Genomic DNA, 80,928 nt, shown 5'->3' with positions numbered 1-80,928 from the left:
GGCTCCGCCCCCGCACCCCCGCGCCTCAAACGCCGGCGAGGCTGAATTTCGCTGCGCGAAACCAGCCCGTCGGCCCCTGCCACGGCCGCCAGGCAGCGCCCCGGTTGTTGGGGGGAAAGCTCACGCAGCGGATCCCCGGCCTGCGCCCCGCTACCGCGGCGCTCGCGTCAGGGAGAGCAGGTCGCGGGCCGGGCCGGCGGGGCGTTGGCCGTGGGGCCAGACCGCTCGCAGGTCGCGGTCGAGACGGACGCCCTCCACCGGAATCCGGACCAGGCGGCGCGACGCCAGCTCCTCCGTCACCGCCAGCTCGCTCAGGACCGCCGGACCCGCCCCGCTCACCGCCGCCGCCTTCACCGCGGTCGTCGAGGCCAGCTCCAGCAGCGGTTCGGCCAGCCCGCCGTACCGGGACAGCGCGGAGTCGAGGACCTGCCGTGTACCGGAGCCGCGTTCGCGCAGGACGAGCGGGGACGCGGCCAGTTCCTCGGGGGTGAGGGCGGCGCGCCGCCGCCTCGCCCAGGCGTGGGCCGGCGCGGCGACCACGAACAGGCGGTCGTGGCCGACGACCGCCCCGTCCAGCCCCTCCGGGACGGCCAGGCCCTCCACGAAGCCCAGGTCCGCCTCCCCCGCGAGCAGCCGCTCCGCGACCGCCGCGGAGTTCCCGGCGAGCAGCGAGACGGCTGTGCCGGGGCGCTCCTCGCGCAGCGCGATCAGCCAGCCGGGCAGGAGGTATTCGGCGATCGTCATGCTAGCGGCGACCCGCAGCCGCGAGTCACGACGCCCTCGCAACGCCTGGGCTCCCGCGTCGAACGCCTCGGCCGCCTCGACGACCCGCCGCGCCCAGTCGGTCACGAGCGCTCCCGCTTCGGTGAGCCGCGAGCCGCGCGGGGAGCGGTCGACGAGGGCCACCCCGAGCTGGCGTTCCATGGAACGGATGCGGCTGCTGGCCGCCGGCTGGGTGATGCCCAGCTCGCGGGCGGCGCGCCCCAGGCTGCCGTGCCGGGCGACGGCGAGCAGCAGTTCGAGCGCTCCCAGGTCGGGCACGCGGTGGGCGAGCGGCACACGCTCCTCGTCACTCATAAGACCAGTTTATGAGGTGATAGGAGATTGGTCCCTGGCGGGCTGTGCGGGCGGGCACGAAGGTGACGCCATGGTCACCGTCGCCCAGCCCAGCAGTCCCTTGTCCGACTCGTCCCGGCGCTCGTTCGCCGTGCGGCTGCCGTCCGTCAGGGAGCTCGGCCCGAACTGGTACGCGGCGGTCATGGGCACCGCGATCGTCGGCACGGCCGGCGACGCGCTTCCGGTACGCGTGCCGGGGCTGCACGCCGCGTGCACCGCCGTGTGGGCGCTGTCCGCCGTTCTGCTGATGGTCCTGCTCGCGGCCCGCGCCGCGCACTGGGCCCGTCATGACGACCGGGCCCGTGCGCACCTGCTCGACCCTGCCGTCGCGCCGTTCTACGGCTGTCTGTCGATGGCGCTGCTGGCGGTCGGCGCGGGCGCACTGACGGCCGGCCGCGACCTGGTCGGCGGGCAGGCGGCCCTGATCGTCGCGGCCGCGCTGTTCGCGGTGGGGACGGCCGTGGGGCTCGTGGTCGCCGTGGCCGTGCCGTACCTCATGGTCGTGCGTCACCAGGTGACCCCGGGCAGTGCCTCGCCCGTGTGGCTGCTGCCGGTCGTGGCGCCGATGGTCTCCGCGTCCTTCGGCCCGCTGCTGGTGCCGCATCTACCCGCCGGCCAGTGGCGGGAGGCGCTGCTGCTGGCGAGCTACGCCCAATTCGGGGTCAGCCTGCTGGCGACGCTGCTCATCCTGCCGGTCGTCTTCGCGGGGCTCGTGCACCACGGCCCGCTGCCGCTGGCGCTGACGCCCGCCCTGTTCCTGGTCCTCGGTCCGCTCGGCCAGTCGACGACCGCCGTGAACAAGCTGGCGGACGTGGCTCCGGGCGCGGTCGAGGCGTCGTACGCGCACGGTCTCGGCGCGCTCGCCGTCGTGTACGGCGTGCCGGTCATGGGTTTCGCCCTGCTGTGGCTGGCGCTCGCCGGCGCGATGGTGGTGCGGGCCGCCCGTGCGGGACTGCCGTTCACGATGAGCTGGTGGGCGTTCACCTTCCCGGTCGGCACGTGCGTGACGGGGGCGCAGACACTGGCCCGCCACACCGGACTGGCGGCCTACGAGTGGCTGGCGATCGTCCTGTACGCCTTCCTCGTCGTGGCGTGGGCCGTGGCCGGCGCCCTCACCGTCCGGGGTGTGCTGCGCGGAGAGCTGCTCGCAGCGCGGCGCTGAGCACACCGGGCGCGTCGACGAGGGACGGCCCGTACCAGGTCAGCGAACGCCCGTCGACGAGCGCGGCGGAGAGCGCCGGGAATGCCTCGGGGCCGTCGTCGGGTCCGAAGGCGTACGGCTCGTCGGGCAGGACGACCAGGTCCGCGCCGCTGCCCCGCAGTTCGTCGAGCGGGAGGCGCGGGTAGCGGTCGGCGTGGCCTGCGTAGACGTTGCCGACGCCGAGGCGGGCGAGCAGGTCCCCGGCGAAGGTGTCGCGGCCGAGCACCAGCCAGGGCCTGCGCCAGATCGGGACGACCGCCCGCGTCCCGGCGACGGGCTCGACGGACGACCAGACCCGCCGGGCGTCGTCCAGCCACGCCGGCCGGACGAGGCCGCAGCCGTCGACGAGGACCCGCTCCAGCTCGCTCAGCGCCTGGTCCAGGCCGCGCACCTCGGTGACCATGACCTCGATCCCGGCCGCGCGCAGCGCCGCGAGATCGGGCTCCCGGTTCTCCTCCTCGTTGGCGAGCACGAGGTCGGGCCGCAGCGCCGCGACGGCCGCCACGTCGGGGTTCTTGGTGCCGCCGACGCGTACGACGTCGAGGCCGGCGGGCCTGCTGCACCAGTCGGTGGCGCCGACCAGCAGCCCGGGCGCGGTCGTGGCGACGGCCTCGGTCAGCGAGGGCACCAGGGAGACGACGCGCACGCGGTCAGCCCCGCGGGTCGTTGCTCGCCGCGATGTGGTCGGCGACCGCGACGACGAGGAGGCGGGTGTCGGCGGTGGTGGCCCGCCAGCGGTGCCGTACGCCGCCGGACAGGAACAGCGAGTCGCCGGGGCCGAGCCGGTGGGCGCGACCCTCGGCCTCCACCTCGACGGCTCCCTCGGCCACGTACATCAGCTCGTCGTTGCGGTGCTGGAACTCGCCCTCCGTCTCGCGCTCGCCGCTGTACTCCGCGGCGTGCAGCTGGTGGCGGCCGCGCACCAGCGCGCGCACGCCCGGCGGCGGCGCGCCGGGGTGGGTGCTGTCACCGGCGCGTACGAGGTCGATGGTGCGGGCCGCGTCGGAGGCGGCGAGCAGGGTCTCCGCCGTGGTGTCGAGGGCGTCGGCGACGCGCTGGAGGGAGCGGATGCTGGGACGGGCGCGTTCGTTCTCGATCTGGCTGAGGAAGGGCACGGACAGGCCGCTGCGGGCCGCGACGGCGGCGAGGGTCAGGCGCAGTGCCCGGCGCCGTTTGCGCACGGCCGCGCCCACCCGGAGAGGCTCTTCCCTCTCCTTGGCGTCCTTCGCGTCCTTCGCGTCCATGGGCCGGGCTCCCCTCCCCTGGGTCCTGTATCACCATACGCAGCATTGGCCCATCCGTACTCATCGAGCGCTGGAGTAGCGCGATCCCGGCGGTCTCGGCCGAAAGGGGTGGGTCCCCTGCCATGCCGGCGGTGCGGCTCGGCAGGGGACCACCCCTGTCGCGGGTACGGCGGCGGGTGCGGCGCGGTCAGATCGGGGCGATCCGGTCGGCGATGCCCGGGTCCTTCGCCATCCAGGCCCGTACCGCTTCCTCCTCGTGCCCGGTGCCGTGCTTCTGGATCTCGTTCTCCAGGCCGGCGAGCTGCTTCTCGTCCAGCCGGAAGTTCTCGAACCACTCGGTCAGCCGGGGGTACTGCGCGGGGAAGTCCTTCGAGGCGACGGTGTGGATCTCGTCGCCCTCGCCGCCCGCGGCCCTGCCCGCCTTGCCGACGGGGGTCCACTCGTCGGCGAGGCCGGGGTTGTCCTTCAGCCAGGCGCGGACGGCTTCCTGCTCCTTGCCCTTGCCGGTCTCCTGGATCCTCGCCTCGAGGTCCGTGAGCTGCTTCTCGCTCATCTCGAAGTTCTTCAGCCACTCGCCGACCCGGGGGTTGTCGGCGCTGAAGCCCTTGCGCGCGAGCGTGTGCACACCGTCACCCTTGCCCCAGGAGCCCTTGGGGTCCTTCAGCTTCTTCAGGTCGTAGGTGCTGTAGGCCCAGTGCGGCGACCACAGGGTGGTGACGACGGGCTCCTTCTTGTCGTACGCGCGCTTCAGCTCGGCGAGCATGCCGGGCGTGGAGCCGTCGACGACCTCGTACTCGCCCTCCAGGCCGTAGTCCTTCAGGACCTCGTCCTTGAGGAGGCCCATCATCCCGGCGCTGGGCTCGATGCCGATGATGCGGCCCTTGAACTGGCCGGACCTGCCCTTGAGGTCCTCCAGGGAGTCGATGCCCTTCATGTACGACGGGATGGACAGCTCCAGCGAGGTGGGGCCGTACCAGGCGCCCATGTCCTCCAGCCTGTCCCGGTACTTCTCCCAGTAGGAGGCGTGGGTGACGGGGAGCCAGGCGTCGGTCTGGAAGTCGATCTGGCCGCCGGCGAGGCCGGTGTAGAGCGAGCCGGCCTCCAGCTGCTTGGTCTCGACCTCGAAGCCCCGCTGCTCCAGCAGTTCCTTCCACAGGAACGTGGAGGCGATGCCCTCGTCCCAGGGGATGTAGCCGACGGAGATCTTCTCGCCCTGGCCGACGTTCGCCGCGTCCGAGGTGTTCTGTGTCGTCGCGCCGCCGAACACGCCCATGCCGCCGGCGGCGAGCGCGAGGACGACGATGCCCACGACGGCCACGGCGGGCCGGGGGCGGTGGTTCCAGATCTTGCCGCCGCCGGCCACCGCACGGGCCTTGGCCAGCGCGCGGCGGCCGAGCGGGGAGATTCGGCGGCCCAGCGCGCCGGTGATCCGGTCCAGGTACATGGCCAGGATCACGATGGAGATGCCGGCCTCGAAGCCGAGACCGATGTCGACGTTGCCGATGGCGCGGTAGACCGCGCCGCCGAGGCCGCCGCCGCCGACCATGCCCGCGATGACCACCATCGACAGGCCCAGCATGATGACCTGGTTGATGCCGGCCATGATCGTCGGCAGGGCGAGCGGCAGCTGGACGCGCAGCAGGGTGTTGCGCCGCGTGGTGCCGAACGCCTCGGCCGCCTCGACGAGTTCGCCGTCGACCTGCCGGATGCCGAGCTCGGTCATCCGGACGCCGGGCGGCAGGGCGAACACGATGGTGGCGATGATGCCGGGGACGACTCCGACGCCGAAGAAGATGATGCCGGGGATCAGGTAGACCATCGCCGGCATGGTCTGCATGAAGTCCAGTACCGGCCGGGTGACGGCGCTGACGGCCTTGGAGCGCGAGGCCCAGATGCCGAGCGGTACGGAGATCACCAGCGTCACGATGGTCGCGACGAGCACCAGCGAGAGGGTCGACATCGCGTCGTTCCACAGCTCGATGGAGTCGATCAGGGCGAAGCCCGCGAACGCGAGCACACCGGCGAGCAGCCCGCGCAGCCACCAGGCGGCGACCGCGAGGACGCCGGCGAAGAGCAGCGGCTCGGGCGCGGACAGCGCCGCGTCGATCCCGTCGTACATGCCGGTGACGAGCGAGCTGATCGCGTCGAACAGCCAGGAGAGGTGGCGCTGGAGCCAGTCGACACCGCTGTCGACCCAGTCGCCGAGGTGGAGCCTAGGCACGGGCCACCGCCTTGTCCGGCCCGGAAGCCGTCTTCGCGGGGTCCTCGGGGGAAGCCGGCTTCTCAGGGGCGGCCGTCTGCTCGGCGGGCGTGGCCTGCGCGGGCACGTCGAGGGACGTGCCCGGGGTCATCGGCTCGCCGAGGGCCGCGAGCAGCCGTGCCCTCGGGACGACGCCGATGAGCCTGCCGTCGTCGTCCGTGACCGCGACGGCGACGCCACTGGTGGAGCACGGGGTGAACAGCTCGGCGACCGGCGTGTCGGCGCCGACCGTGGCGGGTGCCGCGGCCAGCACGTCCTGCGCGTCGCGCATCTCCTCGCCGCTGTCGGTCGGGGTGCCGTACACGGTGTCCGGATCGGCCATGATCGCGCCGGCGGTGAGCACGCGGGAGCGGTCGACGTCCTGGGTGAAGGAGGCCACGTAGTCGTTGGCGGGCGTGACGAGGATGTCCTCGGCGGTGCCGAGCTGGACGATCCTGCCGTCACGCATCACCGCGATCGCATCACCGAGGCGCATGGCCTCGTTGAGGTCGTGGGTGATGAAGACGATGGTCTTCTTCAGGCGCTTCTGCAGCTCCAGCAACTGGTCCTGCATGTCGCGGCGGATCAGGGGGTCGAGCGCGCTGAAGGACTCGTCCATGAGCAGCAGATCGGCGTCGGTGGCCAGGGCGCGGGCGAGGCCGACACGCTGCTGCATGCCGCCGGAGAGCTCGTCGGGCCAGGAGTTCTCCCAGCCGGCGAGGCCCACCAGCTCCAGGGCCTCGGCGGCCCGCTCGGCGCGTTCGGCGCGGGGGACGCCCTGCACCTCGAGGCCGTAGGCGGCGTTCTCCAGCACGCTGCGGTGCGGGAAGAGCGCGAAGTGCTGGAACACCATGCTGATACTCGTGGAGCGCACGGTGCGCAGGTCGCGCGGGCTGAGGGCGGTCAGGTCCTGACCGTCGAAGAGGACGCGTCCGGCGGTGGGCTCCAGCAGTCCGTTGAGCATGCGCAGCAGCGTGGACTTGCCGGATCCCGACAGACCCATGACGACGAAGATCTGACCGGGCTCGACGGAGAACGAGGCGTCGATGACCGCTGCGGTCGTTCCGTCCGCACGCAGCTCACCTCGGTCGGCCCCGCTCTCGAGCCGGGTCACCGCTTCGTCGGGTCGTCTGCCGAACACCTTGTACAAGTGCTGGGCCTGCAGCCTGGACACATACACCTCACGCGTAGAACCGAGAACGGCCCGCCACCCCCGTGAGCAGGCCGTGGAGCACCGCGGGGTTCGCCCGCTTGCCCGGTGCAATGGTTGAAATTACGACGGGATTCGCTCCGGTTCCGCGCCTGCCCGGGTCCCAAAAGAGCAAACGCCAAGGTGATCCACATCACGGCAGAGGTGTCTTGCGGATGAGGCCGCGGGCATGCCGGTCCGGCCAGGGGCGTGGGCGGTTTCCGCCTGTGGTGGGTTTCCTCCGGGCGGCGGTCGCTGTCAGTGGGGTGCGGCATCATCATCGGTGTGACGCGACGCCTGATGCTCCTCGACACCGCTTCCCTGTACTTCCGCGCCTACTACGGGGTCCCCGACTCGGTCCGGGCCCCCGACGGCACCCCGGTCAACGCGGTGCGCGGGCTGATGGACTTCATCGCGCGCCTCGTGCAGGACCACCGCCCGGACGACCTGGTCGCCTGCTGGGACAACGACTGGCGGCCCAAGTGGCGGGTCGACCTCATCCCGACGTACAAGGCGCACCGGGTGGCCGAGGAGCACGAGCTGGGCCCGGACGTCGAGGAGACACCGGACACGCTGGATCCGCAGGTGCCGGTGATCCAGGACGTGCTGGCGGCGGTCGGCATCGCCCGCGTCGGCGCCGACGGTTACGAGGCGGACGACGTGATCGGCACGCTGACGGCGCGGTCCCCGGGCCCGGTCGACATCGTCACCGGCGACCGCGACCTCTTCCAGCTCGTCGACGACGCACGGGAACGGCGCGTGCTGTACCCGTTGAAGGGCGTCGGCACGCTGCAGGTGACGGACGAGGCGTGGCTGCGCGAGAAGTACGGCGTGGACGGGCCCGGCTATGTCGACCTGGCCCTGCTGCGCGGCGACCCGAGCGACGGGCTGCCGGGCGTGCCGGGCATCGGCGAGAAGACGGCGGCCAAGCTGCTCGACACGTACGGCGACCTGGCCGGGATCATGGCGGCGGTCGACGACCGCACGTCGAAGCTGACGCCCTCGCAGCGCAAGCGGCTGGACGAGGCGCGGGCGTACGTCGCCGTGGCGCCGAAGGTCGTCAGGGTCGCCTCCGACGTGCCGCTGCCTGCGTTCGACGCGTCCCTGCCGAGCGCGCCGCGCGACCCGGGCGCGCTGCAGGAGCTGGCGGAGCGGTGGGGCCTGGGCGGGGCCGTGGTGCGGCTCCTGTCGGCGCTGGAGCACTGAGGTGCCGAGCCGGGGGAAGTGTTAACTTAGGCAAGCCTAAGCACGCACACGTCCCAGGGAGAGCACCGTGTCAGAGCGACCGGTCCGCAAGGCACCGAAGGTCCACGAGGCGAAGGTCGTGCGCACCGAGCGGCTGACGCCGCACATGGTGCGGGTGGTGCTGGGCCTCGACGCGTCGTCCTCGTTCGGGATCGGCGAGTACACCGACCACTACGTGAAGCTCGTCTTCCCGGCGGCGGGCGTGCGTTATCCGGAGCCGTTCGACATGGAGCGGATCCGCGAGGAGTTCCCGCGCGACCAGTGGCCCGCCAACCGCACGTACACCGTGCGGTACTGGGACGCGGCGCAGCGCGAGCTGACGATCGACTTCGTCGTGCACGGCGACGAAGGCCTCGCGGGGCCGTGGGCGGCGCGCGCCCAGGCGGGCGAGACGGTGCGCTTCCTCGGCCCGGGCGGCGGGTACGCCCCCGCGCCCACGGCCGACTGGCACCTGCTGGCGGGCGACGAGAGCGCGCTCCCGGCGATCGCCGCGGCGCTCGAACAGATGCCGCCGGGCGCGGTGGTGCACGCGTTCGTGGAGGTGGCCGGCCCGGAGGAGGAGCAGAAGATCGCCACGCCCGACGGCGTGGACATCACCTGGCTGCACCGCGGCGACCGCCCGGCGGGCGAGGCCCTGGTGGCCGCGGTGGCGGCGCTGGACTTCCCGGAGGGCGAGGTCAGCGCGTTCGTCCACGGCGAGGCGGGCTGCGTGAAGGAACTGCGCCGTCGGCTCCGCATGGAACGCGGCGTCCCGCGCGAGCAGTTGTCGATCTCGGGCTACTGGCGTCTGGGCAAGTCGGACGAGGCGTGGCGCGCGATCAAGCGTGAATGGAACGAGCAGGTGGAACGCGAACAGGAGCGCGCCGCGTAGGCCCGCTCAGGGCCGCGGGCCGCCGCGTCCCGGTGCGAGGCGGCCCCCCGCGCGGAGCGCGTTTCGCCCGTGCCGGGCAGCGCGCTCCACAGGGACGCCCCGCCGCTGCTCCGGCCGCGCGCATGCCGTGGGCCGTCGGGCAGCGACGCGCGGGGCCGCCCCAGCAGGCGCGGCGGGTGCCCACCGCACAGGCAGGGGCCGCCCCGCCGAAGTCGCCCCGACGCGGTGCCTCGCGCGGCGAACGGCGGCGCCAGGCCCAGACCATGGACCGCCGCGACGAGGCGCCTGCGTCAGCACGGTGACGAGCGGCCGCCGCTCGGGTGGGCGTATCCCCGGCTAGGACTCGTACATCGTTGCCGAGCGGTGCGTCTGGGCCAGGCGGCGCAGGGAGGCCAGCATCGCGTCGCCCAGGACCGTACCGACCACCACTCCCTCCACCAGGTCGTCCAGACCCGCCCTGCCGGCCGCGTACGCCAGGTCCGCGTCGGCCACCCGGTCGGCCGCGTCGGCGTAGTCGTCGAGCACCTCCGCGAACGCCCCGTGGCCCACGCGGTCCAGTGCCGCCAGCGTCTCGGCCAGGGCCGTGGCCGCCGGGTCGCAGACGTGGACCTGCCAGCCCCGCCGGGCGATCAGCTGCCCGACCCGCTCCCGCGCCGCCGCGAGTGACGCGTCGTCATCGACCTGCGCGTACCGCGGAGTGATCCGGTGCGCGGCCTCCCCCAGCACCTTGTGCACCGACCTGTCCGGGTCGTCGACCGCCGCGATCACGTCCCGGATCGCCGCCACGGACAGCCCTCCGACGTCGAGGAGCGCCCGGATCAGGCGCAGTCTGCGTTCGTGCCGGTCGTCGTAGCTGGCCTGGTTCGGGCTGCTCAACTCTCCCGCGGGCAGGAGTCCTTCCCGCACGTAGTACTTGATCGTGGGGACCGACACCCCGGTCCTGCGGCTCAACTCACCGATGCGCACCGCGTGTCCACCTTTCCGCCCTTGCCATCACCGCATCCATCATAGATAGTCTCCCTATCAGATAGCGGATAGTCTCACTATCCACAACCACTCTGGGGGGTCTCCATGTCCGCATGGACGTCGTGGCACCGGCCACTGCTCACGTTCGCCGCGTCGATGGCGGCGCTCGCCGTCGTCTCGGCCGTGGGCCTGGCCGTCGACGACCGGGTCGTCGCCGGCGCGCCGGTCTGGTTCAAGCCGTTCAAGTTCTCGGTGTCGTTCGTCGCCTACGCGCTCTCGCTCGCCTGGATACTGTCCCTGCTGCCCCGCTTCCGGCGGGTCGGCTGGTGGGGTGGCACCGTCGTCGCCGTGACCAGCGCGATCGAGATGATCCTGATCACCGGCCAGGCGGCGCGCGGCAGGCGCAGCCACTTCAACAACGAAACGCCTTTCGACAAGGCCGTGTTCGACGCCATGGCGGTGACGGTCGTCGTCCTGTGGGCCGCCACCCTGCTCATCGCCGCCCTGCTGTTCCGCGCGAAGCTCGCGGACCGCGCGTCCGCCTGGGCGATGCGCTGCGGCACGGTACTGGCGCTGAGCGGCGCAGTCCTTGGCTTCATGATGGCGCGGCCCACGCCGGAGCAGCGGGTGCAGCTGGAGCACGGCACCGCCGACGTCGTCGGCGCGCATGGCGTGGGGGTCGCGGACGGCGGCCCGTCGATGCCGTTGACAGGCTGGGAGACGACCGGCGGCGATCTGCGCATCGCGCACTTCGTGGGGCTGCACGCCCTCCAGGTGCTGCCCTTCGTCGTGTTCCTGCTCGTCGCCCTCGCCCCACGCTTCGCCCGCCTCGCCGACGAACGCGTCCGCCTCCGCCTCGTCCTGGTCGCCTCCGGGACGTACGCCGCCGTGTTCGCCCTGGTGACGTGGCAGGCGCTGCGGGGTCAGGCTCGCGGACACCGTCGCCGCCGTCACCGGCGCGCTGGCCGGTGCGGTGCACGGCATCGGGGCCGTGCCCGTGCGCTGGATACGGGCGCTGCACGTGCCACTGCCCGGCTGGAGCGACCGGGTGCCGGGGTCGGCCCAGCTCACCGAACTGGCCCGGTCGCTGGCCGGATTCCACGGCGTGGACAGTCCGTCGGACCCGGCAGATGATTGGACAAACAGGAGGAACAGGCACGAAAGGTGTGGTTCGCCATGTCTGAGCACCCCGACTGCGCCCTGGTCCGCAAGGGTTACGCAGCGTTCAGCGAAGGCGACATGGAGACGCTGAGCTCCCTGATGACGGAGGACGCGGTCTACCACGTCCCGGGCAACAACCTGCTCTCCGGGCACCACAAGGGACGCGATGCCATTCTCGATCGCTTCCGCCGCATGGGCGAGGAGACCAACGGCACCATGCAGGTCCAGCTGGACGCGGTGCTCGCCGACGGCCGCGGACACGTCATGTCCTTCCACACGTCCCGTGGCGACCGGGGCGACCACGGCCTCGAGATCCGCCAGGGGCTGTTCTTCACGATCGTCGGCGGCAAGGTCACCGACATCGACCAGTGCACCGAGGACATCGACGAGGAAGACCGGTTCTGGAGCTGAGACGGGCGCGGCCGGGCCCACCGTCGCGTGGAGCCCGGCCCCTGGTCCCAGCCGATCCCTCCGGTCTCAGCCCACCGAGCTGTAGGCCACAACGCCCCGCAGCAGCGCGTCGACCGCCTTGCGGGCGTTCTTCGCGACGGTGCTGTTCTCGTGGGGAGCGGCCGCGGCTATCTGGCCGAGGACGTCGATGACCTGCTTGCACCAGCGCACGAAGTCTCCCGCGGGCATCTCCGCCTCGCGCAGCACCTCGTCGAGCCCCTTGTCCGACGCCCACTGGTACGCGGCCCAGGCGAAGCCGAGGTCCGGCTCGCGCTGCCCGACCCCCTCCGCCTGGTTGATCTTGAACTCCTCCTCCAGGGCGTCGAGCCGGCCCCAGATGCGGACCATCTCGGCCAGCGCGGTCTTCGCCCGGCCCGAGGGCACCTTGGGCGCCACCGCGTCGTCCGCCTGCCGCGCCTCGTAGACCAACGCCGAGACGCACGCGGCCAGTTCGGCGGGGTTGAGTCCCTCCCAAACGCGGTCGCGCAGGCATTCGCTCGCCAGCAGGTCCAGCTCGCCGTACAGCCGGGCGAGCCGCTTGCCGTGCTCCGTGACCTCGTTGCCCCGCAGATAGTCCATCTCGGTCAGCAGGGCGACGATCCGGTCGAAGGTCCGCGCGATCGTGTTCGTACGCCCCTCGATCCGGCGCTCCAGCTGGCGGGTGTCGCGCTTCAGGCGGTGGTAGCGCTCGGCCCAGCGGGCGTGGTCCTCGCGCTCGTCACAGCCGTGGCAGGGGTGCGCGCGCAACTCGGCGCGCAGGCGCGCGATTTCACGGTCGTCCGCCGCGGGCGACCGCGACGTGCGGCGCCGGTCGGGCACGATGCGGCCGGCCTTGGTGCGCAGGGCGGAGGCCAGGTCGCGCCGGGACTGCGGGGACCGGGCGTTGAACGACCTCGGGATGCGCATCCGCTCCAGTGCCTCGACGGGCACCGGGAAATCTATGGACGCCAGCCGCTTGACCTGGCGCTCGGCCGTGAGCACCAACGGGCGCGGCCCGTCGTGGTATTCGAAGCCGCCGCGGTGTCCGTTGGTCCGCCCCGCGGGCAGCCCCGGGTCCAGCACCAGCGCGAGGCCCGCGAACTTGCCGGTCGGGACGTGGATGACGTCTCCCGGCTTGAGCTTCTCCAGCGAGGCGGCGGCCGCCGCCCGGCGCTGCGCCGCGCCCTGCTTGGCCAGCTCCGTCTCGCGGTCCTTGAGGTCGCGGCGCAGCCGTGCGTACTCCTCGAAGTCGCCGAGGTGGCAGGTCATGCCCTCCCGGTAACCCTGCAGGCCCTCCTCGTTGCGCTGGACCTGGCGGGAGATGCCGACCACCGACCGGTCCGCCTGGAACTGCGCGAAGGACGTCTCCAGCAGCTCGCGCGAGCGGTGCCGGCCGAACTGCTGCACCAGGTTGACCGCCATGTTGTACGACGGCTTGAAGCTGGAGCGCAGCGGATACGTGCGGGTGCCGGCGAGCCCGGCGAGCGCCTCCGGGTCCATGGCGCGCTGCCACAGGACGACGGCGTGCCCCTCGACGTCGATGCCGCGCCGGCCGGCCCGGCCGGTCAACTGGGTGTACTCACCGGGGGTGATGTCCGCGTGCTGCTCGCCGTTCCACTTGACGAGCTTCTCCAACACCACCGAGCGGGCGGGCATGTTGATGCCGAGTGCCAGCGTCTCCGTGGCGAACACCGCCTTCACCAGGCCCTGTACGAACAGCTCCTCCACGACCTCCTTGAAGGTCGGCAGCATGCCCGCGTGGTGGGCGGCGATGCCCCGCTCTAGACCTTCGAGCCACTCGTAGTAGCCGAGGACGTGGAGGTCCTCGGTGGGGATGGCGGCCGTGCGCTGCTCGACGATGTCGCGCACTCTGGCGCGCGCCTCGTCGTCGTTGAGCCTCAGGCCCGCGTACAGGCACTGCTGCACGGCGGCCTCGCAGGCCGCACGGCTGAAGATGAACGTAATGGCGGGCAGCAGCCCTTCGGCGTCCAGCCGGTCGATGACCTCGGGCCTGCCGGGCGTCCAGATGCGGCTGCGCTGGCGCCGCTCGCGCTCGCGGTCGGCCTCGCGGACCGTCTTCCCGCGGCGCCGGTCACGGGGGTTGTACGTGCGCTGGTTCTCCATGCGGGCCAGGCGCACCAGGTCGGGGTTCACCTCGCGCCGACTCCGGCCGCGGCCGCCGTGGTCGGTGCCCTCCTCGAAGAGGTCGTACATCCGGCGGCCTGCCATGACGTGCTGCCACAGCGGGACGGGCCGCTCCTCGGAGACGATCACCTCGGTGTCGCCGCGCACGGTGTCCAGCCAGTCGCCGAACTCCTCCGCGTTGGACACGGTCGCGGACAGTGACACGAGTGTCACGGACTCGGGGAGGTGGATGATCACTTCCTCCCAGACGGCGCCACGGAAACGGTCGGAGAGGTAGTGGACCTCGTCCATGACCACATAGCCCAGGCCCATGAGCGACTGGGAGCCCGCGTACAGCATGTTCCGCAGGACCTCGGTGGTCATGACGACCACGGGCGCCTCGGAGTTGACACTGTTGTCCCCGGTGAGCAGGCCGACCTTCTGCGCGCCGTAGCGCCTGACGAGATCCGCGTACTTCTGGTTGGACAGGGCCTTGATGGGCGTGGTGTAGAAGCACTTGCGGCCCTGGGCGAGGGCCAGGTGGACGGCGAACTCGCCCACGATGGTCTTGCCCGAGCCGGTGGGCGCGGCGACGAGCACGCCCTTGCCCGCCTCCAGGGCCTGGCATGCCTCGATCTGGAACGGATCGAGGTCGAAGTCGTACAACGCGCGGAAGGGGGCCAGTGCGGTGGCCTCCTCAGCAGCGCGGACGCGTGCGGCGGCATAGCGCTCGGCGGGAGAGAGATCCTCGGTCATCTTGCTCATGAGCCTACCCGCCCCCTCTGACAGTGAGCGGATCTTTAACGACGGGCGCATCTACCCCTGCCGGTACCCGCGCCGGGCGCCGTTTGCACGCGAGGAGGGGCCGAGGATTTCTCCCTCGGCCCCTCACCTTGCGTGCGTCGGCGACTACGGATCAGGTGATGTCGTCGTATCCGTTGAGCCGGTTCGAGCGGCCGCCGTCGGCGTCGCCGGTCGCCTGCTCGGGCAGCGCGCGGGCCGCCGGGACCGTCTCCACCTCGCCGATCTCCGAGGGCGTCAGGTCGAGGTCGGACGCCTCGTCGTCGTCGAGCCCGGCGTCGGGGTCGTTGCGGCGCCTGCGGCGGTCGTTGAGGAGCGAGAAGCCGACGGCGAGGAAGTAGAGCAGGATGATCGGGCCGGAGAGCGCCACCATGCCCAGCGGGTCGGTGGAAGGCGTGGCGATCGCACCGAAGACGAAGATGCCCATGACGGCGGCCCGCCACCAGCCGAGCATGCGTCGTCCGGTCACGATGCCCGTCAGGTTCAGCATGATCAGCAGGAGCGGCAGTTCGAAGGAGAAGCCGAAGATCAGGACCATCCGGACGGTGAAGTCCAGGATCTTGTCGACGCTGAGCAGGTTCTCCGCCGGGGCCGGGGTGATGGAGAGCAGCACCTTCATGCTCACCGGCATGATCAGGTACGCGAAGTAGACGCCCAGGGCGAACAGCGGGGCCGCCGCGGCGGCGAAGTAGTAGCTGTACTTCTTCTCGTTCTTGTGCAGGCCCGGGGCGACGAAGGCCCACAACTGGTAGAGCCAGATCGGGCAGGAGGCGACGATGCCCGCCATGAGCACCACCTTGACCGTCGTGGTGAACGGCGACAGCAGGTCGGTGTAGACGACGGTGGCGCACACCCCGCCGGTCTTCGGGCCGTCGTTCCCGCACTCCGGCACGGGCGAGGTGAGGAACTCCATCAGCTCCTGGCTGTAGGCCACCGCGACGACCGAGGCGATGACGATCGCCAGCATGGCCTTCGCGAGCCTGTTACGGAGCTCACGCAGATGGTCCGCGAGCGGCATCCGCCCCTCGGGGTCCTTCTCCTGCTGATTCGAGCGGGCAGACTTGAGCAACCCACGTCCTCATCTCGTGCGGCAGGCCACCACCGGGTGGCCTTGGGTCAGCGCTGGGGGGTGTCGGTGGACTCGTTCACCGGGCGAGCGCTGGTGACATCGCCGGGCGCGGCCTGGATCGTGCGGGGCGCGGTCTGGCCCTGAGCCGGGTCCTTCGGCTCGGCGGGCGTCGCCGAGGGCTGCCCCTCCGACTTCATCGCCTTGGCCTCGCTCTTGAGGATGCGGGCGGACTTGCCCAGCGAACGCGCCATGTCGGGAAGCTTCTTCGCCCCGAACAGCAGGAGGATGAGCAGCGCGATGATGATGATCTCGGTGGGGCCGATCTGTCGGAACATAACTGTGTCTACCTTCTCACCGAGGCGGCTTGGGGCTTTGGCTTCGGGCCGCCTCGGACCGACGTCCGAGAGCGACCGCCAGCGATCGTAACTCGGACGGGTAAACGCAGGGCAATCCCTGTGCATACACCCGTCAGCGGTCGGCGCCTCATCTCCGGTGCCGCCACCAGCAGCGTACCGCTCGGATCAGCGCCGCAGCAGAGTGCGTCGGTGATCTCCGTCCACCGTCCCGGGGCGGCTCAGCGCAGCGTCTTCCCGGTCTGCGCGAGGCATGTCGCCGCCCGCTCCAGGTCCTCGGCCGCCCGGTCGATCCGCTCGGCGGTGCGGGCGACCTCACGGCCCAGGCGCTGGGCCTCGACGAAGACCTTGATACCGAGGACGCCCAGGACGGCGACGCCGAGGAAACCGAGGGCGATGGCGAGCATGGGCCAGAACATGCGACGAGCCTAGACCGTCCTCAGCCGGTGCTGTGCAGGCGCAGGGTGCGCACGCCGCCGCCGGTCAGCAGCTCGACGATGCGCTCGCCGGCCGGCTTGCGGACGGCGGAGCCGCACTCGGGGCAGGTGAACGAGTAGAAGGTGGTACGGCGGCTGCCGCCGATCGCCAGCCGCAGGGCGCCCGCGGACAGCTCGAACCGCGCCCGGCAGTCGGGGCAGGCGGCCTTGAAGAGGACCGGCAGGGCGGCGTCCGGGACGGTGGGCAGCACGGTCACGCGATGGCTCCTCGGTCCTCGCCGTCGTAGGCGGCGAGCGCCTCCTGTGCCGCTGCCCGCGCGCTGGCAGCCAGCTCCGGCGGGGAGACGATCCGCCCGTCCCGGCCCAGCCGCAGCGCGAGCCTGCGCAGGGAGGCGGGCGCCGGTGTACGCAGGGTGATGCGCAGTCCCCCGTCGGCCAGCTCCTCGGCGCTGTCGTGCGGGTAGTACTCGGCGACCCAGCGTCCGCCGGGGCCGACCTCGACGATCACCTCGGGGTCGTCGGCGGAGGGCTGCACGAGCCCTTCGGACAGGTCGCGCAGTTCGATCTCGGGCGGCGCGGCCGGGGCGTCGAGGAGCCGGATCTCGGCCACGCGGTCCAGCCGGAAGGTCCGGCGCGCCTCGGAGAGGCGGCACCACGCCTCCATGTACGTGTGGCCGACGGCGAAGAGGCGGATGGGGTCGACCTCGCGCTCGGTGAGCTCGTCGCGCGCCGGCGAGTAGTAGCGCAGCCACAGCCGGCGGCGCTCGGAGATGGCCCGGTCGACGTCGGCGAAGACGCCGCCCTCGGACTCGAAGGTCACCGACAGCCTGGAGCTCGCTCCGGCTGCCTCGCCGGCGGCGCCCTCGATCTTCGCGGTGGCCCGCAACAGGGCGTCCCGGTCGCCCTCCCGCAGGCCGGGCAGGGTGGCGACGGCCCGCGCCGCCACGAGGAGCGCGGTCGCCTCGTCGGCGGCCAGTCGCAGCGGCTCCGCGGTGGACTCGCCGGAGGCATCGGGGTTGCGCCACCAGATGCGCTCGCCGTCGGTGTCGATGTCCAGCAGGTCGCCGCCGCGGAAGCTGGTCCCGCACATGGGCAGGACGTCGAGGTCGGAGATCAGCTCGTCCTCGCTGATGCCGAAGGCGCGGGCCACGTCGGCGACGCGCGCGCCGGGGCGCTCACGCAGATACGTCACCAGCGACAGCATGCGCCGGGTCTGGTCGATGGCGTTCGCGGCCATGGTCGTCCCCCTCAGCCCTTGGCCACGGCACGCAGCCGGTCCACCACGTCGGCCCGCAGGTCCGCGGGCTCCAGCACGACGACGTCCGGGCCGAACTCGACGAGCCAGGCGTCCAGTCCGTGTCCGTACGGAATCTCCAACTCGTCCCAGCCGTCGCCGAGTTCCCGTACGGCCGTGGCCCGTGAGCGCAGCGGGTATCCGCAGCCGGAGCGCAGGCGGATCCGGGCGGAACGGGTGGCGGTCTCCCCCGCCCAGCTCTCGACGGTCTCCCGTACGGTGACGACGTCGGGCACGGGCACGGTGAAGGCGCCGGACCGCGAGGAACGGACCTTGCCGGTGATCCGGGACAGCCGGAAGACCCGCTCGGCCCCGCGCCCGCGGTCGTGACCGGCCAGGTACCAGTGGCCGCGCCAGCATTCGAGGGCCCACGGCTCGACATGGCGCTTCTCGGGCTGCGCGGCGTTGGCCTTGCGGTAGTCGAAGAGGACCGGGCGGCGGTCGCGGCAGGCGAGCATCAGCGGCTCGAACGCCGACTCGTGGACGGGGATGCGGGGTTCGAGGGCGCTGTGGTGCGCCTCGTAGGCGTCCTCGGTCTCGGGCATGCCGGCCGCGCGCAGCTTCTGCAGGGCGCCGCTGGCGGCGCCGGCGAGGCGGGCCTGCTGCCACACCTTGGCGGCCAGGCCCAGGGCGGCGGCCTCCTCGGCGTCGAGGGTGATCGGGGGCAGACGGTTGCTGTCGCGGCGGGCGAGGTAGCCGATCTCGCCGTCGAGGGACTCCACCGTCTCGATGACCAGGCCGAGTTCGCGCAGATCGTCCTTGTCGCGCTCGAACATCCTGTTGAAGGAGTCGTCGGAGCCGGCCGCGCCCTCGCCCGGCCGGAAGGCCTCGACGTATGCCTCGATGGACCCGCGCAGCTCACGCTTGCTGAGCGGGCGCCGGGTCCCGAGCAGACACAGCGCGAGATTCATCAGCCGCTCGGCCTTGGCAATGGCCATCGACGCCCGTCACCTCATCTGATGGAGTCCTTACGACCGTCGACCGTACCGCCCCTGGGTGTCCGGACAAAAGCGAGGGCCCGTGCCTGGGCCCCGGGCGGAGTCCGGGGAAGGCACGGGCCCTGTCACGCTGTGCAGCGCTGTGGAACGCTCCGTCAGGCGGCGACCAGGTCGCAGACGAAGATCAGCGTCTCGCCGGGGGCGATGCGGCCGCCGCCGGCGCCGCGGTCGCCGTAGGCCAGGTGCGCGGGGATGGTCAGCTGGCGGCGGCCGCCGACCTTCATGCCCTGAACGCCCTGGTCCCAGCCCGGGATGACCTGGCCGGCGCCGAGCTGGAACTGCAGCGGGGTGCCGCGGTTCCACGAGGCGTCGAACTCCTCGCCGGTGGAGAAGGCCACGCCCACGTAGTGGACGGAGACGGTGTCGCCCGCCTTGGCCTCCGGGCCGTCGCCCACCCAGATGTCCTTGATCTCCAGGTCGGCCGGCGGCTCGCCGCCCGGGAAGTCGATCTCGGGCTTGTCGATGCTCACGGATGTCGCTCCTTGCGTTCTTGGTGCGAGTCAACCGGGACAGTCTTACAGAACCGCCAGGATGTCGACGGAGAAGACCAGCGTGGACTTGGCGGGGATGCCCTGCTGCTCCTGGTCGCCGTAGCCCATGTCCGGCGGCACGACAAGCAGGACACGACTGCCGGCCTTCTTGCCCTCCAGGCCCTTCTGCCAGCCCGGGATCACCTGTGCCAGCGGGAAGTTGACCGGCGCTCCGCCCCTGGCGTAGCTGCTGTCGAACTCCTTGCCGTCCTTCCACAGGACGCCCTTGTACTGCACGGCCAGCGTGTCGCTCGCCTTCACCGCGGGTCCGGTGCCCTCGATGATGTAGGTGGACACGAGCGCGGTCGGCGCGTCCTTCTTGGGCACGGTGATGGTCGGCGCCTTGCCGTCGGTGTTGGTGCCGACCTTGGGCAGGTCGATGTTGTCCTGGGCGACCTCGCTGCCCTTGGCGGTGGCGGGCAGGGTGGTGCCCTTGACGATGTCCATCACGAACACCAGCGTCGCGTTGGCCGGGATCTCGCCCTGTCCCTGGGCGCCGTAGCCGAGCTCCGGCGGGATGGAGACCTCGATCCGGCTGCCGACCTTCTGGCCGTCCAGGGCCTTCTGCCAGCCCTCGATGACGCCGCCGCCACCGATCGTGACCGCGAACGGCTCACCGCGGTCGAAGCTGTTGTCGAACGGCTTGTCGCCGTCCCACAGCTGCCCCAGGTAGTCGACCTTGGCGAGGTCGCCCTTCTTCAGGGCCGGGCCGCCGCCCTCGCTGATGACGTTGACCTTCAAATCCTTGGGCGGCTCGCCCTCGCCCTTGGCGAGGGTCGGCTTCTCGCCGAACTTCTTGCCGGCGGTGATCGTGGGCAGCCCGTTCGTCATCGAGACGGCCGAGGTGGAAGCGGAATCGGAGTCCTTGTCTTCGCTGCCGCAAGCCGCTGTCGACAACAGCAGCAGGGGCACGACGAGAAGGCCGGCAAGTCGGCGCACGTGTTCCTCAGATCTCTTACGGCTCAGTAGTTGCGGACACTCTAGGGCGTGCCACGGGCCCCGCACGAGAAACGTACGGGGCCCGGGTGACGTTCCGACCGTCGATGCTGACGCGCCTCACATGCCGGCGATGAGCTTCTCCACGCGGTCGTCCACCGAACGGAACGGGTCCTTGCACAGCACGGTGCGCTGCGCCTGGTCGTTGAGCTTGAGGTGCACCCAGTCGACCGTGAAGTCCCGCCGCTGCTCCTGTGCACGGCGGATGAAGTCGCCGCGCAGCCGGGCCCGGGTGGTCTGCGGGGGCACCGACTTGCCCTCGAAGATCTTCAGGTCGTTGCAGATGCGGGCGGCCTGTCCCTTCTTCTCCAGCAGGTAGTAGAGCCCGCGCCGGCGGTGGATGTCGTGGTACGCGAGGTCTATCTGGGCGACCCGCGGGTGCGACATGGTCATGTTGTGCTTGGCGCGGTAGCGCTCCAGGAGCTTGTACTTCATGACCCAGTCGATCTCGGTGCCGATGCGGTCGAGGTCCTCGGTCTCGATCGCGTCGAGCGTGCGGCCCCAGAGCTCGAGGACCTGGGCGACCGTGCCGGTGCGGATGCCCCGGCGGTCGACGAAGTCGACGGCCTTCTCGTAGTACTCCCGCTGGACCTCCAGGGCGGAGGCCTCACGGCCGGAGGCGAGGCGCACCTTGCGCTGGCCGGTGATGTCGTGGCTGACCTCGCGGATGGCCCGGATCGGGTTCTCCAGGGTGAGGTCGCGCATGACGGTGCCCGCCTCGATCATGCGCAGCACGAGGTCGGTGGCGCCGACCTTGAGCAGCATGGTCGTCTCGGACATGTTCGAGTCGCCGACGATGACGTGGAGGCGGCGGTAGCGCTCGGCGTCCGCGTGCGGTTCGTCGCGGGTGTTGATGATCGGACGGGATCGGGTGGTGGCGGAGCTGACGCCCTCCCAGATGTGCTCGGCGCGCTGGCTGACGCAGTAGACCGCGCCGCGCGGCGTCTGCAGCACCTTGCCCGCGCCGCAGAGCAGCTGCCGTGTCACGAGGAAGGGAATGAGGATGTCGGCCAGCCGGGAGAACTCGCCGTGCCGGGCGACGAGATAGTTCTCGTGGCAGCCGTAGGAGTTTCCCGCCGAGTCGGTGTTGTTCTTGAAGAGATAGACGTCGCCCGCGATTCCCTCCTCGTGCAGGCGGCGTTCGGCGTCGACGAGCAGGCCTTCCAGAATGCGCTCGCCGGCCTTGTCGTGCGTGACCAGCTCGGTCACGTTGTCGCATTCCGGCGTTGCGTATTCCGGATGCGAGCCCACGTCGAGGTACAGGCGGGCGCCGTTCCGCAGAAAGACATTGCTGCTGCGGCCCCATGACACGACACGGCGGAAGAGGTAGCGCGCCACTTCGTCAGGTGACAGTCGGCGCTGTCCCCTGAACGTGCACGTGACGCCGTACTCGTTCTCCAGCCCGAAAATGCGGCGGTCCATGTCTGAACATTACGCCTCGCGGCCTGAACTGAAACCGGGTTGGGCGGCCCCGTTTCGATCATTTTCCAATGAGTCCGGAACCGAGCCCGTAATGCCGTCGGTACGGCCCGCGACGGCGAGCACGCGCTGAGTGGCCGTCAGGACGAGCAGGGCGGCGAATCCCCCTGCGCCGGCGACGGCGAAGCTCCACGCGGTGCCGCCGATCTCGACGGCGGGACCGGCGACCGCCGTACCGACGGCCGCGCCCACGCCGAAGGTGGTCACCAGCCACGAGAACGCCTCGGTGACGGTGCCGCGCGGGGCGTGCCGGTCGACGACGATGAACGCGCAGGCGATGGCGGGGGCGAGGAAGACGCCGGCGAGCGCCGACAGGGCGGTCATCGCGAGGACACCGGGGGTGAGCACGAGCGGCAGGTACCCGAGGGCGAGCAGCGCGACGATGGCCCGCAGCCTGGTCTCGGGCGCTCCGGCCCACTGCCGCGCGCCGTACAGGGTGCCGCCGACGAGGGCGCCGAGGCCGAGGGCGGCCATGAGCCAGCCATAGACGGCCTCGCGGCCGTGGTCGTCGGCGTAGGCGACGCCGGCGACGGTGATGGAGCCGAGCGCGAGGCCGACGAAGAAGAACGCGCCGAGCAGGACGAGCAGCCCCGGCGAGCGCAGGGCGCCGAGCCAGTGGGCCTCGCGGGGGGCCGAGCGCCAGGCGCGGGACGGCTGGGACAGCACGACGGACAGGGCGCCCACGACGCCTATGGCGTTGATGACGAGGAGCGCGGCGGCGGGCGACCAGACGGACACCAGCAGGGTGACCAGCAACGGGCCGACGGTGAACATGATCTCCTGCGCGACCGCGTCCATGGCGTAGGCCCGGTGCACGCGGTCCTCCTGGCCGAGCACGCTCGGCCACAGGGCGCGCAGGCCGCCTTCGAGCGGTGGCGTGAACATTCCGGCGACGATCACCGCGGCGTACGCGAGGGGCAGCGAGCCCGTCCCGGTGACGGCCAGCAGCAGCATGCCGAGCGCCGAGACGACGGCGGAGGGGAACTGGACCCTCGGCTGTCCGTACAGGTCGACGGCGCGGCCGAGCAGCGGCTGTCCGACGGCCGTGGCGATTCCGTACACGGCGGCGAGGGCGCCGGCGAGGGTGTAGCTGCCGCCCTCGGCGCGCGTGAACAGGACGATGGCGATGTGGGCGGTGGCCGCGGGCAGCCGGCCCACGAGGGTGCCGGTCAGCAGCCGTGCCGCGTGCGGCGCTCTGAGGATGTCTGCGTATCCGGCGGCCATCGGGGATCCCCTCTCCCCCGGACGCTGCCGAGGTTTTACGTATAACGTGCTCCTCCATACGTACCATGTCGACAGTCCGCGGGTCCACCGTGCCGCCGCCCCGGACGCTCGCGGAACACAGCGCGGCCGAGGACGGCACCGCATGGCACACCCGATCCCCGAGGGCCGTCCCGTTCCGCCGGACGTGGGCCCCGCCCGGCCCACCAGCAAGGACGTGGCCCGCGTCGCCGGGGTCTCGCAGGCCACGGTCTCCCTGGTCCTGGGCGACAAGTGGCGCGGCCGCGTCTCCGAGCGCACCGCCTCTGTGGTGCGCGACGCGGCCCGGGAGATCGGGTACCGGCCCAATCTCGCCGCCCGCAATCTGCGCCTCGGACACACCAGGACGGCGCTGCTCGTGGTGCCGGCCCTCACCAACGAGTTCTTCGCCCGCGTCTACACCGGCGCGGCCGCCGTCGCCGCCCGCCACGGCTTCGGCGTCGTCCTCTATCCGTCCCCCGAGGGCATCGGGCCCGCCAAGGACCCGTTCGCCTCCGCCCGCGCGGCTCTCGACGGCGTCATCGCCTCCTCGATGGCCGCCGGTGCGCTCGCCGAGATCCGCGGCAGCGACCTGCCGCTCGTGATGCTGGACAGCGACCCGTCGGACACCGGCGTCGCCGCCCACGTCAACCTGGACATCGCCGACGGCATGCGGCAGGTGACGGACCATCTGCTCGGGCTGGGACACCGGCGGTTCGTCCATCTCGCCTCCGGCGTCGCCTCCTGGACGTTCGACGTGCGCGCGCGGGCGCTGCGCTCGGCCCTCGCGGCCGTGGCCGACGCGGAGCTGACGACGGTCGCGGCAGCGCTCGACGTGGACTCCGGCCGCGCCGCGGCCGAGCGGGCACTCACCGCGCCGGGCCCCCGGCCGACCGCGCTGGTCTGCGACGACGACATCCTGGCCGCGGGCGCCTGCAAGGCGGTGCGCAGGCTCGGGCTGCGCGTCCCCGAGGACGTGTCGGTCACGGGTTTCGACGACCTCGCGCTGGCCACCGCGGTGGAGCCGGAGCTCACCACGGTCCGCCTCCCCGCGGAACGGATCGGCGAACGCGGCATGTCGGCGCTCCTCGCGGTGCTGGACAACCGGTCGCTCGAACAGGACGTGCTCCCGGTCGAACTGGCCGTACGCGGCTCCTCGGCGCCCCCGCCGCACAGCCGCCCGGCGTCCCACGGCGCGCCGCGACCGGCCACGGAGGACCGGCCGTCCGGCTGACCGATTCGCTGCGTCCGCGCTTGAGGCGCCGCGACGGCCCGTGGAACGATCGCGATCATGACCAGTGCCGCCCAGCGCCCGATCGACGCGACGCTGCTCGGCGGCGTACGAGCCGCGGGCTCGGTGCACCTCGTGTCCGGCGGGCGGCTCGGCGTCCGGCACGAGGACCGGCTGGAGCTGCACGACCGTACGGCGTTCCTCGCGGGCGGACCGTCGCTGCTGCACTCCCTGGCGCTGCCCCGTCCGGCGCGGGCCGCCTCGCTGCCCGACGGGTCGGTCGTCGCGGCCGAGAGCGCCCGGATCCGGGCGGTCGGCCCCGACGGGCACACCCGCTGGGCGCTCCCCCATCCCGTCTGGCACCACGGCTCACGCGGGCCGCGGCCGCCGGGTGCTCCGGTCGTCAGCCCCGACGGCCGCCTGGTCTGCGCCGTCGTGCCGACGCTGGGTCCGGACACCGAGGAGCGCGGGTACGGCCGGGACACGCTGCTGCTCCTGGAGGCCGCCACCGGTGCCGTCCTCGCCGAGCGGCCCGTCGGCTCGATCGCCTCCGGCACGACCGGCGCCTGGCACCCCGACGGCCACCTGATGGCGCTGTCCTGCTGGACGGCCTGGGCGAGCTGGACGACCTGGTGGGTCGAGCCCCGCCACGACGGACTCCACATCCGCGGCGGGGTCGGCATGCACGAGGTCGTCGGTTTCGTGCCCGGCACCAGCCGGGCCCTCACCCTGCGGCGCGCGGAGCACATCGCCGTCAACGACGACCGTGACGAGCTCGCCGCGCACGACGCCGCGAGCGACGAGCAGACCGCGCTGTTCGACCTGTCCGCGCTCGCGGCGGACCCCGAGAACGACGAGTTCACCGCGGCCAGCCTGATCGACGGCGCCCACGTCCTGGTCGTAGGCCGGGTCTTCCCGCGGTGCAGGCCGCCCGCCACCCGCCACTGGCTCTGCGACGCGCGGACCCTCGCGCCCCTGGGCAGGCTGCGCTATCCCCGCCGGGTCGGCACGGCCGTCACCGCGCTCGGCGACGGCACCTGGCTGACCCGCCACGGCGACGAGATCCACCACTGGGCACTGCCCGCCCACCCTGCGCCCGGCAGGCCGCGCCTGACGCCGGAGGGCTCCCTCCGGCCCCCGCACAGCAGTGCCCCGGACCGCACGGGCGGACCGGGGCACCGGCGACAGGGATGCCCGGCGCGCTACTCCGTGCCCTCCTCCGTGTCCTCGGTGTCCGAGGGGGCGTCGGTGGGCGCCGTGGCGGCCTCCTGGGCTTCCAGCAGCCGCGCGAGCTGCCGCCCGATGATCCGCTTGAACTTCCGCGCCTGCGGCCTCGTACGGTCCAGGACCGCGACCTCCAGGCGCTCGGCGGGGATCTCGCGGTCGGTTCCGTTGGCCTGGCTGGACAGGGCCTGGACGGCGAGCTTCAGCGCCTCGGCCAGCGACATGCCGTCGCGGTGCCGCTGATCGAGGAAGCTGCTGATCTGCTCGGCGTTGCCGCCGACGGCGACCGAGCCGTGCTCGTCCACGATCGAACCGTCGTGCGGGAGCCGGTAGATCTGGTCGCCCTCGGGGGACGCGCCGACCTCGGCGACGACCAGCTCCACCTCGTACGGCTTCTCACCGGCGCTGGAGAAAATGGTGCCGAGCGTCTGCGCGTACACGTTGGCGAGGCCGCGGGCCGTGACGTCGTCACGGTCGTAGGTGTATCCCCGCAGGTCCGCGTAGCGCACACCGCCGATGCGGAGGTTCTCGTACTCGTTGTACTTGCCGGCCGCGGCGAAGCCGATCCGGTCGTAGATCTCACTGAACTTGTGCAGCGCGCGGGACGGGTTCTCGCCGACGAAGACGATGCCGTCGGCGTACTGCATGACGACGAGGCTGCGGCCGCGGGCGATGCCCTTGCGGGCGTACTCCGCCCGGTCGGCCATGGCCTGCTGGGGTGAGACATAGAACGGCGTCGACACCGGCTATCCGTCCCTTTCTGTCAAAGGCGAGTACATGGATCAGAGCAGCGCGGCACGCGGGCCGTCGGGGAGGGCCAGGCGGCCTTCGAGGATCGAACTGGCGATCTCGGAGGTCTCGGCCTCGGTGAGCCTGCGGAAGCCCTCGTCGGTGATGACCGTGACGATGGGGTAGATCCGCCGGGCCACGTCCGGGCCGCCCGTCGCCGAGTCGTCGTCGGCGGCGTCGTAGAGCGCCTGGACGACCAGCGTGGTGGCCTGCTGCTCGGTCTGGTCCTCGCGGTAGAGCTTCTTCATGGCGCCGCGCGCGAAGATCGAGCCGGAGCCGGTGGCCGCGTACCCCTGTTCCTCGGAGCGGCCGCCCGTGACGTCGTACGAGAAGATGCGGCCCTTGTCCCGGTCGATGTCGTAACCGGCGAAGAGCGGCACCACGGCCAGGCCCTGCATGGCCATGCCGAGGTTGCTGCGGATCATGGTGGAGAGGCGGTTGGCCTTGCCCTCCAGGGAGAGCTGGACGCCCTCCACCTTCTCGAAGTGCTCCAGCTCCAGCTGGAACAGCTTGACCATCTCCACGGCGAGGCCGGCGGTGCCGGCGATGCCCACAGCCGAGTACTCGTCGGCCGGGAAGACCTTCTGCATGTCGCGCTGGGCGATCATGTTGCCCATGGTGGCGCGGCGGTCGCCTGCCAGCACCACGCCGCCGGCGAACGTCGTCGCGACGATGGTGGTGCCGTGCGGGGCCTCGAAGGCGCCCTGCACCGGCGGCAGCGAGCGGTTGCCCGGGAGCAGCTCCGGTGAGTGCTCGCCGAGGAAGTCCATGAAGGACGAGGAGCCCGGCGTCAGGAAGGCTGCCGGCAGACGCCCGGTGCTACGAGGGTTGGCTTCCACGCGTTTCCTTCCGGGTAGGCGGCGGCCCGCCTCTGCACGCGCGGGCCGATCTTTCGAACTGTGCACGGACCTTACCCGCGCCGTGGCCGGTCATCCGTCCCGGTCCCCCCGGCTTTCGCCGGGGGAATCCGGGACGGACAACCGCCGCTACTCGCCGCCCTTTTGGACGAAGGAGCGCACGAAGTCCTCTGCGTTCTCCTCGAGGACGTCGTCGATCTCGTCCAGTACGGAGTCGACGTCGTCCGACAGCTTCTCCTGGCGCTCCTTGAGGTCTTCGGCAGCCTGCGCGTCCTGCGCCTGCTCCTCGACCTCCTCAGTGGAACGCGTGGCCTTCTGCTGTCCGCCGCCGGTGTCCTTGGTCGCCATGTCCCTCACCCCGCTCGGTTTGCCCTGACGTGAGTTCGTTCGGTCAAGATCAGACCCTACAAGCCGGGTCCGACATCGGCCCCGCACTTTCGCTCAACGTCCGGGGACCACCTCGATGATTCCCGGACGGGAGGACTTTCAGCCCCCGGTCAGCCGCCGGACAGCACGCGGACCAGCTCTTCGGCCGTGCGGCAGCGGTCCAGGAGTTCCTTCACATGATTACGTGTACCACGCAGCGGTTCCAGCGTGGGCACTCGTTGCAGAGAGTCACGACCGGGCAGGTCGAAGATGACCGAGTCCCAGGACGCGGCGGCCACGTCGTCCGCGTACTGCTCCAGGCAGCGGCCGCGGAAATAGGCCCTGGTGTCCTCCGGAGGGCTGGCCTCGGCCCGTTCGACGGCCTGCTCGTCCAGGAGGCGCTTCATCTTCCCGCGGGCCGCCAGACGGTTGTACAGGCCCTTGTCCGGCCGCACGTCCGCGTACTGCAGGTCCACGAGGTGGAGCCGTGCCGCGTCCCAGTCCAGGCTGTCGCGGCGCCGGTAGCCCTCCATGAGCTCCCGCTTGGCGACCCAGTCCAGCTCGCCCGACAGGCTCATGGGGTCGTTCTCGAGGCGGTTGAGCGCGTCCTCCCAGCGCGTGAGGACGTCCTTGGTCTGTTCGTCGGCGTCGGCGCCGAAGCGCTCCTCCACGTACTTGCGCGCGAGCTCGAAGTACTCCATCTGCAACTGGACGGCGGTGAGTGTCCGACCGCTACGGAGCGTGACGAGGTGCTGGAGGCTCGGGTCATGCGAAACCTGGTGCAGCGTGCGCACGGGCTGCTCGACCGCGAGGTCGACCGCGATGAACCCGTCCTCGATCATCGAGAGCACCAGGGCCGTGGTGCCCAGCTTGAGGTACGTGGAGATCTCCGACAGGTTCGCGTCGCCGATGATCACATGGAGCCGGCGGTACTTTTCGGCGTCCGAGTGCGGCTCGTCGCGGGTGTTGATGATCGGGCGCTTGAGGGTGGTCTCGAGTCCCACTTCGACCTCGAAGTAGTCGGCGCGCTGGCTGATCTGGAAGCCGTGCTCGTGGCCGTCCTGGCCGATTCCCACCCGGCCCGCGCCCGTGATCACCTGGCGGGAGACGAAGAAGGGCGTCAGGTGGCGCACGATCTCCGAGAACGGGGTCTCCCGCTTCATCAGGTAGTTCTCGTGCGTGCCGTAGGACGCGCCCTTGTTGTCGGTGTTGTTCTTGTACAGGTGGATGGGCTGCGCCCCGGGCAGCTGGGCCGCCCGCTCGGCGGCCTCGGCCATGATCCGTTCGCCGGCCTTGTCCCACAGGACGGCGTCACGCGGATTGGTCACCTCGGGCGAGCTGTACTCGGGGTGGGCGTGGTCGACGTAGAGCCGTGCGCCGTTGGTGAGGATCACATTGGCCAGGCCGATGTCCTCGTCCGTGAGCTGGCTGGAGTCGGCGGCCTCGCGGGCGAGGTCGAAGCCGCGGGCGTCCCGCAGCGGATTCTCCTCCTCGAAGTCCCAGCGGGCGCGGCGCGCCCGGTGCATCGCCGCCGCGTAGGCATTGACGATCTGGGACGAGGTGAGCATGGCATTGGCGTTCGGGTGGCCGGGGACGGAGATGCCGTACTCCGTCTCGATGCCCATTACTCGCCGTACGGTCATGCGGCCCTCCTTGCCCGGCGGCGCTCCCACCTGGGAGCGGCGCTCAGATACCGCTGGCTCTCCGGTGCGCGTGCGGTGCCCGTCCCCGCACTCCGCGACTCGGCGGTACCGACGAGCCTAGAACGCCGCCGCGTGGGTGGGGAGATCAATTCGGTCATTGCTCCGGTGTGGTCCCACCTGGCCGGAAAGCATCCGGCTGCGGATGCCCGCCCCCTGCCGTCGCGGGGACCGCGGCATCCGCAGCCGGTACGCCTGCCTATTACAGGTACTGACCGGTGTTCGCCACCGTGTCGATGGACCGGCCGGTGTCGGCGCCCTGCTTTCCGGTGACGAGGGTGCGGATGAAGACGATCCGCTCGCCCTTCTTTCCGGAGATCCGGGCCCAGTCGTCCGGGTTGGTGGTGTTGGGCAGGTCCTCGTTCTCCTTGAACTCGTCCACGCAGGCCTGGAGCAGGTGGGAGACGCGGATGCCCTTCTGGTTGTGGTCGAGGAAGGCCTTGATGGCCATCTTCTTGGCCCGGTCGACGATGTTCTGGATCATCGCGCCGGAGTTGAAGTCCTTGAAGTAGAGGACTTCCTTGTCGCCGTTGGCGTACGTGACCTCAAGGAAGCGGTTCTCCTCGGACTCCGCGTACATCTGCTCCACGACCGACTGGATCATGGCGTGAGCCGCGGCGTCCTTCGATCCGCTGTGCTCGCCGAGGTCGTCGGCGTGCAGCGGGAGGGAGGGTGTCAGGTACTTGGCGAAGATGTCCTTGGCGGCCTCCGCGTCCGGACGTTCGATCTTGATCTTGACGTCGAGCCGGCCGGGCCGCAGGATCGCGGGGTCGATCATGTCCTCGCGGTTGGAGGCACCGATGACGATGACGTTCTCCAGGCCCTCCACACCGTCGATCTCGGCCAGCAGCTGCGGGACGATGGTGTTCTCCACGTCCGAGCTGACGCCCGATCCACGCGTGCGGAAGAGGGACTCCATCTCGTCGAAGAAGACGATGACGGGGGTGCCCTCGCCCGCCTTCTCCCGGGCACGCTGGAAGACCAGGCGGATGTGCCGCTCGGTCTCACCGACGTACTTGTTGAGGAGCTCGGGGCCCTTGATGTTGAGGAAGTAGCTCTTCCCCGCGGGCTGACCGGTCACCTCGGCGACCTTCTTGGCAAGGGAGTTGGCGACGGCCTTGGCGATGAGCGTCTTGCCGCATCCGGGCGGGCCGTAGAGCAGGATGCCCTTCGGCGGCCGCAGTTCGTGCTCCTTGAAGAGGTCGGGGTAGAGGTAGGGCAGCTCGACCGCGTCGCGGATCATCTCGATCTGGTTGCCCAGGCCGCCGATCTTGTCGTAGTCGACGTCCGGGACCTCTTCGAGGACGAGCTCCTCGACCTCGCTCTTCGGGATCACCTCGTACACGTAGCCGGAGCGCGGCTCGAGCAGCAGGGCGTCGCCGGGGCGGATGGTCATGTCCAGCAGGGGCTCGGCGAGCCTGACCACCCGCTCCTCGTCGGTGTGCCCGAGCACCAGGGCGCGCTCGCCGTCCTCCAGGATCTCCTTGAGGGTGACGATGTCCCCGGCGCGCTCGAATTCCATGGCGTCGACCACGTTGAGCGCCTCGTTGAGCATGACCTCCTGGCCGCGCCGGAGCTCGTCGAGCTCGACGCTGGGGCTCACGTTCACCCGGAGCTTGCGGCCCCCGGTGAAGATGTCGCACGTGCCGTCCTCGTTCGCCTGCAGGAAGACACCGAAGCCGGCCGGCGGCTGCGCGAGCCGGTCGACCTCCTCCTTGAGGGCCACGATCTGGTCGCGGGCCTCACGGAGCGTGTTGGCGAGTCGCTCGTTCTGTGCGGACACGCCGGCCAGGTTGGTCTGCAGCTCGACGATCCGCTCCTCGAGAATCCTCGTATGACGCGGAGAGTCGGCGAGCTTGCGGCGCAGGACGGCGATTTCCTGCTCGAGATAGGCAACCTGGCCGGCAGGGTCTTCAGACCCCCGCCCCGGCCGGATGCCGCGGTTGATGTCGTCGTCGTGGGCTGCCACGGTCCTCACCTCCTCCAAGGGGAGCTGGACGCTTCCTGACCCTACCTGTGTGGGTGGTGATTGAAACCCCTAGATCACAAAGACGGAAGGGGTGTGTCCGATCTTCACCCTTGCGCTCTCCCTCGTGCCAGGGGAATACCCAGCAGATACCCACCCGGCAACATCGGAAAGCGGTCGGTTGTATCGTCGAAGCGTTCAACACCCGTCAGGGCTGGCGCGACTTGTATCACTTGCTGCGCCCGACGAAGGAAACGGCAGGAGATATGACCGTGCAGCACGAGGTTCCCACCGACGGTGCCGCCGAGGCGCTCGAGGTCTGGATCGACCAGGACCTCTGCACCGGCGACGGAATCTGCGCGCAGTACGCCCCCGAGGTCTTCGAGCTCGACATCGACGGCCTCGCCTACGTGAAGTCCGCGGACGACGAACTGCTCCAGGACCCGGGCGCGACAACGCCCGTTCCGCTGCCGCTGCTGAACGACGTCGTGGACTCGGCCAAGGAGTGCCCGGGCGACTGCATTCACGTACGTCGAGTTTCGGACAGGGTAGAGGTCTACGGCCCCGACGCTGAGTGAGCGGTCACATACTGGGCGCTTCCGGCTGGGCCGAGCGCACGAACTTCCCGCCCTGCCACCGCCATTCGACGCTTTCCCGCTCGTCGGGGCAGCAGCTCGGCACCTCGGGCGACGAGTAGCCGAGCAGAGTCGCCGTGATCGCTCCGTCACGTACGGCGAGCGAGTCGACGCTGGATTTCTCTGTCGGCTGAACCAGCGTCGCCACGACGCGCGCCGCGGTCCCGCGGCCGGCCGCGAGGACGTACACGCCGCTGGGCGGGGTGCCCGATCCGGCGTCGCACCGGGCCGCCACGACGGTCTCCGGTTCGCCGTCGCCGTCGAGGTCGCCCGTGGCCCGCTCGGTGACGACGCTTTCGACACCGCCGCATTCCAGGGGCAGCTCGACGCCTGCCGGGTCGGGGGCCGGCGCGGGGGCAGGCGCTGTCACGGTGCGTGATGCCGAGCCATGCTGGGATGCCGTGGCGGCGTCGGGCTGGACGAAGCCGGCGGCGGCCACGACCCCGGCCATCGCCGTCGCGGTGGCCAGCCAGTGCACCGGGCGGGCATGGGTGTGCGCGAGGTCCGGGACGGCTGCGGAGTTCTGCACGCGGGGAGTCTCCTGAGAGGCCAGGGCTTGTGGGGGTGGCCAGCATCGTGCCATACGTCACACGGGACCGGAACAGCGGGGTCCGTAAGCCTCCGGTAAAGAGCCCGGGATGGGCGCCCCCAGGCGCGGAAGGATCGCCGACGCGGGGTCAATGCGACGGCGCCGCCGTGGAGTTCCGGCCGGGGTACGGGAACTCGACGGCGGCGCCGACGTGTTGTACGGGTGGGGTCAGCCCTTGTTGGGTCCCTCGTAGTCCTCGCCGTACGCGCCCTTGGCGGGGCGGCGGCGGCGCATCGGGGGCTCCACGCCGTCGGCGAGACGGCGGGCGGTGACCAGGAAACCGGTGTGGCCGATCATCCGATGGTCGGGGCGCACGGCCAGTCCCTCGACGTGCCAGTTGCGGATCATCGACTCCCAGGGCTGCGGCTCGGCGAAGCAGCCGATCTCGCGGATGGACTCGACCGTGCGCGCGAGCTGGGTGGTCGTCGCGACGTAGCAGCACAGGATGCCGCCGGGTACGAGCGCCTTGGAGACGGCCTCCAGGCACTCCCAGGGAGCGAGCATGTCGAGGATGACGCGGTCGACGTCGGAGTCGGTGAGGTTGTCCTGGAGGTCGCCGACGGTGAGCTGCCAGGCGGGGTGCGGGCCGCCGAAGTAGCGCTCCACGTTCTGCTGGGCGATCTCGGCGAAGTCCGCGCGGCGCTCGTAGGAGTGGAGCATGCCGTGGTCGCCGATGGCGCGCAGGAGGAAGCTGCTCAGCGACCCCGAGCCCACACCGGCCTCCACGACGCGTGCGCCGGGGAAGATGTCGGCGAAGGCCAGGATCTGCCCCGCGTCCTTGGGGTAGACCACGGCGGCGCCGCGGGGCATGGACAGGACGTAGTCGGGGAGCAGGGGGCGCAGCGCGAGGTAGGCGACGTTTCCCGTGGTACGGACAACACTGCCCTCGGGAGCGCCGATCAGCTCGTCGTGCGGGAAGGAACCCTTGTGGGTGTGGAAGTTCTTCCCGGCCTCGAGCGTGAACGTGTAGTGGCGTCCCTTGGGGTCGGTGAGCTGGACCTGGTCCCCGACCTTGAAGGGCCCGCGACGGCGGGCGGCACCGGTCGGTTCGGACATGCGACCAGCCTACCGGCCCCGACCCCCGCCCCGGACCACGCCCCGGGCACCTCGACGGATGCGCCGGGCGTCCATGCGCGCAGGGCAGCAGGTGCATGCCGCCCAGGGCGCGGGGGGCCGAGCACGGGCATCCGACTCCCCGACCGGGCCGAGGAGGCGCGTCCGACTCCCGGACGGGCCCGGCACAGGCATCCGGCTTCCCGACCGGGCCGCGCATGGGCATCCGACTTCGACCGGGCCGCGCACGTGGGCGAGTGAGCCGAAGGGGCGCGGCGTTGTCGAAAGGGAGAACGCGCGGAGGTCCCGAGGAACGAGGGACCGAGCACGAACGACCGTCGGCACCGTCTTAGGCGCCCCGGAGGAGAATCGAGCCCTCAAGAAGAAGCAGGCCGCGCCATCGCCGCGACGAAGGCCCGTTCGACGTCCGCCGTGGACAAAACGCCGTAGATCTCGCCGGTCTCCTCCACCACCAGGTACTCCGTCGCGGGCGCCGCGCGCAGTCTGTCCAGCAGGGCCTCGCCGGCGAGCTCGGCGGGGACCTTCATGTCCTCGGTGAGCTCCTGGGACAGGCCGCTCACCGCGACCCAGGGCCGGCGGTGCTCGGGGACGCCGACGATCGCGGCCTCCCGCACCAGGGCCGTGGGGTCGCCGTTGCCGTCGACGACGACGAGGGCGCGGGCCCCGGCTGCGTTGGCGCGGCGCAGCGCCTCGGAGAGCGGGGTGTCCGACTCGACGGGGACGGCGCGGCGGGTGAGCGCGCGGGCCGCGAGTTCGGGCAGGTGCTCGCGGAGGCGGGCCATGCGCAGGCTGTTGCCGGCGCCGGTCCAGATGATGGCCGCGAGGATCGCGGCGAGCAGCGCGTCGGTGACGGTCTCCATGCCGCCGATGTCTTCGGTGGCGTTGCCGAGGGCGCCGGTGTGGGTGAGCAGCGGGAGGCCGATGAGGACGGCGACCGCGAGCGCGCGGCCGACCCAGGCGGCGGCGATGGTGCCGGTCATGGGCTTGCCGCTGATCTTCCAGACGACGGCGCGCAGCATCCGCCCGCCGTCGAGGGGCAGTCCGGGCAGCAGGTTGAACGCGGCGACGATCAGATTGGAGATCATCAGTCCGGCGAGCAGCACGCCGGGCACGGTGCGGGGCTCCACGGCCGTCATGCCGAGGTAGAACAGCCCGGCCAGGACGAGGGAGAGCAGCGGGCCCACGAAGGCGAGGACGAATTCGCGGCCGGGGGTCTCGGTCTCCTTCTCGATCTCGGAGACGCCGCCGAAGAACTGGAGCTGGATGCGCCGCACCGGCAGCTTGAACCGGAGCGCGGCGACGGTGTGGGCCAGTTCGTGGACGAGGACGGAGGCGTAGAAGGCGACGGCGAAGAACAGCGACACGAGGTAGCGGGCGCTGCCCAGTTCGGGTAGGACGCGGTCCAGCTGGCCGCCGAAGACCCAGGTGATCAGGGCCGCGACGACGAACCAGCTGGGGGCGACGTACACGGGCACGCCGAAGGGGCGGCCCATGAGAATGCCACCGCCCGGTTCGTCCGAGCCACGCTTCTTGCCACCGCCCGCAGGGGTTTTGCCCGCTTCGGACCGCGACCGCTCGCGCTCGCCGCTCGTGTCGTCCTCGTTCACGGGGTCCCTTCGTAGCCGAGGCTCTTCGCAAAACGTGTGGCTCGCTCGATCATGCACGCGCGAGGCTCTGTCGTCGATGGTATGCCGATCGCTGTCAGTGGCGGGCCGTAGGGTCTGAGTCATGAGTACGAGCCAGCAGCCCGTCAGCGGGCCGTCCGCCGCTGCCGCCGAGCCCGGGTCCGAGCCCGGGACGGAGGGTGCGGTGAGCGGTGTCGTGGAGCCGAGGCCGGCCGCGGAGCCGATGTCCCTGTCGCCTTCCCGGGCCGGCGACTTCATGCAGTGCCCCCTGCTCTACCGGTTCCGGGTGATCGACCGGCTGCCGGAGAAGCCGAGCGAGGCGGCGACCCGCGGGACGCTGGTGCACGCGGTGCTGGAGCGCCTCTTCGACGATCCGGCCCTCCAGCGGACGGCGCCGCGGGCCAAGGCGATGATTCCCGGCCAGTGGCAGAGGCTGCTGGAGACGAAGCCGGAGCTGGGCGAGCTGTTCGCCGACGACGCGGGCGGCGAACGGCTGGCGCGCTGGCTCGGTGAGGCGGAGCAGCTCGTGGAGCGGTGGTTCTCGCTGGAGGACCCGACCAGGCTGGAGCCCGCCGAGCGGGAGATGTTCGTCGAGACGGAGCTGGATTCGGGGCTGCGGCTGCGCGGTGTGATCGACCGGGTGGACATCGCGCCGACGGGCGAGGTGCGGATCGTCGACTACAAGACGGGCAAGGCTCCGCGCCCGGAGTACAGCGAGGGCGCGCTGTTCCAGATGAAGTTCTACGCGCTGGTGATCTGGCGCCTGAAGAACGTGCTCCCCCGCCGGCTCCAACTGGTGTACCTGGGCAGCGGTGACGTGCTGACCTACGACCCGGTGATGGCGGACCTGGAGCGGATGGAGCGCAAGCTGCACGCCCTGTGGGACGCGATCCGGCAGGCGACGAGGACCGGTGACTGGCGGCCGCGCCCGACCAAGCTGTGCGGCTGGTGCGACCACCAGGAGTTCTGTCCGGAATTCGGGGGCACTCCCCCGGTTTATCCGCTGACGGTTTCCCCGGCCCCGTCCGCCGAGGATGGGCAGGGCAGAATGGGCCCGGTCTAAAGAAGGAGTACCTGTGGCTATCCGCGTCCTACTGGTCGACGACCAGCCGCTGTTGCGCACCGGCTTCCGGATGATCCTGGAGGCGGAACAGGACATCGCGGTGGTGGGCGAGGCCGGGGACGGCCTCCAGGCCCTCGATCAGGTCCGGGCGCTGCAGCCCGACGTGGTGCTGATGGACATCCGGATGCCCCGGATGGACGGTGTCGAGGCCACCCGGCAGATCACCGGACCCGGCCGGGACGGCCCGGCGAAGGTGCTCGTGCTGACGACGTTCGACCTCGACGAGTACGTGGTGGAGGCGCTGCGCGCCGGGGCCAGCGGCTTCCTGCTGAAGGACGCCCCGGCCAATGAGCTGGTGCAGGCGATCCGGGTGGTCGCGGCGGGCGAGGCGATGCTGGCGCCGAGCATCACCCGGCGGCTGCTCGACAAGTACGCCGACCATCTGCCGTCGGGCGAGGAGCCCCTTCCGGACACGCTGCACACGCTGACCGACCGCGAGGTCGAGGTGCTGAAGCTGGTGGCCCGGGGTCTGTCGAACGCGGAGATCGCCGCGGATCTCTTCGTGAGCGAGACGACCGTGAAGACGCATGTCGGCCATGTGCTCACGAAGCTGGGTCTGCGCGACCGCGTCCAGGCCGCGGTGTACGCGTACGAGAGCGGCCTGGTGCGCCCCGGGGCGCAGTGAGCACGGGCCTGACGCGCCCCGGCCCTCAATGAACGGCGGTCTGTGCGCCCCGTGCACAGTGACTCGAGGTTCGACGCGCCCGGCGCTCAGTAAACGGCGGTCTGACGCGCCCCGGCGCTCGGCGCGCTCCGTGAACGCGCGGGCCGTACGACGCAGAAGCGGCCGGTGTCCGGCGGTGGAACCCACCGCCGGACACCGGCCGTTCGCGTCTGCGCGCGTGCGTCGGATCAGGCGCCGCTACCCCGGGCCAGCTCCCACAGCTGGAGGTCGGAGCTGGCGTTGAGCGCCCATTCGACGCCCGTGATGTCGTCGCGGGCGGCGACGTACTGCTTGCCCTGCCACAGCGGCAGCACCGGCACGTCGTCGGCCACGATCTCCTGGATCTCCTTGAAGGCCGGGGAGGCCGCGGTGCGGTCGGCCTCACGGCGCGACTGCGGGATGAGGTTGCGCGCCTCTTCGCTCACGTAGGGCGAGTTGAGGAAGTTGCCCTTGTCGAGGAAGGGGGCGGTGTAGTTGTCCGGGTCCGGGAAGTCGGGGAACCAGCCGAGACCGTAGACCGCGTAGTCGCCGCGCTTCTGGGCGGGGCGGAACTTGGCCCACTCGGTGCCCTTGATGGTGACGTCGAAGAGCTCGGTGGCGTTCAGCTGGTCGCGGAGCGCCTCGAACTCCTTGGCCGTGCCCGGGCCGTAGTGGTCCGTGGTGTAGTTCAGCTCCAGCTCGACGGGGGTCTCGATGCCCGCGTCGTCCAGGATGGCCGCGGCCTTCTTGCGGCTCGGCTCGCCGTACTTGTTGTAGAACGAGTTGGTGTGCGCGGCGATGCTCGTCGGGATCAGCGAGTAGAGCGGCTCGGCGGTGGAGCCGTACACCTGGCCGGCGATCTGGCCGCGGTCGACAACGGCCGCCATCGCCTGGCGCACGGCCTTGTCCTTCACCGACGGGTGGTTCGTGTTGAAGGCGAGGTAGCGGATCTCCAGGCCGGGGACCTCGGTGAGCGTGATGCCCTCCTTGGGAGCGGTGGAGAGCTCCTGGATCTGCTGGGGGGACATCGCGCGGGTCATCATGTCGATGTCCCCGGACTCGAGGGCCTTGCCCATCGACTCGGCGTCGGCGAACGACCGTAGTTCGACCCGGTCGTTGCGGAGCTTGACGTCGCCCTTGTAGTGGGGGTTCTTGGTGAAGACGACCTTGGAGACATGGTCCCCGTCGCTCTCGGTCTTCATGGTGTACGGGCCGGAGCCGTCGACCTCGAAGCCCTCGCGGAGCTTCTTCCCGTCGTACTGCTCGCGGCTGACGATGGCGGCGACCGGCGTCGAGAGCTTGTACGGGAAGGTGGCGTCGGGCGTGGCGAGGTGGAAGATGACCTCGTTGTCGCCCTTGGTCTCGATGGTGTCGATGTTCGCCAGGAGGGCGGCGGTGCCGTTGTCGGCGTCGATGTCGAGAACGCGCTGGATGGAGAACTTCACGTCCTCGGCGGTCACCGGGGTGCCGTCGGCGAACTTCAGTCCGCTGCGCAGCTTGCAGCGGTAGCTCTCGCTGGCGGTGTCCGTGAAGACACAGGACTCGGCGGCGTCCGGGACGGGCTCGCCGCCGCCGCGGGGCGGGTGCATCAGCGTCTGGACGGTCTGGCGCAGGACGTTCCAGGCGCCGGTGTCGTAGGCGTAGGCCGGGTCGAGCGGCGCGGGAGCGTCGGCGTTGGCGACGAACTGGTCCGTGGTGCCCACGACGATGGCGTCACCGCCGCCCGACCCGCCGTCCGTGGTGCCGCAGGCGGCGAGCACGGGCGCGAGCAGGCCGATCATGGCCAGCGGCACCAGAGTCTTACGGTTCATCCTGGACGTACTCCCTCATCCATCCGGCACTGGGATACAGCGTTGCGTGCAAGTCACTCCACCGCTTCCACCCGGTCGGGGCGGCGCGATCGGGCCGGGGATACAGAGCGATCGGTCCGGTGTTTCCGACGGCTTGGTGGCCGGCGGGACACGACGGTGACGCGGCGAAGTTCTCGCGATGAGATTAGTCGGCGGCACCAGGGAACCGTGAACGAACCCGAGTTGGGCGTAATCGCTGAGTGATCACCAACGCCTGACACAGGGGCGGTCCGCACACGGAGGAAACATGCACTCCTTCCGTAAACCGGACAGAAAACGGCGCCCGATCCCGGTCGAACGGGACATCGGGCGCCGGTGACGACCCACCAGGACGGCACGCACGGTGACGAACGTCACGGTCGGGAACGTATTCTCGATTATCGAACAGTAATCACCACGGTCACGGAAAAGGCATGACCGGCTGCCCAGAGTTTCCATAGTGCATTCGAGAAACACGGACAGTACACCTATCAGTGCGGTGAGGTGATGAGCGTGCGCAGGAAAAGCAGGTCGACTTCCTCGAGCGACTGAACGACGATTCGGCCTGCGGCCGGCGCGATCGGGGCCACCGAGGGCACCGCGACGACCCGGCAGCCGGCCGCCTCGGCGGCGGCCACCCCGGTCGCCGTGTCCTCGACGACCGCGCATCTCAGCGGGTCGGCGCCCAGCCCCTGGGCGGCCAGCAGGTACGGGTCGGGGTGCGGCTTGGTCCGCGGCACCTCGTCCCCCGCGACGGACAGGGCGAAGTTCTGCGGGCCGAGGGAGGCCATGACGCGGTCGATGATGCGGCGGTGGGAGGCGGAGACCAGCGCCGTCGGCACGTTGTGCGCGGCCAGCTCGGCGAGCAGCCGCTCCGCCCCCGGCATCAGGGGCACACCGCGTCCGATCCGGTCCTCGAACTTGTCGTTGAGCAGCACGGTCAGCTCGGCCAGGCTGATGTCCGCGCCCGTCGCCTCGATCAGGTAGCCGGCGCTGCGGGTCATGGGCCCGCCGACGACGACGTCCCGCCATGCCTCGTCCAGCTGGTGCCCGAGGTCCGCGAAGACCTCCACCTCGGCGTCCCACCAGAACCCCTCGGTGTCGACCAGAGTGCCGTCCATGTCGAGGAAGACGGCCTGGAGCGCCGCCCCATCGGCCGAACGGGTCAGGGACGCGGGGACCGTGCTGGTCATCGGCACACCTCCGGAAGGGACGAGAAGGCCGGCCACCTCACCCTGCGGCTCATCCCGCAAGATCTGGTGACCGGCCTGCACTGGACCGACCAGTGTACGACTCGTCCGATCAGCGTGCGTTGAAATACTTTGCCTCGGGGTGGTGAATCACGATCGCGTCCGTGGACTGCTCCGGGTGGAGCTGGAACTCCTCGGACAGCTGCACGCCGATCCGCTCGGGCTGCAGCAGCTCCGCGATCTTGGCGCGGTCCTCCAGATCCGGGCAGGCGCCGTAGCCCAGCGAGAACCGGGCGCCGCGGTACTTGAGGGCGAACATGTCCTCGACGTCCGCCGGGTCCTCGCCGCCGAAACCGAGCTCGGCGCGGACGCGGGCGTGCCAGTACTCGGCGAGGGCCTCCGCCAACTGGACGGACAGACCGTGCAGTTCGAGGTAGTTGCGGTAGGAGTCGGCCTCGAAGAGCTTCGCGGTCTCCTCACCGATCCTGGACCCGACGGTGACCACCTGGAGGCCGACGACGTCGGTCTCGCCGGACTCCTCGGGGCGGAAGAAGTCCGCCAGGCACAGCCTGCGGCCGCGGCGCTGGCGCGGGAAGGAGAAACGGGTGCGCTCGGAGCCGTCCTCGTTCAGGAGGATCAGGTCGTCGCCCTTGGACACGCAGGGGAAGTAGCCGTAGACGACGGCCGCCTCCAGCATGTTCTGCGTGTGCAGCTGGTCCAGCCAGCCACGCAGGCGCGGCCGGCCCTCGCTCTCCACCAGCTCCTCGTACGACGGCCCCTCGCCGGTGCGGGACTGCTTGAGGCCCCACTGGCCCTTGAAGAGGGCGCCCTCGTCGAGCCAGGAGGCGTACTCCTTGAGCTGGATGCCCTTGACGACGCGGGTACCCCAGAAGGGCGGCTCCGGCACCCGGTTGTCCGTGGCCACGTCGGAGCGGACCGCGCCCTCGGCCGGGGCGGTCTCCTCCACCACCGCGGAGGCAGTGGCCCGCACCCGGCGCTGCTTGAGCTCGGGCAGGACGGCGCCGGGCACGCCGCGCTTGACCGCGATGAGGGCGTCCATCAGGCGCAGGCCCTCGAAGGCGTCACGGGCGTAACGGACCTCGCCCTCGTAGATCTCGTGGAGGTCCTGCTCGACGTACGCGCGGGTGAGGGCGGCGCCGCCGAGGATGACGGGGTAGTCGGCGGCCAGCTTGCGCTGGTTGAGCTCCTCGAGGTTCTCCTTCATGATCACCGTGGACTTGACGAGCAGACCGGACATGCCGATGACGTCGGCCTTGTGCTCCTGCGCCGCGTCCAGGATCGCGGCGACGGGCTGCTTGATGCCCAGGTTGACCACGTTGTAGCCGTTGTTGGACAGGATGATGTCGACAAGGTTCTTGCCGATGTCGTGCACGTCGCCACGGACGGTGGCCAGCACGATGGTGCCCTTGCCCTCGTCGTCCGACTTCTCCATGTGCGGCTCCAGGTAGGCGACCGCCGTCTTCATCACCTCGGCCGACTGGAGCACGAACGGCAGCTGCATCTGACCCGAACCGAACAACTCGCCGACGACCTTCATGCCGTCGAGCAGCGTGTCGTTGACGATGTCCAGGGCGGGCCGGTCCCGCAGCGCCTCGTCGAGGTCCGCCTCCAGGCCGTTCTTCTCGCCGTCGATGATGCGCCGCTTGAGGCGCTCCTCCAGCGGCAGCGCGAGCAGTTCCTCCGCCTTGCCCGCCTTCAACGACGTGGTATTGACCCCCTCGAACAGGGCCATCAGCTTCTGCAGCGGGTCGTAGCCCTCGGCGCGCCGGTCGTAGATCAGGTCGAGCGCGGTGCTGACCTGCTCCTCGTCGAAACGGGCGATCGGCAGGATCTTGGAGGCATGCACGATCGCCGAGTCCAGACCCGCCTTCACGCACTCGTCGAGGAAAACGGAGTTGAGCAGGATACGGGCGGCCGGGTTGAGACCGAAGGAGATGTTCGACAGACCGAGCGTGGTCTGCACATCCGGGTGACGCCGCTTCAGCTCACGGATCGCCTCGATGGTGTTGACGCCGTCCTTGCGGGACTCCTCCTGCCCCGTGCAGATCGTGAACGTCAGCGTGTCGATGAGAATGTCCGACTCGCGGATGCCCCAGTTGCCGGTGAGGTCGGCGATGAGCCGCTCCGCGACCGCCACCTTGTGCTCGACGCTGCGGGCCTGGCCCTCCTCGTCGATCGTCAGCGCGATCAGCGCGGCACCGTGCTCCCGGGCCAGGCGGGTGACCTTCGCGAAACGGGACTCGGGGCCGTCACCGTCCTCGTAGTTCACCGAGTTGATCACCGCACGGCCGCCCAGCTTCTCCAGACCCGCACGAATGACCTCGACCTCGGTCGAGTCCAGCACGATCGGCAGCGTCGACGCGGTGGCGAACCGGCCGGCCAGCTCCTCCATGTCCGCCACACCGTCACGGCCGACGTAGTCGACGCACAGGTCGAGCATGTGGGCGCCCTCGCGGATCTGGTCGCGGGCCATCTCCACACAGTCGTCCCAGCGGCCCTCCAGCATGGCCTCGCGGAACTTCTTCGACCCGTTCGCGTTCGTCCGCTCACCGATGGCCAGGTACGCGGTGTCCTGCCGGAACGGCACCGTCTGGTACAGCGACGCGGCACCCGGCTCCGGACGCGGCTCACGAACCGTCGGACGGACGCCGCGCACCCGCTCCACCACCTGGCGCAGGTGCTCCGGAGTCGTACCGCAGCAGCCGCCCACCAGCGACAGGCCGTACTCCCGCACGAACGTCTCCTGCGCGTCGGCGAGCTCGGACGCCGTCAGCGGATAATGGGCCCCGTCCCTGCCCAGGACCGGCAGCCCCGCGTTCGGCATGCACGACAGCGGGACGCGGGAGTGGCGGGCGAGGTAGCGCAGGTGCTCACTCATCTCCGCCGGACCGGTCGCGCAGTTCAGACCGATCATGTCGATGCCCAGCGGCTCCAGCGCGGTCAGGGCCGCGCCGATCTCCGAGCCGAGCAGCATCGTGCCGGTCGTCTCCACCGTCACGGAACAGATGACGGGCAGACTGGTGCCGGTGGCCTCCAGCGCACGGCGGGCACCGAGGATGGCGGCCTTCGTCTGGAGCAGGTCCTGCGTCGTCTCGACGAGCAGCGCGTCGGCCCCACCGGCGATCATGCCCTCGGCGTTCTGCTGGTAGGCGTCGCGCAGGGCCGTGTACGGGGCGTGGCCCAGCGTCGGCAGCTTGGTGCCCGGGCCCATGGAGCCCAGCACCCAGCGCTGCTGCCCGGTAGAGGCCGTGAACTCGTCGGCGACCTCGCGGGCGAGGCGCGCGCCCGCCTCGGACAGCTCGAAGACGCGGCCGGCGATGTCGTACTCGCCGAGCGCCGCGAGGTTCGCGCCGAACGTGTTCGTCTCGACGCAGTCGACACCGACCTCGAAGTACGCCTCGTGGACGGAACGGACGATGTCCGGGCGCGTGACGTTCAGGATCTCGTTGCAGCCCTCGAGGTTCTCGAAGTCCTCCAGGCTGGGGTCCTGGGCCTGGAGCATCGTGCCCATCGCGCCGTCGGCCACCACCACACGAGTGGCGAGCGCTTCGCGCAGTGCGTCGATTCGGGTCCGGCTGTCAGCGGAAGGGGTCGGCGACGAGGCCATGGAATGTGCTCCCTGGGATGCGACGGCTGTCGGCTTTGCGTCTTCCGGTGGAAGGCGCACGCAGCCAGAGTAGCCGTGCGGCTCGTTCCTGCGGGGAGGTGTCCCACAAGCCGGACGGAACGGCGCAGGGCGGGTTTCCGTGGGTAGCCCGGCCGGGGGATACTCACTCCGCGATGACCTAGGTCGGCATGGACCGATAGTGTTCAGCATTGTCGAACCCCAGAGCCAAGCTCGCCGAACCGCAGTGGAGAAGGGCCGATCCGATGGCGAAGAACATTCAGTCCCTTGAGCGCGCGGCCGCGATGCTGCGACTGCTCGCCGGCGGCGAGCGCCGGCTGGGACTGTCGGACATCGCCTCTTCCCTCGAACTGGCCAAGGGGACGGCCCACGGCATTCTGCGCACCCTTCAGGCCGAGGGCTTCGTCGAGCAGGACGCCGCGTCCGGCCGCTACCAGCTGGGCGCTGAGCTCCTGCGGCTCGGCAACAGCTACCTGGACGTGCACGAGCTGCGGGCCCGCGCCCTGGTGTGGACCGACGACCTCGCGCGCTCCAGCGGCGAGAGCGTCCATCTCGGCGTCCTGCACCAGCACGGCGTACTCATCGTCCACCATGTCTTCCGGCCGGACGACAGCCGGCAGGTCCTGGAGGTGGGGGCCATGCAGCCGCTGCACTCCACGGCCCTCGGCAAGGTGCTGGCGGCGTACGACCCGGTGGCGCACACCGAGGCGGTCGAGGCCGACCGCAAGGCGTTCACCCCGCAGACGGTGACCGAGCTCGACGAGTTCGAGACCGTGCTGGACCACACCCGGGCGCGCGGCTGGGCGGCCGACGTGGAGGAGACGTGGGAGGGCGTGGCGGCCGTCGCCGCCCCGATCCACGACCGGCGGCGCATGCCCGTCGGCGCGGTGGCCATCACGGGTGCCGTGGAGCGTGTCTGCGACGGCACCGGTGAGCTGCGGTCCGAGCTGGTGGCCGCGGTGCGGGAATGCGCCCGTGCGGTCTCCCGCGACCTCGGTGCCGGGCGGTTCTGATCGCCTTGGCGCATCATCGGTAACGATCCGGTTTTCGCCCCACCCAACTCTTGACGCCGTGTTTACCAGAGGGCAAAACTGCCGTTCACCGGTCGACATTGCCGAACACCTAACGGCAATACGCGCTAGAGTGTGGCAACGCCAGGCCGGAACGCCCTCAGCTGAGGGCGCGGACCACCGGAGGGACCCGGGGTTCGCCTTCCCCCTGGACGAAGGACAAAGGAGTCGCGGGTGTCCAACTCCGACATCTTCATCGGCGAGATCATCGGTACCGCCGTTCTCATCCTGCTCGGTGGCGGCGTCGTCGCAGCCGTCGTGCTCAAGCGCTCGAAGGCGCGGAACGCCGGCTGGCTGGCCATCACCTTCGGGTGGGGCTTCGCGGTCATGACCGCGGTCTACATGACCGGCGTTCTCTCCGGCGCCCACCTCAACCCGGCCGTGACCCTCGGCATCGCCATCAAGGACAACGACTGGGGCAACGTCCCGGTCTACGTCGCCGGCCAGCTCCTCGGCGCCATGCTCGGCGCGACCCTGGTCTGGATCGCCTACTACGGCCAGTTCCACGCGCACCTCACCGACCGCGAGATCGTCGGCGACCCGGCCGAGAAGGCCATCGAGGGTCCGCACGACGGGGGCGCCGCCCATGCCGGGCCCGTGCTCGGCGTCTTCTCCACCGGCCCGGAGATCCGCAACGTCTGGCAGAACCTGGCCACCGAGACCATCGGCACGGTCGTGCTGGTCCTGGCCGTGCTCACCCAGGGCCTCAACGACAGTGGCAAGGGTCTCGGCCCGATCGGCGGACTGATCGTCGCCTTCGTGGTCGTCTCCATCGGTCTCTCGCTCGGCGGCCCGACCGGCTACGCCATCAACCCGGCCCGTGACCTCGGCCCGCGCATCGTGCACGCCCTGCTCCCGCTGCCGAACAAGGGCGGGTCCGACTGGGGCTACGCCTGGATACCCGTCGCCGGTCCCCTGATCGGTGCGGCTATCGGTGCGGGTATCTACAACATCGCGTTCGCCTGAGCCGTCATCGCATCACGAGCCGTATTTCCAGAGACCTGAGCAGGAGCACACCGTGACCGACGCACACACCACCGGCCCGTTCATCGCGGCCATCGACCAAGGCACCACCTCCAGCCGCTGCATCGTCTTCGACAAGGACGGCCGGATCGTCTCCGTCGACCAGAAGGAGCACGAGCAGATATTCCCGAAGCCGGGCTGGGTGGAGCACAACGCCGCCGAGATCTGGACGAACGTCCAGGAGGTCGTGGCGGGCGCCATCGACAAGGCGGGCATCACCGCGGCCGACGTCAAGGCCATCGGCATCACCAACCAGCGCGAGACCACGCTGCTGTGGGACAAGAACACCGGCGAGCCGGTCCACAACGCCATCGTCTGGCAGGACACCCGCACCGACGCCCTGTGCAAGGAGCTCGGCCGCAACGTGGGCCAGGACCGCTTCCGCCGCGAGACCGGCCTGCCGCTCGCCTCGTACTTCGCCGGCCCCAAGGTGCGCTGGCTGCTGGACAACGTCGAGGGCCTGCGTGAGCGTGCCGAGCGTGGCGAGATCCTCTTCGGCACCATGGATTCCTGGGTCATCTGGAACCTCACGGGCGGTGTGGACGGCGGTCACCACGTCACCGACGTCACCAACGCCTCCCGCACCATGCTGATGAACCTGCACACCATGGAGTGGGACCAGAAGATCCTGGAGTCCATGGAGGTCCCGGCGGCCGTGCTGCCGGAGATCCGGTCCTCCGCCGAGGTGTACGGCCACGTCAAGGGCGGCATCCTCGACGGCGTTCCGGTCGCCTCCGCACTGGGCGACCAGCAGGCGGCCCTGTTCGGCCAGACCTGCTTCTCCGAGGGCGAGGCCAAGTCCACCTACGGCACCGGCACCTTCCTGCTGCTGAACACCGGCGACAAGGTCATCAACAGCTACTCCGGCCTGATCACCACCGTCGGCTACAAGATCGGCGACCAGACCCCGGTGTACGCCCTGGAGGGCTCGATCGCCGTCACCGGCTCCCTGGTGCAGTGGATGCGCGACCAGATGGGCCTGATCAACTCCGCCGCCGAGATCGAGACCCTCGCGTCCTCGGTCGAGGACAACGGCGGCGCGTACTTCGTACCGGCCTTCTCCGGCCTGTTCGCCCCGTACTGGCGCTCCGACGCCCGCGGTGTGATCGCCGGACTGACCCGGTACGTCACCAAGGCGCACATCGCGCGCGCCGTTCTCGAGGCCACCGCCTGGCAGACCCGCGAGATCACCGACGCCATGACCAAGGACTCCGGCGTCGAGCTGGCCGCCCTCAAGGTCGACGGCGGCATGACCTCCAACAACCTGCTGATGCAGACGCTCTCGGACTTCCTGGACGCGCCCGTGGTGCGTCCGATGGTCGCCGAGACCACCTGCCTCGGCGCCGCCTACGCCGCCGGCCTGGCCGTCGGCTTCTGGCCGGACACCGACGCGCTGCGCGCCAACTGGCGCCGGGCCGCCGAGTGGACCCCCCGCATGGACGCTGACAAGCGTGAACGCGAGTACAAGGACTGGCTCAAGGCCGTGGAGCGGACCATGGGCTGGATCGACGAGGAAAACTGACGAGGAGCAATGATGACCACCCTGCAGAGCGTCCCCGACCACGGGACGCGCCCGGCCTCCGGCTCGACTCTGTCCTCCTTCAAGGCAGCGAGCCGCGCCGAGACTCGGGAGCAGCTCTCCACGGCGACGTACGACCTCCTGGTGATCGGCGGCGGCATCCTGGGCATCTCCACCGCCTGGCATGCGGCGCAGTCCGGGCTGCGGGTGGCCCTGGTGGACGCCGGCGACTTCGCCGGCGCCACCTCATCCGCCTCCTCCAAGCTCCTCCACGGCGGTCTGCGCTACCTGCAGACCGGCGCGGTGAAGCTGGTCGCGGAGAACCACTTCGAGCGGCGTGCCGTATCCCGCCAGGTGGCGCCGCACCTGGCGAACCCGCTCACCTTCTACCTGCCCGTCTACAAGGGCGGACCGCACGGTGCCGCGAAGCTCGGCGCGGGCGTCTTCGCCTACTCCGCGCTCTCCGCCTTCGGTGACGGGGTCGGGCACCTGCTCAGCCCGGCGAAGGCCGCGGCCGACGTGCCCGAGCTGCGCACCGACAACCTGAAGGCCGTCGCGGTCTACGGCGACGACCAGATGAACGACGCGCGCATGGCCCTGATGACCGTCCGCGCGGCCGTCGAGGCCGGTGCGACCGTCCTCAACCACGCCGAGGTCACCGGCCTGCGCTTCACCCGCGGCCGGGTCACCGGCGCCGAGCTCAAGGACCGCACGGACGGCACCGAGTTCGGGGTCGACGCCCGCCTGGTGCTCAACGCCACGGGTCCGTGGGTGGACCACCTGCGCCGCATGGAGGACCCGGACGCCGCTCCGTCCATCCGCCTGTCGAAGGGCGCGCACCTCGTCCTCAAGCGCACCTCGCCCTGGAAGGCCGCGCTCGCGACCCCGATCGACAAGTACCGCATCACGTTCGCCCTGCCCTGGGAGGACATGCTGCTGCTCGGTACGACGGACGAGGAGTACGAGGGCGACCCGGCGGACGTCGCGGTCAACGAGAAGGACATCACCCAGATCCTGGACGAGGCCGCGTTCTCGATCCGCGACCAGCAGCTGTCGCGTGATCTGATCACGTACTCCTTCGCGGGTCTGCGCGTCCTGCCCGGCGGTCCCGGCGACACGTCCAAGGCCAAGCGGGAGACCGTCGTCACCGAGGGCCGCGGCGGCATGCTGTCGGTGGCCGGCGGCAAGTGGACGACGTTCCGCCACATCGGCCGCACGGTGATGAACAAGCTGGCGACGCTCCCGGGCCTGCCGCTCGCGGAGGACATGGAGCCCATCGCGCAGCTCCCGAAGAAGGTGCCGCTGCCCGGCATCGCCAACCCGAACGCCGTGGCGCACCGTCTCCTCGTCGACGGCGGCACGCCCGGCCCGCGCATGGCGGCCGACACCGCCCGCCACCTCGCCACGCACTACGGCTCGCTGTCGTTCGACATAGCCCGCCTGGCGAGCGAGGACCCGGCGCTGGCCGAGCGCATCCACCCCGACGCGCCGGAGATCTGGGCGCAGGTCGTGTACGCGCGCGACCACGAGTGGGCCGAGACGGCGGACGACGTGCTGCGCCGCCGTACGACGCTCACGATCCGGGGTCTCGCGACGGACGAGATCCGCGGGAAGGTGGAGGATCTGCTCGGCGAGAAGTAACGACCGGTACGCGAGGGGGCGGCACACGTCGGGTGTGCCGCCCCCTTGTCATGCGTTGAGCTCCTCCAACGTCCTGCCCTTGGTCTCGACGGCGAGCAGGGCGACGACGGCACCCACCGCCGCCACCGCCGCGAACTGCGCGAAGACCATGGCCAGGCTGCCGCCGGCACCGAGGATCGCCCCCAGGGTGACCGGCCCGAGGATGACGCCGAGCCGGTTGCACAGGCCACCGAAGGCAGCGCCCTTGGCTCGGTTGCGGGTCGGGTAGAGCTCGGGCGAGTACAGGTAGAGCCCGGAGTTGACCGTGTAGAGGAAGAAGGCCGTGCCGGAGGCGAAGAGGGCGACCTGGAGGCCGGAGGTCGCACCGGCGAGAGCCAGCATGCCGAGGGCGACCGCGGTGCCGCCGAGCGCGGTCACGAGGGCGGGTCTGCGGCCCACCCGGTCGATCACCAGCGCGACGACGAAGGTGCCAAGTAGTCCGGTGACGTTGCCGAGCAGGGTGTAGCCCAGCGCGGTGCTCAGGTCGAGGCCGAAGTTCTTGGTGTAGAGGGACGGCAGCCAGGTGGAGATGCCGTGGTTGACGTAGTAGGCGACGAACCAGAGCACGGAGACGACCACCGTACGGCGCAGGTAGCGGCCCCCGAACAGCTCCCGCAGCCGGCCCCGCGACGTGTCCTCCTCGGACCGCGCGGTCGGTGCCGGGGCGGGCAGCGGTGTGCGCGTGGCCTCGGCGACCTCCGCCTCGATGCGCGCGACGACCTGCTCGGCCTCCTGTGTGCGGCCGCGGGCCAGCAGCCAGCGCGGGGACTCGGCCACGTGGCGCGGCAGCAGGACGGCGAACAGGACGGGCACGGCGCCGATGACGAACATCGCGCGCCAGCCGAGGGTGGGGACCACCCACACGGCGACGAGACTGGCCGCCGCCAGGCCGGCCGGGAAGATCATCTCGTAGAGGAGCACCAGGCGGCCGCGGTTGTCGGAGCGTGCGATCTCGTTGATGTAGGTGGCGGCGACGGGGACGACGCCGCCGATGCCGATGCCCTGGACCAAGCGGAAGAGGGAGAAGGCCTCGATGCCGTTCGAGAGGGCCACGGCGAGGGAGGCGAGGCCCGTCACGGCGACGCCGAGGGCGACCGTGCGTACGCGGCCGATCCGATCGCCGAGCCAGCCGGCCGCGAGAGCGCCGAAGAGCATCCCGATCGACGCCGCCGTCAGAGCGAGGGTGGCCCCTGCCGTCGTCAGGTTCCACTCCTTCCTCAGGACGGGGAGCGCGGAGGCGGCCAGCAGCTGGTCGAACGCCTCGAAGAAGGTGACGGCACCGATCAGGAAACGGACCTTGACGTGCCAGCGGGAGTGAGGAAGCCGCTCGAGTCGCGCGGCTATCGAGTAATGGACAGGCGGGTTGGCCACAGTCGTCATGAGGGATCCTCCCGCGAACGGGAATCTGCGGAAACGGGGGACGGCAGACTGCGTCAACTTACGCCACGTGCGGGGTGGCGGTCGCCGGAATGCGGGGACCATGGGTGGCCGCAGGCGGCATAATCGTCGATACATCGGATGTATGGAGGCCGCCCGTGGCTGTCACCGACGAAGCCATCGAAAAGATCAAGGGGATGATCGTCTCCGGCGCACTGCGCCCGGGCGACCGGCTCCCCAAGGAGAGCGAACTGGCCGCGGAGCTGGGCCTGTCGCGGAACTCGCTGCGGGAGGCGGTGCGGGCACTGTCCCTGATCCGCATCCTCGACGTGCGGCAGGGCGACGGCACGTATGTCACGAGCCTGGACCCGCAGTTGCTCCTGGAGGCGCTGAGCTTCGTCGTGGACTTCCACCGGGACGACACGGTGCTGGAGTTCCTCGCGGTACGGCGGATCCTGGAACCGGCGGCCACGGCGATGGCGGCGACGCGGATCAGCGAGGCAGAACTGGCCTTGCTCGGGCGGCAGTTGGACGCGCTGGGGGCGCAGCCGTCGGTGGAGGAGCTGGTCGCGGCGGACCTGGAGTTCCACCGCGGCATCGTGCAGTCCTCGGGGAACTCGGTGCTCTGCTCCCTGCTCGACGGCCTCTCCGGCCCGACGACCCGGGCCCGCATCTGGCGGGGCCTGACCCAGGAGGACGCGGTGAGCCGCACGCTGCACGAACACCGGGCGATCCTGTCGGCGCTGCGGGACCGTGACGCGGAGGCGGCGAGGTCGTGGGCGACGGTGCATGTGGCGAGTGTGGAGCAGTGGTTGCGGTCGACTCTGTGACGGTGACGTCGGCCTTCAGCGCGAGGACCCCGTCCGGAGTTCCGGACGGGTCGCGGTCCAGGACGGCGACGCGGGCGCCCCGGTCCCGCAGCGCGGCGACGGCCGCTCCGATGCCGGAGGCTCCCCTGGTCACCATCGCGCCCAGTCCTGCCCCCGGCGACCGCGCCGGCCGTCATGTGCATCACGCCCTCCTCGGGGCCCGGGCCGGCGCAGTTGGGAGGTGAGGTCGGCGTGCAGCCGCGGCGAGGGCGGCGGCGGTGAAGGGGCGGGGCGGCGGATGGCGTGGACCTCGAACTCCGTGACGGCCTGGCTCATGCACGCACCCCGTGAGGCGGGACATCGGATCTCTTGGGCGGACATCCGATGTATAGCGTCGGGGTCACGCGACAGCCCAGGGCGCTGACAAGGATTTCCCCGCACAGCTCGGGATGAATTGACGTTTCGCCCTTTTCTCGCCTCGGCATATGCCCGGCTCCGGGAGTCACCCGGGCGTGCCAGGGGGCTGCGGCGGGGCACCCGGTAAGCCGTAAGGTTGGGACGTAATAAAGGGAACTTCGGAAGGAGGCCTGGGTGATCGAGCTCGAGGGGGTACCCGAGCTGATCGACCCGGTCATGGTGGCCGCGTTCGAGGGCTGGAACGACGCCGGCGACGCCGCCTCCACCGCGGTCGCTCACCTGGACCGGGAATGGAAGGGCGAGGTGTTCGCGGCGCTCGACGCCGAGGACTACTACGACTTCCAGGTCAACCGGCCCACGGTGTGGCTGGACGGCGGTGTACGGAAGATCACCTGGCCCACCACCCGGCTCTCCGTGGTCCGCGTCGGCGGCGACAAGCCGCGCGACCTGGTCCTGGTCCGCGGCATCGAGCCGTCGATGCGCTGGCGTTCGTTCTGCAACGAGATCCTGGGCTTCGCCCACGAGCTGGGCGTCGAGATGGTCGTGATCCTGGGGGCGCTGCTCGGCGACACCCCGCACACCCGGCCGGTGCCGGTCAGCGGCATCACCTCCGACCACGATCTCGCGCGCACGATGGACCTCGAGGAGACGCGGTACGAGGGGCCGACGGGCATCGTCGGCATCCTCCAGGAGGCGTGCACCCACGCCGGGGTCCCCGCGGTGAGCCTGTGGGCCGCGGTCCCGCACTACGTGTCCCAGCCGCCCAACCCCAAGGCCACGCTGGCCCTGCTGAACCGCCTCGAGGACCTGATCGACCTGCGCATCCCCCTCGGTGAACTCCCCGAGGACGCACGGGCCTGGCAGCTGGGCGTGGACCAACTGGCCGCCGAGGACAGCGAAGTGGCCGAGTACGTCCAGACGCTGGAGGAGGCGCGGGACACCGCCGAGCTGCCCGAGGCGTCCGGCGAGGCCATCGCCCGGGAGTTCGAGCGCTACTTGCGGCGGCGCGACGGCGGGCACGGCGGCCACGCGACCGACGGCGGCGAGGGCGGCTCGTACTTGCGCGACACCTCCAGCGGGCGCACCCGCCCGCCGGCGCCGCCCCGGCCCGAGCCGGGTGCGGCGGAGCCCGAAGGCGAACGGGGCTCCGAGCGCGAGCCGGGCCGGGAGGACGACGGCGGCGGCGAGGCGACCGGGACGCACGGGGACTGACGGACACGACGAGCGGGGTGGCGCCGCCAGGCACCACCCCGCGGCACGTCGGGCCGCTCAAACCCGCTCGACGGCGACCACGTCGTAGTCGGTGTCGGGCCCGGGCTGTACGTCGAAGCGCGCGTTGGGCAGATAGATCCGTCGGCCCCACGCGGCGGCCGTGGTGGGGACGCGGAAACGCGCGTCGGTGATCCGCGCGATCGGTGTGCCCTCGGTGCCCGTGTCGTTCAGCCGGACCACTTCGACCCGGTTGAGCCGCTGCTGAACGATGTAGAGATCGCGGCCGAGCAGGAGGAGTCCGTCGCCGCGCGGGATCTTGAGGTCGCCCAGTGCGACTCTCCGTGCCACGCCCGTTCGCGGGTCGACGCGCATCAACGAGCCGCCCGCCACGACGGAGTTCACCACGAGCAGGGCGCGCCCGTCCGGGGTCCGCGTGATGCCGTTGGCGGTGAACTCGCTGCCCTGCTCCCACTCCCCGCCGAGCGGGAGAGTGGCCACCTCGCGCCCCGGCTCACCGTCGCGGTCGACGGGGAGCCGGTAGAGCTGGGGGCGGAGGGAGTCCGTGAACCAGGCCGCGCCGGGCGTGAGGACGACGTCGTTCACCATCGAGCCGGAGCGGGCAACGGAGAAGTTGCGGACGATCTCCCTCGAACGGATGTCGGCGACCCTGATCTCCCGGCTGAGTCCGCCGCTGAGGTAGAGCCGCCGCTCGGCCAGGTCGATCTTGAGGCCGGCGACGGAGCGGTCGCGCCCCAGCCCCTCGATCACGACGCGGCCGCGGCCGGTGGCCAGCTCCGCCCGGTACACGTCGCCGTCGGCGAGGGACCCGAACCAGGCGAACGGTGTGCGGCCGATGGTGATGCCTTCCGGCCGGAAGCCGTTCGGCAGGGCGAAGCGCGTGGGCCAGGCCCGGTCGGGTACGGCGGCCGGCCGGGCCGCCCGGGCGGTCCCCGTCCGGGGGCCGAGTAGCGTGGCTCCGCCCAGTGCGGCGGCGGAGCCGAGCAGTGTTCTGCGGGTGAAGGAACGTTCCATGATGCGTCCTTCCGGCAGCTGGTCGACGACATGCCTCTCAGGGCCTCTCGTGCCAGCTCACCACGCGCCGGTCGCTCACGCCGCGCGAAAGCGCAAGCGCACGCGTGTGCCGGGCGGGTGATGCCCGCCCGGCACAACAGGATCCGTCCCTTCGGGTCCGGCGGATCGTGACGCCTCTAGAGCGCCACACCCAGCAGGGCGTCGACCGCGCGGGAGACCAGGCCCGGAGCGCCCTCGTCCGTGCCGCCCTCGGACTGCTGCAGAGCGGCCCAGCGGTCGACGGCGGCGAGCGCCGCGGGGGCGTCCAGGTCGTTCGCGAGCGCCTCGCGGATCTCCTCCACCAGGCCGTCCGCGGACGGGCCGTCGGGCCGGGAGACGGCCGCGCGCCAGCGCCCGAGCCGCTCGACCGCGTCGCTCAGCACCGTGTCCGTCCACTCCCAGTCGGCCCGGTAGTGGTGCGAGAGCAGGGAGAGCCGGATCGCGGCGGGGTCCACGCCGTCGCGGCGCAGCGTGGAGACGAAGACGAGGTTGCCCTTGGACTTGGACATCTTCTCGCCGTTGAGGGCGACCATGCCCGCGTGGACGTACGCCTTGGCGAAGGGGTGCTCGCCGGTGAGCACCTGGGCGTGCGACGCGCCCATCTCGTGGTGCGGGAAGGCGAGGTCGGAGCCGCCGCCCTGCACGTCGAAGCCCATGCCGAGGTGGTCGAGGGCGATGGCGACGCACTCGATGTGCCAACCCGGCCGGCCGCGGCCGAGACTGCCGCCGTCCCAGCTGGGCTCGCCCGCACGGGCGGCCATCCACAGCATCGGGTCGAGGGGGTTCTTCTTGCCGGGGCGCTCGGGGTCGCCGCCGCGCTCCGCGGACAGCAGCCGCATCGCCTCGGCGTCGAGCCGGGACACTCCGCCGAAGTGGGGGTCCGCCTCCACGGAGAAGTAGACGTCTCCGTCCAGCTCGTACGCGGCACCCGCGTCCCGGAGCCGTTCCACGAGGGGAACGATGCCCGGTATCGCCTCGACGGCGCCGATGTAGTGCTGCGGAGGAAGCATCCGCAGGGCGGTCATGTCCTCGCGGAACAAGGCCGTTTCCCGCTCGGCGAGCTCGGTCCAGTCATGCCCGTCACGGATCGCGCGCTCGAGCAGCGGATCGTCCACGTCCGTCACGTTCTGGACGTAGTGAACCTGCCGCTTGGTGTCGAGCCACACGCGCTGAACGAGGTCGAACGCGTTGTAGGTCGCCGCGTGACCCATGTGGGTCGCGTCGTACGGCGTGATGCCGCAGACGTAGATACGGGCGACGGGACCGGGGTCGAGGGTCACCGGACCGTCGGTCGCGGTGTCGTGGATCCGGAGGTCGCGGCCCTTGCCGGGCAGGGCGGGGACCTCAGAAGCGGGCCAGGCATGCATGCCTCGAGCCTAACCGGACGCATGTTCCGCATACGAACCGGATCACTACTCTTGGCCGGATGGGCGCTCTTGCGGTCGGCCGAGACCTGTGCCTGGCGGCCCGCTACACCGGCGGCCAGGGAATCGCCGGCCACGCGCCCGACGGGACGGGATGGGTCCCCGAGGCCAGCAGCGCCGCCACCCGGGCCCGTACCGCGGCGACCTCGGCCGGGGTGAGCAATTCGGCCAGGCGGGTGGCGAGCGGCTCCCCCTCGGCAAGCGCGGCGGCCACCGACGCGAGCGTCTCGGTCACCTCGGCCGGCAGCGGCTCCCCCGCCCAGCCCCACAGCAGCGTGCGGAGCTTGTCGTCGGCGTTGAACGTGACCCCGTGGTCGATGGCGTACAGGGCGCCATCGACCGTGGGCAGCAGGTGGCCGCCCTTGCGGTCGCCGTTGTTGATCACCGCGTCGAGCACGGCCAGCCGGCGCAGCCGCTCGTCGTCGGCGTGGACCAGCAGGGCCGTGCGCCCCTCGCCGACGTCGGCGAGTCCGACCGCCTTCCAGCCCTCGCCCGGCTCCTCGTCCTCGACGAGCCCGAGCAGTGCGGCCTCGGGGTCGGCCTCGATCCACAGCTGGACCATGCCCTGCCCGTAGGGGCCGTCCCGCAGCACGGTGGGTGGTACGAGACCCCAGCCGGTGACCTCCGAGAGCTCGTACGTCGCCACCTCGCGCTGGGCGAGCGTGCCGTCGGGAAAGTCCCACAGCGGGCGCTCACCGGCGATCGGCTTGTAGACGCAGTACGCCTCCTCACCCTCGTACGCCACGGAGCAGTAGAGGACCGCGTTGGACGCCTCGCGGAGCCGTCCGCGCACGGTGAGCTCGCCCTTCGCCAGCAGCGTGAGCACGTCGACCGTGCTCACGCGCCCCGTCGGTATCCGTTCTGGCGCGGGCATACGTGTCCTTCCGGATCGAGCGGCAGGCTGCACAGCGGGCACGGCGGCCGGCCGGCGTTGACCACGTCCAGGGCACGCTTGGCGAACGCCCTGGCCTGGGCACCGGTGAGCCGGACGCGGAGCATCGGCGGGCCGTTCTCCTCGTCCTGCAGCAGCCGCTCCTCGGCCTCCGCGAGATCCTCCTCGGACTCCGCGTCGAGCTCGACCAGCGCCTGCGCCTCGACGATCATGCGCTGTTCCTCGCCGTCCCACGCCAGCGCCATCGTGCCGACGCGGAACTCCTCCTCGACCGGATTGTCGAGCGGCGCGGTGTCGGCGACGTCCGCGGGTGCCACGGCCGGCACGGGCGCGTTGCCCCCGGTGCGGCGCACCACCTCGTCCAGGAGTTCGTCGATCCGCTCGGCGAGCGCGGCGACCTGGGTCTTCTCCAGAGCGACGCTGGTGACGCGCCCTGCGGCGGAAGCCTGCAGGAAGAACGTACGGCGTCCAGGCAATCCGACCGTGCCGGCCACGAAACGCTCCGGCGGGTCGTAGAGGAACACCTCACGGGACACGTCCTGTCTCCCTTGGGATCGGTCTTCGGATCGGTCTTTCGGCCCGTCCACCCTACTGCGCGCCGCGATCACGGTGCGCCCGCGCCGCCTCCGACGACCGCACGTCCGCTCTCCTCGCTCCGCTCCTCCTCGCCACTCGCGCGCGGCACGAGCGAGTTGAGGTCCCCCGTGTCGCCGAGGCGCAACAGGAAGGGGCGGGTGCGGGTGTAGCGGATCGCGGTGATCGAGCAGGGCTCGACGTGGATGCGCTGGAAGAGGTCGAGATGCATGCCGAGGGCATCGGCGACCAGGGACTTGATGATGTCCCCGTGCGAGCACATCGCATAGAGGGCGCCGTCGCCGTGCTCCTGCTCGACGCGTGCGTTCCAGTCGCGGACGGCGTCGACGGCGCGGGCCTGCATGGCGCGCATGGACTCGCCGCCGGGGAAGGCGGCGGCGGACGGATGCTGCTGCACGACCTCCATCAGCGGCTCGTCGGTGAGTTCGCCGAGTTTGCGGCCCGACCAGTCGCCGTAGTCGCACTCGCCGATCCGCCCGTCGGTCTCCAGAGCGAGCCCTGGCCGGGCGTCGAGCAGTGGCTGCAGGGTCTCGCGGCACCGCTCCAACGGGCTGGAGACGACGGCGGCGAGGGGCACCGCGGCGAGGCGGGCGGGCAGCTCCGCGGCCTGCGCGGCCCCGCGTTCGTCGAGGTGGACGCCGGGCGTCCGGCCGGCGAGCACACCGGCGGTGTTGGCGGTGGAACGTCCGTGCCGTACGAGGATGAGCGTGGCCATGACGGCAAGCGTACGGCGCTCCGGCCCGCAAGCCGGGGTGACCGGGAAGGGACCGTTCGAGACGGTCACGGCACCGTCGCTGCCAAAGTTGCCGACGGCGGAGCAACCGTTCTTGTGTCAGCGGGCGGCATCGCTTTGAGAGACGGCGCGGTCGCGTTCAGTGACAGCGACATCGCCGCCCCGCGGCAACCTCGGACAAGGGAGCCGCCGCGGGCGTTACGGCGGCGAGCCTGGGTATCTTGCGCAGATGATCGTGGATTGCGCCATCTACCGCGACGGACGCCGCACCGAGGGCCCGTCGGACCTCTCCGACGCCCTGGCCGAGGCACGGGCCACGGGCGACGCCTTCTTGTGGATCGGCCTGCACGAGCCGACGGAGATGGAGTTCGAACATGTCTCCGAGGAGTTCGGGCTGCACCCGCTGGCGGTGGAGGACGCGCTCAAGGCGCACCAGCGGCCGAAGCTGGAGGTCTACGACGACTCGCTGTTCGTCGTGCTGAAGCCGGTCGTCTACGAGACCGAGAGCGATGCCGTCAGCGCCGGCGAACTGATGGTCTTCATAGGTGACTCGTTCGTGGTGACGGTCCGGCACGGCGAGGGCGCCCCGCTGCGCGCCGTACGCGAGCGGCTGGAAGCCGAGCCCGCGGTGCTGCGGCACGGGCCGACCGCGGTGCTCTACGCGATCAGCGACGCGGTCGTGGACCACTACATAGACGTGGCCGCCGAGTTGCAGGTGGACCTGGAGGAGCTGGAGACGGAGGTCTTCGCGCCTGGCGGCAAGGACGCGAGGAACACGGCGGCGCGGATCTACACCTTCAAGCGCCAGGTGCTGGAGTTCCGTCGGGCGGCGGGGCCGCTGGCGCCGCCGATGACTCGGCTCGCGGGGGCCGGCGTGCCGTTCGTCGACGAGCACTCGCAGCCGTTCTTCCGGGACGTCAGCGACCATCTGACCCGGGCGAACGAGCAGGTGGAGGGGCTGGACCGGCTGCTGTCGGACATCCTGTCCGCCCATCTCGCGCAGATGGGCGTGCGGCAGAACGACGACATGCGCAAGATCTCGGCCTGGGCCGCGATGGCCGCGGTCCCGACGATGGTCGCGGGGATCTACGGGATGAACTTCGACCACATGCCGGAACTGCGCTGGGTGTGGGCGTATCCGGCGGTCGTCATGCTGATGGCGGGCGCGGTCCTCGGCCTGCACCGGCTGTTCAAGCACCGCGGCTGGCTGTAGATCCGGGCACCGGGCCGGGCGGCGGGCGCGGTCAGACGGCGGGCGCGGGGGTGGGCGGCCCGTCGAGCGCCCCGCGCCGCTCCGGCATCGCGAGGGAGACCATGCGCCGCCAGCCGCCGAGCCGCTCGTACGCGTACATCCCGTGGATGCCCGCGGCGAGCGCCGCCGACTTGGCCTTCGGCCAGCGCAGCAGCCGGTCCATGTGCCCCATCACGGCCAGGCTGACGTCGCGGTAGACGGCGATCTCGGTGAGCGAGCTCTCGCGCAGCACCTGCTGGATCCGGCGGCCGTGCCCGGCCCCGGCGAGGCGCAGCAACTCCTCGTGGCAGTAGGCCAGATGGTTTTCCTCGTCGGCGGAGATCATCCTGATGGCCCTGCCGACCTCCGGATGGTCGCCGAAGTGCGTGACGAGCATGACCATCTGGTCGGCGGCGCGCTGCTCGGTGACCCGGCTGTGCGCGAGGTAGACGACGATGTCCTCTTCGGTAAGCGGCTCGTCGCGGCGCAGCTTGTCGTGGGCGAGTCCGATGCCCCGCTGCTCGAGCAGCATCGTGTAGTCGGTCTCGGGCGGTACGGGGACGGGGTCCAGCTGCCGTTTCCTGAGCAGCGCGTTGAAGATGCGGCCGTGCTTGTCCTCGTCCGCTCCGTGCCGGGTGATCTTGGGTGCCAGATCGCGCATGCTCTCCGGGACCAGGGCCGCGATGCGCGCGTTCTCCCACCCGCCCTGGGTCTCGCCGCTGGCCGCGATGGAGCAGAACAACTGGTAGGTGTCGTCGTTGTCGACGATCTCCTGGAAAATGCTTCGGGCCGAGAGCATGTCTGCCACCTCCGTGAAGGCATCCGCGCAGAACGAGTCAATTGCGGTACGCCGAACGCGGCAACAGGGGGCCCGGGCGACTCGTCCGAACGGACGAGGGCAGGCGCCCGGCGCGGCAGTAACCGCCGCGCCGGTCGCGCGTTGTACCGCGTGACGGCCGTGGCGGGGAAGACCCCCGAGCCCCCACCACGGCCGCAGACTTCTCGCCGGGCCCGTCACGCTTCTCGAAGGCTGTCAGGCTTCTCGCAGGGCGGTCAGGCGACGCCGGCGAGTTCCAGGGCCTCGGTGCCGGCGCGCAGCGCGGCGATGCGCTCGTCGAGCGTGAAACCGGCCGGGGAGAGGGTCAGGGTCGTGACGCCGGCGGCGGCGTAGGCCGTCATCCGGTCGGCGATCCGCTCCACGGAACCGAGCAGCGCCGTCTGGTCGATCAACTGGTGCGGCACCACCGCGGCCGCGCCCGCCTTGTCGCCGGACAGGTACTTGTCCTGGATCTCGGCCGCTTCCTTCTCGTATCCCATGCGCTGGGCGAGCTGGTTGTAGAAGTTCTGCTTACGGCTGCCCATGCCGCCGACGTACAGCGCGGTGTATGGGCGGAACATGTCGGCGAGACCCATGACGTCGTCACCGACGGCCAGCGGGAGGGTGGGGCAGACGTCGAAGCCGTCCATCGTCTTTCCGGCCTTCTCCCGGCCCGCCCGCAGATGCTTGACGGCGGTCTCCTCCAGGTGGTCGGCGGACGGGAAGATCAGCAGGGCTCCGTCGGCGATCTCGCCGGTCTGCTCCAGGTTCTTGGGGCCGATCGCGGCGATGTAGAGGGGGATGTGCTCGCGCTGCGGGTGGACGGTCAGCTTGATCGGCTTGCCGGGTCCGCCGGGGAGCGGGAGCGTCCAGTGCTCCCCCTCGTAGGTCAGACGCTCGCGGGTCATCGCCTTGCGGACGATCTCGACGTACTCGCGGGTGCGGGCGAGCGGCTTGTCGAACTTGACGCCGTACCAGCCCTCGGAGACCTGGGGGCCCGAGACGCCGAGGCCGAGGCGGAAGCGCCCGCCGGAGAGCGAGTCGAGGGTGGCGGCGGTCATCGCCGTCATGGCGGGCTGGCGGGCCGGGATCTGGAGGATCGCGGAACCGACGTCGATCCGCTCGGTCTGGGCGGCGACCCAGCTGAGCACGGTGGGAGCGTCGGAGCCGTACGCCTCCGCGGCCCAGCAGACGTCGTAGCCGAGCCTGTCGGCCTCCTGCGCGACGGCGAGGTTGTCGCCGTCCATCCCCGCACCCCAGTAACCGAGGTTGATGCCGAGCCGCATAACCGCTCCCTCTTACTGATCAGTAACGCCCATGTTCCGGGGACTCTAGCGCGGGCGTGCGGGATCCGGCAGGGGAGGTTGTCCACAGGTTCTCTCGGCGTGGGCCCCTGGCCAGTAATCTCAGCGCCCATGGAGCAGAGGCATCTCGGCCGCACCGGCCTGCGCGTGTCCCGTATCGGACTCGGCACCCTGACGTGGGGCCGGGACACCGACGAACACGACGCCGCCGACGTGTTGAAGGTCTTCTGGGAGGCGGGCGGGACGCTCGTCGACACGGCCGACGTCTACGGCGGCGGGGATGCCGAGTATGTGCTGGGCCGGCTCGTGGAGCGGCTCGTGCCTCGCCGGGACCTGGTCATAGCGACGAAGGCGGGCAGCGTGCCCGATCCGGACCGGCGCTTCGACGGGTCGCGCGGGCATCTCCTCGCCGCGCTCGACGCGTCACTGGAGCGGCTCGGGACGGATTACGTGGACCTGTGGCAGATCCACGCCTTCGACCCCGGCACGCCGCTCGACGAGACGCTCCAGGCGCTGGACATCGCGGTCGCGAGCGGGCGGGCGCGGTATGCGGGCGTCTCCAACTTCTGCGGGTGGCAGCTGGCGAAGGCGGCGACCTGGCAGATGTCGGTGCCGGGGGTACGGACGCGGCTCGCGAGCACGCAGATGGAGTACTCGCTGCTGCAGCGAGGGGTGGAGCGGGAGGTGCTGCCCGCGGCGCTGGACCTCGGCGTGGGGCTGCTGCCGTCGTCGCCGCTGGGGCGCGGTGTGCTGACCGGCAAGTACCGGACGGCCACGCCCGCAGACTCGCGCGGGGCGTCGGAACACATGGCGCCGTTCGTGGAGCCGTATCTCGACGAGGCGGCGAGCCGGATCGTGGACGCGGTGGCGACGGCGGCGGACGGTCTGGCGGCGACTCCGCTGGAGGTGGCGCTGGCGTGGGTCCGGGACCGGCCCGGCGTGGTGGCCCCGATCGTGGGCGCGCGCAACGCGCAGCAGCTCACGGCGGCGTTGTCGGTGGAGGCGCTTAGTCTTCCTGACGAGATCTGCCAGGCGCTGGACGACGTGTCGGCGCCCGTGCACCGCTATCCCGACCAGGACTGGAGCACGCTGTGACCGCGCCCACCCCGGGGCACTCCCCCGGCCCCGCCCCCACCCCGCCCCCCACCGCGCCGGGGCCGGCCCCTGCGCAGGGCGGCGCAGCCGCCGGAAGCGGCGCGGACGGGTCGGTGGTGGGCCCGGGCGGCGCGGGCGACGCAAGCGCGTCGGCGGCAGGTGCGGCAGCCGACACGGTCGCGTCGGCCGCGGACGTGGCAACCGGCACAGGCGGCGACTCGCGCGGCGCGGGCGGGGCCGACGCCCCCAATCCGGCGGACGGCGGTCCCGACATGGGCGACCCAGCCGCCGAAGGCGGCGCAGGCGCGTCGGCCGTCGGCCCGGCGGACGGCGCGGACGGTGCGGACGGCGGCACCATAGGGAGCGAGGTCCCCAATTCGGGGGACGGCAGTCCCGACATAGGCGACGCAGCCCCCGAAGGGCCCAGGGCCCCGAACCCGGCGGACGGTCGCCACGAGCCCGGCGACGCAGACGACGAAGGCGGCCCGGGTGAGGTCGAGGAGGAGATTGCCGCGCAGCGGGAGCTGCGGGCGCGGATCGAGAAGCGGAAGGCCGAGCGGGGCGGGCCCATCGAGAGCGGGGGCAAGCTCAGCGGGAAGGCCGCCGATCTGCTCGCCGCCGTACGGGCCGTGGAGAGCGGCGACGCCGCGGGGTCGGAGTTCTTCGACGCGGCGCCGCCCGAGCCCCGGCGGCCCGTGCCGGTGCCCCCACCCGCGCCCGCCACGCCCGTCCGCGCCACGGCGCACGCGCCGGAGGCCACGCCCGAGACCGTGGCCGCCGTGCGGGCCGTGCTCGTCCGGGGCGGCGCGCCCGAGGCGCTGGCCTCCCAGGTCGCCGAGACCCTTGGCGAATCCGCCGCGGAGCTGCTCGCCGACGACCCCTGGCAGCTGCTGTCCGTGCCGGGCGTCAGGCCCGAGCAGGCGGACGGCTTCGCGCGGGCGCTGCTCGGTGACGCGTGCGGCCCCGGTGACAAGCGGCGCGCCCGCGCGCTCGTGACGTGGCTGCTGGAGCGGGCGGCGCTCCAGGGGCACACGGCCCAGGACGCGTCAGCGGTGCGCGCGGCGCTCGCCGAGCGCACGGTGCCCGACCCAGACGAGGCCGTCCGGCAGGCCGTCGCCGACGGCGCCGTTCTCGTCTTCCAGGAGGGCGTGGAGGACGAGCAGGAGACGAAGCCGGTGACCGTCCTGTTGGGACTCGACCGTTACGCCATGGCGGAGGAGAGCCTGGCCGACGGACTGGCCCGGCTCGTCAGGACCGGCCCGTCCGACGACTGGGAGGGCCCGGAGCTGGTCCGGGCCGCGGGCGCGCACGGGCTCGTCGTGCACACGGGCGGCGAGGCGGCCCGTGCCGAGCCGGTCGACCTCGGGGTGCGGGCGCGTGCGCGTGGACTGCGCGCCGTCGTCGCCACGCACGGGGAGAACGGCAGCCGCAGGCTCGGTGCCGAGGCCGGTGCCGTCACGGTCCCGGCGCTGCTCTCGGGCGCGGCCGGGCCCGGCAGGGACGAGGACGGCGCGCTGGCGCTCGATCTCCTGGTCGTCCTCGACGCGCCGCAGCTGGACGTGGAGACCGCCGCGATACTCGTCGAGTCGATGCCCGACGGCAGCCGCCTGGTGCTCAGCGGCGACCCGGGGGTGCTGGGCTCGGCCGGCGCGGGCCGCGTGTTCGGCGACGTCATCGCCGCGCGCGTGTGCCCGCAGATCGCGTCGCGCACGCCCGACCCGGGCCCGCTCGGGGAGCTGGTGTCCGGCATCGGCGTCGGGGAGCTCAACCAGGTGCCGGCTCCGGAGAAGGAGATCGTGATCGTCCCGGTGCGGGACGCAGGAGAGGCGGTCCACCGCACGGTGCAGCTCGTCGCCGACTCGGTTCCGCGGGCCATCGGCGTACCGGCCGACCGCACCCAGGTGATCACCGTCGGCCACGGCGGCCCGGCGGGCACCCGCGCGCTCAACGCGGCGCTCAAGCAGCGGCTGAACCCGGGCCCCGGCCGGTTCGGCGGCTTCGACCCGGGTGACCGCGTCGCGTACGCCCAGGCGCCCGGCCGGACACTGACCTGCACCGTGGTCTCGGCGGACGCGGAGGGGCTGCACCTGGACTGCGAGGGGACGAGGACGGTCGTCCCCAAGGAGCGGGTCGCGTCGGAGGTCCGCCACGGCTGGGCGCTCACGGCGCACCAGGCGGCGGGCATGCGCTGGCCGGCCGTGGTCGTGGTCCTGCCGAGGGACGCGGCGCAGGGGCTGAGCAGACCGTGGGTGTACACGGCGTTCGGCCGCGCCGAGCGTCATCTGTCCGTGGTGCACGGCGTCGACCAGGCGCTGGCCCGCACCGTGGCGGAGGTGCCGGGTGCGGAGCGGACCACCCGGCTGCGCTCGCTGCTGGAGGCCCTCCTCGCTACCGGGCCCGGGTCGTAGCACGGCAGCGGCCCGGGGCGACGGCGTGGCGTCGCCCCGGGCCGCGGAAGCGTGCCGGAGCAGTGTGGAAGGACGGCACAGGGCCGGGCGGCGTCGAGTGGCGACCCGGCGCCGACCACACCGTCCCGCCGATGACGCCGTCACTCCTCCTGGTCGAGATCCTCCGCCAGGTCCTCCTCGTCGAAGACCGAGCTGACGTCGAAGCGGCAGACGACCCTCTCGGGGTCGGCCTGGTCGAACGGGACGCTCAGCCACTCCCCCGGTTCGGGCAGCTCGTCCGCGGCGGCCACCCAGAGCGTGGAGTCCCCCTCGGCCAGGCCGAACTCCTTGTGACGGGAGGCGATTTCGTCCGGTTCGTACTCCCCGAAGAGCACACCGAGCGCCGCGTGCACGCTCTCGCCGACGACCGGCACGTTGGCGGGCCGGTCCGCCGCGTCCGGATCGAGATCCGCGATGCGCTGCGCCTGGGCGAGCAGCCGCTGCGGCTCCACCACCGCGTAGTCCCGGCGGATCAGCACGCTGAGTGCGTTCGGCTCCTCGGGACCCGCGTAGGGCGGCAGCGAGTCGTCGGCGCCGGGGATCTCGAAGGGCGTCACCTCGTCATAGCGGTCGTAGAGCCTCTCGTCGTAGGCCTCGGCCGCCGCGGCGAGCGCATTGAAGGCGTCGTAGACAGCCGGGTCGTCCTCACCCGTGCGGTTCTCGACCGCCGCGAGGTGACGGTCCAGTGCGGCCTTGACCGCCTCGGCGGCGGCACGTACCTCGGCAGCGGTGGGCTGCGCAGCATCAGACATAGTGCAGACGCTATCCGTACCGGGCCGCTGCCCGCACAATAGATGCGATGCCGGAATACGAATTTGTCGACGTGTACGTCCCTCGCGGGGTCTCCCGCAAGGAGGCGACCCGTCTGCTGACCGACCATGCCGAATACGGACACTGGGAGTTGGACCGACTGACCCTGCACCGGGACGGCAGCCGCCGCGTGCGGCTGCGCCGGCGCATCATCCGACAGGTGCGCGCCACTTGGTGAGCGCACCGGCGAGGTCCGGGCCCGGTCCACGGGCGCAGACGCGAGCCGACCGCAGACGCAAGGAGCGGGCCTGTGGGCCCGCTCCTTCGTGTACCGCCTCAGTCGGGCCCGGTCAGGCCGACGCGCGGGCCCGCCGGTAGAGGACCGCGCCCGCGAGCAGCAGTCCGGCACCGGCAGGGGCGAGCACGTCGACCGCGTCCATACCGGTCTCGGCCAGCTGGGCGCCGCCGCCCTTCGGCGTGACGGTCCGCTCACCGGGGGTGTTCGGCCCCAGTGGGTTCGCCGGCGTGCTGGGGGTCGTGGGCGTCGTGGGGGTCGTGGGCGTCGTGGGGGTCGTGGGCGTCTGGGGGTTGCCCGGCTCCGTCGGCTCCTGCGGGTTGCCCGGCTCCGTCGGCTCCTGCGGGTTACCCGGCTCCGTCGGCTCCTGCGGGTTACCCGGCTCCGTCGGCTCCTGCGGGTTACCGGGCGTGGAGCCGTCGGAGTTGTTCCCGCAGTTGGCGGACGACGGGTTGAGAGCGCCGATGACCGTGACGCTGTTCCCGCACACGTTGACGGGCGCGGCGACCGGCGCCTGCACCTGGTTCCCCGAGAGGATGCCCGGTGAATTGCTTGTCTCCCCGCTCGCCTGGGAACTGCCCGCGTTGCTGCCCGTTCCGGAGCCGCTGCCGGACCCGTTGGCGCACATGTTGCCCACGGCGGGGTTCAGAAGTCCGATGATGTCCACGGTGTTCCCGCAGACGTTCACCGGAACGTGCACCGGCGCCTGGACCGAATTCCCGGAGAGCACGCCGGGCGAATTCGACGCCCCGCCGTTCGCCACGGAATCCGCCTGTGCGTAACCCCCGCCGAGCGCGAGTACGCCACCCGCGGCCGCCACAGAGATCAGACCCTTGCGCGTGACCTGTCGCATGTCTTGTTTCCTGCCTTCCAGCAGCTGTCAGAATGCCCCGGTGTACTTCCCGGAGCTGGAAGAACCGGGCGGCTCCGGAGTGCGGGCACGCACTCCCGAGCCGCCCGAATCAAACCCGGGGTCTCCCGGGTCGAGTCACAACGCTCAGAGGTTGGCGCATTCGTTGGCGAAGGCGGGGTTGAGCAGCCCGATGGCGTCGACCGTGTTGCCGCACAGGTTGACCGGCACGTGGAGCGGCACCTGGACGGCGTTGCCCGACAGCACGCCCGGGGACTGCGAGGCGGTGCCCATGGCACCGGCGTCGGCCACGGCCACACCCGCGCCCGCGAGCACCAGACCGCCAGTGGCAGCCGCAGCTGCGACGACCTTCTTGATCATTATTCCTCCTTGTTGGCATACGGCCCCAGCCGCGGACCGCATCACCTGTAACGAGGAGGGCGCATGACGGCTACGAGACGAAACCTCCATTCACTCTTTCCGGTCATCGCCGCACACGCGGACGATTGCGGGAACGTCATTCCCTCGCTTCGGCCCCTTTTCGGCGGCTGCCGGTGGCCGCGATGCGTCAGCAGTGGTCGAGGAATCGGTCGAGAACTCGGACACCGAATTTCAGGCCGTCGACCGGGACCCGCTCGTCCACGCCGTGGAACATGCCGGCGAAGTCCAGCTCCGGGGGCAGCTTCAGCGGCGCGAAACCGAAACAGCGGATACCGAGGTCGTCGAAGGACTTGGCGTCCGTTCCGCCGGAGAGCATGTAGGGCACCGCCCGGGCGATCGGGTCCTCGGCTTTGAGAGCCACCTGCATGGCGTCCACGAGAGCCCCGTCGAAGCTGGTCTCCAGCGCCTTGTCGCCGTGGACGTCCTCGCGCCGGACCCGGGGGCCGAGCAGCCGGTCCAGGTCCGCGAGGAACTCCTCCTCGTAGCCGGGCAGGAAGCGCCCGTCGACGTGCGCGGTCGCCTGGCCGGGGATGACGTTCACCTTGTAGCCGGCGCCGAGCATGGTGGGGGCGGCGGAGTTGCGCAGGGTGGCGCCGACCATCTTGGCGATGCCGCCGAGCTTGGCGAGCGTGGCGTCCATGTCCTCGGGGTCGAGCGAAGTGCCGAGCGCGTCGGACAGCTCGTCGAGGAAGGAGCGGACGGTCTTGGTGACCCTGACCGGCCACTGGTGGCGGCCGAGGCGGCCGACGGCCTCGCACAGCTCGGTGATGGCGTTGTCGTTGTTGGTCATCGAGCCGTGGCCGGCCGTGCCCTCGACGGTCAGGCGCATCCAGTGCATGCCCTTCTGCGCCGTCTCGACCAGGTAGAGGCGCAGGTTCTCGTTGACGGTGAAGGAGAAGCCGCCCACCTCGCCGATCGCCTCGGTGACGCCCTCGAACAGGTCCGGGTGGTGGTCGACCAGATGGCGGGCGCCGTAGGTGCCGCCGGCCTCCTCGTCGGCGAGGAACGCGAGCACGACGTCGCGGGGCGGCTTGCGGCCGCTGCGCAGCCTGTCGCGTACGACCGCCAGCGTCATCGCGTCCATGTCCTTCATGTCCACCGCGCCGCGGCCCCAGACGCAGCCGTCGGCGATCTCGCCCGAGAACGGGTGGTGGGTCCAGTCGGCGGCGTTCGCCGGGACGACGTCGGTGTGGCCGTGGATGAGCAGCGCGGGGCGGGACGGGTCCTCGCCCTCGATGCGGGCCACGGTGGAGGCCCTGCCCTTGTGCGACTCGAGGATCTGCGGTTCCAGCCCCACCTCGGCGAGCTTCTCGGCGACGTACTCGGCCGCGGCGCGCTCGCCCGGGCCCGAGTGGTCACCGTAGTTGCTGGTGTCGATCCGGATCAGCTCACGACAGAGGTCGACGACCTCGTCCTCGCCCGACACGGCCCGGGCGGTGTTCGACTCGCTCACGCTGAATTCCTCCCACTGTCGCTGCTGGTGGTCCGCCCTCATCCTCCCGCCATGCGGGTCAATGCCCAAGGGCGGCCTTCGGACGTCACGGGGCGTTCACGGAACCGGGGGTGTGATCGAGGGGGGCCGAATGTTTGCTATGGTTTTCCACGTCGGAACGGCCCAGGGCCGAGAGACAGACACCTTGTCCGGGTGGCGGAATGGCAGACGCGCTAGCTTGAGGTGCTAGTGCCCTTTATCGGGCGTGGGGGTTCAAGTCCCCCCTCGGACACCAGTGAGATCCCCACGGCGTGCCGTGGGGATCTTCGTGTGTTCCGGGGAGGTGCGATGGATTTCCTGCTGGTCGCGGGCGCGATCGCGTCCGAGGTGATGGCCACTCTGGCGCTGCGTGCCTCGCACGGCCTGAGCAGGCCGGGCGCCAGCGTGCTGGTCGTCGTCGGGTACGGCGTGGCGTTCGTGATGCTGGCGCAGGCGCTCAGGTCCCTGAACGTCGGTCCGGTGTACGCGGTGTGGTCGGGGGTCGGGACGGTCGGGGCGTTCTTCGGCGGCGTCTGGCTGTTCGACGAACCGGTCAGGCCCGCGACGCTGATCGGTGTCGCGCTCGTCGTCATCGGCGTGGCCGTGATGTACCTCGGCGGCGGGATGGAGCACTGACCGGCCGAGGCCGCCGGTGCGGTGGGCAGGGGTGGACTGACGGCCCGCGGCCGGCGGCGAGGTGGGCACGGGGGCACTGACCGGCCCGGGCATCGGCGCGGTGGGCATACAGTCTCGTCGGTGAGACGCAGAAACAAGGCCCCTCGGTCGCCGCTCCCCCAGCGCGACGGCATCGACCCGGTGCGGCTGCGGCTGCCCGCCGATCCGGACGGGCTGTGGGCCACCGTGCGGGACCATCTCGTGGAGCGGTACGCGAACGCCATCGGGGCCGAGCAGGTCGACGCCATGCTCGACGAGGGCCGTATCGTCTCGGCCGACGGCCCGGTCACGGCCGGTGACCCGTACGAGGCGGGGCGGTACCTGTTCTTCCACCGGGATTTCGCCGCCGAGGAGCGGGTGCCCTTCGAGGTGGGCGTCGTGCACCGCGACGAACGCCTGGTGATCGCCGACAAGCCGCACTTCCTCGCCACGGTCCCGCGTGGCAGCCACATCACCGAAACGGCGCTGGCGCGGCTGCGCCGCGGTCTCGGGCTGCCGGAGCTCCAGCCCGCGCACCGGCTGGACCGGCTGACCGCGGGGCTGGTGCTCTTCGTCGTACGGCCCGGGGACCGGGGTGCCTACCAGACGCTGTTCCGGGACCGGCGGGTGCGCAAGGAGTACGAGGCGATCGCGCCGTACGACCCGTCGGTCGCCCTGCCCCGTACCGTACGCAGCCGGATCGAGAAGGAGCGCGGGGTGATCGCCGCCCGGGAGGTGCTGGGGGAGCCGAACAGCAAGAGCCGGATCGAGCTGGTGGAGGCGCGCGGCGCGCTCGGCCGGTACCGGCTGCTGCCGGCCACCGGCCGAACGCACCAGCTGCGCGTGCACATGAACTCCCTGGGCCTGCCGATCCTGTACGACCCGGTCTACCCCGAAGTACGCGCCCCGGGGCCCGAGGACTACACGCGCCCCCTGCAGCTCCTCGCCCGGGCCTTGGAGTTCACCGATCCGGTGACGGGTGAGCCGTGCCGCTTCGAGAGCCGGCTGCGGCTGGCGGCGTGGTGACCGGCGGCGATCACAGGACGACGACCGAGCGCAGGACGTCGCCCTCGTGCATCCGCGCGAAGGCCGCCTCGACGTCGCCGATGCCGATGGTCTCCGTGACGAACGCGCCGAGGTCGATGCGGCCCTGCTGGTGCAGGTCGATGAGCATCGGGAAGTCACGGGAGGGCAGGCAGTCTCCGTACCAGGACGACTTGAGCGCCCCGCCACGGCCGAAGACGTCGAGCAGGGGCAACTCCAGCTTCATGTCGGGGGTGGGCACACCGACGAGGACGACCGTGCCGGCCAGGTCGCGGGCGTAGAAGGCCTGCCGGTACGTCTCCGGGCGGCCGACCGCCTCGATGACGACGTCCGCGCCGAAGCCGCCGGTGAGGTCGCGGATCGCTTCGACGGGGTCCGTGGAGCGGGAGTTGACGGTGTGGGTGGCGCCCATGGAGCGGGCGGTCGCCAGCTTGCGGTCGTCGATGTCGACCGCGATGATCTTCGCCGCGCCGGCGAGGCGTGCGCCGACGACGGCCGCGTCACCGACGCCGCCGCAGCCGATGACGGCGACCGTGTCGCCGCGGCCGACCCCGCCCGTGTTGACGGCGGCGCCAATGCCCGCCATGACCCCGCAGCCGAGCAGTCCGGCGACGGCCGGGGAGACCGCGGGGTCGACCTTGGTGCACTGGCCTGCGGCGACCAGGGTCTTCTCGGCGAAGGCGCCGATGCCCAGGGCGGGCGACAGCTCGGTGCCGGAGGCGGTGAGCGTCATCCGCTGCCGGGCGTTGTGGGTGTCGAAGCAGTACCAGGGCCTGCCGCGCAGGCAGGCGCGGCAGCGGCCACAGACGGCGCGCCAGTTCAGGACCACGAAGTCGCCCGGCGCGACGTCGATGACGCCGTCGCCGACGGACTCCACGACGCCGGCCGCCTCGTGGCCCAGCAGGAAGGGAAACTCGTCGGTGATCCCGCCCTGCTTGTAGTGCAGGTCGGTGTGGCAGACGCCGCACGCCTGCACCCGCACGACGGCCTCGCCCGGCCCGGGGTCGGGAACGGTGATCGTCTCGACCCGCACCGGCTCGTTCTTCCCGGGTGCGATCACGCCTTGCACCTGCTGGGGCATCGCAGGACCTGCCCTTCCTCGTGGCCTGTCACGGCGGCACGCCGCGATGGCTCGCACGGTATGCCGAGGAGGCCGCAGAAGGGGGCGTTTTCCGCCTGGCGCGTGGCGTCGGGCGCGGCCGCCCACGAGTACGTCGGCGCGGGCGTGGACTGCATCCGCCGGCCGATCGCGGCCGCCCCGCGTGCGGACACGCTCGCGACCGACCCCGCGCCCGGCGGGGACACGGTCAACCGATCCGCCCCCAGCCGGTCACAGCGGGAGACGTCCCATCGGCATGGCCCGCGGCCGCCCGGGTGGGAACGCGCACGCGGCCGGCCCCGTGTCCAACTGCGGCGCAGGCAGCAGATACGCCCCCCCGGGGCGAATCACGGCCACCGGGCGCAAGCGTGTCCGCACGCCGCCCAGCCGGGCGTGGCCCGTGTACGCCGCGAGGACGCGGCCGGCCCGCGTGCCGACACGCTCCCGGGCGACCCCCGCGTCCGACGGGGACACGGGCAACGGAGACGGCCCCCACCAGGCGGGACAGCGGGGGAACCGTCGGGGCCGGGGCACGGCGAAGGCCGGGCCCCGCGGGGCCCGGCCTTCGGGGGGTCAGGCGTGGGCGTCCTCGCGCTCGGCCGCGATGCGGCCGACGCGCTTGCGGACCACGTACCAGCCGCCGACCAGCGCGGCCGCGATCAGCGGCAGGCAGTTGACGGTGGTGCGGCCGATGCCGCCGTCCATCCACATCAGGACGAGGACGGAGCCGAGGAAGAACAGCGTGACGATCTGGGTGTAGGGGGCCCAGGGCAGCTGGTAACCGGGGCGGGTGACCCGGCCGTCCTTGGAACGGTGCCAGAACAGCAGCGAGCAGACCATGATCATCGCCCAGGTGCCGATGATGCCGATCGAGGCGAAGTTCAGCACGAGCTCGAAGGCCTCGCCCGGCATGACGTAGTTCAGGAAGACGCCGATCACGCCGAAGGCGGCGGTGAGCAGGATGCCGCCGTAGGGGACACCGCCCTTGTTCATGACGCCGGTGAACTTCGGCGCGGAGCCGGACAGCGACATCGAGCGCAGGATGCGGCCGGTGGAGTACAGGCCGGAGTTCAGGCTGGACAGTGCCGCGGTGAGGACGACGAGGTTCATGACGCCGGCCGCGCCGGGGATACCGAGCTTGTCGAAGACGGTGACGAAGGGGCTCTCGTCGCCGGAGTACGCGGTGTACGGCAGCAGCAGGGCGAGCAGCACGACGGAGCCGACGTAGAAGAGACCGACACGCCACATGATCGAGTTGATCGCCTTGGGCATGATCTTCTCGGGGTTCTCGGTCTCGCCCGCGGCGACGCCGCAGAGCTCGACGGAGGCGTAGGCGAAGACGACACCCTGGATCAGCAGCAGCATGGGCATGACGCCGCTCGGGAAGATGCCGCCGTTGTCCGTGACGGTGGCGAGGCCCGGCGTGTGGCCGCCGATGTCGTGCGAGGTCACGACGAGGAAGATGCCGATCAGCATGAACAGGACCAGGGCGGCGACCTTGATGATCGCGAACCAGAACTCCATCTCGCCGAAGTACTTCACCGAGATCAGGTTCGCGGTGAGGACGACGGCCAGGGCGATCAGCGCGAGGACCCACTGCGGGATGTCGCTGAACATGGCCCAGAAGTGGGCGTAGGTCGCGGCAGCGGTGATGTCGGCGATCGCGGTGGTCGACCAGTTCAGGAAGTACAGCCAGCCGGCCGTGTAGGCGCCCTTCTCGCCCATGAACTCACGGGCGTACGAGACGAAGGCGCCGGACGAGGGCCGGTAGAGCACCAGCTCGCCGAGCGCACGGACGACGAAGAAGGCGAAGACGCCACACACGGCGTACGCGATGAAGAGGGACGGACCGGCGTTGGCCATGCGGCCACCGGCGCCGAGGAAGAGCCCCGTACCGATGGCGCCGCCGATGGCGATCATGTTGATGTGACGTGACTTGAGGTCCTTGCGGTACCCGGCGTCACCGGCATCTACGTGGGGGGTGCCCGTCGCGGGGGCGACAGGCGTGTCGGCCGCAGCCATGGTGCGGTCACTCATTGAGGTGTTCGCCTTCGTGAGGGGGTGTGCGGTACCCGGCCTTGTGCGCCGGCGGCTCTGTGCGGTGTGCCGCGGCACGGCGTGGGTGCCCAAGAGCCTGACGGCTCATAGTCAGGGCAACCCTGGGATTTTGGCAGTGGCCAACCTCACTCAGATATAGATCTGAGGTATTTCAGAGGTTTCGCCAATATGAAGCAAGGATGCCATGCAATTCAGGGTGCGAGGACATCCAGCTCTTCCAGGGCGCCCGCCGCGATCTGCTTGGTGAGCCCCTCCGCACGCGCCGCATCGCCTTCGCGAACGGCTTCGGCGAGCTGTACATGGAGCGTCACGGCCGCCGGATCCGGGTCGTCGAACATCACGTGGTGGTGGGTCCGGCCCGCCAGGACCTCCGCGACGACGTCGCCGAGCCGGGCGAACATCTCGTTGCCGGAGGCGTTGAGCACGATCCGGTGGAAGGCGATGTCGTGCTCCAGATAGCCCTCCAGCTGGTGGCCCCGGGAGGTGGCGACCATGCCGATGGCCTCCCGGGTGAGGGCGGCGCACTGCTCCGGGGTGGCGTTGACCGCGGCGAGGGAGGCCGCGACCGGTTCGATCGCGGAGCGCAGCACGGTCAGGGAGCGCAGCTGGCGCGGCCGGTCGGCGCCGGCGAGGCGCCAGCGGATGACACGCGGGTCGTAGACGTTCCACTCCTCGGTAGGCCGTACGGTCACGCCGACACGGCGCCGCGACTCCACCAGGCGCATGGACTCCAGGACCCTGACCACTTCGCGGACGACCGTCCGGGAGACGTCGAAACGCTGGGCGACCTCGTCGGTGCGCAGGACGCTCCCGGCCGGGTAGTCGCCGGCGGTGATCGCCAGACCGAGGGTGTCGAGCACCTGCGTGTGAAGCCCCCGGCCTTCTGTGGTCATGCGCAAAGCCTACGGGTGGCCGCCGGAGGGAGACGAGCGGACCCGGGAACAAAAAGTATGACGTTTATGTCTCAGACTCTTGAATACGTCGTACCTAATGGGTTCCAGTAGCGCGACGGACCGATGTCGGATGTCGAAGAAGACAGCGAGGCACGTAATGAGCACCCCTCACGTCGTCGTGGTGATGGGCGTGGCAGGCACAGGCAAGACCACGATCGGCCCCCTGCTCGCCGCCGCCCTGGGCGTCCCGTACGCCGAGGGCGACGACTTCCACCCCCCGGCCAACATCGCCAAGATGTCGGCCGGCACCCCGCTCGACGACGACGACCGCCGGCCGTGGCTGGACGCCATCGGCGCCTGGGCCCATGAGCGGGCCGGACACGGCGGCGTGGTCTCCAGCTCGGCGCTCAAGCGCGTGTACCGCGACCGGCTCAGGGCCGCCGCGCCCGGAGTCGTCTTCCTCCACCTCACCGGCGACCGCGCGCTCATCGAGCGGCGCATGAAGGAGCGCAAGGGGCACTTCATGCCGACCGCGCTCCTCGACTCCCAGTTCGCCACCCTGCAGCCGCTGGGCGACGACGAGACGGGTGTCGCGGTCGACGTGTCCGGAACCCCCGAGGAGATCACCGAGCGGGCCGTCGCCGCGCTGCGCGCGCTCGGCTCCTGATCCCCGCCCCCGTACCCCGTCCCCTCCCCCGTCCCTTTCCGTGACAAGGAATCACCGTGACCAGTCTCAGCGTCGAGATGCTGGCAGCGGACACCGTCGAGCCGATCACCTCGGCGGGTAACGCTCAGCTGGGCATCGCCGTCGTGGCGGGCATCGCCGTCATCGTCCTGCTCATCACCAGGTTCAAGCTGCACGCGTTCCTGGCCCTGACCATCGGTTCGCTCGCCCTCGGCGCGTTCGCCGGGGCACCGCTCGACAAGGCCATCGCCTCCTTCAGCACCGGCCTCGGCAGCACCGTCGCCGGGGTCGGCGTCCTCATCGCGCTGGGCGCGATCCTCGGCAAGCTGCTCGCCGACTCGGGCGGCGCCGACCAGATCGTCGACACCATCCTGGCCAGGGCGGGCGGCCGCGCGATGCCGTGGGCGATGGTGCTGATCGCCTCGATCATCGGACTCCCGCTGTTCTTCGAGGTCGGCATCGTCCTGCTGATCCCGGTCGTGCTGATGGTCGCCAAGCGCGGCAACTACTCGCTGATGCGGATCGGCATCCCGGCCCTCGCCGGCCTGTCCGTCATGCACGGCCTCATCCCGCCGCACCCCGGCCCGCTGGTCGCGATCGACGCCATCGGCGCCAATCTGGGCGTGACCCTCGCCCTCGGCCTGCTCGTCGCGATACCGACGGTGATCATCGCGGGCCCGGTGTTCTCCAGGTTCGCCGCCCGCTGGGTGGACATCCCGGCACCGGAGAAAATGATCCCTCAGCGCGCCACCGACGGCCCGGAGAAGCGGCCCAGCTTCGCCGCCACCGTCACCACGGTGCTGTTGCCGGTCGTGCTGATGATGGCCAAGGCCCTCGTCGACATCATCGTGGACGACCCCGAGAACGGGCTCCAGCGCGTCACGGACGTCGTCGGCTCGCCGCTGATCGCCCTGCTGGCCGCGGTGCTGGTGGGCATCTTCACCCTGGGCCGCGCCGCCGGGTTCACCAAGGAGCGGATCGGCTCGACGGTCGAGAAGTCGCTCGCCCCGATCGCTGGCGTCCTGCTGATCGTCGGCGCCGGCGGCGGGTTCAAGCAGACGCTGATCGACATCGGTGTCGGCCAGATGATCCTGGACTTCTCCAAGAACTGGGCCATACCGACGCTGCTGCTCGCCTGGCTGATCGCGGTGGCGATCCGGCTGGCCACGGGGTCGGCGACGGTCGCGACGATCTCGGCGGCCGGACTGGTCGCGCCGCTCGCGGCCGACATGTCGACCGCGCACGCGGCGCTGCTGGTACTCGCGATCGGTGCCGGTTCGCTGTTCTTCAGCCATGTCAACGACGCCGGCTTCTGGTTGGTGAAGGAGTACTTCGGCATGAACGTCGGTCAGACGATCAAGACCTGGTCGGTGATGGAGACCATCATCTCGGTCGTGGGCATCGTCTTCGTGCTGCTGCTGTCACTCGTCCTGTAGCCACTCGGAGTGGTGGTCATGGGCCCACTGGCGCTCGACCGACCCGGTGCGCATGCCACGGCGTGCCTCCCGGTCGGCGAGCGCCATTCCGATGTGTCCGGCCAGCACGATCCCGACGGCCAGCGACAGCCAGTCGTGCACGAACGTCGCGCTGGTGCGCCACACCAGCGGGGTGAGGTGCGTGAACCACATCAGCAGCCCGGTGCCGAGCATGACCAGGGCCGCGCCCGCGATCCAGGCCGCGTAGAGCTTCTGCCCGGCGTTGAACTTCCCGGCCGGGCGTGACGCGAGCCGGTGGTCCCGGCGGCGTACGGCACGCAGCCAGGTGAGGTCGTGCGGGCCGAAGCGGTTGAGCCGGCGCAGGTCGGCGCGGAACGCCGGGGACGCGAGGCCGAGCAGGAACGGCACCGGCAGCAGCACACCGGCCCACTCGTGGACGGTGACCACGAGATGGCGGCGACCGACGAGTTCCGCGATCTGCGGTACGTACAGGGCGGCCGCGGTCACGACGCAGAGGAGCATCAGGGCGGCGGTGGCGCGATGCACCCAGCGCTCGGCCCGGCTGAACCGCCGTACGCGGGCGGGCGGTTCAGCCGGTGGGGGTGTCGCTGCGGCCGTTGGACCGGCCGACCCAGGCGTCGACGTCATAGCCGCGCTCCTCCCAATAGCCGGGCCGCACACGGGAGGTGACGGTGATCCCGAAGAGCCATTTCGCCGACTTGTAGAAGTACATCGGCGCGACGTAGAGCCGGGCGGGGCCGCCGTGGGCGTGGCTGAGCGGCTTGTCCTGCATGCGCAGGGCGACCAGGACGTCGTCGCGACGGGCCTGCGCGAGGGTGAGGCTCTCGCTGTACGTGCCGTCGAAGCAGGTGAACCGGATCGCCCTGCCCTCGGGGCGCACCCCGGCCGCGTCGAGAAGCAGCGACAGCTGCACGCCTTCGAACGGGGTGTCGGGCACGCGCCAGCCGGTCACGCACTGCACGTCGCGCACGATCCGGGTCTGCGGGAGGGCGCGCAGCGCGGCGAGCGTGTAGGTGGTGGGGCGGTCGACGAGGCCGTCGACGGTGAGGCGGTAGTTCGTCGCGTCCCGGCGGGGCACGGAGGTTGCGACCGAGTAGTAGCGGAAGCCGCCGCCGTTGGGGAGCAGCCCGGTGAGGCCGGTGGGGTCCTTGTCGGCGGCGGAGCCGAGGAACGACTCGAGCCCGCGCTGGAGTCCGGGCGCGGCGACGACCGAGGCGGCACCGACGCCCAGCATGCCGAGCACCAGCCGGCGGCCGAGGGGCGAGCCGGTCGTCCCGTCGTCCCGCTCGGCCGGCCCGGCGGGGCCGGTGTGCCCGGTGCGTTCCGCGTCACCGTCGTGTGAGGTCACCCTTCGATTCGAGCACGTGACCGACGCGAGGACCAGGGCAGCGGGCGGTCCGTCGGACTTCCGTCATATTTCCCCGCCGACCCGCGCCCGGCCGGGCGGTTTCGCGGCCGCACGGCCATGCGCGCGGAAGCGCCGTCCGACCGCTCGGAGCACGGACTTCCGTTTCCTCTCCTCTCCCTCTCGTGTACATGCCATCGCCTCTGCTACGTTCCCGCTCAGCCTCCCCCCACCACGGACAGGGCTGTGCCCGACGAGACCGCGGCCCCACAGGGCGAGCCGGGCTCGCCTGGGCAGAGCTCCTCTCGACAGGAGTTCACGTGGTCGTTTCGCACCCACGGTCCCGCAGGCGCACCGCGATCGCCTGCGCACTGGTCGCCGCCGCGGCGGGCGCGCTGCTGCCTCTCGCGCCGGCTTCGTCTTCCGCCGCGGCGGCGGAAGACGAAGCGTTCAGGCCGCAGCTCGTGATGGTGGACACCCCCACCCGAGCAGCCAGAAACAGACTCTCCGCACTCGGGCTCGACCTGACCGAGCATGCGGGGCACGACCGCAGCGAGGTCGTTCTGCACAGCCTCGGCGACGCTCTCGCGCTGCGCGCCGCCGGCTTCACCTGGCAGGTGCGCATCCCCGACCTCGTGCAGCGGGAGTCCGAGATCAACGCGGCCAACCGCGCCTACGCCGCCGCGACCGCCGCCTCGCCCCTGCCGTCCGGACGCGACAGCTACCGCAGCCTGGACGACTACAACGACAATCTCGACCGGCTCGCCGCGATTCGCCCGAGCCTGGTCAAGAAGATCACGCTGCCGCACAAGAGCCTCGAGGGCAAGCCGGTGCACGGCGTGGAGATCGCGCACAACGTCGCGGCCGCGGAGGACGGCCGGCCCGTCTTCCTCATGCTCGGCCTGCACCACGCCCGCGAATGGCCTTCCGGCGAGCACACCATCGAGTTCGCGTACGACCTGGTGAAGAACTACGGCAGCGACCCGCGCATCACCGCGCTGCTGAACAAGGCCCGCGTCGTCATCGTGCCGGTCGTCAACGTCGACGGCTTCCAGAAGTCCTTCGACGACGGGCAGTTGATCGACCTGCGCCCCGTCGACGAGGGCGGCACCGGATCGATCCTGGCCACCCCCGGCAACGCGTACAAGCGCAAGAACTGCCGGATCGTCGACGGATTCTCCCCGCTGCTGAACGAGTGTGCCCTCGCGAGCAGTCCCGGCGGCTTCGGCGCCGGCGTCGACCTCAACCGCAACTACGGGGCGTACTGGGGCGGCCCGGGAGCGGCCGCCGAGCCGGTCCAGGCCACCTACCGCGGCGCCGCGCCGTTCTCCGAGCCGGAGACACAGAACATCCGCGAGCTGATCAGCGGCCGGCAGGTGACCGGGCTGATCACCAACCACACCTTCTCCAACCTGGTGCTGAGCCCCGGCGGCGTCGCGCCCGACACGATCGGCCCCGACGGGCAGCCCGTCGGCAGTCCGCCGGACGACGCCGCGCTGACCGAGCTCGGCGACCGGATGGCCGCCCAGAACGGCTACACGAGCCAGCACAGTTGGGAACTCTACGACACCACCGGCACCACCGAGGACTGGTCGTACAACGCGACCGGCGGCTACGGCTACACGTTCGAGATCGGCCCCGACGAGTTCCACCCGCCGTTCCCGGAGGTCGTCGACGAGTACCTGGGTGCGGGCGAGTTCGCCGGCAAGGGCAACCGTGAGGCGTACCTCGTGGCGCTGGAGAGCGCCATCGACCCGCAGACCCACTCGGTGATCAAGGGCAAGGCGCCCGCCGGTGCGACCCTGCGGCTGCGCAAGACCTTCGCCACACCCACCTGGTCGGGCAGCATCTCGGACACCCTGGACACGACCATGACCGTCGGCAGGGACGGCGCGTACACCTGGCACGTGAACCCCTCCACCCGGCCCGTCGTCAAGGCCCGCCAGATCCAGGTGGTCTCCTCGGAGCCGCTGAAGCGGCAGACCTACTCGGGCACCACCGCACCGGCGCAGCGGACGGAGCAGGAGTTCACCGTCGACCGGGCCGCCGACGTCCTCGAGGTGAAGCTCGACTGGGCCACGCCGGACGACCTCGACCTGTACGTCCTGCGCAAGAACGCCGACGGCAGCCTCACCCAGGTGGGCAGTTCCGCGGGCTCGGTCGGCGAGAAGGAGCGGGTCCTACTCCAGGACCCGCAACAGGGCACCTATGTGCTGCGGGTGGAGAACTGGGCGTCCGTCGCGCCGACCTGGACGCTCACCGCCTCCCTCTACGACGCCACGGAGCAGCAGACGGGCGCCGGCCTGATCGAGAACTGGACCCTGACCTGCGAGAAGAACGGGCAGGTCCTGGAGCGCATCCCCGTCGTCGTGGACCGGGGCCAGCAGGTCAAGGCCGATCTGAAGGCATGCGCGCAGAAGTGGGGCAGGGACTGATGCCGCGTCCCTCCCCTGTCGTGGCCCGTTCCCCGTACTCGGCGGGCCGGTTCCGCCGGACGGCCGTCGCCGCCGCGCTCGCGGTGGCGGCCGCCCTCATCCCCGGCACCGCGGCCGGTGCCGGGGAAGGCTCCGACGTGACGGTCGCCACCGTCGACGGCCGGCAGGTCGTCGACGGTGCCGTACGCGGCCCGCTCAGCGGCACCGTCGAGGTGGCCGGAACGGCACGCACCGGCACGCCCGCCACCCCCGCGCCCTCTCCCCTGCACGCCGACGCCGGCGACAGCTCCTTCGTCGCGGCCGGCGAGAAGGCCGTGCTGCTGGGCAGCGCCTACGGCGGCACCGCTCCGTACACCTGGGCGTGGTCCGCCGAGCACGGCACCGTCGTCGGCGCGGATGCGGCGAGCGCGTCCTATGACACCGAGGGCCTCGCCCCCGGCACGTACGAACTGCGGCTCACCGTCACGGACGCGGCGGGTGCCCGGACGACCGACACGGTCAGGGTCGTGGTCGTCGAGGAGACCTCCGCCACGCTGCTCGACGAGACGAAGTCCGACCCGACGCCCGGCGTCTTCCCCTCCGGCGCGGCGGTGGAGTTCCCCTTCGAGGTCCCGGCCGGTACGGGCTCCCTGGACGTCACCCTGTCCTGGCGGACGACGGCCCAGGACTACGACCTGCGCGTCACCGACCCGTCCGGCGAGGTCGTGGCCACGTCGGAGTCCGGTGACCACCCGGAGAGGACGTCCGTATCGGCCCCTGTCGCCGGCACCTGGAAGGTCGTCGCCGTCAAGTGGGCCACCGTCACGGACGACGTGACCGCACAGGTCGTCGCCCACCGGCGCCCCGCCGACCCGCGGCCGCGGGTCGCGGCCGGAGGCCCGTACACCTTCGAGACGGGCGCGGAGCAGCGGCTCAGCGGCACTGTCTCGGGCGGCACGGCACCCGTCGCCGCGGCCTGGGACCTGGACGCGGACGGGCGGTTCGACGACGCCACCGGCACGTCCGTCGACCCCGGTCTGCCCGACGGGCGGCATCTGGTCACCCTCAAGGCGACCGACGGATACGGCCTGGAGCGGCGTGAGACGACGTCCGTGCTGGTCGGCAGCGCGGACCGGATCGCCGCGAGCCCGCCCGTCACCGTGATCGGCATCGCCGACACCGGGATCAACCCGTACCACCTGGAGTTCTCCGCCCGCACCTACCCGGACCCCGATGTCCTCGCGCTGACCCGGGACTTCACCAGGCACCCCTCGGAGTACATCCCCGGC

70 protein-coding genes, 1 tRNA gene and 1 pseudogene (1 of these 72 only partly in view) are annotated in these 80,928 nt (G+C 71.2%); 26 read left to right on the top strand and 46 right to left on the bottom strand.

Going from position 1 to position 80,928, the window contains the following annotated elements:
* Nucleotides 1-150: 150 nt before the first annotated feature.
* Entirely contained in the window at nucleotides 151-1,077 is a 927-nt protein-coding gene (locus ACLB9X_RS27175; RefSeq protein WP_410363042.1) for a LysR family transcriptional regulator, read from the bottom strand.
* A gap of 70 nt (nucleotides 1,078-1,147) precedes the next feature.
* Between ACLB9X_RS27175 and ACLB9X_RS27170 the strand changes: the two genes are divergently transcribed.
* Nucleotides 1,148-2,278 carry a TDT family transporter gene (locus ACLB9X_RS27170; protein ID WP_410363041.1) on the top strand — a complete coding sequence of 377 codons (1,131 nt, stop codon included), beginning with the start codon at nucleotides 1,148-1,150 and terminating at the stop codon, nucleotides 2,276-2,278.
* Here ACLB9X_RS27170 and ACLB9X_RS27165 read toward each other — a convergent pair.
* The 4 genes from ACLB9X_RS27165 to ACLB9X_RS27150 form a co-directional block, all read right to left on the bottom strand.
* Complete coding sequence (locus ACLB9X_RS27165; protein WP_410363040.1) at nucleotides 2,229-2,963, bottom strand: helical backbone metal receptor; 735 nt, start codon at nucleotides 2,961-2,963, stop codon at nucleotides 2,229-2,231. The two genes, ACLB9X_RS27170 and ACLB9X_RS27165, sit on opposite strands and share 50 nt — an antisense overlap.
* Nucleotides 2,964-2,967: 4 nt before the next feature.
* Nucleotides 2,968-3,561, bottom strand: a complete 594-nt coding sequence (locus ACLB9X_RS27160; protein ID WP_410363039.1) for a helix-turn-helix domain-containing protein — start codon at nucleotides 3,559-3,561, stop codon at nucleotides 2,968-2,970.
* A gap of 187 nt (nucleotides 3,562-3,748) precedes the next feature.
* The gene (locus ACLB9X_RS27155) at nucleotides 3,749-5,782 is read right to left on the bottom strand and encodes an ABC transporter permease/substrate binding protein (protein WP_410363038.1); all 2,034 of its coding nucleotides are present in this window, start codon (nucleotides 5,780-5,782) and stop codon (nucleotides 3,749-3,751) included.
* On the bottom strand, nucleotides 5,775-6,974 hold the full coding sequence (locus ACLB9X_RS27150; protein WP_410363037.1) for a glycine betaine/L-proline ABC transporter ATP-binding protein: 1,200 nt from the start codon (nucleotides 6,972-6,974) through the stop codon (nucleotides 5,775-5,777). Before ACLB9X_RS27150 ends, ACLB9X_RS27155 begins: the two co-directional genes overlap by 8 nt.
* Before the next feature lie 315 nt (nucleotides 6,975-7,289).
* On the opposite strand from ACLB9X_RS27150, the gene ACLB9X_RS27145 reads away from it, so the two are divergent.
* Nucleotides 7,290-8,195: a 5'-3' exonuclease H3TH domain-containing protein gene (locus ACLB9X_RS27145; RefSeq protein WP_410363047.1), complete on the top strand. Its 906-nt coding sequence runs from the start codon at nucleotides 7,290-7,292 to the stop codon at nucleotides 8,193-8,195.
* Nucleotides 8,196-8,262: 67 nt separating this feature from the next.
* A complete protein-coding gene (locus tag ACLB9X_RS27140) occupies nucleotides 8,263-9,105 on the top strand; it encodes a siderophore-interacting protein (RefSeq protein WP_410363036.1) in 843 nt (280 codons plus the stop codon).
* Between the two features lie 336 nt (nucleotides 9,106-9,441).
* Here the strand turns inward: ACLB9X_RS27140 and ACLB9X_RS27135 are convergent, their stop codons facing one another.
* Nucleotides 9,442-10,071: a MerR family transcriptional regulator gene (locus tag ACLB9X_RS27135; RefSeq protein WP_410363035.1), complete on the bottom strand. Its 630-nt coding sequence runs from the start codon at nucleotides 10,069-10,071 to the stop codon at nucleotides 9,442-9,444.
* A 105-nt stretch (nucleotides 10,072-10,176) separates the two neighbouring features.
* On the opposite strand from ACLB9X_RS27135, the gene ACLB9X_RS27130 reads away from it, so the two are divergent.
* Complete coding sequence (locus tag ACLB9X_RS27130) at nucleotides 10,177-11,205, top strand: hypothetical protein (RefSeq protein WP_410363034.1); 1,029 nt, start codon at nucleotides 10,177-10,179, stop codon at nucleotides 11,203-11,205.
* A 42-nt stretch (nucleotides 11,206-11,247) separates the two neighbouring features.
* On the top strand, nucleotides 11,248-11,643 hold the full coding sequence (locus ACLB9X_RS27125; RefSeq protein WP_410363033.1) for a nuclear transport factor 2 family protein: 396 nt from the start codon (nucleotides 11,248-11,250) through the stop codon (nucleotides 11,641-11,643).
* 66 nt (nucleotides 11,644-11,709) lie between these two features.
* On the opposite strand, the gene ACLB9X_RS27120 is transcribed toward ACLB9X_RS27125, so the two are convergent.
* The 11 genes from ACLB9X_RS27120 to ACLB9X_RS27070 form a co-directional block, all read right to left on the bottom strand.
* On the bottom strand, nucleotides 11,710-14,541 hold the full coding sequence (locus ACLB9X_RS27120; protein ID WP_410363046.1) for a DEAD/DEAH box helicase: 2,832 nt from the start codon (nucleotides 14,539-14,541) through the stop codon (nucleotides 11,710-11,712).
* A 160-nt stretch (nucleotides 14,542-14,701) separates the two neighbouring features.
* A complete protein-coding gene (gene tatC, locus ACLB9X_RS27115) occupies nucleotides 14,702-15,655 on the bottom strand; it encodes a twin-arginine translocase subunit TatC (protein ID WP_410363032.1) in 954 nt (317 codons plus the stop codon).
* Between the two features lie 47 nt (nucleotides 15,656-15,702).
* The gene (gene tatA / locus ACLB9X_RS27110; protein WP_410363031.1) at nucleotides 15,703-15,990 is read right to left on the bottom strand and encodes a Sec-independent protein translocase subunit TatA; all 288 of its coding nucleotides are present in this window, start codon (nucleotides 15,988-15,990) and stop codon (nucleotides 15,703-15,705) included.
* A 239-nt stretch (nucleotides 15,991-16,229) separates the two neighbouring features.
* Nucleotides 16,230-16,427 carry a hypothetical protein gene (locus ACLB9X_RS27105; RefSeq protein WP_410363030.1) on the bottom strand — a complete coding sequence of 66 codons (198 nt, stop codon included), beginning with the start codon at nucleotides 16,425-16,427 and terminating at the stop codon, nucleotides 16,230-16,232.
* 20 nt (nucleotides 16,428-16,447) lie between these two features.
* Nucleotides 16,448-16,702: a hypothetical protein gene (locus ACLB9X_RS27100; RefSeq protein WP_410363029.1), complete on the bottom strand. Its 255-nt coding sequence runs from the start codon at nucleotides 16,700-16,702 to the stop codon at nucleotides 16,448-16,450.
* Nucleotides 16,699-17,682 (bottom strand): helix-turn-helix transcriptional regulator, encoded by a 984-nt coding sequence (locus ACLB9X_RS27095; protein ID WP_410363028.1) that lies wholly within the window; start codon nucleotides 17,680-17,682, stop codon nucleotides 16,699-16,701. The genes ACLB9X_RS27100 and ACLB9X_RS27095 overlap by 4 nt, the downstream gene beginning before the upstream one ends.
* Nucleotides 17,683-17,693: 11 nt before the next feature.
* A complete protein-coding gene (locus tag ACLB9X_RS27090; RefSeq protein WP_410363027.1) occupies nucleotides 17,694-18,677 on the bottom strand; it encodes a helix-turn-helix transcriptional regulator in 984 nt (327 codons plus the stop codon).
* A 155-nt stretch (nucleotides 18,678-18,832) separates the two neighbouring features.
* Nucleotides 18,833-19,207: an FKBP-type peptidyl-prolyl cis-trans isomerase gene (locus ACLB9X_RS27085; RefSeq protein ID WP_410363026.1), complete on the bottom strand. Its 375-nt coding sequence runs from the start codon at nucleotides 19,205-19,207 to the stop codon at nucleotides 18,833-18,835.
* 45 nt (nucleotides 19,208-19,252) lie between these two features.
* Nucleotides 19,253-20,206 carry an FKBP-type peptidyl-prolyl cis-trans isomerase gene (locus ACLB9X_RS27080; RefSeq protein ID WP_410363025.1) on the bottom strand — a complete coding sequence of 318 codons (954 nt, stop codon included), beginning with the start codon at nucleotides 20,204-20,206 and terminating at the stop codon, nucleotides 19,253-19,255.
* A 117-nt stretch (nucleotides 20,207-20,323) separates the two neighbouring features.
* The gene (gene pafA / locus ACLB9X_RS27075; protein ID WP_307716319.1) at nucleotides 20,324-21,685 is read right to left on the bottom strand and encodes a Pup--protein ligase; all 1,362 of its coding nucleotides are present in this window, start codon (nucleotides 21,683-21,685) and stop codon (nucleotides 20,324-20,326) included.
* A gap of 9 nt (nucleotides 21,686-21,694) precedes the next feature.
* Nucleotides 21,695-22,966, bottom strand: coding sequence for an MFS transporter (locus tag ACLB9X_RS27070; RefSeq protein WP_410363024.1), 1,272 nt, complete (start codon nucleotides 22,964-22,966; stop codon nucleotides 21,695-21,697).
* A gap of 142 nt (nucleotides 22,967-23,108) precedes the next feature.
* Between ACLB9X_RS27070 and ACLB9X_RS27065 the strand changes: the two genes are divergently transcribed.
* Entirely contained in the window at nucleotides 23,109-24,215 is a 1,107-nt protein-coding gene (locus tag ACLB9X_RS27065; protein WP_410363023.1) for a LacI family DNA-binding transcriptional regulator, read from the top strand.
* A gap of 1,199 nt (nucleotides 24,216-25,414) precedes the next feature.
* Here the strand turns inward: ACLB9X_RS27065 and prcA are convergent.
* The 5 genes from prcA to arc form a co-directional block, all read right to left on the bottom strand.
* The gene (gene prcA, locus ACLB9X_RS27060) at nucleotides 25,415-26,179 is read right to left on the bottom strand and encodes a proteasome subunit alpha (RefSeq protein ID WP_410363022.1); all 765 of its coding nucleotides are present in this window, start codon (nucleotides 26,177-26,179) and stop codon (nucleotides 25,415-25,417) included.
* 39 nt (nucleotides 26,180-26,218) lie between these two features.
* Nucleotides 26,219-27,064, bottom strand: a complete 846-nt coding sequence (gene prcB / locus ACLB9X_RS27055) for a proteasome subunit beta (RefSeq protein ID WP_410363021.1) — start codon at nucleotides 27,062-27,064, stop codon at nucleotides 26,219-26,221.
* A gap of 147 nt (nucleotides 27,065-27,211) precedes the next feature.
* The gene (locus tag ACLB9X_RS27050; protein ID WP_030879180.1) at nucleotides 27,212-27,430 is read right to left on the bottom strand and encodes a ubiquitin-like protein Pup; all 219 of its coding nucleotides are present in this window, start codon (nucleotides 27,428-27,430) and stop codon (nucleotides 27,212-27,214) included.
* Between the two features lie 149 nt (nucleotides 27,431-27,579).
* Complete coding sequence (dop, locus tag ACLB9X_RS27045) at nucleotides 27,580-29,091, bottom strand: depupylase/deamidase Dop (RefSeq protein ID WP_410363020.1); 1,512 nt, start codon at nucleotides 29,089-29,091, stop codon at nucleotides 27,580-27,582.
* Nucleotides 29,092-29,350: 259 nt separating this feature from the next.
* Complete coding sequence (gene arc / locus ACLB9X_RS27040; protein ID WP_410363019.1) at nucleotides 29,351-31,117, bottom strand: proteasome ATPase; 1,767 nt, start codon at nucleotides 31,115-31,117, stop codon at nucleotides 29,351-29,353.
* Between the two features lie 263 nt (nucleotides 31,118-31,380).
* Between arc and ACLB9X_RS27035 the strand changes: the two genes are divergently transcribed.
* Nucleotides 31,381-31,692 (top strand): ferredoxin, encoded by a 312-nt coding sequence (locus tag ACLB9X_RS27035; RefSeq protein ID WP_410363018.1) that lies wholly within the window; start codon nucleotides 31,381-31,383, stop codon nucleotides 31,690-31,692.
* Between the two features lie 4 nt (nucleotides 31,693-31,696).
* Here the strand turns inward: ACLB9X_RS27035 and ACLB9X_RS27030 are convergent, their stop codons facing one another.
* From ACLB9X_RS27030 to ACLB9X_RS27020, 3 genes are all read right to left on the bottom strand, one after another.
* Nucleotides 31,697-32,278: a hypothetical protein gene (locus ACLB9X_RS27030; protein WP_410363017.1), complete on the bottom strand. Its 582-nt coding sequence runs from the start codon at nucleotides 32,276-32,278 to the stop codon at nucleotides 31,697-31,699.
* A gap of 228 nt (nucleotides 32,279-32,506) precedes the next feature.
* Entirely contained in the window at nucleotides 32,507-33,394 is an 888-nt protein-coding gene (locus tag ACLB9X_RS27025) for a tRNA (adenine-N1)-methyltransferase (RefSeq protein ID WP_177151017.1), read from the bottom strand.
* Nucleotides 33,395-33,768: 374 nt separating this feature from the next.
* Nucleotides 33,769-35,019, bottom strand: coding sequence for a site-2 protease family protein (locus ACLB9X_RS27020; RefSeq protein ID WP_410363016.1), 1,251 nt, complete (start codon nucleotides 35,017-35,019; stop codon nucleotides 33,769-33,771).
* Nucleotides 35,020-35,140: 121 nt separating this feature from the next.
* On the opposite strand from ACLB9X_RS27020, the gene ACLB9X_RS27015 reads away from it, so the two are divergent.
* The gene (locus ACLB9X_RS27015) at nucleotides 35,141-36,100 is read left to right on the top strand and encodes a RecB family exonuclease (RefSeq protein WP_410363015.1); all 960 of its coding nucleotides are present in this window, start codon (nucleotides 35,141-35,143) and stop codon (nucleotides 36,098-36,100) included.
* A gap of 13 nt (nucleotides 36,101-36,113) precedes the next feature.
* The gene (locus ACLB9X_RS27010; protein WP_410363014.1) at nucleotides 36,114-36,785 is read left to right on the top strand and encodes a response regulator; all 672 of its coding nucleotides are present in this window, start codon (nucleotides 36,114-36,116) and stop codon (nucleotides 36,783-36,785) included.
* A gap of 227 nt (nucleotides 36,786-37,012) precedes the next feature.
* Here the strand turns inward: ACLB9X_RS27010 and ACLB9X_RS27005 are convergent, their stop codons facing one another.
* The 3 genes from ACLB9X_RS27005 to metH all read right to left on the bottom strand — a co-directional run bounded on the left by ACLB9X_RS27005 (nucleotide 37,013) and on the right by metH (nucleotide 43,450).
* Nucleotides 37,013-38,614, bottom strand: coding sequence for an ABC transporter substrate-binding protein (locus ACLB9X_RS27005; RefSeq protein ID WP_410363013.1), 1,602 nt, complete (start codon nucleotides 38,612-38,614; stop codon nucleotides 37,013-37,015).
* Between the two features lie 509 nt (nucleotides 38,615-39,123).
* On the bottom strand, nucleotides 39,124-39,825 hold the full coding sequence (locus tag ACLB9X_RS27000; protein ID WP_410363012.1) for an HAD family hydrolase: 702 nt from the start codon (nucleotides 39,823-39,825) through the stop codon (nucleotides 39,124-39,126).
* A 109-nt stretch (nucleotides 39,826-39,934) separates the two neighbouring features.
* Nucleotides 39,935-43,450, bottom strand: a complete 3,516-nt coding sequence (gene metH, locus ACLB9X_RS26995; protein WP_410363011.1) for a methionine synthase — start codon at nucleotides 43,448-43,450, stop codon at nucleotides 39,935-39,937.
* 263 nt (nucleotides 43,451-43,713) lie between these two features.
* Between metH and ACLB9X_RS26990 the strand changes: the two genes are divergently transcribed.
* The 4 genes from ACLB9X_RS26990 (at nucleotide 43,714) to ACLB9X_RS26975 (ending at nucleotide 48,721) form a co-directional block, all read left to right on the top strand.
* Nucleotides 43,714-44,481, top strand: coding sequence for an IclR family transcriptional regulator (locus tag ACLB9X_RS26990; RefSeq protein ID WP_410363045.1), 768 nt, complete (start codon nucleotides 43,714-43,716; stop codon nucleotides 44,479-44,481).
* 231 nt (nucleotides 44,482-44,712) lie between these two features.
* Nucleotides 44,713-45,504 carry an MIP/aquaporin family protein gene (locus tag ACLB9X_RS26985; RefSeq protein ID WP_410363010.1) on the top strand — a complete coding sequence of 264 codons (792 nt, stop codon included), beginning with the start codon at nucleotides 44,713-44,715 and terminating at the stop codon, nucleotides 45,502-45,504.
* 52 nt (nucleotides 45,505-45,556) lie between these two features.
* The gene (gene glpK / locus ACLB9X_RS26980) at nucleotides 45,557-47,083 is read left to right on the top strand and encodes a glycerol kinase GlpK (protein ID WP_410363009.1); all 1,527 of its coding nucleotides are present in this window, start codon (nucleotides 45,557-45,559) and stop codon (nucleotides 47,081-47,083) included.
* A 12-nt stretch (nucleotides 47,084-47,095) separates the two neighbouring features.
* Entirely contained in the window at nucleotides 47,096-48,721 is a 1,626-nt protein-coding gene (locus ACLB9X_RS26975) for an FAD-dependent oxidoreductase (RefSeq protein ID WP_410363008.1), read from the top strand.
* A 48-nt stretch (nucleotides 48,722-48,769) separates the two neighbouring features.
* Here ACLB9X_RS26975 and ACLB9X_RS26970 read toward each other — a convergent pair whose 3' ends face one another.
* Nucleotides 48,770-50,140, bottom strand: coding sequence for an MFS transporter (locus tag ACLB9X_RS26970; RefSeq protein ID WP_410363007.1), 1,371 nt, complete (start codon nucleotides 50,138-50,140; stop codon nucleotides 48,770-48,772).
* Nucleotides 50,141-50,295: 155 nt separating this feature from the next.
* Here ACLB9X_RS26970 and ACLB9X_RS26965 point away from each other — a divergent pair, with 155 nt between their 5' ends.
* Nucleotides 50,296-50,967, top strand: coding sequence for a FadR/GntR family transcriptional regulator (locus ACLB9X_RS26965; RefSeq protein WP_410363006.1), 672 nt, complete (start codon nucleotides 50,296-50,298; stop codon nucleotides 50,965-50,967).
* A gap of 1 nt (nucleotide 50,968) precedes the next feature.
* Here ACLB9X_RS26965 and ACLB9X_RS26960 read toward each other — a convergent pair.
* Nucleotides 50,969-51,103, bottom strand: a pseudogene (locus tag ACLB9X_RS26960) (short-chain dehydrogenase); the annotation flags it as partial.
* Between the two features lie 434 nt (nucleotides 51,104-51,537).
* Between ACLB9X_RS26960 and ACLB9X_RS26955 the strand changes: the two are divergent.
* Entirely contained in the window at nucleotides 51,538-52,575 is a 1,038-nt protein-coding gene (locus tag ACLB9X_RS26955; RefSeq protein WP_410363005.1) for a PAC2 family protein, read from the top strand.
* Nucleotides 52,576-52,632: 57 nt separating this feature from the next.
* On the opposite strand, the gene ACLB9X_RS26950 is transcribed toward ACLB9X_RS26955, so the two are convergent.
* From ACLB9X_RS26950 to ACLB9X_RS26930, 5 genes are all read right to left on the bottom strand, one after another.
* Nucleotides 52,633-53,607 carry a superoxide dismutase gene (locus ACLB9X_RS26950; protein WP_410363004.1) on the bottom strand — a complete coding sequence of 325 codons (975 nt, stop codon included), beginning with the start codon at nucleotides 53,605-53,607 and terminating at the stop codon, nucleotides 52,633-52,635.
* 176 nt (nucleotides 53,608-53,783) lie between these two features.
* Nucleotides 53,784-55,013: a cysteine--1-D-myo-inosityl 2-amino-2-deoxy-alpha-D-glucopyranoside ligase gene (mshC, locus tag ACLB9X_RS26945; protein WP_410363003.1), complete on the bottom strand. Its 1,230-nt coding sequence runs from the start codon at nucleotides 55,011-55,013 to the stop codon at nucleotides 53,784-53,786.
* Between the two features lie 103 nt (nucleotides 55,014-55,116).
* On the bottom strand, nucleotides 55,117-55,944 hold the full coding sequence (locus tag ACLB9X_RS26940; protein WP_410363002.1) for an SCO1664 family protein: 828 nt from the start codon (nucleotides 55,942-55,944) through the stop codon (nucleotides 55,117-55,119).
* Complete coding sequence (locus ACLB9X_RS26935) at nucleotides 55,908-56,498, bottom strand: DUF3090 domain-containing protein (protein ID WP_410363001.1); 591 nt, start codon at nucleotides 56,496-56,498, stop codon at nucleotides 55,908-55,910. The genes ACLB9X_RS26940 and ACLB9X_RS26935 overlap by 37 nt, the downstream gene beginning before the upstream one ends.
* A gap of 68 nt (nucleotides 56,499-56,566) precedes the next feature.
* Nucleotides 56,567-57,271, bottom strand: a complete 705-nt coding sequence (locus ACLB9X_RS26930) for a histidine phosphatase family protein (RefSeq protein ID WP_410363000.1) — start codon at nucleotides 57,269-57,271, stop codon at nucleotides 56,567-56,569.
* A 247-nt stretch (nucleotides 57,272-57,518) separates the two neighbouring features.
* Here ACLB9X_RS26930 and corA point away from each other — a divergent pair, with 247 nt between their 5' ends.
* Nucleotides 57,519-58,502 (top strand): magnesium/cobalt transporter CorA, encoded by a 984-nt coding sequence (corA, locus tag ACLB9X_RS26925; RefSeq protein ID WP_410362999.1) that lies wholly within the window; start codon nucleotides 57,519-57,521, stop codon nucleotides 58,500-58,502.
* A gap of 31 nt (nucleotides 58,503-58,533) precedes the next feature.
* On the opposite strand, the gene ACLB9X_RS26920 is transcribed toward corA, so the two are convergent.
* On the bottom strand, nucleotides 58,534-59,319 hold the full coding sequence (locus ACLB9X_RS26920) for a ferritin-like domain-containing protein (protein WP_410362998.1): 786 nt from the start codon (nucleotides 59,317-59,319) through the stop codon (nucleotides 58,534-58,536).
* A gap of 254 nt (nucleotides 59,320-59,573) precedes the next feature.
* Nucleotides 59,574-60,623 (bottom strand): LLM class F420-dependent oxidoreductase, encoded by a 1,050-nt coding sequence (locus ACLB9X_RS26915; protein ID WP_410362997.1) that lies wholly within the window; start codon nucleotides 60,621-60,623, stop codon nucleotides 59,574-59,576.
* 129 nt (nucleotides 60,624-60,752) lie between these two features.
* Between ACLB9X_RS26915 and ACLB9X_RS26910 the strand changes: the two genes are divergently transcribed.
* Together ACLB9X_RS26910 and ACLB9X_RS26905 are read left to right on the top strand one after the other, a co-directional pair.
* The gene (locus ACLB9X_RS26910) at nucleotides 60,753-61,736 is read left to right on the top strand and encodes an aldo/keto reductase (protein ID WP_410362996.1); all 984 of its coding nucleotides are present in this window, start codon (nucleotides 60,753-60,755) and stop codon (nucleotides 61,734-61,736) included.
* A 272-nt stretch (nucleotides 61,737-62,008) separates the two neighbouring features.
* Nucleotides 62,009-64,144, top strand: coding sequence for a helix-hairpin-helix domain-containing protein (locus ACLB9X_RS26905; protein ID WP_410363044.1), 2,136 nt, complete (start codon nucleotides 62,009-62,011; stop codon nucleotides 64,142-64,144).
* Nucleotides 64,145-64,284: 140 nt separating this feature from the next.
* Here the strand turns inward: ACLB9X_RS26905 and ACLB9X_RS26900 are convergent, their stop codons facing one another.
* Nucleotides 64,285-64,935 carry a hypothetical protein gene (locus ACLB9X_RS26900; RefSeq protein ID WP_410362995.1) on the bottom strand — a complete coding sequence of 217 codons (651 nt, stop codon included), beginning with the start codon at nucleotides 64,933-64,935 and terminating at the stop codon, nucleotides 64,285-64,287.
* Nucleotides 64,936-64,982: 47 nt separating this feature from the next.
* Here ACLB9X_RS26900 and ACLB9X_RS26895 point away from each other — a divergent pair, with 47 nt between their 5' ends.
* A complete protein-coding gene (locus tag ACLB9X_RS26895; RefSeq protein ID WP_100106356.1) occupies nucleotides 64,983-65,171 on the top strand; it encodes a DUF5703 family protein in 189 nt (62 codons plus the stop codon).
* A gap of 112 nt (nucleotides 65,172-65,283) precedes the next feature.
* On the opposite strand, the gene ACLB9X_RS26890 is transcribed toward ACLB9X_RS26895, so the two are convergent.
* The 3 genes from ACLB9X_RS26890 to ACLB9X_RS26880 form a co-directional block, all read right to left on the bottom strand.
* Entirely contained in the window at nucleotides 65,284-66,081 is a 798-nt protein-coding gene (locus ACLB9X_RS26890) for a chaplin family protein (RefSeq protein WP_410362994.1), read from the bottom strand.
* Nucleotides 66,082-66,225: 144 nt separating this feature from the next.
* Complete coding sequence (locus tag ACLB9X_RS26885) at nucleotides 66,226-66,459, bottom strand: chaplin (protein ID WP_410362993.1); 234 nt, start codon at nucleotides 66,457-66,459, stop codon at nucleotides 66,226-66,228.
* 187 nt (nucleotides 66,460-66,646) lie between these two features.
* On the bottom strand, nucleotides 66,647-67,972 hold the full coding sequence (locus ACLB9X_RS26880; protein ID WP_410362992.1) for a M20/M25/M40 family metallo-hydrolase: 1,326 nt from the start codon (nucleotides 67,970-67,972) through the stop codon (nucleotides 66,647-66,649).
* A 186-nt stretch (nucleotides 67,973-68,158) separates the two neighbouring features.
* Between ACLB9X_RS26880 and ACLB9X_RS26875 the strand changes: the two genes are divergently transcribed.
* The 3 genes from ACLB9X_RS26875 to ACLB9X_RS26865 all read left to right on the top strand — a co-directional run bounded on the left by ACLB9X_RS26875 (nucleotide 68,159) and on the right by ACLB9X_RS26865 (nucleotide 69,670).
* Nucleotides 68,159-68,246, top strand: a tRNA-Leu gene (locus ACLB9X_RS26875).
* 53 nt (nucleotides 68,247-68,299) lie between these two features.
* Nucleotides 68,300-68,626 carry a DMT family transporter gene (locus ACLB9X_RS26870; RefSeq protein ID WP_410362991.1) on the top strand — a complete coding sequence of 109 codons (327 nt, stop codon included), beginning with the start codon at nucleotides 68,300-68,302 and terminating at the stop codon, nucleotides 68,624-68,626.
* A gap of 120 nt (nucleotides 68,627-68,746) precedes the next feature.
* Nucleotides 68,747-69,670: a pseudouridine synthase gene (locus ACLB9X_RS26865; RefSeq protein WP_410362990.1), complete on the top strand. Its 924-nt coding sequence runs from the start codon at nucleotides 68,747-68,749 to the stop codon at nucleotides 69,668-69,670.
* A 10-nt stretch (nucleotides 69,671-69,680) separates the two neighbouring features.
* On the opposite strand, the gene ACLB9X_RS26860 is transcribed toward ACLB9X_RS26865, so the two are convergent.
* The 3 genes from ACLB9X_RS26860 to ACLB9X_RS26850 form a co-directional block, all read right to left on the bottom strand.
* Nucleotides 69,681-70,769, bottom strand: coding sequence for an S-(hydroxymethyl)mycothiol dehydrogenase (locus tag ACLB9X_RS26860; RefSeq protein WP_410362989.1), 1,089 nt, complete (start codon nucleotides 70,767-70,769; stop codon nucleotides 69,681-69,683).
* A 591-nt stretch (nucleotides 70,770-71,360) separates the two neighbouring features.
* Nucleotides 71,361-72,824, bottom strand: a complete 1,464-nt coding sequence (locus tag ACLB9X_RS26855; RefSeq protein WP_410362988.1) for an amino acid permease — start codon at nucleotides 72,822-72,824, stop codon at nucleotides 71,361-71,363.
* A gap of 212 nt (nucleotides 72,825-73,036) precedes the next feature.
* On the bottom strand, nucleotides 73,037-73,738 hold the full coding sequence (locus tag ACLB9X_RS26850; protein ID WP_410362987.1) for a FadR/GntR family transcriptional regulator: 702 nt from the start codon (nucleotides 73,736-73,738) through the stop codon (nucleotides 73,037-73,039).
* A gap of 157 nt (nucleotides 73,739-73,895) precedes the next feature.
* Between ACLB9X_RS26850 and ACLB9X_RS26845 the strand changes: the two genes are divergently transcribed.
* Together ACLB9X_RS26845 and ACLB9X_RS26840 are read left to right on the top strand one after the other, a co-directional pair.
* Nucleotides 73,896-74,405: a gluconokinase gene (locus ACLB9X_RS26845; RefSeq protein ID WP_410362986.1), complete on the top strand. Its 510-nt coding sequence runs from the start codon at nucleotides 73,896-73,898 to the stop codon at nucleotides 74,403-74,405.
* Nucleotides 74,406-74,461: 56 nt separating this feature from the next.
* Nucleotides 74,462-75,859, top strand: coding sequence for a gluconate:H+ symporter (locus ACLB9X_RS26840; RefSeq protein WP_410362985.1), 1,398 nt, complete (start codon nucleotides 74,462-74,464; stop codon nucleotides 75,857-75,859).
* On the opposite strand, the gene ACLB9X_RS26835 is transcribed toward ACLB9X_RS26840, so the two are convergent.
* Together ACLB9X_RS26835 and ACLB9X_RS26830 are read right to left on the bottom strand one after the other, a co-directional pair.
* The gene (locus ACLB9X_RS26835; RefSeq protein WP_410362984.1) at nucleotides 75,845-76,507 is read right to left on the bottom strand and encodes a cytochrome b/b6 domain-containing protein; all 663 of its coding nucleotides are present in this window, start codon (nucleotides 76,505-76,507) and stop codon (nucleotides 75,845-75,847) included. The genes ACLB9X_RS26840 and ACLB9X_RS26835 overlap by 15 nt on opposite strands.
* Nucleotides 76,449-77,114, bottom strand: a complete 666-nt coding sequence (locus ACLB9X_RS26830) for a molybdopterin-dependent oxidoreductase (RefSeq protein ID WP_410363043.1) — start codon at nucleotides 77,112-77,114, stop codon at nucleotides 76,449-76,451. Before ACLB9X_RS26830 ends, ACLB9X_RS26835 begins: the two co-directional genes overlap by 59 nt.
* Nucleotides 77,115-77,545: 431 nt before the next feature.
* Between ACLB9X_RS26830 and ACLB9X_RS26825 the strand changes: the two genes are divergently transcribed.
* Together ACLB9X_RS26825 and ACLB9X_RS26820 are read left to right on the top strand one after the other, a co-directional pair.
* The gene (locus tag ACLB9X_RS26825) at nucleotides 77,546-79,660 is read left to right on the top strand and encodes a M14 family zinc carboxypeptidase (protein ID WP_410362983.1); all 2,115 of its coding nucleotides are present in this window, start codon (nucleotides 77,546-77,548) and stop codon (nucleotides 79,658-79,660) included.
* Nucleotides 79,633-80,928: the beginning of a S8 family serine peptidase gene (locus ACLB9X_RS26820; protein ID WP_410362982.1), read on the top strand. Its footprint extends 2,223 nt past the window's final position; 1,296 of the gene's 3,519 nt are visible here — the first part of the coding sequence; its start codon is at nucleotides 79,633-79,635; its stop codon lies off the right edge, out of view. The genes ACLB9X_RS26825 and ACLB9X_RS26820 overlap by 28 nt, the downstream gene beginning before the upstream one ends.

It is taken from the genome of Streptomyces sp. 5K101, assembly GCF_046506645.1.
GTDB lineage: Bacteria > Actinomycetota > Actinomycetes > Streptomycetales > Streptomycetaceae > Streptomyces.
Note: the sequence above shows the minus strand (reverse complement) of the source record. Positions and strands in the feature narration are given on the sequence as shown.

Excerpts from the sequence above, each read along its gene's own strand:
- ACLB9X_RS27175 (WP_410363042.1), bottom strand. The coding sequence starts at position 1,077 with ATGAGTGACGAGGAGCGTGTGCCGCTCGCCCACCGCGTGCCCGACCTG.
- ACLB9X_RS27170 (WP_410363041.1), top strand. The coding sequence starts at position 1,148 with ATGGTCACCGTCGCCCAGCCCAGCAGTCCCTTGTCCGACTCGTCCCGG.
- ACLB9X_RS27160 (WP_410363039.1), bottom strand. The coding sequence starts at position 3,561 with ATGGACGCGAAGGACGCGAAGGACGCCAAGGAGAGGGAAGAGCCTCTC.
- ACLB9X_RS27145 (WP_410363047.1), top strand. The coding sequence starts at position 7,290 with ATGCTCCTCGACACCGCTTCCCTGTACTTCCGCGCCTACTACGGGGTC.
- ACLB9X_RS27130 (WP_410363034.1), top strand. The coding sequence starts at position 10,177 with ATGTCCGCATGGACGTCGTGGCACCGGCCACTGCTCACGTTCGCCGCG.
- ACLB9X_RS27125 (WP_410363033.1), top strand. The coding sequence starts at position 11,248 with ATGTCTGAGCACCCCGACTGCGCCCTGGTCCGCAAGGGTTACGCAGCG.
- ACLB9X_RS27120 (WP_410363046.1), bottom strand. The coding sequence starts at position 14,541 with ATGACCGAGGATCTCTCTCCCGCCGAGCGCTATGCCGCCGCACGCGTC.
- tatA (WP_410363031.1), bottom strand. The coding sequence starts at position 15,990 with ATGTTCCGACAGATCGGCCCCACCGAGATCATCATCATCGCGCTGCTC.
- ACLB9X_RS27105 (WP_410363030.1), bottom strand. The coding sequence starts at position 16,427 with ATGTTCTGGCCCATGCTCGCCATCGCCCTCGGTTTCCTCGGCGTCGCC.
- ACLB9X_RS27095 (WP_410363028.1), bottom strand. The coding sequence starts at position 17,682 with ATGGCCGCGAACGCCATCGACCAGACCCGGCGCATGCTGTCGCTGGTG.
- ACLB9X_RS27090 (WP_410363027.1), bottom strand. The coding sequence starts at position 18,677 with ATGGCCATTGCCAAGGCCGAGCGGCTGATGAATCTCGCGCTGTGTCTG.
- pafA (WP_307716319.1), bottom strand. The coding sequence starts at position 21,685 with ATGGACCGCCGCATTTTCGGGCTGGAGAACGAGTACGGCGTCACGTGC.
- ACLB9X_RS27070 (WP_410363024.1), bottom strand. The coding sequence starts at position 22,966 with ATGGCCGCCGGATACGCAGACATCCTCAGAGCGCCGCACGCGGCACGG.
- ACLB9X_RS27065 (WP_410363023.1), top strand. The coding sequence starts at position 23,109 with ATGGCACACCCGATCCCCGAGGGCCGTCCCGTTCCGCCGGACGTGGGC.
- ACLB9X_RS27050 (WP_030879180.1), bottom strand. The coding sequence starts at position 27,430 with ATGGCGACCAAGGACACCGGCGGCGGACAGCAGAAGGCCACGCGTTCC.
- dop (WP_410363020.1), bottom strand. The coding sequence starts at position 29,091 with ATGACCGTACGGCGAGTAATGGGCATCGAGACGGAGTACGGCATCTCC.
- ACLB9X_RS27035 (WP_410363018.1), top strand. The coding sequence starts at position 31,381 with ATGACCGTGCAGCACGAGGTTCCCACCGACGGTGCCGCCGAGGCGCTC.
- ACLB9X_RS27025 (WP_177151017.1), bottom strand. The coding sequence starts at position 33,394 with ATGTCCGAACCGACCGGTGCCGCCCGCCGTCGCGGGCCCTTCAAGGTC.
- ACLB9X_RS27015 (WP_410363015.1), top strand. The coding sequence starts at position 35,141 with ATGAGTACGAGCCAGCAGCCCGTCAGCGGGCCGTCCGCCGCTGCCGCC.
- ACLB9X_RS27005 (WP_410363013.1), bottom strand. The coding sequence starts at position 38,614 with ATGAACCGTAAGACTCTGGTGCCGCTGGCCATGATCGGCCTGCTCGCG.
- ACLB9X_RS27000 (WP_410363012.1), bottom strand. The coding sequence starts at position 39,825 with ATGACCAGCACGGTCCCCGCGTCCCTGACCCGTTCGGCCGATGGGGCG.
- metH (WP_410363011.1), bottom strand. The coding sequence starts at position 43,450 with ATGGCCTCGTCGCCGACCCCTTCCGCTGACAGCCGGACCCGAATCGAC.
- ACLB9X_RS26990 (WP_410363045.1), top strand. The coding sequence starts at position 43,714 with ATGGCGAAGAACATTCAGTCCCTTGAGCGCGCGGCCGCGATGCTGCGA.
- ACLB9X_RS26975 (WP_410363008.1), top strand. The coding sequence starts at position 47,096 with ATGACCACCCTGCAGAGCGTCCCCGACCACGGGACGCGCCCGGCCTCC.
- ACLB9X_RS26970 (WP_410363007.1), bottom strand. The coding sequence starts at position 50,140 with ATGACGACTGTGGCCAACCCGCCTGTCCATTACTCGATAGCCGCGCGA.
- ACLB9X_RS26950 (WP_410363004.1), bottom strand. The coding sequence starts at position 53,607 with ATGGAACGTTCCTTCACCCGCAGAACACTGCTCGGCTCCGCCGCCGCA.
- mshC (WP_410363003.1), bottom strand. The coding sequence starts at position 55,013 with ATGCATGCCTGGCCCGCTTCTGAGGTCCCCGCCCTGCCCGGCAAGGGC.
- ACLB9X_RS26940 (WP_410363002.1), bottom strand. The coding sequence starts at position 55,944 with ATGCCCGCGCCAGAACGGATACCGACGGGGCGCGTGAGCACGGTCGAC.
- ACLB9X_RS26930 (WP_410363000.1), bottom strand. The coding sequence starts at position 57,271 with ATGGCCACGCTCATCCTCGTACGGCACGGACGTTCCACCGCCAACACC.
- corA (WP_410362999.1), top strand. The coding sequence starts at position 57,519 with ATGATCGTGGATTGCGCCATCTACCGCGACGGACGCCGCACCGAGGGC.
- ACLB9X_RS26920 (WP_410362998.1), bottom strand. The coding sequence starts at position 59,319 with ATGCTCTCGGCCCGAAGCATTTTCCAGGAGATCGTCGACAACGACGAC.
- ACLB9X_RS26915 (WP_410362997.1), bottom strand. The coding sequence starts at position 60,623 with ATGCGGCTCGGCATCAACCTCGGTTACTGGGGTGCGGGGATGGACGGC.
- ACLB9X_RS26910 (WP_410362996.1), top strand. The coding sequence starts at position 60,753 with ATGGAGCAGAGGCATCTCGGCCGCACCGGCCTGCGCGTGTCCCGTATC.
- ACLB9X_RS26905 (WP_410363044.1), top strand. The coding sequence starts at position 62,009 with ATGGGCGACCCAGCCGCCGAAGGCGGCGCAGGCGCGTCGGCCGTCGGC.
- ACLB9X_RS26900 (WP_410362995.1), bottom strand. The coding sequence starts at position 64,935 with ATGTCTGATGCTGCGCAGCCCACCGCTGCCGAGGTACGTGCCGCCGCC.
- ACLB9X_RS26895 (WP_100106356.1), top strand. The coding sequence starts at position 64,983 with ATGCCGGAATACGAATTTGTCGACGTGTACGTCCCTCGCGGGGTCTCC.
- ACLB9X_RS26890 (WP_410362994.1), bottom strand. The coding sequence starts at position 66,081 with ATGCGACAGGTCACGCGCAAGGGTCTGATCTCTGTGGCGGCCGCGGGT.
- ACLB9X_RS26885 (WP_410362993.1), bottom strand. The coding sequence starts at position 66,459 with ATGATCAAGAAGGTCGTCGCAGCTGCGGCTGCCACTGGCGGTCTGGTG.
- ACLB9X_RS26870 (WP_410362991.1), top strand. The coding sequence starts at position 68,300 with ATGGATTTCCTGCTGGTCGCGGGCGCGATCGCGTCCGAGGTGATGGCC.
- ACLB9X_RS26860 (WP_410362989.1), bottom strand. The coding sequence starts at position 70,769 with ATGCCCCAGCAGGTGCAAGGCGTGATCGCACCCGGGAAGAACGAGCCG.
- ACLB9X_RS26855 (WP_410362988.1), bottom strand. The coding sequence starts at position 72,824 with ATGAGTGACCGCACCATGGCTGCGGCCGACACGCCTGTCGCCCCCGCG.
- ACLB9X_RS26850 (WP_410362987.1), bottom strand. The coding sequence starts at position 73,738 with ATGACCACAGAAGGCCGGGGGCTTCACACGCAGGTGCTCGACACCCTC.
- ACLB9X_RS26845 (WP_410362986.1), top strand. The coding sequence starts at position 73,896 with ATGAGCACCCCTCACGTCGTCGTGGTGATGGGCGTGGCAGGCACAGGC.
- ACLB9X_RS26835 (WP_410362984.1), bottom strand. The coding sequence starts at position 76,507 with ATGACGTCGACGCCTGGGTCGGCCGGTCCAACGGCCGCAGCGACACCC.
- ACLB9X_RS26830 (WP_410363043.1), bottom strand. The coding sequence starts at position 77,114 with ATGCTGGGCGTCGGTGCCGCCTCGGTCGTCGCCGCGCCCGGACTCCAG.